This is a genomic window from Corynebacterium massiliense DSM 45435, assembly GCF_028609805.1.
In the GTDB taxonomy this organism is placed as follows: domain Bacteria; phylum Actinomycetota; class Actinomycetes; order Mycobacteriales; family Mycobacteriaceae; genus Corynebacterium; species Corynebacterium massiliense.
The window spans coordinates 1,375,926-1,490,798 of record NZ_CP063189.1 but is presented as its reverse complement, the minus strand read 5'-3'; the positions used below and the strand labels follow the sequence as shown (position 1 = coordinate 1,490,798).

Here is a 114,873-nt window from a genome sequence, read left to right as displayed (position 1 = left end):
AGGACAGTGCAATCTCCCCGTCGGGCACCCGCGAGGTAATAGCCACCGGCACGCCACGGTCGAGGGCAGCGCTTACTGCCTTGCCCATTCCGTCTCCCATGTTTCCGGCACCGAGGGCTTCCACCACGAGGCCGCAGGCGCCGTGGTCTAAGGCGGCATCGACAAGCTCCGGCCCCGCGCCGGGATAGGCGGCGATGACGGGGACAGCAACGCCGGCGAGCGCGCGGCGGGGAAGGCGCGGAAGGCGCGGGACTGGCTCGGCTGCGGTGAGGTAGGAATTGGCAAAGGCCGTAAGATCGGCGGTATCGCGTTTCATGGCCCCGACGGCCGGAACCACGTGCCCGCCGAAGCAAATGGTGCCGCCGCGCGTTTCCCGATCCGCGGCCGCTGCGATGGCGTGCGCGAGGTTTGCCGGCCCGTCTGGATCCGTGGAGTCCGCGGGGCGCTGGGCGCCAGTGAGCACGACCGGGCTGTCGCCGAAGAAAAGATCCAAGGCCAGAGCCGTGTCCTCCATCGAATCAGTGCCGTGGGTTACCACCACGCCCGTTGTTTCTGGCTTGGCCAGCTCGCGGGCGATGGTGGCCACGAGACCGTCGAGATCCGCAAAGGTCAGCGACGACGAATCCAGCCGGGACGTATCGACGGGGGAGCAGTCGATACCGGCGAGCGGAAAGCGTTTACCCGCTGCGTCGCGTGCGCGCTCCACCAGGTCGGCCGCGCTGAGTGTGGGAACGAGCGCACCGCCGGCTGTGGCGTCGGCCGTGCAGGCGATGGTGCCGCCGGTGGCAATAACCGCGATGCGCGGGTGGGGAAAGGAGGTGTCGGTCGCGATGTCGGCGGGGTGAACAGCCCGCTGTGATTCGGCGTGGGAGTGCATGGATCACAGGATAGGCCAGGGAAAATCGCGTCCTTGCTATCCCGTGACGGCGTTGCGTATGTGAAAGATGTGGCGAAAGAGTTGTACCATCGGCTGTATCTACGCGCGTTCCCAACCGCGAGTTCGGCGAACGCGTGCCTGCAAAAAGACCAAAGGAGACACGTCATGCACACCTCTTTCGCCCGCAAGTGTGGTGCGGGCATCATGGCCCTGTCCGCCGCTGCCGCGCTGGCAGCCTGCTCGTCTGACGGTGACGATTCCGCGCCGAAGTCGGAGGAGAAGAAGGAGTCGACCAAGACGTCGGAGGCGACCCCGGAGCAGCCGACCGCGGCTGAGCTCAACGAGGTCCTGACCAAGGCCAGCGACCCGAATGTGCCCACCGAAGAGAAGGTGAAGACTGTCCAGGGCGGCGAGTCTGCACCGGAGCTTTTTGACACGATGACGCAGTCGAAGGTGGAGTCCGGGGCGGAATTCGAGGTCGTTGACCCGGTGCTTCCGGGCGTCGAGCCGAACTCGGTCATGGCCGCGGTGCGCTTTTCCACCCCGGAACAGCCGGATCAGAACGCCGACAACGTGATCTTCGTCCACGAGGACGGCGTGTGGAAGCTGTCCCAGTCGTGGGCATGCACCCTGATCACCAATACCGTGGCCCCGGATCAGGTCCCGGCTATGTGTAAGGATCAGGCCGAAGGCGGCGACCAGAACAACGTGGAAAAGGCGCCGCAAGGCGAGGAAGCACCTGCCCCGGCTCCGGCCCCGGAGGGTGCCCCGGCTCCAGAGGGTGCTCCTGCACCGGAAGGTGAGCAGCCCCCGGCGCCCGCTCCGGAGGGAGCTCCGGAAGGCGCTCCTGCACCGGAAGGCCAGTAGCTAGCCGTAACCGGTGACAACCGCTACTTCGTCTCCTGCCGCGGGGCGAATTCAACCCCCGTGACGGATGACTGCACGACACGCAGCGGGGAGTCGTCGGTTCCGTAGACGACCTGCGTGTCCACGTCGACCGAGCCCTTGGTGGGGAGGGGCTGGTGTAGGTCGACCGTGAGCGTACCCTTCGAAGAGCTCGTGGTGTTTTTCACTGCGAGCTCTTTTCCTTCCAGGTCTGTCCCTTGCGCCTCCGCGCCGAAGGACAGCGCGCCCAGGCTCGGGCGCTGGCTGACATCCACGCCAAGGGTGACCGTGTCGTCGTCTCCTACGTCCTGCAGTGTGTAGGTGGTCGTCTGCAGCATGGTGGCCTCTCCGGCGACCCGGGTTTCCACGGTCCACGTTGCGCCCTTGCCGATCTCTTCTTCGGGGAAGACCACCGGCATGGACGTGAGCTTGGTCAGGGCGCGCTCCGCGGCGGCGCGGGCGCCGTCGTCGGCATCGGTGGGCGCGGCGAGGCGCAGCGAGCTGATTGAACCATCGTCGGCGCCGCGCCACCCCAGCTGAAAACCGTCGGCGCTGGACAGATCCGCCGCATCGTCCCCCTCCGCGGTGGGGTGCGAGGCGGTGAAAAACACATTGCGGGTCGCCGGCTTTTGGTCCGCGTCGTCGGTGGCCTCGTCCGTGCTGCCGGACAGCGGCAGGGTGGTGGTGCGCGTGTCGATGTCGTGCGGGGTGAAACCGCCTACCGCATCGTCGCGCATGACATCCTGGCTAAAACCTTCCTTCACCGTTGCGGTGACGTCCTGCTTTTGCCCGATATCGGTAAAGGCGAGCACCTTCTTTTCCCCGTGGCCGGCGTCTTTGAGCTCCACGCGGGGCGGATCGACCTTGACTCCCACCGGCTGGTCCACAGGTGTATCGGGAGCGGAGTCTTCGCACGCGGTGACGGCCGTAAGACCGAGGGTGCAAGCGGTAATGACAGCGAGAGTTTTGGCACGAAACACGCAGCCCAAATTACCGGACACGCCGCGGGGGATTGCAGGGTGTGCCTTATATAATGGTTCGGGTGGCACAGAAAAGGGGTAGATGGATAGGGCTCATGGCGGGCATTGCCCTCGCCGTGGCGGCCGCCGATCAGGCAGTCAAGCACGTGATGCTCAACTGGCTGACGGAGGGTGTTCCGCAACCGGTCATTGGTGACTGGTTCCGCTTCGTCCTCCTGTTCAACCCCGGCGCGGCCTTTTCCATGGGTGGAGAAGCCTTTACCTGGTTGTTTACTACTATCCAGCTGGTCTACATCGTCGCGGTGGCGATTGCCGCCCCGCGCATCTCATCGCGCTGGCAGGCTGTTGGGCTCGCTCTCATCGCCGGCGGTGCGTTAGGAAACTTCATCGACCGCATCACCCGTGAGCCGGGATTTTGGTTCGGGCACGTCGTGGACTTCATCTCGGTGGGCAACTTCGCCGTCTTTAACCTTGCCGATGCCGCCATTACCGTCGGTGTTGGTGTCTTTGTCGCAGCGCTTCTATTCGATGGAGGGAGGCAGAGTAATGACGCAGCGTGAGCAGAGGAATCTCCCCGTCCCGGAAGGGCTGGAGGGGATGCGGGCCGACGCGGCGCTGGCTAAGCTGCTGGGCCTTTCCCGGTCTGTGGCCGCCGAGCTCTGTGCGGCCGGCGATGTGGTCGTGGAAGGCACCGCCGTGGGCAAGTCGGACCGTCTCGTCGCCGGCAGCTGGCTGGATGTGACTCTGCCCGAGCCGCCGAAGCCGCTGGTGCCCAAGGAAGAACTCGTCGAAGGGATGGACGTTCTCTACTTCGACGATGACGTCATCGCGGTGCACAAGCCGGTCGGGGTGGCCGCGCACCCGACCATCGGCTGGGAGGGGCCCACCGTGGTGGGTGGGCTGGCCGCCGCGGGTTTCCGGATCTCTACCTCCGGACCGCCGGAGCGCAAGGGGATTGTCCAGCGCCTCGACGTGGGTACGTCCGGCGTCATGGTCGTCGCCGCCAGCGAGCGCGGGTATTCGGTGCTCAAACAGGCCTTTCGCGATCGCACGGTAGAAAAGACTTACCACGCCCTAGTGCAGGGCCTTCCCGATCCGACCTCGGGGACTATTGACTCGAACATTGGCCGCCACCCCACGTCGGGATGGAAGTTTGCCGTGACCGATACGGGCAAGCGCGCCGTCACCCACTACGAGCTCATGGAGGCCTTCCGCGAGGCCAGCTTGGTCAAGGTCCACTTGGAGACCGGGCGCACCCACCAGATTCGCGTGCACATGGCCGCAACTGGGCACCCGTGCTGCGGCGATCCAATGTACGGGTCCGACCCAGAGCTGGCGAAGCGGCTGGGGCTTAACCGCCAGTGGTTGCACGCGGTTTCCCTCGGCTTCCACCACCCGGCCGACGGACGCTGGACGGAGATCACCGCGCCATACCCGGAGGACTTAAAAAGCGCCCTGGGTAAGTTGCGATGACACGGCGCACCTTCGCCTTTCTTGGCGTAGTCGTGGTGGTGCTGTGCGCGGTGGTGTGGGCGGCCGGGGAGTTCGGGCCGCAGGCCGCACAGCCGGTGCAGGGCGACCAACTGGGCCCCGAGCGCGACGAAGACTTGGCGGCGTACCGGGAGCGGGCAGCCGCCACGCTGGAGGGTGGAGACGACGAGATGCCGCGCTTTGCCATGGTGAGTTTCCGCGAGCCCCTGTCTGCCGCGGACGCTGCGCAGGTGGTCGACTCGGTCCGACCGTCGCCGCGGCGCGTCAATGCGGTGATTCCGGTGTCCGCGCGCGCCATTGCCGTCTCCGAGCCCACCGCGGCAGACAGGGATCACGGCGGCCGCGCGGCTGTCTTCCAGCGTGGCCTGGACACCGCCAGCCGCGAGTTCGGCGAGCCCATTCCCGGCGTGCTGGAAAAACCGGAGCCCCGGATTGCAGCGGTGACCGTGTGGGATCGCCTGGAAGTACTACAGGCACTAGCGGCACGCGATCGCGTCATTGCCGTCGAAGCCGCACCAGAAGGGGCGGTGTGGGGTAACATTGCCCTGCGTCCACCGCCGGCAAGTAGCGCCTATGCGCCAAGCGGTGAGAACTCGCCGACCCTGGCAGATAAAAATGCTGCTCACCGCCGCTTTTAAGAAGCATTAGGCCGTCTTGACCCGCCCGCTATAATCACGCGCATGGCGAAAAACTCCTCCTTCGTGCATCTGCATAACCACACCGAATATTCCATGTTGGATGGAATGGCCAAGGTGGATCTGCTCGCGGAGGAGGTCGCCCGCCAAGAGATGCCAGCGGTGGGCATGACCGACCACGGCAACATGTTTGGCTCCGACGCCTTTTTCCGCAAGATGAAAGCCACCGGCATCAAGCCGATCATCGGCATCGAGGCGTACATGGCGCCTGGATCGCGCTTCAACAAGAAGCGCGTGCGGTGGGGAACTCCGGATCAAAAGCGTGACGATGTCTCCGCGTCCGGTGCCTACCTCCACCAGACGATGATCGCGGAGAACGTCACGGGCCTGCGCAACCTGTTCAAACTGTCCTCGCTGGCCTCCTATGAGGGGCAATTGGGTAAGTGGCCCCGCATGGACGCCGAGCTCATCGCGGAACACGCCGACGGGATTATCGCCACGACCGGCTGCCCGTCGGGCGACGTCCAGACCCGCCTGCGGCTGGGCCAGTTCGAGGAGGCACTCGAAGCCGCCGCGATGTGGCAGGACATCTATGGCAAGGATAATTACTTCCTCGAGCTGATGGACCATGGGCTGGACATCGAAAAGCGCACGCGCGACGGCCTGTTGGAGATCGGCCGCAAGCTGGACCTCCCGCCGCTGGTGACCAACGACTGCCACTACGTTCTCGAATCGCAGGCGTCGAGCCACGAGGCGATGCTGTGTGTGCAGACCGGCAAGACCTTCATGGATCCGGACCGGTTCAAGTTCGGCGGCACGGGCTACTACATCAAGTCCGCGAAGCAGATGCGCGAGCTGTGGGATGACATGGTCCCGGACGGGTGCGACAACACCCTGTGGATCGCGGAGCGCGTGGGCGACTACGACGAGGTGTGGGAGGAGCACCCGCACGACCGCATGCCTATCGCGGACGTCCCGGAGGGTGAAACCCCGACGTCGTGGCTGACCAAGGAGGTCATGCGCGGCCTGGAGGATCGTTTTCCGGGCAAGGAGGTCCCGCAGGAGTACATTGACCGCGCTGAATACGAAATCAGCGTCATCGACATGAAGGGCTACCCGTCCTACTTCCTCATCGTCGCGGAGCTGATTAAGTACGCGCGCTCGGTGGGTATCTGGGTCGGCCCCGGCCGTGGTTCCGCAGCCGGTGCGTTGGTGGCGTACGCGCTGACCATTACCAACATTGATCCGATTGAGCACGACCTCATTTTCGAGCGTTTCTTGAACCCGGAGCGCCCGTCCGCGCCTGATATCGATATCGACTTCGACGATCGCCGCCGTGGCGAGATGATCACCTACGCCGCCGAACGCTGGGGCGAGGACAAGATTGCGCAGGTCATCACCTTCGGCACGGTGAAGACCAAGCAGGCGATTAAGGACTCGGCGAAGGTGCACTTCGGGCAGCCGGGCTTCCAGATGGCCGACCGCATCAACGGCGCGCTGCCGGCGCCGATCATGGCGAAGGATATTCCGCTCAAGGGCATCACGGACCCGGATCACGAGCGCTACTCGGAGGCTGCCGAGGTCCGCACGATGGTGGAAACCGATCCGGACGTCAAGAAGATCTACGACACCGCCCGCGGCCTGGAGGGCGTTATCCGCCAGGCCGGCGTGCACGCCTGTGCGGTGATTATGGCGTCGGTGCGCCTGCTCGATCACATCCCGATGTGGAAGCGCAACGCCGACGGCGCGATCATCACCGGCTGGGACTACCCGGCCTGCGAGGCCATCGGTCTGCTGAAGATGGACTTTCTGGGCCTGCGCAACCTCACCGTTATCGGCGATGCGTTGGATAACGTGCGCAAAAACCGTGGGGAAGAGGTCAAGCTGGAAGAGCTCCACGCCGATGCCCCGGAGGTGTCTAAGGTCTACGAGCTGCTCTCGCGCGGCGACACCCTGGGCGTGTTCCAGCTGGACTCCGGTGGCATGCAGGAGCTGCTCAAGCGCATGAAGCCGACCGAGTTCAAAGATATTGTCGCGTCGCTGGCGCTCTACCGCCCGGGCCCGATGGGCGTGAACGCGCACTGGGAGTACGCGGACCGCAAGAACGGCCGCAAGCCCATCACGCCGATCCACCCCGAGTTGGACGAGCCGCTCAAGGACATCCTGGCGGAGACCTACGGTCTCATTGTGTACCAGGAGCAGATCATGCGTATCTCGCAGAAGGTGGCTAACTACACGGCCGGCGAGGCAGATAAGTTCCGTAAGGCCATGGGTAAAAAGAAGCCGGAAGTGCTGGCTCAGCAGTACGAGAAGTTCTCGGGCGGCATGTTCGACAACGGCTACTCCAAGGAAGCGGTGGACGCGCTGTGGGGCACTATCGAGCCGTTCGCCTCCTACGCGTTCAACAAGTCGCACGCGGCGGGCTACGGTCTCGTGTCGTTCTGGACCGCCTACCTCAAGGCCTACTACGCCCCGGAGTACATGGCGGCGCTTCTGACCTCGGTGGGCGATAAGAAGGACAAGTCCGCCATCTACCTGGCAGACTGCCGGCACCTGGGCATTAACGTGCTTCCCCCGGACGTCAACCAGTCGGCGGAGAACTTCGAGGCTGTCGAGGACGACATTCGCTTCGGCATGGGTGCTATCCGCAACGTCGGATCCGAGGTTGTGGAGTCCATCATTAAATCCCGCGAGGAAAAGGGCGAGTATCGGTCCTTCTCGGACTACTTGGACAAGATTGAGCTCGCCGCGTGTTCGAAGCGCGTGACCGAATCTCTCATCAAGGCCGGCGCCTTCGATTCTCTGGGCCACCCGCGCAAGGGGCTCATGCTCATCCACGAGGATGCGGTGGATGCTGTGCAGACGACGAAGAAGGCCGCGGACAAAGGGCAGTTCGATCTCTTCGCCGGCTTGGGCGGTGGGGATGGCGCCGATGCGGACGGCGGGGCGAAAAACGCGTTCGCCATCGACATCCCGGACGAGCACTGGGAGCGCAAGCACGAGCTGGCCCTGGAGCGCGAAATGCTGGGCTTGTACGTCTCTGGCCACCCTCTCGACGGTTTCGAGGACGCGCTCGATGCGCAGACAGACACCCCGCTGCCGAAGATCCTCTCCGACGAGGTGCGCAACAACCAGGACGTCATCATCGGCGGCATTATCTCGTCGGTGGACCGGCGCTTTTCCAAGAAGGATGGCTCGCCGTGGGCCATCGTTACCGTGGAAGACCACCATGGCGCCCAGGTGGAGATCTTGGTGTTCAACAAGGTCTACTCCCTGGTCGCGCCGCAGATCGTGGAGGACAACATCATCCTGGCCAAGGCCCAGGTGCGCTACCGCGACGACCGCCGCTCACTGTTTTGTAACGACATCCGCGTGCCGGATCTGGGCCCAGGCGGGGGAGCGGGCCTGCCGCTGCGCCTGACGATGCGCACCGATCAGTGCACGATGAACAACATCGCGCGCCTGAAAGACGTGCTGCTGAAAAACTCGGGCGACTCGAGCGTGTACCTGACCCTGGTAGACGGGGAGAACCAGACCCAGCTCATCCTCGGCGACCACCTACGCGTCGAGCGCAACAGCAATCTGATGGGCGATCTCAAGGCCTCGATGGGGCCGGGAATATTAGGGTAGCCAGCACTGGCGGCGCCATGGTTTCCTAGGGTAGACAGCACAGTCTATTGAGAGGATTGGGCCACCATGGCGCAGACCATTCGCACGACCCACGTCGGCTCCCTTCCGCGCAGCCCGGAGCTGCTGGAGGCCAACCAGCGCCGCGCGAGCGGCGACATCGCAGATGCGGAGTTTCACGAGATTCTGGAACACGCCGTCGATGAGGTGGTCAAGCGCCAGGTTGAGGTGGGGCTGGACATCGTCAATGACGGCGAATACGGCCACATCACCTCCGGGGCCATTGATTACGGCGCCTGGTGGAACTATTCCTTTTCGCGCCTCGGCGGGCTGACCTTCACAGACACGGACCGCTGGGAGGCCCAAAAGGTCGTCCGCTCGGAACCGGGCAACCCGCGCCTGACGTCCTTCCCGGACCGCCGCGACCGTGCGCTGTTTAGTGCCGCGTACGAGGATCCGGACTCCGGGATTCTTACCGGCCGGGCCAAAGTGGCAAACCCGGAATTCACCGGCCCGATTACCTACATTGGCCAGGATCAGGTGGACACCGACGCCCGCCTGTTGCGCCGCGCCGCGGACAAGGCCGGGGCGAGCGACGCGTTCATCGCCGCGCTCTCGCCCGGCGCCGCTGCACGCCTGGACAACCGCTACTACGACTCTGACCATGAGGTCATCGCCGCCTGTGGCGAGGCGTTAAGCCACGAATACCGGGCGATTGTCGATGCCGGCTTTACCGTCCAGTTCGATGCCCCGGACCTTGCCGAGGCGTGGGATCAGATCAACCCGGAGCCGTCCGTGGAGGACTTCCAGAAGTTCATTCGCGAGCGTATCGATGTCCTCAACGACGCCATTTCCGGTCTGCCGCGCGAGAAGACCCGGCTGCATATCTGCTGGGGGTCCTGGCACGGCCCGCACGTGACCGACGTGCCCTTCGCGGACATTATCGATGAGATCCTGCGCGCCAAGGTGGGAGGCTTTTCCTTCGAGGCGTCCTCGCCGCGCCACGCGCACGAGTGGCGCGTCTGGCAGGACCACCAGCTGCCGGACAATGCGGTCATCTATCCCGGCGTGGTCTCGCACTCCACGAACGCGATCGAGCACCCGCGCCTGGTGGCCGACCGGATCGTGAAATTCGCCGAACTCGTCGGCCCCGAGCGTGTTGTCGCCTCTTCCGACTGCGGGTTGGGCGGCCGTCTGCACGAACAGCTGGCGTGGGCCAAGCTCGAATCCTTGGTGGAGGGGGCGGAGATCGCCGCGCGCGAGCTCAACGGATAATAGGGGACATGGAGACGTCTTTTCAGCTCCCGCGCGCCGGGGTAGTGACCGAGCACGAAGATGAGATCAAGCGCTCCCGGTTCATCGCCCTGGTGGGCCGCGTGGAATCGGAGGCAGAGGCCCGCGAGTTCATCGCGGAGGCACGCCACCGGTTCCCCGATGCCCGGCATCACTGCTCGGCCTATGTTCTCCATGTCCCAGGCGCGCAGCCGGTCGAGCGTTCCTCGGACGATGGGGAGCCGTCGGGCACGGCGGGAAAGCCAATGCTGGACGTGGTCAAAGGCTCCGGCATGCGCAATATCTGCGCGGTGGTCGTGCGTTACTTCGGCGGGGTGAAACTCGGCGCCGGGGGACTGGTCCACGCATACGGTGGCGCGGTCAGCGCCGCGATGGCCGACGTCCCGCGCGTCACGCGGAGTTTGAAGGAACTGTATTCCGTTCACGTCGGACACGCCGCTGCCGGCTGGCTTGAGGCGGATCTGCGCGCCCGCAAAGCGGATGTGCGCGACGTCCGGTACGCGGCCGACGTGGAGATCGTGCTCGCTACTTGGCCGGGTGGCGGGGAGGAACTCGCTGAGTTACTGGCCGGGCTCACCCAGGGCGAGATCCACCCAAAGCGGGTGGGTGAGGACTGGGTCGAGACCTAATCGGGGAGCAAAAGCGCCGTAGTAGGCTGGGCGCCATGACTATGCAGCGGCGCCCCAATAATCCGATTGAAAAGAAGAAGCAGGACGTCCGGCGGTACACCCGCAACGGTGTGGTCACCGTGGGTGGGGGAATTGCCGGCGGCTTGCTCCTCGCATTCGTTATGTCCGGTAGCTCGTGGTTCTGGTTGAGCTTGGGCCTCGTGGTCGCGGTCGTGGGCGGCGTCTACAACTGGTCCAAGGTCAACCGCATCGTCAACGAGAAGTACACCGACAGGTAACTTTCTAGATTCGACCGTTTATGACCTCTCCTGATGGGCGCCCCGTCCGCATCGATGCATGGGTGTGGGCGGTGCGCATGTTTAAAACCCGCGCGCAGGCGGCAGAAGCCGTGAAAGCGGGCCACGTCAAAATTAACGGCAAATCCGTCAAACCTGCCGAGCAGGTAGTGCCTGGTGACCGCGTGCGCGTATGGAAGAACCACCACGAGCACGATCTCGAGGTGTTGGCGACGGTGCGCAAACGCGTGGGCGCCCCGGTGGCGCGCACCTGTTATACCGACCACGCGCCGCCACCCCCGCCGAAAGAATTTGTTCCCCTCCCGCCGCAGCGCGATAAGGGTGCTGGTCGCCCCACTAAGAAGGATCGTCGCCAATTAGAGGCGTTCCGGAAGCGCCTGCGGGGGTAGTGGTCGTTACCCCCGTTATCTGGCCGCGGACATCGCTAAGTAGTGCAAATCCTTTGGGATATAGTGTGACCGGCGGCATTGACGGGGGTGGCTGCACCCCCGATATATACCGAACGTGCGTTACGCATGAAATCGATGACCTGCCCTAATGAATTAAATCGTCCCGCGCGGACATTGTCGGATTTTTCCGATAGGGATCCCAGGTCAGGAGTACTAAACTGAGGAACCGGCGGGGCACGCCGCAGCGAGTTCGAAGCCATTTCCCCGATGCAGATTCGTGCGTGTAGGGATTTCGGTGGGTGCCTTGGGAAAGTGCGGCTATCGCCCCCAGATAACGCAACTCATCCGTTGAGAAGGGAGTCGCATTCGTGACCACCGCAACTCAGTCAGTGAAGTTCGACGCCTGGAAAGAATTCGAACCCGGTCCGTGGACCGAGGGAATCGACGTCCGTGACTTCATCCAGCGCAACTACACGCCGTACGACGGGGACTCGTCGTTCCTCGAGGGTCCGACCGATAAGGTCAAGCGCACCTGGGACCACCTGGAAGACAAGTACCTGTCCGTGGAGCGCAAGCAGCGCATCTACGACGTGGACACCGAGATCCCGACCGACATTGACGCCTTCCCGGCCGGCTACATCAGCGAAGATGACGATGTCATCGTCGGCCTGCAGACGGACGTTCCGCTCAAGCGCGCCATGATGCCGAACGGCGGCTGGCGCATGGTCGAGCAGGCCATCCGCGAGGCGGGCAAAGAGCCGAACGAAGACGTCAAGGAAATCTTCACCCGCTACCGCAAGACCCACAACCAGGCCGTGTTCGACATCTACACGCCGAACATCCGCAAGGCCCGCCACTCCCACATCATCACGGGCCTGCCGGATGCCTACGGCCGCGGCCGCATCATCGGTGACTACCGACGCATCGCCCTTTACGGTGTCGACTACCTCATCGAAGAGAAGATGAAGGACCGCGACTCCGTGGCCGACGCTGGCTTCAGCGAGCAGTGGGCCCGCTACCGCGAGGAGCACTCCGACCAGATCCTGGCGCTGAAGAAGCTGAAGAAGATGGCGGAGTCCTACGGTTTCGACATCTCCAAGCCGGCCACCAACGCGCACGAAGCAGTGCAGTGGACCTACTTCGGCTACCTGGGCTCCATCAAGTCCCAGGACGGCGCCGCCATGTCCATCGGCCGCCTGTCCGCGTTCTTCGACATCTACTTCGAGCACGACCTGAAGGCCGGCATCATCACGGAGAAGGACGCGCAGGAGATCATCGACTCCCTCGTGATGAAGCTGCGCATTGTGCGCTTCCTGCGTACCGAGGACTACGACCAGATCTTCTCCGGCGACCCGTACTGGGCCACTTGGTCGGACGCCGGCTTCGGCGAAGACGGCCGCCACCTGGTGACCAAGACCGCGTTCCGCCTGCTGCAGACCCTCATTAACCTGGGTCCGTCACCGGAGCCGAACATCACCATCTTCTGGGATCCGGAGCTGCCGGAAGGCTACAAGAAGTTCTGCGCCCACATCTCCATCGAGACCTCGTCCATCCAGTACGAGTCCGACAAGCAGATTCGCCAGCAGTGGGGCGACGACGCAGCCATCGCGTGCTGTGTCTCCCCGATGCGAGTGGGCAAGCAGATGCAGTTCTTCGGCGCGCGTGTCAACGCCGCGAAGGCTCTGCTGTACGCCATCAATGGCGGCCGCGACGAGATGACCGGTGAGCAGATCGTGGACGGCTACGAGCCCGTCACTGGCGATGGTCCGCTGGACTTCGACGATATCTGGCAGAAGTACGAGGAGATGCTTGACTGGGTCGTTGGCACCTACGTCGAGGCTCTGAACATCATCCACTACAGCCACGACCGCTACGCCTACGAGGCCATCGAGATGGCCCTGCACGATTCGGACATCGTCCGCACCATGGGCTGCGGCATCGCCGGCCTGTCCATCGTCGCGGACTCCCTGGCGGCCATCAAGTACGCCAAGGTCACCCCGATTCGGGATGAGAGCGGCCTCATCGTCGACTACAAGACCGAGGGCGAGTTCCCGGTCTATGGCAACGACGATGACCGCGCGGATGACATTGCGGCCACGGTGGTGCACACCATCATGGAGAAGATCAAGCAGATCAAGCTCTACCGCAACGCCATCCCGACCCAGTCCGTGCTGACCATCACCTCGAACGTGGTCTACGGCAAGGCCACCGGTTCGTTCCCGTCCGGGCACGAGGCCGGCACCCCGTTCGCACCGGGCGCCAATCCGGAAAACGGTGCGGACACCCACGGTATGGTCGCTTCCATGCTGTCGGTGGGCAAGTTGGACTACAACGACGCCCTCGACGGAATCTCTCTCACCAACACCATCACCCCGCAGGGCCTGGGCCGGACTCCGGAGGAGCGCATCGACAACCTCGTCGGCGTTCTGGACGCTGGCTTCATCATGGAAGACGCCTAAGCCGACCAACCGTTAACCCTCTCAACCCATCACCTTCACCCAATGTGAAACTTGAAAGGAGTTTCCCATCATGACTACCCCGACCTTCGAGCAGCGCCTCAACAGCATGAAGACCAACCGCGACGCACACAAGATGAACAGCGGTCTCTACCACGCCAACGTCAACGTGCTGGACAAGGCGACCCTGGAGGATGCAGTTGAGCACCCGGAGAAGTACCCGAACCTGACCGTTCGCGTCTCCGGCTACGCCGTCAACTTCGTCAAGCTGACCAAGGAGCAGCAGCTGGACGTTATCTCCCGTACCTTCCACCAGGAGTCCTAACCCATGGGAGATGGCACTACTGGTGTAGTCACCCTCCAGCCGGAAGAGGGTGAGAAAGTTCGCGGAGTAGCTTCCGGCCTCGGAAGCGACAACTCTCTCGACGAGCTCGGCCGCCCGGAACTCATGGAGGCCCGCCGCACCGGCGACATCGCCCTCGTTCACTCGTGGGAGATTGTTACCGCGGTCGACGGACCCGGCACCCGCATGACGATGTTCCTGTCGGGCTGCCCGCTCCGGTGCCAGTATTGCCACAATCCGGACACCATGGAGATGAAAACCGGCACGCTGGAACGCGTGGAAGACGTGGTCAAGCGCATCAAGCGCTACAAGCCCGTATTCCGCGCCTCCGGCGGCGGTCTCACCATCTCCGGCGGTGAGCCACTGTTCCAAATGGCGTTTACCCGGCGAGTGCTCAAAGCCGTGCACGACGAGGGCATCCACACCGCGATTGATACCTCCGGTTTCCTCGGCGCCCGGCTCACGGACGAGGACTTGGAGAACATCGACCTGGTTCTGCTGGATGTGAAGTCCGGTGACGAAGAGACCTACCGCACCGTGACCGGCCGCCAGCTGGCGCCCACCATTAAGTTTGGTGATCGCCTCTCGGCCATCGACAAGCCGGTCTGGGTCCGCTTCGTGGTGGTTCCGGGGCTGACCGATTCGCCGGAGAATGTCCGCAACGTCGCGGACATCGTGGGTCGCTGGACCAACAACGTGCAACGCGTCGAGGTCCTCCCGTTCCACAACATGGGTGCGGACAAGTGGCACGACCTCGGGATGAAATACAACCTCGAGGACACCAAGCCGCCCAAGGCAGAGGACGTGGAAAAGATCCGTAACGTCTTCCGCGCCAAGAGGCTGGAAGTCCACTAGCGCGGCACGCGGCCGGCTCGCTTCGCACCACGCGCGCTTGGGCGCTAGCGCTCCTTCTTCGACCGACTTTCGCGGTCGTCTCCGGAGCGCAGCGCTTTCAGGCGCGCATTGAGCCGTTTTATGCGTCCCTTGCGCGAGCCCGTGTGCCCGGTTTCTGTGATGTGTTGTTCGCCGAAGCGGTTGAGCAAGAGGTCATCGACAAGCCGCACCTGGCCGGGGCGGAAACGGTACCGCATCGCGTGATGCACCCGCTCGATGTCTTCTACCTGGATCAGATCCCGCAGCTGGCGCATCGAGGTAATGCCGTTGGCCTCCAGCAATTCGGCAAGCCAGCGGTAGTGCTCAGAACGTGACAGCGGGAACCGCGAGCCCAGCAAGACGGCGAGAAGTCCGGGCAACGTATCCGCGGTGATCTCGATGTTGCTGTCCGCGGCGGCCTCGGTCTCAGGGTTTTTCAGCGCTGCAATCTCATCGAATTGCTGGTCCGCGAGCTCGATCAGCCCAGCAGCAAGCGTGAATAGCCGATCGACCTGGGGCGACGGCGGCTTCGGGCCGTGCTTGTAGCGGATATCGTGCTCGAATTCGGCCCAGGCGTGCTGCAGGACGGTGCGGATCTGCACCTCGAACGTCATGCCGCGGAACTCGGCCAATTCCTCAATCGCGTCCGTGACACGCAAGATCAAGTGGTGGCTGCCGTAACCGAAGCCGCCAGAAATGCGCGTCTGCGCCGCCTTATCCACCGATCGGACAACCTCGAAGGACTCACCGAGCACGTCAATGGCTTGCGGGATAGCGGTGGAGTGGAACAAAGTGACCCGTACCCCGACTAGGTCATGGATATCGGTCCACGGGTTGGGGTAGGCAGGCTCACCGGTCTCCGGCGACTTCTTCTTCGCCTTCGCCTTGTAGGACGGCCACCGCTTCACCCGAGCGGCGACGCGGTCGAAGATGACGCCGGCGTCATTGAGCAGATCCTCGATTGCCTCCACGAAGTCAGCGGCGGCGGTGGGGTGGTGACGCACCCACTCGTGGTAGCGGTTGCCCAGCCGCGACATTGCGCTTTCCGGCATCGGTGAGGGGCACTTCCTTTCAGCAGAGATACTCGCGTGGAAAACCGTTAGCCCATACTAGTGGGAAATCCACCAACCGGTCAGCGGCGGCACCGGTCGTCGAACCCGCCGCAGCGGAATGCTGGCCCACCCACTGCGCCAGCGTGTAGGCCATGGACTGCCCGCACTCGGGAAGTGCCACCAGTGTGTGCCGGTCTGGGGCGAGGTAGACGACTTGTTCGGTATCCAGGTAGCCACGCAGGTGTTCGTCCAACACGGCGAAGGCGCGCGGGTGCGCCAGCCAGCTGGTGGCGAAACCGCCGATGCCAGCGACCTGGACCCCAGTGACCTCGGCGAAGCTGGTGGACTCGGAAACCAGCTCGGCGGGCAGGAGGGAGGCGAAGTACTCGCGTGCCGGGCGGAGCCAAAACCTGAGGTTGTCGTCGGTGCGGCACGCGGTGATGAAGTTGTAGGCCGCCAGATTCCATGCCTGCCGGATGGAGATGTCGAGGGCATCCAGATCGCTGTGATTGAGCAGGTGCGGGTCGTGCGGAACGAACTCGGGTACCTGCCGCGGTGCGGGCTCTTCGTCCGCGGAGATGAAAGAGGCCGCGCGGTCGACCGAGAAACCGGTGACCAGTGTGCGCGCCAGCGGCAAGGTGGCCAAGGTGTGGCTGCCGTAGTGGTCAGCAAACCCGCTGGTCTGATCCGCCGGCGTCACCGTCAGTACTGGGCGCAAAGCACCGCGGAGATCCGCGGCCGTGGCGTCAGCAGTCGGCGGGGCGGTTGCAGAAGCTACGGGCGCGGAGGAGCCAGACGGAAAGGGGTGAGACGTAATTGGTCGAGCGGCGGTGGTGTGGCAGGTGGTCGTGGCGGCCAGCATGAAAGGCGGTCTCCTCAGGGCAGCGATCAGTGGAGTTACACCCCTATTGGACTGGCGCTGCCGGCGTTCGGTTCCCGCGGGATCTAAAACGGCGGCTCGGCGTCCGGGCCCCACGCTGCGTCGCCGTCGTCGTTCGGCGCGCCTTCTTCGGCAAGCCCCAGTACGTCGTAGAGCTTGCTCGCCGGCCAGATGTCGATGCCCTGGCCCTTCTCGTTGAGCTCGTCGGCGCGCTTTTCCTTGGAGGTCTTCTTGCCCCACTGCCCGACGACGAGGAGGGTGGTCTTTTTTGTGACGTTTTTGCCCACCTGGCCGCCGTGATCGGCGATCTGCGACCACAACTCACCCTTGTCGTATGGCTCGAAGTCGCCGGTAAGGGTGACGTGCTGGGAAAACAGCGGGTGGTCGCTGTCGGCGTCCAAGTTGGGATCCGGGATCGTGTCCGGGGTGGCCACGGACTGCCAGGGCGCCGGGGCGGAACCGTTGCCTTTCTTACCTCTCCCGGCCTTCGAGCCGCCCTTTCGGGAACCCGCAGCGCCATTTTTCGCGCCGGCATTTCGGGTGTCTTCCCGGAAGTCGGTCCCGGCACCCAAGTCGGCCGGGGACGTCGGGGCGGTCTTCGCCCGCAACACCGGCATGACCGCGTCCGCGGTCAACGAACCGAGGGTGAACTCACGGGCGGTGAAAAGGGTGTCGACGGTTCCCGCGTGCCCGAACTGCCGGGCCAGGAAGGACACGATGACGCCGGCAGCGCGGGCGTCGGCACAGGCGTCGTGATGCTGGAAAGCATCCATACCGGCAACCTTGGCCACCGTGGGCAGCTTGTGGTTGGCCACCTCGATGACGCCGCTGGCCGATGCATTGCGGGCCAGGGCGAGGGAACAGGCGAACGATAGCCGCGGCACGTCGGCGCCGCAGGCCAACAGCGCCTGCCGCAGGGCAGTCGAGTCGAACTGCGCATTGTGGGCGATAAAGACATCATCACCCAAGAAATCGATGAGCTCGCCGGCGGCGTGCGCAAACCCGGGGGCATCGGCGACGTCGTCGGCCGTGATGCCGTGAATGGAGACGTTGATGTCGTCGAAACCGTCCAGACCCGGGGGAGGGGTGCACAGCCACGACCGCGACTCGACCTCCTTGCCGTCGCGGAACCGTACGGCACCGATCTGGCAGACCGAGCCCCAGTTCCAGTTCGCGGTCTCCACGTCGACTGCCGTGAAGTCCAACCCCGTCACTCCGACGGCGGTGTCATCGGGGGTCTCGCCGCGCCGGGCGGCATCGATAAGCGCGGCGAGTGCGGCCGCGTCCTGATGCGGTGCGAAGCGGATGCGTGTCGACTCGCTGTCACCGTGGTAAATGGTGACAGTGCCGAAACCGGTTGCAGAAGGGCGCTCGGCCTCCGTAGACCGGATGTCACCGATGGCGATGACAGTCTCAGCTGCCCCCAGGCTGGCCGCAAGGAGCGTCGGACGGATGATGACTTGGTCGGCGGTGACGTCGACGTGGGCGGAGTGCGCAGTGACCGTCACGGGAAAATTCACGCCTTTCTACATCGACAACGGGGGTGCCACACGCACAGTGTGTGTGGGGACTGGGTGCGCGGGCGGGGAGTTGAGTGTCAGCCCGCTGAGGCCGCGGAGTCCATCTCCTGCAAGATGAGCATCGACCTAGGTTGGACACAAATATTACCCTCTGCTTCCACCACGGTTTCCGCCGCGGGGTAGCCGCCGGATTCCGCGGTATCCACCACGGTGGTCCAGCGCTGACCCAAGTCTGCTCCGGGCAGAGTGAAGTCGATGGCCTCGTGGTGCGCGTTAAAGATCAGGATGAAGGAATCGCCTTCAATGGGCTTTCCCGCATCATCCAGCTCGTTGATTGCGGCGCCGTTGAGAAAGACCATCAGGGCCTTGCCAAAATCGTGGTCCCAGTCTTCCTGCGTCATCAGTTCGCCAGAGGGGACCATCCACGCAATATCGCGGTCGTGCGCGTCGGAGCCGAGCGGCCCGCCCGCGAAAAAGTGGCGGCGCCGGAACACCGGGTTGTCCCGCCGCAGCGCGATGAGCCGCTTGGTAAATACATGCAACTCGGAGTTCTTCTCCTTGTCCAGCAGGCCCCAGTCCATCCACGACGTCTCGTTGTCCTGGCAGTACGCATTGTTGTTCCCGCCCTGCGTGCGCCCTAACTCGTCGCCGTGCGAGAGCATCGGCGTGCCCTGGCTGACAAGCAGCGTTGCGAGGAAGTTGCGCTGTTGGCGGCGGCGCAGCCGGGCAATATCTGGGTCATCGGTCGGCCCCTCCACGCCGTGGTTCCACGAGCGATTGTTGTTGTCGCCGTCGCGGTTATCCTCCCCGTTGGCCGCGTTGTGCTTGTCGTCGTAGGAGACCAGATCCGCCAGCGTGAAACCGTCGTGCGCGGTCACGAAGTTGACGGAGTCTGTTGGGCGGCGGCCATTGCCGGCATAGAGGTCGGACGATCCGGTAATCCGGGAAGCGAATTCACCCAAGGTGGCCGGCTCGCCGCGCCAGAAATCGCGCACCGTGTCGCGGTATTCGCCGTTCCATTCCCGCCACACAGCCGGGAATCTGCCCACCTGGTAGCCATCGTTGCCAATGTCCCAGGGCTCGGCGATGAGCTTGACCGTGCTGAGCACCGGGTCTTGGAGGACTAGATCGAAGAAGCTGGCGCGGTGGTTGATGTCTCCGTTTTCGCGCGCGAGGGTCGCCGCCAGATCGAAGCGGAACCCGTCGACGTGCATCTCCTCCACCCAGTAGCGCAAGGAATCGAGAACCAACTGCAGCGCCCGCGGGTGCCCGGCGTTGAGGGAGTTTCCGGTGCCGGTGTAGTCGGTGTATTTCGCCGGGGCATCGTCCTCGAGGTGGTAGTACGCGCGATTATCGATGCCCCGAAAGGCCACCGTCGGCCCAAACCGATTGCCCTCGGCGGTGTGGTTGTACACCACGTCGAGAATGACCTCGATGCCCGCCGCGTGATAGGCGCGGACCAGGGATTTGAATTCTGCGATGACCCCGTCTGGATGCGCGGCGTGGGCGTAGTCGTGGTGCGGGGCGAAAAGCCGATGGTGTTGTATCCCCAGTAGTTGCGAAGCCCCAGATCCCGCAGGCGATCGTCTTGGTAGAACTGCTGGATGGGGAGTAGCTCCACCGCTGTCACGCCGAGATCCTGGAGATAGTCAATCACCGCCGGCTGCGCCATCCCGGCGTAGGTGCCGCGCAGCTCTTCCGGTACCTCCGGGTGGGTGGCAGTCATGCCTTTGACGTGCGCCTCGTAAATGACGGTAGCGCTATCCGGGGTGCGCGGGTGGCGGTCGTCGCGCCAGTCGAAATGTGGGTTGGTCACGACCGAGAGCATCGTGTGGCCAAGGGAGTCGTCCGTATTCCGCGTTTCCTCCGCGCCGGCCTCGGCGTGGATGTCGTAGGACCACAGGGACGGATCCCCGTCAAAGTCCCCGTCGAATGCCCGGGCGTACGGATCGATGAGTAGCTTGCTCGGATCGCAGCGATAGCCGTCGTCCGGCGCCCACGGACCGTGGACGCGGTAGCCGTAGCGCTGCCCGGGGGAGACGTCTGGCAGGTAGCCGTGCCATACGTGGGCGGTGACCTCCGGGAGGTCAACGCGGCGCTCGGCACCGTCTGCGTCGATGAGGCACAGTTCGACGCGTTCGGCAGCTTCCGAAAACAGCGCGAAGTTCGTACCGGAACCGTCAAAGTGGGCGCCTAAAGGAAAGCGCGTACCAGGGCGGATTCGTCCCAGGTCAATGTGCGGTGGGGTCATACCCCGAAAGCTTATCCGCAGCCTCAGACATTGACCGGCTTCGCGAAACTGGGCACGTAACTAAGAGAGGTTGTGGCGCAATCCCGCCATTACGATCTCGGTGCCCTGGGCGATAGCTCGCGCGGGATCGCGCGAGTCAGCCGAGCTGGAGCTTGACGATGCCGCGTCAGCCGTCAATGCCACCAGCTGTTCCCGGGACTGCTCGGCCGAGACCGCGCCGAGGACAAAGTGGGCAAGCGTCGCCGCGCCGACCTGCGCGAGTTCTGTCGGAATGGATGGGAGCTCGTGGGCGATAGCCGCGGTGTAGGCCGCGATGGCGTCGTTCCACGTCGGGGAATCCGGCTGTGAGACCGCGGCGGCGACGACTTCCGCGCCGTCGCGGTGCGCGCGTAGGGCGGCGCGGAGCTCGAGGCTTAAACGTACGGGGTCCTGTGCCTGCGCGGCATCGGCAAGCACCGGCGAAACGATGTGGTGCGCCAGCGCGGCCAGAAGGGACTGTTTGTTGGGGAAATGCCAGTACAGCGCGCCGGGCGCGACGGAAAGAGAGGTGGCAACGCGGCGCATTGTGACATCGCCTAGGCCATAGGAGTCGAGCAGCTCGACGGCGGCGGTGAGAATGCGATCGCGGTTTAGGTGCACGACCTGCCAGTGTAGGCGACCAGCGCGGGGAAAAGTCAGGGTGGGGAAGCCAGGGCGGGGAGACGACCGGCACGAGTGCGGCCGGCACGAGTGTGAGCGCTCATGCACCTGCTGACTAGTTGACAGGTCTCTTTGCGTTGACGCCCACTGTGTACGGAGGCTTGCGTTGTTAGTATGTGGCCCGAAGCGTGAAAACCGTAAGCGACCGGTAGCTAAAGCCCCGGTACGCGGCTCAGTGTGTAACACCGCACGGTGAGGAAACGCTAGATCTATTACCGAATAGATAACGGACGGCACGGCCGAGGCTGCATTTGCTTGGCCTTGGCGTGGTTGCCGCCGCAGTATCCCAGGAGTTGACTTGTTTCTGAAGACCCCGGCTAAGACGTCTGTTGCTTTGCTCGCCCTCGTTGCGCCCTGCGCTCTCGTCGCATGCGGCTCGCACGACGAAAACAACAATGCCGCTGCGGCCTCGTCGGAGGCATCGACCACGGTGACGAAGACCAGTGAAAAGACCACGTCGAGCGCGCCGGAAACGACCAAGACCAAGACGAAGACCGCTGCGCCGAAGAACGAGAAGAACGACTCGAACGCGGCGGCGGGTGACGGCGACGGCAACGCGGACGACCAGAATGCCGAACCGAACCAGGGTGCTCAGCAGCCGCAGGCCGATGGCAACGGATTCGAACCGTTGGCCATGGCGCCGGTAGACGGCGGCCAGGATGCCGATCCGGCCACCACCGATGAGATCAATCAGCTCGTGCGCGGAATGTATGACACCTCAACGATGCGCGAGTTCGTCGGCTACCTGCCGGCGCACGCGTGCCAGCGTGCGCTCAACGAGGGCCAATACGACCAGCTGGATCTCGAGCAGATCCCAGACGTACCTATGTCCTCCCTTGACTCGAAGGGCTGGAACGAGGCCTACGTCGAGTCCGTCGATGACATCAAGGTCAACGGCGATCAGGCGTCCGCCACGGTCAACCTGCACACCTCGCAGGGCGAAGACACCAATACCCTCCGCTTCTTGCACGAGGGAGATCGCTGGACCTTCTGCAACGCGTAGCCCGCGGTGACTTCTACGAGTACATCCGTAGTACCGCGCGCTCTCGGAGCGGCTGCCGGAATGTTGGCGGCCGCCCTCTGCGTTTTCGGTGTGGCCGGCGCGCTGTGGGGCTGGCTGCGGCCGGTTCAGCACGCGCACCCCGACCCAGGGTCGGACGGCGGGTTCGTCGTTGACCCCGCAGACCATTCGCAGTTCTTTGGCTACGGTACGTTCGCTGCGGCCACGGGGATCCTCGGTGCCCTCTTTGCTATTTCCGTCTTCGTCCTGCGGCCCCGGCTGCCGGGGCTGGGGACGCTGATATGGCTGCTTATTTCCGTCGCTGCCGGCGGCATCGCTTTCGTCGTCGTCGGCGATGTCGTCGCCGCACAGTCCGTGCACGTCGGTGCGGAGGAGGCCACCCTCGTCGCCCCAGTGGCTCCCGGTATCGCGTTTGCAGCTGGGCCGTTTATGGCGGCGCTGGCTTTCTGGTGCGCGGTGTTCGTCGCCGAGGATTACCCGGGAAGAGAGACGAATTCATAAGGTTTGGCCGCTCGGCGGGGTCGGCTACGGTAGAGACGAACGAAAGGGAGGCTTTACCAGCACCGTGTTTCTTTTCATTTGGCTTTTGTTTCTCCTCGCCGGGTTGTTTGTCGGCGGCGCGTGGTCGGGCTACCAGCACGACAATAAGGTACTGACCATCGCGTGCGGGCTGCTTGCCGTGGTCACGCTCGCTGCCTCCATCACCTGGATGGTTGCGGAGATGCGATGACGAGGAGAACTGACGACGATCGGGCAGCACAGAAGGCGCAGGCCCCGGAAGGCCCTCGGTCCACGGAGGGAGACGAGCAGCTCAGCCTGTGGAAGGTTCCCGGCTTTAGCGCTGTCATGGTGGCCGTCATGGCTGCTTTCGGCGCGTGGTCTTTGCTTCTTCCTACCGTCCCGACCGCGGTCATTGACTCCGGCGGCTCCGAGGCGCTGGCGGGGCTTTCCACCGGTATCTTCATGGCGGCGACTGTCTGCACCCAGCTGGTAACGCCGCGCCTTCTGCGCAATCCCGGCTACCGACCGGTCATGGTCGGGTCTGCGTTCATGCTTGGCGTCCCGGCGCTCGGACACCTCTTGGGAACTGACGCGTGGGTGGTGCTGCTCTTTTCGGCGCTGCGCGGTATTGGTTTCGGCGCGCTCACCGTGGCTGAAGCCGCGGTGGTCGCAGAGCTTGTTCCGCTGCGCTACCTCGGCAAAGCCACCGGCGTGATGGGCATTTTCGTGGGCCTTTCCCAGATGGTCTTCCTGCCGGTGGGCATCTCCGTGTCCAACGTCTTCGGCTACCACGTTACCTACCTCGTGGCCGCTGTGGTGGGCCTGTTCGGCGCGGTGATGTCACTGCGCCTGCCCGCCATCCGTGCGGAGCGCACCGCGGACGCCCCCGGCGAGCACATTCGCGTGCCCATGTGGAAGCTCGTCCTCGTGCCCGCGCTGGCTCTGACCACATTGTCGATGAGCTACGGCGTGGTCTCTTCGTTCCTGCCGGTCTCGGTGCGGGAACTTGATCCCCACACGGGTGCGCAGCTCGGCGCCTTCATCCTGTCGCTCGTTGGCGGGTCGACCATGGTCTTCCGTTACCTGGCGGGGATTTCCGCCGACCGGTTAGGCGCCGGGAAGCTGTTCATCCCGGGCCAGCTCATGGGTTTTGTGGGCATGGCCCTGGTGGCGGCCGCCCTGCACTTCGAGTGGTCGGTCTGGATCGTCCTGATCGGGGCGCTCTTGTTCGGCGGCGGCTTCGGCATCATCCAAAACGAGTCACTGCTCTCGTTGTTCGCGCGTTTGCCGCGCGGGAAGGTGTCCGAGGCTTCGGCGACGTGGAACATCTTCTACGACGGCGGCACCGGTCTCGGTTCGGTCATACTCGCGTCCTTGGTGGCTGGGTACGGCTACGCCGGAGCGTACGGCGCCGGTGCGGTTATCATCGTCGCCGGTATCGCGATGACCAGCCTCGACCTGCTGTTGGGGCGGCACCGCGTGGCCGAGGTCAACAACATCCGCACCCGTCTGTCCCATCTGCGAAAGGCCTGAACGATGTCCCGACAGAAAAAGACAGTCGCCCTCTTGGGCTGCGATAGTACGGACTACCTGCGCGGCCTTGCCAGTGCCATCGAGCACGCCGGCGCGGCCGTGACCGTCACGTCCGAGCCGGCGACAGCGATTGCCGCGGACGGTCTGATTCTCGCCGCCCAGTGCGGGTTCGCCGGATGCCTGGAAAATCTCCGCTCTTTCCAAGGCGATCGTATCCTGGGCCAGCGCTTGGCCGGCGGCCGCCCAGTGTGGGCCATCGGAACGGGGATGCAGGCGCTTTTCGATGCCGCCGTGGACCCCGACGGCTCCCTCGTAGCGCGCGGGTGCGGGGAGTGGCCCGGCACCGTGGAGGAGCTCCATTCGAGTTCTGCGGCCCCGGCCGGGGCTGGGGCTGGAGCGGGTGCCGGGACCGGATCCGGACCCGGTCAGCACACCGGGTGGAACACAATCGACGTGCCCGCGTTCTCGGGCGGCGGACGCAACAAGTCGAAGCTGTTCGCGGGCATCGACCCAGACCGCGAATTCTTCTTCGACCACACGAGTGCGGTGCGACGCTGGGAGCTGGAACCGGACGTGCTTATTCCGCCCATCGTCGGCTACACCAAGCACGGCGAAGACCGCTTCGTGGTGGCGGTAGAAAACGGCCCGCTGTGGGCGACCCAGTTCTTCCCGGAGAAGTCGGATGTGGCCGGGAAACGGGTCATCGGTAACTGGGTCCGCAGCCTGTAGCTTTCGTCTTTTTCGCTCGCGGAAAACGCCCCGGAAACCCGAGGTCGGCAACTACTATTACTACACATGAGCTTTGATATTTTGCCGGCCATTGACGTCGTTGCAGGGAAGGCTGTCCGCCTCGATCGGGGAAGGGCGGGGACCGAAAAATCTTACGGTGATCCCGTGGAGGCAGCCCGCGCGTTCACCGAGCAAGGCGCGCAGTGGCTCCACGTCGTCGACCTCGACGCGGCTTTCGACCGCGGCCACAACCACGACGTCCTCGGGCGCATTACCGAAGAATCGGGAGTGCGATTCCAACTTGCCGGCGGCATCCGCACGGACGCCGACCTCGAGCGCGCCCTATCCAGCGGTGCTGCGCGGGTGGTCATCGGCACTGCGGCACTGGAGGACCCTGACTGGATCCGCTCGGTGCTTCACAAGCACGCGGACAAGATCGTGGTCGATCTGGCCCTGCGGGAAGTCGACGGCCAGTGGCGTACGCGCGGGCACGGCTGGGTTTCTGACGGCGGTGACCTCTGGGAGGTCTTAGAGCGCCTTGACCAGGCCGGGTGCCAGCGGTTCTTGGTCACTGACGTGTTCAAGGACGGCACCCTGACCGGGCCGAACGTCGAGCTGCTGCGCGACATCGCGATGGCCACCGATGCCTCGATTACCGCGTCGGGTGGCGTGAGCACCGTCGAAGATGTCCAGGACATCGCGCGGTATCAAAACGACGGCATTGACTCCGTGGTCATCGGCAAGGCACTGTATGAAGGTAAATTGAGCGTTCACGACGCTCTGTCGGCCGCGCGCGAGACCCAGCCCGAGCCGGCGACCGACGAATAAAAGGGGCCGTGGCCACGAACACGTAACGCCGGGGCCGAAACCGCCGGGGAAGGATGGACCATGACACGCAATGAGCCCAGCGAGCTTCTGGCGGTAGCCAACGCCGCAATCGACGGCGTCGAAGAGTCGTTTCGCGCCGGCCTCGGAGCCGCGCCCGCGCACTTCAAAGGCCAAGGCGACTTCGCCACGGAGGTCGACCTGGCCATCGAAAAGCGCCTGTGTTCCCTCCTGACCGAATCCACGGGCATCCCGGTGGTGGGGGAGGAAGACACCAGCGGGAAAGTTCCGGCTGGCGAAACGCCGCAGACCGTGTGGGTCGTGGACCCAGTTGATGGCACGGCTAACTTCTCGGCCGGCAACCCGCTGTGTGGGATTCTCATCGCGCTCATTGATGGCGGCAAGCCGCTTGTGGCGGCCGCGTCCTTCCCTCTGTTGCAGCGCCGACTGAGTGCCACCGCCGCCGGGGATTTCGAATCGACCGGGGGACCTGCCGCCGGGTTTGGCGGCGGGGAAGACTCCTACGGTTTTGAAGAATCCCGCGGCCACGTGGGATGCTCCACGCACCTGCCTACGGACCTGTTCGCCGATCTGCGGCGCACCGGTTTGCGCCCCCGGATGACGGGTTCGGTCGGTCTCGACTCCGCGTTCGTGGCCCAGGGAGTATTCGACGGCGCCATCAACTTCTCACCGCACCCGTGGGACAACGCCGCAGGTGCGCTCTTTGCCCGGGCCGCCGGCGGGTGTGCCACGGACCCGGACGGTAACGAATGGACTCTCGGGGCGCGGGGCCTGGTCGTGGGCACCCGCCAGGTCCACGGCACTATCCTTGACGCGGTCGCCCGCCTCAAAGACTGATCACAGTGTGAGGAAGGCGGGCCCATACGCCTACAGTGAGAACAATGAAACGCTTCGGACCGCTCCTGTGCGCTCTTGGCGCGGTGCTGCTGTGGCTGTCCTCCCGCATGACCTGGGTGACCGCTCACAGTGAGGACGATAAGTCAGGGCCAGCAACCAACGATATCGTCGGCGCCACGTGGTCGCTGGAACTCACAGCCGTCGCCCTCGTCCTGCTCGCCGGCGCGGTGGCCGCCCTCGCCGTGCCGCCGCTCGCGCGCCGCATCATCGGCATTATCTGTGCTGTAGCCGCGGCAATCGCCGCGTGGCAGCCGATCAACCTCTTGTTGTACGGCGCGGATAACGAGCAGGCACAACACCTACTGTCAGCGGCAAAAGACAACGACAAGGCCGTCGACGCTGCCTCCATCTCGGACTGGGCGGTGGTGACAGAGACCGCGGTGTCTCACGCAGGGCCCTTCATCGCATTGGTCGGCGCGACCGCCGCGATTGTCGGCGGGGTCATGGTCGCGGTCAATCCCGGCACGCGTCGGGGGAGTACGGATGACGCCAAGTACAAAACCCCGGCCGCCCGGCAGGAACAGCTGCCGGAAGATCTCGCTGAAGACCCGGATTCCGAGCGAGTGATGTGGGACGCGCTCGACAGCGGGATCGATCCGACGGATCTCCCGCAGGAGCGCTAGTGGCGAGCTACCGCAATTGGGCGCTGCCGCGTGCTCGGCACCAAAGGTGTGCAGTGATAAGGGAGATCCACCAGCGATTACAGTTTTTGCAAACCTTCGGGTTAGCCTAAACGTGAATTCCCGAGTGAGCGGCTAACAAGCCGCCTGTGCAGAGGTGCTACCTGGAGGCGGGAGGTGAGCCGGCCGATGACGACACCGATTGCCGTGGATCATATTGTCGCGGGCGTTATTGAGGATGTCGCTGCCCGCGAAGCCCAGGTGAGCTTCAAGGAGGTCAAGGCGCGGTCGCGCTCCGGCGCCCTGCCGGCACCCCGCGATGGAGTAGCGGCACTTTTGCGCACTGGCTGCTCGCTCGTCCCCGAGCTCAAACGCGCCGTGCCCTACGGCGGAGAGATCGCGCGCCTGGACACCCCGGCATCCATGGCGGCGCTCGCCTGCGAGCTGGAAGAGGCCGGCGTGCACGTCATGGCCTGCCAAACGGACGCCCGCCGCCACCACGGCTCGTTGGAGGATATGTCGACCGTCCGTGCGGCGACCACCATCCCCATGATGTGCCGCGACATCATCGTGGACCCGTACCAGATTCATGAGGCGCGCTGCTTCGGGGCGGACATCGTTCCGCTGCAGGTCGAGCTACTCGAGCAACCGCGGCTGGAGGCGCTTTTGGATCGCATTGAATCGCTCGGCATGACCGCGATGCTGGAGGTGCGTACCTGCGACGAGGCTGACCGGGCGCTCGCCGCTGGCGCGCGCGTCATCGGCGTCAACGCGTGGTCCCTGGCCAGCGATGCCATCGACCGCGACGCGTTTGCCGCCATCGCGCCGGGGCTGCCGGAAAAAGTGGTCAAAGTGGCTGTCGGCGGCGTGCAGAATTCGCGGAACCTGTTGGCCTATGCCTCGCGGGGCGCGGACGCCGTCATCGTGGGTGAATCGGTCATGGCCTCGCCCGACCCGGTCGCCACGGCACGCACTCTCGTCGCCGTCGGGCAGCATCCGGCGTGTGCCTCCCGGCGCCTCTAGCAAGCCCGTTTGAGGACATCCCCGCGTTCGCGAGTGTCGGGTGGATAAGGCACACTAGCCTGTGTGGAAACCCAGATTTTAGCGAATATCCCGTCCCCGCCCCAGGGGGTGTGGCACCTTGGTCCGATCCCCATTCGCGCCTACGCGCTGTGCATCGTGGTGGGCATCTTGGTCGCGCTGTGGATGACGCTGCGACGCTACACGGCGATGGGCGGCAATCCGGACACGGTCTGGGACGCGGCGATCGTGGTGGTTCCCGCCGGCATTATCGGCGGGCGCTTGTACCACGTAGCCACGGATTACGACAAGTACTTCTGCGCGGACTGCAACCCGGTGGACGCGCTGAAAATTACCAACGGCGGACTGGGCATCTGGGGCGCGGTAGCGCTAGGCGCGCTGGCCGTCGCGGTGTTGTTCAAGTTCAAAAAGATCCCGCTCGGGCCGTTCGCGGACGCGGTCGCGCCCGGGCTCATCCTGGCGCAGGCCATCGGCCGGCTGGGTAACTGGTTTAACCAGGAGCTCTACGGCCGTGAGACCGACGTGCCGTGGGCTCTGGATATCTACCGCCGCGTGGATGAGGCGGGCCGCTACGCGCCGGTGAGCGGTCACTCTACGGGTGAGGTGCTCACGAGCGTCCACCCCACCTTCCTCTACGAGCTGGTGTGGAACGTCCTGGTCTGCCTTTTCCTTTTGTGGGCGCACCGGGCGTGGAAGCTCGGCCACGGCCGAGTGTTCGCCCTGTACGTCATGGCCTACACCTTGGGCCGGTTCTTCGTGGAAAACATGCGGGCCGATGACGCCACGCTGGTCTTCGGGGTGCGCATCAACGTCATCGTTTCCGTCGTGGTCTTCCTGGGTGCCGCGATTGCGTTCTACCTGCTGCCGCGTGGGCAGGAAACGCCGCATGACGTCGACTGGCGCCACCAGAAGGTCTACGGAGGTATCGCGCAGCCAGCCGAGGCGGCGAAAAAGCCCAACCGCTAGCAGCGTCGGTACAGTCCGAGTAACTTAGGGAACCGTCACGAACCGAGAGTAGAAGAGGGTTACATGCTGGATAGAAGAACCAAGATCGTGTGTACGTTGGGCCCCGCCGTCGCGAGCCAGGACAAGATCCTTCGCCTCGTCCAGGACGGTATGGACGTCGCCCGCCTCAACTTCTCTCACGGCGAGCACGCCGATCACGAGCAGAACTACAAGTGGGTCCGCGAGGCAACCGATGAAACCGGCCGCGCCGTCGGCATCCTCGCCGACCTGCAAGGCCCGAAGATCCGCCTCGGCCGTTTCACCGAGAACGAGACCTACTGGGCGGACGGCGAGGTTGTCCGTATTACCACCGAGGACGTCGAAGGTACCCACGACCGGGTGTCCACGACGTACAAGGGCCTGGCCGACGATGCGAAGCCGGGCGACCGCCTGCTTGTCGATGACGGCAAGGTGGCCTTGGTGTGCAAGGAAGTAGACGGCAACGATGTCGTCTGTGAGGTCACCGAGGGCGGCCCGGTGTCCAACAACAAGGGCGTTTCCCTGCCGGGGATGAGCATCTCCGTGCCGGCGCTGTCCGAAAAGGACATCGCGGACCTGCGTTTCGCGCTGAAGCTCGGCGTGGACTTCATCGCCCTGTCGTTCGTACGTTCCCCGTCCGACGTGGACCGCGTCCACGAGATCATGGACGAGGAAGGCCGCCGTGTGCCGGTCATCGCCAAGCTGGAAAAGCCCGAGGCCGTCGACGCCCTCGAATCCATCATCCTGGCCTTCGACGCGGTCATGGTCGCCCGCGGCGACTTGGGCGTGGAGGTGCCGCTGGAAGAGGTCCCGCTGGTGCAAAAGCGTGCCATCCAGATCGCGCGTGAGAACGCCAAGTCGGTCATCGTGGCTACCCAGATGCTCGACTCGATGATTGAGAACTCGCGCCCGACCCGCGCGGAGGCGTCTGACGTGGCTAACGCGGTGCTCGACGGTGCCGATGCGGTCATGCTGTCGGGTGAGACCTCGGTGGGCGTTGACCCGCACAATGTGGTGCGCACAATGGCCCGCATCGTCAAGCGCGCGGAAACCGATGGTCACGTCCCGCCGCTGTCCCACGTGCCGCGCACCAAGCGCGGAATGATTTCCTACGCCGCTCGCGATATCGCCGAGCGCCTCAACGCCAAGGCCATCGTCGCGTTCACCACCTCCGGCGACACCGCTCGCCGCGTGGCGCGTTTGAAGTCGCACCTGCCGCTTCTGGTGTTCACTCCGAACCAGGCGGTGCGGTCCCAGCTCGCCCTGACCTGGGGTGCCGAGACGTTCCTGAGCCCGCAGGTGAAGTCGACCGACGAGATGATGCAAGCGGTCGACGAGTCGCTTCTGGCCATGGAGGAGTACAACGAGACCGACCTGATGGTCGTCGTCGCCGGCACCCCTCCGGGAATCCCGGGCAATACCAACCTGATTCACTGCCACATGCTTGGCGATGACACCCGCGCGGAATAAATCCACCGCCGAGTAAGGCTCTAAAGGGGAAGCCCCACACGCACTGTGGGGCTTCCCCTTTAATCGATCGGGGTCGGCTCGATGCGCCACACCTCGCGGGCGTAATCGGAAAGCGTGCGGTCGGAAGAAAAGCGGCCGGAGGCGCAGATATTCGCCCACGCCTTGCGGGCCCACGCCAGCTGGTCGCGAGCGTAATCGGCAGCCATGCGGTCGCGGGTGGCGCGGTAGTCGGCGAAGTCCCCGAGGACGTAGTAGGTATCCCCAGCGTCCTTACCCTCCCCGGCGAGCAGCAGCTCTCGCAGGGCGGCGAAGTCACCGGTCTCGCCGTCGTCCAAGGTGCCGTCGTACAACGCGTCGAGCGTGCGCGCCAGCCCTGGCACCGTGCGGTACAGCTCCGCGGGGCGGTAGGCAGTACGCAGCTCGTCGATCTCGTCGTTGCGCGCGCCGAAGATGTAGGCGTTATCAGCGCCGACCGCTTCGGCGATCTCGACGTTGGCGCCGTCGAGGGTGCCCAGGGTCAAGGCGCCGTTCATCATGAACTTCATGTTCGACGTGCCCGAGGCCTCCTTGCCGGCCACGGAGATCTGCTCGGAGACATCTGTGGCCGGGATGATGTATTCGGCCGCGGTGACGTTGTAATTTTCCACGAAGACCACGCGCAGGATATCCCGGGTGCGCGGGTCGTTGTTGACCAGGGAGCCGATGGCGTTGATGAGTTTGATGATGACCTTCGCGCGGGCGTAGCCCGGGGCGGCCTTCGCGCCGAAGATGAACGTGCGGGGCGGGACATCGTCCGCGCCGTCCTCGGTAATGCGGAAGTACAGGTCGAGGATGTACAGGCCGTTGAGCAGCTGGCGCTTGTATTCGTGCAGGCGCTTAATCTGCGCATCGAAGATGGTGTCCGGGTTCACCGTGGTTCCCTGGTGCTGGTGAATCCAGGCGGCGAACTGCTCCTTTTTGGCACGCTTGATATCCAGCAACTCGCGGAGGGTGCCTTCGTTATCGCCGAGGTGGGCGAGGTTAGCTAGGCGCCGCATATCCGTCAGCCAGTCCTCGGAGCCGCTCGAGCGAGTGAGCAGCTCGGCCAGTTCCGGATTACACATCTTCAGCCAGCGGCGCGGGGTGACCCCGTTGGTTTTATTGGTGAACTTCTCCGGCCACAGCTCATGCCACTCCTTGAGAGTGTCGGCCTTGATGATCTCGGTGTGCAGCGCCGCGACGCCGTTGATGGAGTAGGAGGCGTAGCAGGCGATCCACGCCATGTGGACCTTCCCGTCGTGGACCGGCGCCATGAAGTTGATGCGCTCCTCGCTCAGCCCGCGGGCGGCCATCTCCTCGCGGAAGCGGCGATCGATTTCCTGGATCAACTCCCAGATGCGCCAAAACAGCTTCTGCACGATGGACACATCCCACTTTTCCAGCGCCTCGGTCAGCGTGGTGTGGTTGGTATATGCGATGGTTTCGGAGGTAATCCGCCACGCTTCGTCCCAGCTTAAGCCGCGGTCATCGAGAAGAATGCGCAAAAGCTCCGGAATGGCAAGCACCGGGTGGGTGTCGTTGAGCTGCACACAGTTGTAGTCGGCGAAACCGCTCAAGTCCTCGCCGTGGTGGGCGATGTAGTTGTCCACGATCGCCTGCAGGGAGGCGGAGACGAAGAAGTACTGCTGGCGCAAGCGCAGCATCTTGCCCTCGTAGGTGGTGTCGTTGGGATACAGCACGCGGCAGATATCCATGACGCGCTCGCGCTGGACGATGGCGTCCGTAAAGCGCTGGGAGTTAAACGCCTCGTAGTCGAAGTCTTCCATCGGCTCCGACTTCCACAACCGCAGCGTGCCCACGTTCGCCGTGGCATAGCCCGGGATGGGCATGTCGTAGGGGATAGCGCGCACGTCCATGTCGTCGAAGTGGACGATGCGCTGGTTGCCCGCGCGTCGAATGACAAACGGGTACCCGTTTTCCAGCCACGGATCCGGTTCTTCGACCTGGTTGCCGTCCGCGAAGTTCTGGCGGAACAAGCCGTAACGGTACAAAAGCCCGTAGCCGGTCACGGGGTAATTCAACGTGGCGGCCGAGTCGAGGAAGCAGGACGCCAGCCGGCCGAGCCCGCCGTTGCCCAGTGCTGCGTCGTTTTCCGCTTCGAGAACTGTTTGCATATCCCGGCCGGTTTCCGCGACGGCCTGTTCTGCTTCCTCGACGAGCCCGAGGTTGGTCAGGCCGTTGAGCAGGGCGCGGCCCTGGAGGAACTCCGCGGAGAAGTAGTGCTGCTGCCGGGTGGCGTCGTACGCCTGCTGGGTGTCTGCCCAGTTATCGGCGATGTATTCCATGACCGTGGCCGACAGGCCGAACCAGACCTTGCGGCGGCTGGCTGATAGCGGCGAGTTGCCGCTCGCGGCGCGGACGTGGGCAAAGACGTGCGGGGTGAAGTGGGACGCGTCAGGGCGCGCCGGGCGGGGATAGGACTGCTCGCGGTACTGCGGGCCAGAGTGCGGCTGGGACTGTGGTTCTGACTGCGGCTGGGGCTGAGCGGGAATTCGGTTCTGGGGCATGGTGGGAGAGCACTCACCTTTGTCGGTCTCGCTGCGAGTAAGACGCCCGCCAGCCTAGCCAGAGTTAGTGGCTACCGCGCGCCGGATTTTTCCGCCAGTGGGAGGGTGCCCAGGTAGGACAGCACGGCCGCGGCGCCGGCGCGGGTGGCTGAGTGGGCTGTGGGTGCGTAATCGGGAAGGAAGTCCGGCTGGTGGTTCGATGGCGGGTTGTCCATGCGGTCCGCGGGCGTGGAACCGATGAACCAGAAGTAATACGGCACGCCCCACGCCTGCGGGAGGTAGCAGAAATCCTCGGAGGCATTCGCAGTCGTGGTGGTCACCGATTGCTCCCCAAAGACCGCGTCGAATGCGGGGCGGACTACCGCGTGGGTGTCAGCGACGTTGTCGGTGACTTCCCCGTGCGCGAAGTACTCGAAGGTGGGCTCCACCTCGCTGCCGGAGGCCATGCACTCCGCGCGCACCATGCGCTCGAGGGAAGCGTAGACGCGCTCGGCCAAGACGGGGTCGTAGTAGCGGGTGTTGAGCACCAGCTCGGCGGAGGCCGGGATGATGTTGTTCTTATCGCCGGAATGCAGCTCACCAACGGAAATGACAAAGAAGTCGCGCGCAGATACCTCGCGGCCCACGATTGCCTGCAGGCGGGTGACAATCATCGCCGCGATGTAGGTCGGATCGATAGAAAATTCCGGGGTGGAAGCGTGCGCGGAGCGGCCGGTCACCGTGATGCGCAGCGAGTCGCAGCCGGCCATAACCGGCCCAGCGGCCGACATGACCGCACCCGCCGGCCCCGGCATGACGTGCTGGCCCAAACACACCTGTGGGGCGGGGACTTTGTCCAGTAGGCCATCGGCAAGCATGCTTTTCGCCCCGTCGGAGGTTTCCTCAGCGGGCTGGAAGAGGGCAATGAACGTGCCGGACCACGCCTCGCGGTGGGCATCGAGAATCGCGCAGACGCCCAACAGGGCGGTCGCGTGCATGTCGTGGCCGCAGGCGTGCATTGCTCCGTTGGTGGAGGCGTAGTCGGCCCCGCTGTCCTCGACCACGGGCAGCGCGTCGAAATCAGCGCGCATGAGCACCGTGTCGATGTCTGTCGGCGCCGCGGAAGAACCCGCGTTATTGCGGAAGACGGCGGTGATGCCGTGCCCGCCAATGCCGGTGGTCACCTCGCAGTCGAACGCCTCCAACCGGGTGGTGATTTGCTGCGCGGTGCGCTCTTCCTCGTGCGACAGCTCCGGGTGCAGGTGGAGATCGCGGTAAAAGTCTTCCTGCCAGGTGAGCAGTCCGTCGACGTCGTGCAAAAGTTCGCGAAGATGTGAGTGCTGGGTCATAGTGATGCGCTTTACTTTTTCGCTAGGGTCTCTGTTTATGCCACATATTCAGTTTGATGTATTGGTACCGACTGACTCGGCCGAGCGCGTGCGCGAGGTCTTTGCCACCGCCACTGACAAACTCGTCGCTGCGGACAAGCTTACGTCTGCCAGCGTGACCCGGGAGGACTCCCCGCGGCTCCCGGAGGGGGTAGAAGAGCAGCTGCGGGAAAACTACCGCGTCGAGCACGACGACCACGAGCTGGAGAACGCGGAGGTGTACCGCTACCTCATCGCGGTGGAGGGCGCGACGGGTTCTCTCAACCAGCTCGCCATGGTGTTGTCCCGTTTCCTCACCCCGCAGGCGGTGTTGCCCAAGGATCGGGTGCTGTTAGAAGACGAGCGCTCCTTCGAGCAGGCCGCGATTTTCCCCTGGACCGTCCAGATTTTCTAGGGCAGTTTTTTAGGGCAGATTTCTTAGGGAAGATGTCCAGCGCAGACTACTGCGCGATCTGCGTGCCCAGCGCGTGGCCGGCGGCCCGCAGCTGGGCGAAGACCTCCCCCTCGCCGGACAGGGCCTGCGCCCATATCGCGTGGGGCTCGGCGGGCACGTCGAAACGGCCGGCGACGATGCCCAGCGGGGTGTCGTGGCGGCGTGCGAGTTCGGCGACGGTTCCCACCGTCTTTCCGGTCAAAGACTGCTCGTCGAAGGCGCCCTCGCCGCTAACCACCACGTCGGCGGCGGCGATCTGCTCTTCCAGCCCTACCGCCTGCGCCACGTGCGTGCCGCCGGGAAGGACCTCGACGTGGTCGCGGTTGCCGTGGAGCAACTCGGACAGGTGAGTCAGTCCGACTGGGAGGGCGCCCGCCGCGCCGAAGTACTCGGTGGTCGGATCGATGCCGGTAACGTCGCACAGCTGGAGTAACGCCCCGGTCAGCAGCGCTACCTGCTCCTTGTCGGCGCCCTTCTGCGGGCCGTAGGTCTGTGCGGCTAATTGTGGCGAGCACGAGGTATCCGCCAGCAAGGTGTAGTCCAGGCCGGCGGCCTTCACGTTGAGCTGGGCGGTGTCGAAGGCGGCGAGCTGGACGAGGGGAGCGCCGCCCTTCGGGAGGGCGTAGCCGCGCTCGTCGTGGGCGGGTGCGCCAAGTGCCGCGAGGATTCCGGAGCCGCCATCGACAGTCGCGGTGCCGCCCAGCCCCAGCACGATGCGGCGAGCGCCCTTGGCCTCCGCATCGGCAATGAGCACGCCGGTGCCGTACGAGTCCGCATGCAGCGGATCGAGGCTATCTGCCACCGCGGGCAGCCCGCTCGCGGCCGCGACGTCGATGTAGGCGGTCTGCGTGGACGGGCTGAAATAGTAGGTCGCCTCCGTTAAACGCCCCCGGGCGTCGGTGGTCGGCAGCGTGATGCGTTCTACCGTTTCGCCGCGCCGGGTGGCCGCCGCAGCGAGGATGGCTGCGGTGCCCTCGCCGCCATCGGCAAGCGGCACCGCCTTGACGGAGACGTCGCTTCCCGCAGCAGATCGGATGCCCGAAGCGATGCTGGCGGTGGCCTGATCGGCAGTGGCGGTGGATTTGAAGGAGTCGGTGGCTACGAGAATCGTCGGCATGCCGTTTACCGTAGCCGACCTGCTAGCGGGCGTGAACGAGTCCCTCCCGGGGAGAATAGGAACCGCGGCGTCGCGGCGGGGAGGTGGGGTGGTACCGCACTTTCCCGAGTGTTCACCTCCGGGGAAACGGCTGTTTATATTCAGTTCAGCCTCTCGTAGGCTCGGTTTTATACGTTTTTCAGGCTTCACCATCGTCCCTTTGAAGAAGATTGGAAACGTATACATCGTGAACACGTTCAACTCAGCGCGCGGGGCTGAAAGCACGCCGCGCCGCCCTGTCCGCCACCGGCGTCGTCGCCGCGGCGGCGCTGCCGCTCGGACTGGTGGCTACGGTCGTGCCCACGGCAGTCGCCGCGGACGCGAACACTGGTGCCGGCACCGATGGCCTCGGCTCCCGGTTCAGCCTGGGCGTCTTACCGGACACCCAGTTCTACTCCCGGTACACCACCCCGGAGACGGGCAACCTGGCCAAGGGCCGCTACGGCAGCGAGCCGTACCGCGCGCAGACCGAGTGGTTGGCCGAGCACCAGGATGAGCTCAACATGCCGTTTGCCACGCACCTCGGTGACGTCGTGGACCAGTCGGAGGTCGACGGCGAGTGGAAGGTCGCCGATGATGCGATGAGCGTGCTGGATAACTCCCAGCTGAACTACTCCATCCTGCCGGGCAACCACGATCTGTGGGGCAGCCAGGATGAGGTGGAAAAGACCCCGGAGGGCACCACGACGCCGTATTCACACTACTTCTCCGCGGAGCGGGCGGCAGGAAACGAGACGTTCCAGGGCCGTTTTGACAAGCCAAACCGCGAGTCGGAGTACCATATCTTCGAAGCCGAGGGGCAAAAGTACCTCGTGCTGGCCATGGCGTGGCGTGCCGATGACGAGGCGCTGGACTGGGCGCAGAAGGCCATCGACGAGCACCCGGACCTGCCCGTCATCCTCACCACCCACGAAGCGCTCAACATCGACGGCGAGGGCAACGTCTTTTACTCCGAGGCCTACGGCGAGCACCTGTGGGATAAGTTCATCAAGAAAAACGACCAGGTCTTCCTCGTCATGGGCGGCCACCACCACGGTGCCGGGTACCGCGTGGACCACAACGACGCGGGCCACGACGTCGTGTCCATCCTGCAGGACTACCAGATGGCCTACCAGGGCGGTAACGGTCTAATGGGCGTGCTGGAGTTCGACCTGACCGGCAACGAGCTGGAAGTGCAGGCGCTGTCGCCGTGGGTGGCGGCGAAGCCGGCGGACTCGCTCACCCAGTTCGACGAGGTCACCTTGGAAGGCAAGGGCGACAGCTACCACGTGCCGCTCAACTTCGCGGAGCGCTTCCACTCTTTCGCACCGGACTGGCGCGCAGGCGACGAAAACGAATCGGATCTGGCCGGCGCGGCGCGCGACATCGTGACCGCCGGTTACAAGCCGTACGAGATTCCGGCCGAGCAGCTTCCGCACGGCACGGACGATTACGTGCGCAACGAGCGCACCGTCTTCCACTGGCGGCCGGGCCAGGCCACCAAGGACGGGGCCGCGCTTCACGATGGCGACCAGGCAGGCGCCGGCACCGTGATCCCGGACGAGCAGGGCGGTTCGGATATGCACCGCGAGGGCGGCGATGACGCCCGCGTGACCTACAGCGAGGATCACCACCCGCTGTCTTCCGACAGCGGTTCGCTGTTCTGGAACAACCCGACCGGTGAGCGCGACATCAACTGGTTCAAGACCGCTGACGGTGCCCCGGCCAACGCCGTGGAGACCCCGGAGGGCTACACCTTCGAGACCTTCGTGAAGCTGCCGAAGGACTTCGACGGCGACAAAAACGGCTGGGGTAACGCCGTGGGCCGGGAGAACTCCATTGAGAAGGTAAAACCCGGCACGGACGATTCCGACCCGACCGTGATGTTCGGCGTGTCCAACCTGCGCGAGCTGCGCTGGTGGGCCGAACCGGCCGAAGGCGAGGGCGCAACCGTCTGGTCCCACGAGGTACCCAAGGACGAGTGGATGCACATTGCAGTGGTCAACAACCCGGAGACCGAGACGGTGGAGATGTTCATCAACGGCGCGCCGATCCTGCGCAACCACGTCGGCGCGGAGGGCCTGTGGTCGTCCGACGTCGCCTGGATTCTGGGCGCCGGCATGGGCGATAACCACCCGCAGGACCCCTGGTACGGCTGGATCGGTGAGACCCGCCTGGCCCAGGGCGTGCTCGATGAGAGCGACTGGCTCACCGCCCGCCCGCACGGCAGCAAGCCGAATGGCGATAAGCCGAGCGGGAGCGTCCCGGGGCTTTCCTCCACGTCGTCTGACCTGCTTTCCTCCAGCGCACTGTCTTCCCGCTTCTAAACAGTTTCTTGCCCGCGGAGTCCTTTTCCGCGGGCTTTCGCGCGCGTGGGAGACGGCGCGGTGCTTTGAGCTTGGATACCCTTAGCTTTATGTACCGCGTATTCGAATCCCTCGATGAACTCAACCGCCACCTTGAACAGGCCTATGGCGTGCCGATGACCTCGAACGCCATGGTGCCGCGCAACGAAATGCTCGCCCTCCTCGACGAGCTGCGTAACGCCCTGCCAGTCGAAATGGACGACGCACAGGACGTGCTGGATAAGCAGGATGAAATTATCCACGGCGCCGAGGACCGGGCCTCGCAGACCATTGCGGACGCCAACGCGGAGGCCGACGACATCGTCGGTGGTGCCCGCGGCGATGCCGACGCCATGCTTGCCGATGCCCAGCAGCGTTCCGAATCCATGATCGCCCAGGCCGAGGACGAGGCCCGCTCACTGGTGGATAACGCCCGTTCGGAGGCGGACCGCACTATCGCGCAGGCGAACGACACCTACGAGCGCACGGTTGCCGACGGCCAGGCCGAGCAGGACCGCCTGGTGTCTGAGGCGGAGGTTGTGCGCCGCGCCAACGAAGAGGCACACCGCATCGTGGACGAGGCACACGCCGAATCCGACCGGCTCCGCGGCGAGTGCGACGAGTTCGTGGACTCCAAGCTCGGGGACTTCGAGGACACCCTTTCCCAGGTGTTGCGCACCATCTCCGCCGATCGTTCCGCCCTGCGCCGCGGCGCGGGCGCGCGGGGGAGCAGCTCGCGGGGCTCGTCCTACGGCACTGCGTCCCGCAGCTCCGCGGGGCAGTCGACCTACGACTCCTACGGCGAGTCCTACGAGGGCGGCGACTACGACGCGAACACCGGCTACAACGCTTCTCGGTACACCGACCGCTAAGAGCGCTTACCTACATCGTGGCCACACTGGCCCCGGCCCGTCTCCCTGCGTATACACACACTGACCTCGTGCGACGTGTGCGCTCCAGGGGAGGCGGGCCGTTACGCTGCGTAACGCGGGCGGGAACGGTTTCGGGATCCGGAGGGAGAGCCCATCTTTTCCGCGCTGGGCTGGGGGTCTGCGCCCAGTTGCAACTGGCCCGTGGAATGGGGGCGTTTCTGCTGCACGTGGTGCGCGGGCATCTGCGCAGCCGCCGCATCCGTCTGGTTCGTCGCTGCGTACGAGTCGGCGGAAGCGGTCATCTGCAGCGTGCTGAGCGTTCCCGAAATGCACGATGCGGCCAGCGCCGGCAGCGCGACGAACGGCCACCACAGGAGAACCTGCCACGCGACGGACATGTGCGCGCCGTGCGTGACCCCGGTGGTTAAGGCGAGGGCGATGATTGCGGCATCGAGAAGCATTCCCAGCGCGGATGCGGACACCGAGAACAGGGCGGCCGGCAGGGGCTCGCGCGCCCGCCAGGCGATAAGGGCAGCGGAGACGGACAGTGCGATGGCGGCGGTGAGGATGGCCAAGTCCGACGGCACCGGCATGAGCGCGAGCAAGCCGATGAGGGCGCCGATCCACATCGAGCGCGCAATGACGCGCCGCAAGGACGTGCCCTCGGCCAGGGTGGACAGAGAAAGGCGAGGAACCACGACGCGGTGGAGACCGTAGCCAATGAGGGCTAAGGCCAGGGCGGGGAGGAATGCGAGTCCAGCAGCAACGGCTATATCCCCAGTCGGAGCGCGTAGTAACTCGTCGTTCATGGTGGGCAGTGTAGAGCCGATTGCGGGCTGTGTGCAGGTATGAGTGGGCCAATTGCGCGGATCCCTAATACATAGGCAGACAACGTCCAGATTGGCGGGCAAATCGAAAGGGTTTCAGCCAGCTGACGTGGATGGTCGGCGGCCGAGAAGGATGGTCTGTTGTAGGCTGACATCTGCTATGACTTCACCGTTTGTTTTCAACGTGGCCAACCTCGTTGGCGCGCAACCAGGACACGAGCCGGAGCAGCGTATCCACACCGGCCCCGCGCCGGAGCGCATCGGCGCGGAAATGATCGCGGTACCCGAGGGGGCGGAAGTCACCGTCGAGGCGACGTTTACCCCGCTGGGCTCGGGGATCCTGGCGGATGCGGACGTCACCGGCACGTTAGAAGGCGAGTGCGCGCGGTGCCTGCGCCCGTTGCGCCGCAATCTCGATGTCCACGTGTCGCAGGCGTTTGCCACGGATTCCGACTTCATCAGCGGTGAGCCGGACGACGAAGGTGAGGATGACGGCTCCGGCGACGAGGTCCCGGAAGTTGTGGATGACAAACTCGACCTCCTGCAGACCGTCATCGACGAGGTGGGGCTGAACCAGCCGTTTGCGCCTACGTGCGAGGACGGCTGCGCGGAAGAGGATCTGCGCACCCCGCAGGGGGTTACCACCGGCGTGTCCGGCGAGGAAGACGAAGAACGCGTAGACCCGCGGTGGTCTGGACTGGAGAAGTTCCTGTGACCAAGAAGAACAAGCTCACCGGGGAAGAAGCCCTCGAAGCGGAGTACCGCCGGGTGGACCACCAGCCGCTGTTGGACGCGTTCGGCATCGACATCGCGGACAGCTACCTTCGCCTCGCGCTGACCCACCGCTCGTTCGCGCACGAAAACGGCAATCTGCCCACCAACGAGCGCCTGGAGTTTCTCGGCGACGCAGTCCTCGGCCTGTCCGTGGCGGCGCAGCTGTATGAGCAGTATCCCTCCCGCCCGGAGTCGGATATTTCCAAGATGCGCGCCTCGATCGTCTCGCGCTACGGCCTGGCGGATATCGCCCGCGAGATCAACCTGGGCGCCCACATTCTGCTGGGCAAGGGCGAGACCGCGACCGGCGGCCGTGACAAGGAGTCGATCCTCGCGGATACGACTGAGGCGATCCTCGGCGCCATCTACCGCCAGCACGGGTTCCAGCCCGCGCGCGACGTTATTTTGCGCCTGTTCCAGCGCAAGATTGATACCGCGAGCGCCGCCGGCCGCCACCTGGATTGGAAGACGACCCTGCAGGAGCTGTGCGCGGAGCTGAAGGCCGCGATGCCGACGTACGCGTCGACCTCCACCGGCCCCGAGCACGACCAGACTTTCACCGCTACGGCCTCGGTGGACGGCAAGGAGCTGGGAACAGGCGTCGGCCACAACAAGAAGCTGGCGGAACAAGAGGCCGCCCATCAGGCTTTTCTGCACCTGCGCGAGCACCCGGCAGACGCGGCGGGAAGCGCCGCCACAAAATCTGCGCACTAGCACTGGAGGGCAGGGGCCATGCCTGAACTTCCAGAAGTAGAAACCGTGCGCCGCGGCATCGCGCCGTACCTCACCGGCCGGAAGGTCACTGAGGTGGAGCTGCTGCACCCGCGCGTGAACCGCGAGCAGGGGAGCGAGGACCTCGCCAGTCTCTTGCCCGGCCACACGATCTACAGCGTGGAACGGCGCGGGAAGTACCTGTGGTTAGAGCTCGATGCGGGCGCGAGCCGCACAGACGGCCCCGGCCGCGACCGAGACAGGCCCGTTGTTTTCATTCACCTCGGGATGTCTGGCCAGCTGCGCGTCGGCGAGTACTCCTCGCCGCACGTCCGCTTGCGGGCCCGGCTGGACGATGGTTCCACCGTCTGCTTTGTCGATCAGCGCACTTTTGGCTACTGGCGCCTCGCCCCGCTCTCGGCGATCTCGCACATCGCGCCGGATCCGTTGAGCGCGGAGTTCGATAGCGCCGCGGTGGCCCGCGCAATCCGGAAGCGTAAATCCCCGGTCAAGTCGGTGCTTTTGAACCAAGAGGTCGTCTCCGGCATCGGCAATATCTACGCCGACGAAACGCTGTGGGCGGCGCGGGTGCATCCGAAAAAGCGCGCTTCGGCCCTACGGCAAAAGGATGCCGTCGAACTGGTCGCGGCTGCCCGGGCGGTGCTGGCGGCGGCGCTCGAGCGCGGCGGTACCAGCTTTGATTCGCTCTACGTCAACGTCAATGGCGAATCCGGCCGCTACGGGCAATCGCTGGCCGCCTACGGCCGGGCGGGGCAGCCCTGCCTGCGGTGTGCGACACCCCTTAAGGCTGTGACCGTCGGTGGGAGAACGACTACGTTGTGCCCGCGGTGTCAGGGGTACTGATCGCCCCACGCTTGGAAAACCAGTAAGTTACTGGGCATGGAATTTCTTGAGAATGTCGTCGGCACAGTGAACGACTTCCTGTGGACGTGGATTCTCCCCATCATCCTCGTGGGGGCTGGTCTACTGTTCGGCGCGCGCACGGCGCTGGTCCAAATCCGGATGATCCCGGAGATGTTCCGTTCGGTGGTGGAGCGCCCGCAGGCAAGCCGGGACCACGACGAAGAATTCGGCGGCATCTCCGCCTTTAAGGCGTTTACCATTTCCGCAGCATCCCGCGTGGGCACTGCCAATGTGGCCGGTGTGGCCGCTGCCATCTCCATCGGCGGGCCCGGTGCGGTGTTCTGGATGTGGATCATCGCGCTGTTGGGCGGAGCGACCTCCTTCGTGGAGTCCACCCTGGCGCAGCTGTGGAAGACCAAGGACGGCGACACCTACCGCGGCGGGCCCGCGTACTACATCCGCCGCGGTCTGGGATCGAACGCGCTCGCCGTGGTCTTCTCCGTGGCCATCGCGTTTACCTTCGGGCTTATCTACAACGCCTTCCAGACCAACGCCATCGCCGATTCGCTGGGTACCTCCTTCGGGCAGGATTCCTTCAGCTTCCGCGCCATCGTCGGCGTGATCATCGCTATCGTGTCCGGCTTCGTCATCTTCGGCGGTGTGAAGCGCATCGCCAACGTCACCCAGTACATGGTGCCGTTCATGGCCTTGGCGTACCTGGCCATCGGCCTGTTCGTCGTGATTACGAACCTGGACAAGGTGCCGGGCATGCTCACCCTGATTGTCGGCCATGCACTGGGGCTGAAAGAAGTGGCCGGCGCCGGCGTCGGCACCGCCATCGGGTACGGCATCCAGCGCGGCCTGTTTTCCAACGAGGCCGGCGAGGGTTCCGCGCCGAACGCGGCGGCGACCGCGTCGGTGTCCCACCCGGTCAAGCAGGGGCTGGTCCAGACTCTCGGCGTCTATTTCGACACCCTCGTCGTCTGCACCATCACGGCCTTCATCATCCTGCTGGGCTCGGATGTCACCTACGACTCCAACGGCGATCCGGAAGGCGTATCCCTCACCCAGCACGCGCTGTCGTCTGAGGTGGGCGACTGGGGCATCCACCTGGTGACCTTCATCCTGTTCTTCCTCGCCTTCTCGTCCATCTTGGGCAACTACTACCTGGCCGAGTCGAACGTGGAGTACCTCACCCGCTCCAAGACCACGCTCCTCATCTTCCGCCTGGGCGTGTTGTTCTTCGTGTGGTTCGGTGCGGTGGGCTCCCTGCCGTTCGTGTTCGCGTTGGCCGATACGGGCGCGGCAATGATGGTGCTCATCAATATCGTGGCCATCGTTCCGCTGTGCGGGGTGGCCATCAAGCTGCTGAAGAACTTCAACGAGCAGAAGCGCCAGGGCCTCGATCCCATTTTCCACCGCGATATGCTGCCCGGGGTGCGCAATATCGAGTGCTGGGACGGTTCTGACCCCGTCACTCGCCGCGACGACCGGCCCCAGACCCCAACCCCGACCGCAAACTAGAAAGCGAGGCACTCGACGATGAGCGAGACTGACGATGCCCGGCTGACCGCCTTCGTACACGGCACCGTGCAGGGAGTGGGCTTCCGGTGGTGGACTCGCTCCCGCGCGCTGGAGCTCGGACTTTCCGGCCACGCGACCAATCTGCGCGACGGGCGCGTGCAGGTCGTAGCGGAAGGAACCCGCGAAAAGTGCTCCCGCCTGCTCGACCTGCTGCGGGAGAAGCCGAGCCAGCACGATCGCCCCGGCGAGGTCACCGCGGTGGTAGAGCAGTGGACCACGCCCCGCGGCGAGAGCGGGTTTGTCGAGCGTTAAGAATGCTGGGTGCTAGATTGGCAGGCTATGCACCTTAAAGCGCTGACTCTCAAGGGCTTCAAGTCCTTTGCGTCCGCGACGACCCTCAAGTTCGAGCCCGGCATCTGTGCCGTGGTGGGGCCAAACGGTTCCGGCAAGTCGAACGTGGTCGACGCGCTCGCCTGGGTCATGGGTGAGGGCAGCGCGAAAACCCTCCGCGGCGGCAAGATGCAGGACGTCATCTTCGCCGGCGCGGGCGATAGGAAGCCGCTCGGGCGCGCGGAAGTGACGCTGACCATCGACAATTCCGATGGCGCGCTGCCCATCGAATACACGGAAGTGTCCGTGACCCGCCGCATGTTTCGCGACGGCGGCAGCGAGTACGAGATCAACGGCTCCAAAGCGCGGCTCATGGACATCCAGGAGCTGCTGTCGGATACCGGCATCGGCCGCGAGATGCACATCATCGTCGGGCAGGGCAAGCTGTCTGAGATCCTGGAATCCCGTCCCGAGGAGCGCCGCTCCTATATCGAGGAGGCGGCGGGCGTGCTCAAACACCGGCGGCGCCGCGAGAAGGCGCAGCGCAAGCTCCAGGGGATGCAGACCAACCTCGATCGGCTGAGCGATCTCACCGACGAGATTGGCAAGCAACTCAAGCCGCTGGGCAGGCAGGCTGAGGCGGCCCAGCGCGCCGCGACGGTGCAGGCCGATCTGCGCGATGCCCGCCTGCGCCTCGCCGGCGACCGCATCGTGCGGCTGCGTGCGAAGCTTGACGATGCCACCGTCCAGCAAGAAGCCCTGGCAGAAAAGGTCGCCGAGGCCCAAGCGCAGCTGGAGACGGCGAGCGAGCACGAGGCCGACATCACCGAGGCCTTGGAGACGGTCACCCCCGCGGCCGATAAGGCTCAGAAGCTGTGGTTCGATCTGTCCACCCTGCGCGAGCGGATCGGCGCGACCCAGCGCATCGCGGCGGAGCGCGCGCGGAATGTGGGCGCGACCGTCGCTTATAGTGGCCCGGATCCGGATGATCTGGACGCGCGGGCGGATCAGGCAGAAGAAGAACACGAAGAACGCCTTGCCGCGGCCGAAGAGGCGGCCGAGCGGCTGGAATCTTTGCGCGAGGAGGTCGCCGAGCGGCAGGAAGCCTACGACGCCGCGGCCCAGGAGCACTTGGCGCAAATGCGGGCCATCGCGGATCGCCGCGAGGGCGTCGTGCGACTCATCGCCGAAGAGGAGTCGACCGCCAAGCAGGTCACGGCCGCCGAGGAGGATCTGGCGCGCCAGGAGGAGCTGCTCGCCTCGACCCGCGCACGCGTCCAAGCCGCGCAGAAGGAAGCCGACGAGGTCGCCACCACCTTGGAAAAGCTGCAGGCGGACCGGCAGCCGCTGGAGGAGTCGCACGTGCGCGCCGCCAGCGAGTCGGACGCGGCGGACAAGCGCTTGGAGCAGCTGCGCGACCAGCAGCGCGAGTTCGAGCGGCGCGTATACACGCTCAAGTCGCGCATCGACACGCTGGCGCAGACGGCGCCGGAGGCCCCGGAACTCGGCACGGACTTTACTCCCTTGGCCGAGCACATTTCGACCGATTATTCCCGGGCCGTTTCCGCCGCTCTGGGTGCGTTCGTGGAGGCGGTCGTGGGCGTAGTTGACGACGAGCTCGTGGACACGCTCACTGCGGCGTCGCTGACCGCGGTCATCGATACGCGCGGCACGGTGCAGCCGCGCGACTGGCGGATGGAAGCCACCCTGCCGGCAGGGGCGCGGTGGCTGCTCGATTCGGTGGAGATGGACGCGGTGGTGCACACCGCGCTGACGCGGTTGCTTGCCGATGTCGTGCTGGTCGACGACGTCGATGCAGCCCGCGGCGTCGTGGCAGACGATCCGCGGCTGCGCGCCGTGACGACCGCGGGTGTGCTCGTCGGCGAGGGATGGCTGGTCGGCGGCACGGCCGGATCCTCTACGGTCGAGGTGGCTTCCCGCATTGCTGAGTCGGAAAAGGAGCTGGCGGCGGCGCAGGAAGAGCACACGGAAATTTCCGGCACCCTCGAGGGAGCAAAGATCGCCGCGGAGGACGCTCGCGTCACGGCCGCGTCCGCGAAGGCGGCGCTGCGCGAACACGACGCCCAGGTGGAGGCGTGGAGCCGAGACCACCGGCGGTTGGTCAAGCAGCACGCGGCGGACGAATCGGAGCACCACAAGGCGGCCGACCGTGCCACCGACATTGAGGCGCGGTTGGTGCAGCTGCGCCGCGACCGGGACGCCGCCCGGGAACGCCTGTCGCGCGCGAACAGCAACGACGAACCGGACGAGCCATCCACCCAGGAACGTGACGCCGCGTTCGCCGCGCTGGAGCAGGTCAAGTCCATGGAGGTCGAGGCGCAACTGGCGGCGCGCTCCGCGCAGGAGCAGGTCTCACAGATTGCGGGCAAGGCGGAAAATCTGCGCCGCCAGGCTGCTCACGAACGCCAGGCTAAGGCCCGCCACGAGCAGGCCATGGCGCGCCGCCGCCAGCAGGCCAAGCTCGCCGAGACCGTCTCGCGCCACGCCGAGGATATCGCCGCCCGCGCGGGCGCTGCCTTAGAGCGGGCGACCCGCGAGCGCGATGAGTTGGTCGCGCGCAAAAATGACCTCCATTCCCGCGCCCAGGCGGCTAAACAGTCGCTGAACCGGCAGCGCGACGAGCTCACGCGGCTGACGGACGCGGCGCACAACCAGGACATCGCCCGCTCCCAGGCCCAGGTGCGCGTCGACGAGGCCGAGGCCAAGACCGCCGAGCAGCTCGGCATCTCCATGGCCGATCTCCTCGCGGACTATACCCCGGGGGATGACTTCGACCGCGCCGCGGAGAAGAAGCGCGCCCAGGAGGCGGAAAAGGATCTCAACGCGCTGGGCAAGGTGAACCCCCTCGCGCTCGAGGAGTACAAGGCGCTGGAGGAGCGCTACTCGTACCTGTCCACGCAGCTCGACGACGTGATTCAAGCCCGTAAGGATCTCATCGGCGTCATCGAGGACGTGGACGCGAAAATCCTGCAGCTGTTTACGGATGCGTGGCACGACGTGGAGGCGGAGTTTCCGCACGTGTTCCAGACTCTGTTCCCGGGCGGCGAGGGCCGCTTGGTGCTCACGGAGCCGGATTCCATGCTCACCACGGGTATTGAGGTGGAGGCCCGCCCGCCGGGCAAGAAGGTCAAGCGCCTGTCGTTGCTTTCGGGTGGCGAGAAGTCTCTGACCGCGCTGGCCATGCTGGTCGCCATCTTCCGCGCCCGCCCCAGCCCGTTCTACGTCATGGATGAGGTCGAGGCAGCGCTTGACGATGTCAACCTGCGCCGCCTGCTTGCCCTCTTCGAGGAGTTGCGGAAGGATTCGCAGCTCATCGTCATCACGCACCAGAAGCCGACGATGGATGTAGCTAACGTGCTGTATGGCGTAACGATGCGCGGCGACGGCATTACCCGCGTGATTTCGCAGCGCATGAACCCTGAGGGGCTTGCACCGGGCACGCAGCAGGCGAGCGAGGACGCCGCCAAGATGGGCGTGGATGCCGGCCGCTCCGCCGAGTAGTCCATGCCCCAGCTGTGCGCTGCCACGCCAGCTGGCACTATAGGGAGACATGGATCAGAATTCAGCTTTGTGGATCGGCATTGGCATTGCCATTGTCCTTATCTTGTTGCTCATCGCCCTCGTGGTCTTTGGCAAGCGCCGCGGGGAGCAGAAGAAGGTCTCCTTTGACAAGCCTGCGGTAGAAGATCAGCCGAAAAAGGAGCTGACTCAGCAGGAGAAGTCGGGCAATTACCAGGCAAAGTCGGGCTTCAACTTCGCCCCGGCCGGCGGCGGGGCGCCGAAGCAGGCTGCTGCAGAAAAGGTTCCCGCGGGCAACCAGACGGAAAAGCAGACCACCGAGAATAAGGCGGCAGGGTCGGGGGAGCGCAACGCCACCGACATCGCCAATGCGCAGCTGCGCGGGGAGGACCCGAGCGCGGTGAAGCCACGCGCTACCGAGCCGCGCAACGAGGATTCGCGCTCGGCGGATTCACAGGACGATGACGTCCACCAGGCGGCGCAGGAAGCGGTGGATAAAGCCAAGCGCAACTCAGGCGTTGCGGGCGCTGCCGGGGTGGCAGGGGCCACCGGCGTTGCGGGCGCAGCCGCCGCTGCGGATAAGGGTTCTGACGACAAGGCTGCGGACCAGGAACCGACCACGGAGCAGCCTGCCGATGAGGAGCCGGCAGCCGAGGCCGTGGAAACTGATGCCACGGACACTGAAGCAGTGGACGCCGAGGATGCCGCGGCCGCTGACGGAGAGGCGGACGCTGACACCGAATCCGCAGAAGAGGCTGCGGCAGCGGCCGATACTCAGGCCCAGTCGGCGGCGGAGGCCCGAGAGGTCACTCCCGCGCCGGAGCCCGCCGAAAAGGTCGAGGCGGTAGAGCCGGCCGCCGAGGCACAGCCGGAAGAAGACATCGAACCTGCGGCGGGCCGGCTGGGCCGCCTGCGTGGGCGCTTGTCGCGGTCCCAGAACGCTATCGGCCAGGGCCTAATGGGCATCCTGTCCGCGGGTGACCTGGATGACGATGCCTGGGAGGAAATTGAGGACACGCTCATCATGGCTGACCTCGGTACCAAGGCGACGATGAAGGTCACCGACTCGCTGCAGCAGAAGATCGCCGAGCGCGGCGTGAGCAACGAGGCGGAAGCGCGCCAGATGTTGCGCGAGGCCCTCATCGAGGCCGGCCACCCCGAGATGGACCGGTCCATCCAGGCAGTGCCGAGCGAAGGCAAGCCGGCCATTGTCCTGGTCGTGGGTGTGAACGGAACCGGCAAGACCACCACGACCGGCAAGCTGGGCCGCGTTCTGGTTTCGATGGGGCACAAGGTGCTGTTCGGCGCAGCCGATACGTTCCGTGCCGCGGCCGCAGACCAGCTGGAAACCTGGGGCCGGCGCGTCGGTGCGACCACGGTCCGCGGTAAGGAAGGAGCGGATCCCGCGTCCGTGGCCTTCGATGCCGTGGCCAAGGGCGTCGAAGAACAGGTCGACGTCGTGCTCGTGGATACCGCGGGCCGTCTCCACACCAAGACTGACCTGATGGATCAGCTGGGCAAGGTCAAGCGCGTAGTGGAAAAGAAGACCGACGTTGACGAAGTACTACTCGTCATCGACGCCACCGTGGGGCAAAACGGCCTGCTGCAAGCCCGCGTGTTCCGTGAGGTCGTGGACATCTCCGGCGTGGTGCTGACTAAGTTGGATGGCACTGCCAAGGGCGGCATTGTCTTCCAAGTCCAAGAAGAGTTGGGCGTGCCGGTCAAGCTGGTCGGCCTCGGCGAGGGTGCAGACGACCTCGCTCCGTTCGAAGTGGAAAGCTTCGTCGACGCCCTGCTGGGCTAAAGCGAGCGCCTGAACGGCTCTGACGTTCCTTCCGGCCGCCTCCCCGTGCGCAGGGGAGGCGGCCGTTGTCAGTTTTGCCGGATAAAGACCGTGTTAATCTATCCCCTGTTGACGAACGCAGGATTCCGTGTGAATTCTGCGTAGTTCGTCCCTTTCACATTGCTGACATGTAAGCGCCCGCTGAGTGTGTGCGGCGCGCATATATATTGAGGAACCCTTCAACACGATGCTTCTTGTATTACTCGCACTGCTCGGGGTGACGGTGGCGGCAGCGCCACTGGTGTCTCGAGTGTTGCACCGCAATGCAGGTTGGGTCTTGGCTCTGCCGCTGCTCGCCGCAGCGGTCATGGGTGCCACGAGCTACACCCGGGGCGCCGTCCACACCGAATCGGTGGACTGGATGCCGTCGCTGGGTGTGAGCTTCGGTGTGCGGCTGGACGGGTTGTCGCTCGTCTTCTTGATGCTCGTGCTGGTCATTGGCGCGGGCGTGCTCGCGTATTCCACGCGGTATCTGCACCACAAAGACACAGCCTTCTACTTCTACATCTGCGGCTTCGCGCTGGCGATGGCCATGCTGGTGACCACCGATAGCCTCATGGTCTTCTACGTCGCCTGGGAGCTGACCACCCTGTGCTCGTACTTCCTTATCGCCAACTCCGGCGAAAAAGGGCACCAGCCGGCCATCCGTACCCTGCTTGTGACCGTGCTGGGCGGCCTTTTCTTGCTCATGGCCGTCATTATCATGGCGATCACCACGGGGACGATGCAGCTGAGCGAAGTCATCTCCTCGCCCGTCTGGGATGACCACGCCGGGGTCAAGACTGGGGTAGCAGTGCTGGTCGCCCTAGCGGCTTTCACCAAGTCGGCGCAGTTCCCGTTCCAGGCCTGGCTGCCGGACTCCATGGTGGCTATCGCCCCAGTCTCCGCGTACCTGCACGCGGCGGCCATGGTCAAGGCCGGCATCTACCTGATCCTGCGCTTCTCACCGCTGTTTAGTGACATCCAAGCCTGGCACGTCATGCTCGTGCTCAGTGGCGGGTTTACTGCGCTCTTCGGCGCGATGACTGCAGTCACCCGCGACGATCTGAAGGAGCTGCTCGCGTACTCGACCATGTCGCAGCTGGGACTTCTGGTCACCATCGTGGGCGTGGGCACCCCGGAGGCGCTGACGGCGGCAATCGTCCACACCGTCGCGCACGCGTGCTTCAAGGCCGCGCTGTTTATGTCCGTCGGCATCATCGAGCACGAGACCGGCACGCGTTCCTACCGCGAGCTGCGGCACACGCGCGTGGTGAAGATGCCGGTGACGAAGACCGCCATTGTCGTGGCGGGCGCGTCCATGGCGGGCCTGCCGCTGCTCTTCGGCTTCGTGTCCAAGGAAGGCCTTATCACCGCGGTGGTCGAATCCGGCATGAACCGCTCGCTGATCACCCTGGTGGCCGGCGTCATCGTGGGCACGTCCATCTTCACCTTCGCGTACTCCATGCGCTACATCATCGGTGCCTTCGGTGCGACGAAGCACTCGCGCGCCGAGGAGGTGGCGGAGTCCCGCCTGCGGCACGAGGAGCCGGCGCAGCTGCACCGCATCGGCGAAGCCTCCCCGGCGTTCTGGATGGTCCCGGCGCTGCTCGGCATCGTCACGCTCGTGCTCGGCCTCGTTCCGGGGCTGCTCAACGAGCCGGTGACGGACGCCTCCCTGGCTGCCACCGGTGGCTTTGAGCAGGACATCCACTTGGCGGTATGGCACGGGGTCAACATCCCGCTCGGCCTGTCCGCCATCATCATCGCGGCCGGCTGCGTCCTCGTGCACTTCAACCGCGAGCTGGCGCGCGCCCTCACCAACTTCGGCGCCCCGGTCAAGGGGCTCGATGTGGTGGAGATGCTGCGCAACGGCGTTATCGAATACGGCGGCAAGTACTTCACCCGCCCGACCGGCACGACCTCGATGCGGCGCCACTTGGCGATGCCGCTGGTGGGCCTTTTGGTCATCGCGATCATCGGCATCTTTACGCTGACCGATATCCCGAGCGTGCGCGGCGAGAACTCCCGTGCGGTGGACTGGATCTTCGTCCTCATCATCTCCATCGGCGTGCTGGCATCGGTCATGGCGCGCTCGCGCCTGACCGTCGTGGTGGTTGTCTCCATCGCCGGCTTCGGCGTCACCCTGTGGTTCTTCGCCCTGGGCGCTGCCGACGTCGCTACCACCCAGCTGCTGGTGGAGATCCTGTCCGTCTGCGTTCTGGTGCTGGTGCTCCACCGCCTGCCGGACAGGTTCACCCCCGATAAGCGCGGCCAGCACTTCTGGTCGATTGCCCTGGCGGTGGCCATGGGCGCAGCCACGACCCTGGCGGTCTGGGGACTGACCGGCCGCCGCGGCAAGTCCGAGGCCGCGCGCTACTTCTTGGACCTCGGCCCGGAGCAGACGGGCGGCGACAACATCGTCAACACCATCATCGTGGACTACCGCGCGTTCGATACCTTCGGCGAGCTCACGGTTTTGGGCATGGCCGGTATTTCCATCGCCGTCCTGCTGCGCCACAACCGGCTGCTGCCGCTGCGCGACACACTGCTGGACAAGCGGTCCCCGCTCTTCGGGCCGGGGCCGAACGCGGTGTTCGTCCGCACCACGACCAAGCTGGTCGGTCCCATCATCGTGCTGCTTTCGGTAGTGCTTTTCGTACGCGGCCACCACGAGCCGGGCGGCGGCTTCGTGGCCGCGCTGGTGGGCTCCGCCGGCATCGCGTTGCTCTACCTGGGCGCGAAGGACAACGCGTCCGCGCCGATCCGCTGGCCGTACTTCACGCTCATTGGCCTGGGCGTCACGGTCGCAGCCTTGACCGGATTTATCGGTTTCTTCGACGGCGCCTTCCTCAAGGCGCTGCACGCCGAGATCTTCGGCATGGAGCAGACCTCGTCGATGATCTTCGACCTCGGCGTCTACCTCGCCGTGATGGGTGTCCTCGTCGGTGCCTTCAACATGCTGGGCATGCCGCGCGAGGGCGATAAGGAGCGGCACGTTCTGCTCGACTTGGAGCAGGAGCGTCGCCTCGAGCGCTTCGACCACGCGGTGGGCCGCGAGCGCAACTTCGGCGAAGATGGACTGGAAGTCCACACCCCGACGATGGCCGCAACGCCGGTAAACGGCGAGAAAGAAAGAGGGGAGAAGTAGATGACTCTTGCGATCTCTGCCGGCATCCTCATTGGCGGCTCGGTCTACCTCATGATGCGGCGCGACATGCTGCGCATCGCCTTGGGCTTCACGCTGCTTTCGCACGGCGTGAACCTCATCCTCATTGCCACTGGCGGTACGTGGGGGCGAAACGAGCCCTTCGGGCACCACACCGCCTCACAAATGACGGAGGCAGCCGATCCGCTGCCGCAGGCGTTCATCCTGACCGCCATCGTCATTTCGTTCGCCATTTCGGTGCTGATGTTCGTCACCGCCGCCGTGGGTAAGAAGGACGATGCCACCCGCCCGGAGGTTGATCCGGATAACGACAAGGATGTGGTGTGGTAATGCCACTCGGAATTGACATCGATCTCGTTTCGCTGCTTCTCCCACTGTTCGTGGGCGTGCCGCTTCTGGGCGCGGGTCTAACCATCATCTTCCGCAAGGCGATGTGGTTCCAGCACGTGGTCCTGTTCGCCATCTTGGGCGCGGCGCTGGCCGCCTCCATTGGGCTCATCTTCCTCACGCAGGACGGGTCTGCCATTTCTTCGCGGCTGGGTGAGTGGGGCTCCCTGGTGGGTATCCCGTTCGCCGCGGACATGTTCTCCGCGCTCATGCTCACCACCACGGCTTTGCTCGCCGTGGTGTGTGCGTGGTTTGCCGCCGCCAGCGGGTACTCCCGCGAACCGTTCTTCGTGCCGCTCACGCTGGTGCTGATGACGGGCGTCTTCGGCACGCTGCTGACCGCCGATATCTTCAACTTCTTCGTCTTTATCGAGGTCATGCTCGTCCCCAGCTACGGGCTGTACGCGATGACTATTTACCGCCGCGGCGGCGACCTGCAGCTGGGCGGCATGCGGCTGTTTATCACCGCAAACCTTCTGGCATCCACGATGCTGCTGACCGGCGTCGGCTTGGTCTACGGCACGTACGGCGCCGTGAACCTGGGCCAGCTGTATGGCGCGGCGAAGGAGGACCCGGCCACGGCGGTGGCGATGAGCATCGCCATGCTCGCCATGCTCATCAAGGCCTCGGTCGTGCCCATCCACTCCTGGTTGGCGCGGTCCTACCCGTACACGTCGCCGGCCGTCACGGCGCTGTTTTCCGGCCTGCATACCAAGGTCGGCGTCTACGCCCTCTACCGCTGGTACTCCATCATCTACGACGGCGATGCCCGCTGGCTGTGGATTTTGGTCTTGCTGTTCACCTTGACGATGGTCATCGGCGTCTTCGGCGCGGTGGGCGAGAAGACCACCCGCGAGATTCTGACTTTCCACATGGTTTCCCAGCTCGGCTACATCCTCATGGGCGTGGCGCTGTTTACTCAGCTGGGCATGACCGCGGGTATCTTCTACCTCGTCCACCACATGATCGTGAAGGCCTCGCTATTCATGTCCACCGGCGCAGTCGAGGTGAAGTACGGCACCGGTGAGCTGGGCAAGATCACCAACATCTCCAAGCGCGAGCCGATGATGGCCGTGGCCTTCTTCGCTGCGGCCCTGTCGCTGGCCGGCATCCCGCCGTTCTCCGGCTTCGTGGCCAAGTTCAGCCTCCTGCTGGGCACCTGGCAGGCCGGGCAGGTCTACGCTTTCTTTGCGATGATCGTGGTTTCGCTCATCACGTTGCTGTCCATGCTCAAGATTTGGAAGGGCATGTTCTGGGGCGACCGCACTCTGCCGGCCACCGCGCCCCGCCAGGATCAGGATCCGGATGGCCCCAACGCCACCCTGGGTGGCGGCGTGGCGAGCTACCCGGAGACCCCGGCGGAGCAGGCGGCTAACGATGCCCCGGTGGGCAGCGCCACCCGCGTGGTCACCCAGGAGCGCTACGAAGACGAGGCCTACGTCATCGAGGACACCGCGGACGCTAAGCCCCGCGTTGGCTTCTGGCTCGGCGCCCCGGCGGTTATCACTGCGCTGCTGACCCTTGCCATCGGCCTAGGCGCCGAGGTTCTTCTGCGGTGGGCCGGCGTGGCAGCCGACGGTTTGATGGATCCCACTACCTACCTTGAGGCGGTGATGCAGTAATGCACGACGTCATAACGTTCCCGTTCCGCTTCATCGCGTTCTGGGCTTGGTACCTCAAAGAGTTCGCGGTGGCGAATATCTCGGTGCTCAAAGACATCATTTCCCGCGGCCACGACTCCACCCCGGGCATCGGGCGTTACCTGTGCCAGTCGGAAAAGGACGCGCACTACACGCTGATCGCGGCGCTGATTACCATCACGCCGGGAACCCTCGTGGTCGGCGCGGGCAAGAACACGCCGGAAGGCCAGCGAGTCATGTACGTCCACGGCATGTACAACTCGGACGCGGACGAGCTTCGCGATGACCTGCGGGACATGGAAGAGCGCATGCTGCGCGGCGTGATGGTCCACCCGCGCTTTTTCGAAGACCGCCTGCGCGACGGTGCCACGGCGGCGCCGGACGCGCCGCACGCCGCGGGGAAGGAAGGGCAGCAGTAGTGATTTTCGTAGACATTGCCATCGTCGTGCTGGCGCTGACCGCGCTGCCGGCCGGCTACCGCATGCTCATCGGGCCCACCCGAGCCGATCGCGTGTCCGCGGCGGATGCCATCTTGTTCATCCTCGTCGGACTCATCGCGCTTATCGGCTGGAAGAAGGGCTCCCACTTCACGTTCGATATCGTCCTCGTGGCCACCGTCGTGGGCTTCCTGTCGGCGGTCTCGCTGGCCCGGGCACTGATGCGAGGTGAGCGTTAGATGCAGATCCTTCACATCATCTCCGATTTCTTCCTCATCCTCGGCACGTTGAGCATCGCCACGTGTGGCGCGGGCCTTTTGAGCTTCCGCGACGTCTACGCGCGCATGTCCGTGCTGTCGACGGCGTCTGGTTTTGGCATCACGTTCATTCTCCTGGGCGTGTTCTTCCGCGACCTTAGCTGGGGGAACGCGGTGCTCATTCTGGGCAGCATCATCCTGCTGCTTGGTACCTCGGCCATCGGCTCGGTGCTTATTGCCCGTGCCGCGCTCCTGCGCCGCGTGGCCATTGTCGATGTCGTCTACAACGAAGCCGATCCCTACTTCGACGACCCGGAGGCGCTGGCTCGCGAGAACTTCATGCGTGAGCAAAAGCTCGACGAGCTGACGTAGGGGCGTACTCGCACCCCCGTTGCGTGTACGCGCTACAGCGACGTGCGTGCACGAATGTTGATAGCACCGGCCGTGGTCGAATGTGACCGCGGCCGGTTGTCGCTACTAAGCTGAACCCAATAAAAGTTCCCGCCTTAGTACAAATCCCAAGCAAACGAAAGAGACGAAAACGTGTTTGAGTCTTTGTCCGATCGCCTTCAATCAGCCCTGACCGGGCTGCGTGGGAAGGGCAAGCTGACCGAAGCGGACATTAACGCCACCGCTCGCGAGATCCGTTTGGCCCTGCTCGAAGCCGACGTGTCCCTGACCGTCGTGCGGGGATTTATTAAGCGCATCAAGGAACGTGCGAAGGGCGCCGAGGTCTCCGAGGCGCTCAACCCGGCCCAGCAAGTGGTCAAGATCGTCAACGAGGAGCTCGTTGACATTCTCGGCGGCGAAACCCGCCGGTTGAACCTGGCGAAGAACCCGCCGACGGTGATTATGCTCGCCGGCTTGCAGGGTGCCGGTAAGACGACGCTGGCCGGTAAGCTGTCCCGCCATCTGGAAAAGCAGGGCCACACTCCGATGCTGGTGGCGTGTGATTTGCAGCGCCCCGGCGCCGTTCAGCAGCTGCAGATTGTCGGCGAGCGGGCAGGGGTTCCTACCTTTGCCCCGGATCCGGGTACTTCGCTCGATTCCTCCGAGCACGAGCTGGGAACCTCGCATGGCGATCCGGTCGCCGTTGCCCGCGAGGGTATTGCGGAGGCGCAGCGCGCCCACCACGATGTGGTGATTATCGATACGGCTGGTCGTCTCGGCATCGACGAGATGCTCATGCAGCAGGCCCGCGACATCCGCGACGCGGTGAACCCGGACGAAGTCCTGTTCGTCATCGACGCGATGATCGGTCAGGATGCCGTGCAGACGGCGGAGGCTTTCCGCGACGGCGTGGACTTTACTGGTGTCGTGCTGACCAAGCTGGATGGCGATGCCCGCGGCGGTGCCGCACTGTCCATCCGTGAGGTCACCGGCAAGCCGATTATGTACGCCTCGACGGGTGAAAAACTTGAGGACTTCGACGTCTTCCACCCCGAGCGCATGGCGTCGCGCATTCTGGGCATGGGTGACGTGCTCTCGCTCATCGAGCAGGCCGAGGCCACGCTGGACAAGGAGAAGGCGGAGCAAGCGGCTACGAAGATGAGCTCCGGCGAGCTCACCCTCAACGACTTCCTCGACCAGCTGCTCATGGTCCGCAAGATGGGGCCCATCGGCAACCTGCTCAAGATGATGCCGGGCGGCAAGCAGATGTCGCAGATGGCAGACATGGTCGATGAGAAGCAGCTGGACCGCATCCAGGCGATCATCCGCGGCATGACCCCGGAGGAGCGGGAAACGCCGAAGATCCTCAACGCCTCGCGCCGCAAGCGCATTGCTAACGGTTCCGGCGTGTCCGTCACCGAAGTCAACCAGCTCATCGAGCGTTTCAACGACGCGAAGAAGATGATGAATAAGATGGCCGGCCAGTTCGGTATGGGCGGCGGGCGCTCGGCCACGAAGAAGAAGCCGAAGGGCCGCAAGAACAAGAAGGGCAAGCGCAAAAAGAAGGGCGGCGGCGGTGGCGGCCGCGGCCCGCAGGGCATGCCTGGAATGCCGGGGATGCCGGGCATGGGTGGCGGTATGCCGTCCATGGAGGATATGAAGAAGCTCCAGGAGCAGATGGGCGGCGCTGGCGCCGGCAAGGGCGGATTCGGTTCGGGCTTCCCGGGCATGCCGAAGCTGCCGGAGGGAATGGAAAACCTCGACCTGGACAACCTCGATTTCGGCGGCGGCAAGGGGAAGAAGTAAACACCTCCCCGCTGCCCCCCCCCATACGAATACATGCGGGAAGCTCACTGAAAAGTGAGCTTCCCGCATTTTGTTTACGCGGCGAGCCGGCGCGCCTTCAACGGCCCGACGGGCGTTGGCTGATTCTGCGCCGCAGCCAGACGTCGTGGGTGCTAGACGGCGCTGGGCTGTCCGCTCCCGAAGTAGGGGGTGGGCGCCGGCGGCTGCTGGCCCTGGCCACTGGTAGCGGCGCCCACACCGGATCCGTAGCCGTAACCGTAGCCATTGCCACCGCCGTAGCCGTAACCACCGTTGTAGCCGCCTCCGTAGCCATAGCCGTAGCCGCCATCGGTGCCGTATCCGTTTCCGTAACCGCCGCCGTAGTCGTAGCCGTACCCATAGCCGTAGCCACCGGACCCGGTGCCGTCGTTAGAGCCTGCACCCATCCCGGAATCGGAGCCGCTGCCCGGGGTAGAGGAGGAATCGTCGGTCGCGCCGCGCTGCGGCTTCTTCTTCGGGTCCTTGATCTCGGAGCCCGGAATGGGCAGGCCGTCCTTGCCAAACTGGGCGGGCTGCAAGCCATCGGCAAGCGGCTGCTCGAACTTCTTTCCCTCCAGGAACGGATCCAGGATCTCCTCGACCAACGGGCGCAGTGATTCGGCGTAGGCGCTCGAGATGTGGTGCATATCGCGGTAGACGAAGGTATTGCCGATGACGACGGGGCAGTCCTTCTCGTCACAGAACCAGTCGGAAGTATCGACAGCGAGCATGTTGTCGAAGTGCGCCAGGATGGGTGCAGACGGATCCGTCGGTGCGTAGACCTCGTCGCGCTGCATCCCGCACCCCACGGCGTCCTCGGTGGCCACGTAGCACTCGTCGAACTCCTGCATCTTGCCCTGATCGTCGAAGCCCCACGGGTTGTCGCGGAAGCCCAGGAACGGGATGTCGTGGTCGGCCAACTCATCCCAGAACTGGATGTAGCCGGCCGGTACCGTATCCGGCCCGTGGCCCGCCGGATCCTGGGGGCGCGTTGTATTGGAGATGACCAGGTCCGGGTCGGCATCGATAATCCGCTCGGTGACGAGCTCGCTCCACTCGGCACAGTCGTCCGACACCGTGAGATCGTCGCCCAACTCAATCGGGCACCCCTGTCGCAGCATGGGCACGACCTTGAATCCCTTGTCACGGCCGAGCGCGTCGATGACGGGGATGTACTGCTCCGCGTGGGAGCCGCCGACCACGTAGACCTCGAAATCGGAGTCGGTATCGCCGAAGATGCACGGATTGCCGTCCTTGTCCTCGTCGAAAAACTCATCTGGGTCGACCGAATCGGGGATGAAGCAATGCTTTTGCGAGGTAATCGGGTTCATGCCCCGCACCAGAATGGGATCGGGCTTGACCTCCTTGCCCTTCGGCGTTTCCGCCCCGTGCAGCGCCATGGCGCCTGGGTAATCGTGCGGGTCGAGGAACTCCCGGTTCGCGCCGGTGACCGTGCCCCGCCACACCGGGTGGACTGCCAGAAGAGCCAGGACCGCAACGGCGGTAACCACGCCGCCGACCGCGCGCAGGGCGCCGGGGCGCGAACGGACCTGCTGCACCGCGCGGTTAACCGGCATGTCATCCCTGGTAGGCCGTTTGCGGTGCTGCCGTAGGGGTTCTTCCACAAAGCGGTGCGTCAGATCCGCGAGCACCAGGGAGCCCACGACGACCACGACGCCCAGCCACCAGGGCGGGGTGTCGTAGTCGAGGTGGCGCGTCAGGATGATGAGCAGAGGCCAGTGCCACAGGTACAGCGGGTAGGCGATGCGCCCGAGCCACCGCGCCGGCCGGGACGCAAGGGCGCCGGACACACGGCCGCCCCCGCCGATGATGATGAGCACCGCGCCGCCCAGCGGCAGCAGGGACAGCGGACCCGGGTAAGCGGTGGAATCCGCGATGAACATGCCGGTGCACGCCAGCAGCACGAGGCCCGCGAGGGCGCAGAGATCGGCCACGCGGCGCGGCAGTGAGATGCGCGAGCCGTACAGGACTAATACGGCGCCCAGGGATAGCTCCCACACGCGTGACCACGTGGAGTAGTAATTGCCGGGCGTGCCAAAGAAGCCGAAGCGCGAGGCGTAGGCGAACGACGCGATGGTCACCACGATGAGCAGTGGGCCGGCAATTTTGCGGATGCGGCGCGACGCGGCGTCTTGCCCGGCGGTCCGGGCGATGCGACGAACGCCCAGGCCCAACAAGGTGCACAGGGCGATACCCAGGACGTAGAACTGGCCCTGGACGGACATCGACCACATGTGCTGGAGGGGCGAGGTGGATGCGCTGGCCGCGGCGTAGTCCGCGTCCTGCGAGGCGAGCTCCCAGTTCTGGAAGTACAGCGTCGTGGCCATGACCTGCCGGGTGAACTCGTCGCGCAACAGCTCCGGGGTGAGCGTGAGCACGAGGAGGAACGTCACGCCGATGACCAACGCGAGGGAGGGCACCAAGCGGCGAATGGTGCGCCACAGCGGCCACCACGGATTGAGCGACGCGTTTGGTTTTGCGGCGTAGCGCAGCTGCGAACCGAGGAAGAAGTATCCAGACAGCAGCAAAAACACGTCGACGCCGCCGGAGACACGGCCGACGAAGACGTGGTAGAGCACCACTAGACCGATGGCTAGCCCGCGCAGACCATCCAGGTCGTAGCGGTATCTAAAACTTCGTGAGGAGTCTTGGCTCATAGAACGTACACGCTTCCTCGTGGGATAATTACCGACAAGTCTTTTTCGCACGCCCGCGCCGGCACCGCAAACACCGTCTCGCGGGCTGATCGACGTACATAATCTACCTTGAAGCCCCGCGCCAGCCGAATGCGAGCAGCTCGGCCGCTGCCGGAGCAGGGCCGGAACGAGGCCGCGATTTCCGCTTGCGGCGGGGGAGTGTGTAAGGTATTACGAGTTCATCATCCTGCGTAACACCGTGCATCCGACCCCGGTCGGCCGGTGGTCACGCGCAGGCTAAAACCAAGGGTTGAACCGGCCCGCCACACGGCGGGTGTCTGAACTGCCCAGTGACCAAAGAAAAGGAGCCCAGCATGGCTGTCAAGATCAAGCTGCAGCGACTCGGCAAGATCCGTACCCCGCACTACCGCGTCATCATCGCTGATGCACGCACCCGCCGCGACGGCAAGGAAATCGAGGTTATCGGCACCTACTCGCCGAAGAACAACCCGTCCATCATCGACATCGATTCCGAGCGCGCACAGTACTGGATCGGCGTTGGCGCGCAGCCGACCGAGCCGGTTCTCGCCCTGCTGAAGGTGACCGGCGACTGGCAGAAGGCCAAGGGCCTGCCGGGCGCGGAGGGCAGCCTGGAGGCGCAGCCGGAGAAGAAGTCTAAGCTGGACATCTTCAACGAGGCTCTCTCCGAGGCCAACAACGGCCCGTCCATCGAGGCCATCACCGAAAAGAAGAAGGCCAAGGAAGAGGCCGAGGCTAAGGCTGCCGCAGAGAAGGAGGCCGAGGAAAAGGCCGCCGCTGAGGCAGCTGCTGCCGAGGAGTCCGCTGACGACTCCGCCGAGGGCGAGGCTTCTGAGGAGTCCTCCTCCGACAGCGAGTAAATCGCCGGTGGTTGACGTGTGATTTTCTCACCCGCCAACCATTTCTACTGGCCCCGCCGCACACCACGCAGTGCGGCGGGGCTTTTCGTATCTTTGCCGCGGCAGTCGCGGCGGGCGTGTCCGGGTGGCCTGCTATCGTGAATGCCCATGGAACTGCTCATTGGGCGCGTTATAAAATCGCACGGCATTCGGGGTGAAGTGGTGGTTGATCCCACCACCGACGAACCAGGCATCCGGTTCGCTAACGGGACCGTTTTACACGGGACCCAGGGGCAGAAGGAGCATGAGCTCACCATCGCGCACTCCCGTCCGCACAAAGGTCGCCTGTTGGTGACCTTCGATGAGATCAAGGACCGCACCGCCGCCGACAGCCTACGCGGCACTAAGTTCTTCGCGGCCCCACTGGAGGATCCGGACGACGACGGCTTCTATGACCACGAACTCGAGGGGCTCAAGGTCCGTCACTCGGGCGAGATCATCGGCGATATCACGGCAGTTACGCACGGCCCGCGCCAGACCCTGTTGCACATCGGTCTCAACGGCGGGAGCGAGGCGATGATCCCGTTCGTGACGGACATCGTCCCCGAGGTGGATCTAGAAGCGGGCGAAGTGACCATCACCCCGCCGGAAGGACTCCTTGAACTGTGAGAATCGACGTCATCACGATTTTCCCGGACTACCTCGAGCCGCTGCGCCACGCGCTTTTAGGCAAAGCCATCGAGGAAGGCCGCCTTGCCGTCGGCGTGCACAACCTGCGGGACTGGGCTAGCGATAATCACAAGTCCGTCGACGATTCCCCGTTCGGCGGTGGCCCAGGCATGGTCATGAAGCCGAGCGTGTGGGGCCCGGCGCTTGACGATGTCGCCTCCGGAACCGCCGCCGATCCCAGCCGGGATCTCGCCACCGCGTTGCCGCATCTGCGAAAGCCGCGGCACGACGACCTGGCAGCCGCGGGTGAGGGGAGTGACACCGCAGCCGAGGGCGCAGCCCCGGAATCGCCCGCCGAAAGGGACGAGAAGGACGACAGGCCGCTGCTCATTGTTCCAACGCCGGCGGGCCGGCCGTTCACCCAGGCGGATGCAGTGGAGTGGTCGCGGGAAGACCACCTCGTCTTCGCCTGTGGGCGCTACGAGGGCATCGACCAGCGCGTGGTGGACGACGCCCAGCGCACCTACCGGGTGCGCGAGGTTTCCATCGGGGACTACGTCCTTATCGGCGGTGAGGTAGCCACCCTGGTGATGGCTGAGGCCGTCGTGCGGCTTATCCCCGGTGTTTTGGGCAATCGGCGCTCCCACGAGGAAGACTCCTTCTCCGATGGCCTGCTGGAGGGCCCGTGCTACACCAAGCCGCGCACGTGGCGCGGCCTCGACGTGCCGGAGGTGCTTACGAGCGGTGACCACGCGCGCATCGATAAGTGGCGCCGCGCCGAGTCGCTGCGGCGCACTGCCGAGCGCCGGCCCGAACTTTTGGACCGCGTAGAGCTCGATGCCGTGGATAGGGACGTGCTCGCGGCGTGGGAGGAAGAAAGGCGCAGCGGTGGAGACGAGCACTGATCTCAGCGTCCTCATCACCGAGGACGAGTGGGCGGCCACGCGGTCCACTCTGCCCGCGGCGCTGGCCGGCGCCGGGCTCGAGGTCAGTGACATCGCGGTCCAGGACATCACCGAGATGTGCGCGGCGGACAACGTTTTGCGGCAGGAATACCTCTCCCGCTTCGGCCACACGCCCGAGGAGGAACGAATCTTTCGCGTCGTGGTCAATGCCGTAAGCACGCTGCCCCTTCACCGGGTGACCAGCGTGGTGAGCGCGGCTTTCCCGCCGCAGGCGTGTTGGTACGGCGCGACCGAAATCGGGCACACGGAAATCGCTACGGGGCTGGAGGACGTCCGCGGGGTCTAGCGCCCGCCACCCCAAGTAGGCCCGGGCGCGTCTCGGGACCGCCCGTCTCGCGCGAGCCGGGCCCGGGCGCATTCGGCGGCGATTGCTAGCATGATCCGAATGATCGCCGAGACTATCGCGCAAGAACTATCCGTTCCCGAGAAGGGCGTTGCGGCCGCGCTCACGCTTTTGGGCGAGGGCAATACCGTGCCGTTTATCGCCCGGTACCGCAAGGAAGCGACCGGCGGCCTCGATGACACGCAGCTGCGCGCCATCGAGGAACGCGCCACGTACCTTACCGAATTGCAGGAGCGGAAAGAGACGGTCCTCGCCGCCATCGAGGAACAAGGCAAGCTCGATGACGAGCTGCGGCAGCGGATTGATGCCGCCGACACCAAGGCCCGCCTCGAGGACATCTACCGCCCGTACAAGAAGCGCCGGAAGACAAAGGCCGATATGGCTCGTGAGGCCGGTCTTGCCCCGCTTGTCGATGCCCTAGTGGACAACCCAGCGGCCGCCCCAGAAGAACTCGCGGCCGGCTACCTTTCGGAGGGCTACCCCGACGCCAAGGCGGCCCTGGAGGGGGCCCGCGCGATCTTCGTCGACGACCTGGCGATGGACGCGGATTTGGTCGAAGACCTGCGCGAGAAGTTCTACAGCGAGGGCCACATGGTCGCCCGCGTGGCCGAAGGCAAGGAAGCCGAGGGAGGCAAATACCGCGACTACTTTGACTTCTCCGAGCCGTTTTCGTCGCTTCCGTCCCACCGCATCCTCGCGCTGTTGCGCGGTGAGTCCGAGGGCGTGCTGCAGCTCGACTTGGATCCGGGGGAGGACGCGGACTTTGAGCGCCACATCGCCACGCACCGCGGGCTCGCGGACCGCTCGGCGTGGGTGGACAAGGCCATCCACTGGGGCTGGCGCACGAAGCTGTCGCTGTCCTGCGGGCTCGACGTGCGCATGCGGTTGAAGGAAACCGCGGAGGACGGCGCGCTGAAGATCTTTGCTAAGAACCTGCGCGATGTGCTCCTGGCCGCGCCGGCCGGGCAGCGGGCGACCCTGGGGTTAGATCCCGGCTACCGCAACGGCGTGAAATGCGCCGTGGTGGATAACACGGGAAAGGTCCTCGACACCGTGGTGGTCTATCCCCACCAGCCGCAAAACAAGTGGGACGCAGCCCGTGACGCGCTGGCGCATCTGTCCGCCCAGCACGGGGTGGAGCTCATCGCGGTGGGAAACGGCACCGCCTCCCGGGAGACCGACAAGCTGGCCCACGAGGTCGCCGACCTCATCGCTACAGCCGGCGGCACCCGGCCCACCCCGGTCACCGTGTCGGAGGCGGGCGCCTCGGTGTACTCCGCGTCCCAGCTCGCAGCAGATGAATTCCCCGACATGGACGTCTCCTTGCGCGGCGCGGTATCCATCGCCCGCCGCCTGCAAGATCCGCTGGCGGAGCTGGTGAAGATCGACCCGAAATCCATCGGCGTGGGCCAGTACCAGCACGACGTCAACCAAACGCACCTGGCCCGCACTTTGGATGCGGTGGTGGAAGACGCGGTCAACGGCGTGGGAGTGGATCTCAACACCGCATCCGTTCCGCTGTTGGAGCGGGTCGCTGGTGTCAGCCCCACGCTCGCAGAAAACATCGTGCGCTACCGCAACGAGCACGGTTCGTTTGCTACCCGTAAGGAGCTGGCGAAGGTACCGCGCCTGGGGCCGAAGGCCTTCGAGCAGTCAGCCGGCTTCTTGCGCATCACGGGTGGCGATGACCCGCTCGACGCCTCTGCCGTCCACCCGGAGGCGTATTCGGTGGTCACGGCGATGAGCCAGACGACGGGGCTCGGAGTGGCGGAGCTCATCGGCAATTCGCGCGTGCTGCACACGCTCAACCCGGCCGACTACGCCACCGCTGAATTCGGCGTGCCCACCGTCACGGACATCCTCGCCGAGCTGGATAAGCCCGGGCGCGATCCGCGTCCGCAGTTCAAGACCGCGGCGTTTAAGGAGGGCGTGTCCAAGGTCAGTGACGTCAAGCCGGGCATGGTGCTCGAAGGAACCGTGACCAACGTGGCGGCCTTCGGCGCCTTCGTGGACGTGGGAGTCCACCAGGACGGGCTCGTCCACGTCTCTGCCATGAGCCACGACTTCGTGGCCGACCCCCACGACGTCATCCGCTCCGGCGAGGTGGTCAAGGTGAAGATGCTGGACGTCGACGTCGACCGGCAGCGCATCTCCCTGTCGCTGCGGCTTGACGATGAGCCAGGGGCCGCCTCCGAGAAGGGCTCCGGTAAGGGTACTGGCAAGGGGGCTGGCAAGGGCGCGAAGAACCGCGGCCGTGGCAAAGGCCAGGGTGGCAAGCGAGGCGGAAACCGAAGCGGCAACCGAGCAGGCGGCCGGGGCGGTAACCGATCGCAGAATGCCGGTGGCGCGATGGCCGATGCCCTCAAGAAGGCCGGCTTCGGTCAGTAGCTTGGTGGGTGGGTGGAGTGGGGGTGGCTCCACCCCCCCCACCAAGCCGGGGGTATTTTTGACTGTTTCTGGTCTGGGATGACCAATCGCACCGTTCGGGGGTGGTGTGAGGTGTGTCTATTTTTCGGGCGGTGGATGTGGCGGTGTGGCCGCGAATTTGTCGCGTGTTGCACCCAGTGTCACCCGCAATATCCCGTGCTGTAACCGCCCGTTAACGTAATACGTTTCGCACTCAAACGTGACCTATCAACTAAAATTCCGCGCTCCGAGTTTTATAACGAAGGGGTTTTTCTTTTTGAGACATTAGGTTACTCTTCCCTTCCTGTGCAGGCTGATTCCCGCCGTCAGAGCGGTTTCGGCCGAAAGGTAGAGATAACAAAAAGCAGGAGCGAGGAGAATTGGCCAAGAAATCAGGGCGCTTGCCGCCACGGGTAACCGGGGTTGTTGCCGCCACGTCTATGGCACTGTCTTTGGGGTCCTGCACTTTTTCGGAAAAGTCTGAAGAAAAGGCTTTGGAACCCTGTGAGGAGCACTTAAAGCAGGGGGCGAACGTGTCCGCCTCCGGGGGCGGCGACGAACCGGTGGTATCCACCAGTGATCCGTACGCCTCTTGGGCGGCGTGTGGCGCGCTGGCCAAAGGTGGCACCGCCGCCGACGCGGCCGTCGCCGCCCAACTCGTGTTGGGGCTGACCGAACCTCAGGTATCCGGCCCAGGCGGCGGCAGCGTTGCCATGACCCGCGACGGGAAAAGCGATGCGCTCCAGTCCTACGACTCAACGGCCTACGCCCCGGCTGCCTACGAGCCAGGGGAGAGTGCCGGATCGCGCATCGGCGTCCCCAGCACGTTGCAGCTTATGCGCACGCTCAATGAGGACGCCGGCAAACTGGACCTCGCCGAGCTCGCCGAGCCAGCCGTGCGCCTAGCCCACGATGGCTTCGAAGTCAGCGAACGCTTGGTACAGGCGGTGGAAGAGGCGAAGTACCCCGCCATCACGCAGGACTTGTACGGGAAAGACGCCATTGCGCCCGGCGACACGGTGCACAACCCCCGCTACGGCGATCTCATCGGCGCCTGGGCCGAGGCAGACGGGCGCATCTCGGACGCGGACATGGATTCGCTCCGCGATGACCTGCGGAATGCAGCCGCCGACGAGGCAGACGAGAAGGCACTCGACGTGCTGGCATCGACGTGGTCGGATGGCCGCGACGAGGCGCCGAAGGGGCAAGACCCGCAGTGCGTGGACTACGAGGGGGCCAACGTCTGCGGCGTCGACAGCCCCGCGACCGGCTCCAACATCGTGCTCCCGGCCCTCGGCATTTTGGACCACGAAGACTTGGGGCGCCTGGCCCCGTACGACAACAAGGGCTACAAGGTGCCGCGGTCCACGGCGGCTCACCTCATGGTGGAAGCCGAGCGGCTCGCCTTCACCGAAGGCAACACCTGGATGGGCGACCCCGGCGATGACGGGGCGCTGCAGGACATCGCCAAGCGCTACCGCGATGAAGTCGTGATGAACCAGGACTACTACCGCGACGCCGCCCAGCAGATCCACCAAAAGCGCAGCATCAAGTCGCCGGAACCAACAAAGCTGGGGGATACGCCGTACCGCGACTTCAACGAGGACGGCACCTCGCAGCTGTCCATCACGGACCGGGACGGCAACGTCGTCTCGATGACCTCTACGCTGCAAAGTTACTTCGGCTCGGGCGTGGTCGCCGGCGGGTTCCCGCTCAACAATTCGCTGGATAACTTCACCGGTGAATCACCGGAGGAACCGAACTCCCCGGCGCCGCTGCGCCACCCCAAGACCACGATGTCGCCGATGATCCTCACCCGTGACGCCCAGGGGGAAAAGGGCGGCAATGAGGTGCTGGCCATCGGCTCGCCGGGTGGGACGAAGATCCCGTCGTACGTCATCAAAAACATCGTGGCGACCCAGGCCTGGGGTCTTTCCGTGGAGGACGCGGTGCGCATGCCCAACTTCGGCAGCACCACCCGCTCGGCGTCCTACATCGAAACCGATGGGGACTACGGGAAGCTCAAGGACGTCAAACGGGCGAAGAAGCGGCTGCAGGAATGGGGCCACTCCGTCGACACCGGCACCGCGGACAGCGGGGCGAACCTCGTGTCCACCTCCGAGGAAAAGAACACGGCCGCAGCCGATCCCCGACGGGACGGTGCGGCATACGCGGCGGGCCCTTAGTAGTTCCCCCAACGCGCCGCGTATCGCGCAATCACACACGACCACCACAACAGAGCTCAAAACCACTTTCACAACGACAATTCGAACCACCTTCGTCAGAGGAGATACTCACACATGATTGGTTTCGCTGCTCTTTCCGGGGCATCCTGCGCAGGCATTTTTGGCTACCTCAAACAGTTCCAAACCAAGCACGTTCGCCGTCTCAACCACCTTGACTACCACGTCCACGTCAACGGGATTCGTGGCAAGTCCACCGTCACCCGCATGATCGGCGGCGTGATGCGCGAGGCCGGCGTGCGCAGCATCGCTAAGACCACGGGCACCTACGCCTGCGTGATCGATCCGGACGGTGGGGAGCACCCCATCCGCCGCACCGGCCCGGCCAACATCGCCGAGCAGTACAAGTTCATCCGCGAGTGGGTCCACGGTGAGGTCAACGGCATGGTCGCCGAGTGCATGGCCGTCAACCCGCGGTACCAGAAGATTTGCCAGGACACGATCCTGCGCTCGCCGATCTCGGTGATCACCAACGTGCGCCTCGACCACCAGGAGTTGCTGGGCGACACCCTGGAGGAAATCACCGAGTCGCTGTGCAACACCGTTCCGGAAAACGGTGTGCTCATCACCGGTGAGCGGGAACCGCGACTGGTAGAGATCATGCGCGAGCACGCCGCCGCCCGCGGCAGCCGCCTGGTGGTGGCCTACCCGTCCGAGCTGTCCGAGTCGCTGGTGGACAAGTTCCCGTACCAGCAGTTTGAGGAAAACGTCGCCGTCGCCCTCGCAGTGGCAGAAGAGCTGGGCATCGACCCGGATACCGCAGCGCGGGGCATGGTGAAGGCCGCCCCGGATCCGGGCACCACGTCCATCGAGACGGTGCCGACCGACCTGGTCGAGGAGATGAAGTGGGTCCCGATGTTCGCCGTCAATGACTGGCAGTCGACGGTCCAGGTCTTCGAGTCTGTGCGCGAAAAGCTGCCGGAGGACTACTCCCAGGTGGTCATTTTGAACAACCGCTCGGACCGCACCGACCGCGCGCAGATGTTCATCCAGCTCATCAACGAGGAGCTGCACGACCGCATCGACCGCTGCGTGCTCTTCGGGCAGCTGCAGGAGGTTGTCCAGCAGCAGCTCACCGAAGGCGGCTTCCCGTCGGACAAGATCGTGACCACCGCTGAGCTGAGCAACCCGACCGGCGAGAACCTCCTAGAGGAGGTCGTCGGTGGCATTGAGGGCCGCGTCGCGGCGTACGGCATGGTCAACATCCACACCGATCACGCCACCGATCTGCGCAACCACCTGGCGGAGCTGGAGGAGGAGAACCTCGCCGGCGTTGGTGCTGCGTCCGAGTCCGGGACGTCAGAGGCGGCTACGGCCCAGGCAGTTCCGGCCCAGGCAGCGCCGGCTAAGGCTCGCGCGGGGGTGGCATAGACAATGGCGATTATTCCCCACGAATACCCCGTCGTCGTCGACGCGATTCACGCGACGTTTCTGTGCGGCCTGCTGGTGAGCTACATCTACTACAAGCGCACGAACGTCTCGGTGGGCGGATCCCTCGCCGTGGGCTACCTGGCCGCGGCTCTGATTTCCCCGCTGACCGTTCTGTTTACCATCGTGGCGGCCTTCGCCGCGTATCTCATCATCAAATACGTGGTGCTGAAGATCTGGCTGCCGCGTCCGCGGCAAATCTTTGGCATCGGGTTGCTCGTCGGCATCGTGCTCGGCGCCATTTGGCTCGTCATCAACTCGCTGCTTTTCGATGATGACTCGGTCTACTCCAACCTGTCCATTGTCGGCGTCATCATCCCCGGCATGCTGTGCAATTCGCTCATTAAGCAGGGGATTAAGCGCACGGTCGTGCCGATGGTGTGGATGATTCCGGTAGCCACCGTTATGGGCATTGCGATCGCGTTTTTGATGAAGGTCATCCCAGGCGCGTCGCTATCGGAGTACCTGTTCGAGCCGGGCGGGGTAAGCACCGGTGTGCTGTTCACGTTCAGCGCGGTGTCGGTTCTGGCCGCCGTGGTTATCCAGGAGGGACCGTGGGCCCAGCACAACCTGCGCACCGGCGGTTACGTGACCGTGGGCATGCTGCTGGCGGCCCTGACGCATTGGCCGTACGTCCTGATGATCCTCGGCGTGGCCGTCGCGCTGTGGCTGTTGGGCACCGCGATGAGCAAGAGCGTCGCCCTGCACGGCAAGGACCGATTCCTCGTCCTCATCTTGTCGTCTGCAGTGCTCACCACGCTGGTCGAGTTCGCCATCGTCGCGGTCGCCGGCACCCGCCTGGACGGCGTGCAGAACCTAGTGATGATTGTCCTGCCGGCGATCATCGCCAACGACCTCATCCAGTACGGGCCGAAGCGCACCGGCATCGGCATGGGCATCTCCGCGGTTGCTACCGCGCTTATCGGCAGTGCGCTGACGGCGTTGATGTAGAACCGCGCGCCGCGGTAGCGGCGTGCGTGCACCGCGGTGCCAAAAGCGGGGTTGAGCGGTGAGAGCGGCGAGTGGCCGCGTTACTCCAGCCCGTGAATCCCGCCGGGCAGATCGATGAGCTCGCAGCCGTGCGCGGCGGCAAACTCTTCGAACTCAGAAATGAAGTTCGCGCTCCGCACACCCGCCGCGCAGGCAATGACGGCACGGTCGGCACCGGCGAGGGCTTCCTCCACGTCCCCGAGTGAGCCGATGGAGCTCAGCGGTAGCCGCCGCGGGTTGAGCTCCGCCGGGAAATCGGCGAGGAAGTGTTCGTGGGATTCGCGGATGTCCACCAGAACGGCCTCGCCATCGCGCACGAGCTGCAGGGGCCCGTGGTCTGCCGCGTCGTCGGAACTGGCCCCAGCCCCGGACCCGGCCCCAGCCCCGGGCGCGGCGCAGCTTTCCCCGTAATAGCCCTCCAACTGGGTGACCGGCGTGCGCTCCGGATCGGCAGATGCCTGCACCGTCCGCATGGTCGCGGGAAAAGCGTCGTAGCTGGTGATGCGTCCAGGCTGGCTGTCCCGGCCGGTGATATGCCCGATGGCCAGGGTGGACATGAGCCCGCCGATGACCGACGTGGTCACTCCTAAGACCCCGGCGGTGGCGCAGTCCGGGACGCTGTCGGCGCCCGGCTGCTGCGGGAATACGTCGCGCAAGCCAACGCCGCGTGACGCCGCCCCTGAGTGCCACAGCGCGACGTCGCCGTGGAAGCGCAGGACCGTGCCCCAGACCAGGGGAGTGCCGGTGATTTCCGCGGCATCGGCTACCAAGTACTTCGTGGCAAAGGTATCCGAGCCGTCGAGGACCAGATCGCACTTTCCCACGTAGTCCACCGCGTTATCCGTGGTGAGACGGTCACGCACGGGGTAGATGGTCAGATCCGGCTGCAGGGCCCGGGCACGCTCCGCGGCGACGTCTACCTTGGGGCGGCCGACGTCGTCGGCGCCGAAGAGGATCTGGCGGTGGATGTTGGTGAGATCCACCGTGTCGTCGTCGATGAGGGTAATTTCCCCGACACCCGCGGCAGCGAGCTGCTGCAAGATCGGGCACCCGAGACCACCGGCGCCCACGATGAGCACGTGCGCGTGAAACAGCGCCTCCTGGTCGGAAAGGGAAAAGCCCGGCAGGTTGAGGTGGCGGGCGGTGCGGGCACGCTCGCGCTCGGGAAGGGACGAAGACGACATTGGTTGAGGGTGCCTCCTGTGCACTCGTGGCTGGTTAAAGGACTTGGTCGGACCAAGTTGCGAGGCCGTCAAAGGACGACGAGGCCTGGGCGTGCTCACGCTTGGGGATGCGCCCGGCGTGTGCCGCGAGATGCCCCGCGTTGACCGCCTGTTTCATGGCGTGGGCCATGGCGACCGGATCCTGGCAGCGGTTGATCGCGCTGGCGAGCAGAACGCCGTCGCAGCCCAGCTCCATGGCCAGAGCGGCATCGGAGGCGGTGCCCACCCCGGCATCGACAAGAATGGGCACGTCCGCCCGCGAACAAATGAGCTCAATATTGTGCGGATTGAGCACACCCAAGCCGGTGCCGATGGGCGAGGCCAGCGGCATGACGGCACTCGCGCCGGCGTCCTCCAGGTGCTTCGCAGCCACCGGATCGTCGCTGGTGTAGGCGAGCACCACGAAGCCTTCCGCCACGAGCTGTTCGGTGGCGTCTAGGGTTTCCACGACATCGGGAAGCAGGGTGCGGTCATCGGCGATGACTTCCACCTTCACCCAATTCGTGTCCAGCGCCTCGCGGGCAAGTTTCGCGGTGATGACGGCATCCCGCGCGGTCCGGCACCCGGCCGTGTTCGGCAGCGGGGCAATATTCAGCCGGCGCAACAGGTCAAAGACGCTCTCACCGCGCTGCGTAGCAGTGGGCGAGTGGCGCCGCATGGCCACCGTGGTCAGCTCCGTGCCGGAGGCCACCAGAGCCTTTTCCAACATCTCCTGCGAGGTTGCCCCGCCCGTGCCCATGATGAGACGGGAGGAAAATTCCTTCTCTGCGATGCGCACTTTCTTTGTTCTCCTTACCCGCCTTGGACCGCGGTGAGGATGTCGATGGTGGCACCCGGTGATAGCTCGGTTGTCTCCCAGCGCGAGCGTGGGATGACCTCGCCGTCTACGGCCACCGCGCAGCCGTCGCCGGCATCTAACTCCTCGACGAGCTGGGCCACGCTGCCGGCCGACGTAGTGATTTCTTCTCCATTCACAGTCAAAGTCATGCGGGTTTCCTCCTATGCCGAAGTGGCGTGCATGCGGACAAGTCTATGTCGGGCTCCCGGCCTTCCGTCAGGTCAGCGCCCGCCTGCGCCGCGAGCCCGGCCAGCAGGATCCCGTGGCGGAAATACCCGGTGGAGACCACCACGTGGTCGCCCACGCGCCCGAGGTACGGAAGGTCGTCCGGAGAGCCGGGGCGCGCGCCCACCGAGGTCTCGACAAAGTCGCACTCCTCGACGGCGGGGCAGACCAGGCTGGCATCGCGAAGCAGCTGCAGCACGTCGCCTGCCTGCGGGGTGTGCCTGCCGTCTTCGCGCGTGGTCGCGCCAATGGTGAGCGTGCGGTCGCGCCGGGGGATGAGGTAGATCGGGCGGTCCTCAACGAACCCGCGCACCACCCGGTTGAGCAGCGGGTACTGGTGGTCGGGCACGCGCAGCTGGATGACCTCGCCGAGCACGGGACGCAGGTCCAGCGGGTTGTCGTCGCCGTCGAACCACCCGTCGATGTCACCGGCGCCCAAGCCCGCAGCGAGCACCACCTGGTCGGCTGCGTAGCTGCCGGATTCCGTGCGGATAGTGCCGGTAGCGCCGTCGATGTGGGCCACCTTCTCGCGGCGGATGCTGCCGCCTGCCGTGTCGATGGCCCGGAGAAGCGCCGCGAGGAAGAGCCGCGGCTGGATCTGGTGGTCGCCCGAGATGCTGACCGCGCCGCTAAGACCTGGGGCAAGGGCCGGTTCCAGCTTCCGCGCTGCTCGCGGGGTGAGTCGCTCGACGTCGAGGCCCGCCCGGGTCTGATAGTCCCGCAGCTCGGAAAGGTGCGTGGTATCGGCCCGATCGTGGGCGATCACCAGCGTGCCGTCGGTGCGGTACCCGGTGGGCAGATCGGTGTAGCGGCTGACCAGATCGACTAGCTGGGGATACAGCTCGCCAGCTTTATGCATGAGTGGAATGAGCAGGTCCTGTTGGTAGACCACCTCGGCCGCGGGGGCGAGCATGCCGCCGGCGTGGTAGCTCGCCGCGTCGGGGGAGGCGGGCTGCGGGTCGAAAACGGTGACCTCGTGCCCGCGGTCGAGCAGGACTAGCGCGGTGGACAGGCCAATGATCCCGCCACCGGCAACGGCGATGTGCATGAGCTACTCCTTATCGTGGCTGGCCGCTTTGTGGCCGCGGGCAAACTCGGAGACCACTCGGCGGCAGTAGGCGGCGGGGTCGGCGGCGTGCATGATGCCGCGCACGATGGCCAGCCCGGCCACGCCGGTCTCCGCGAGCGCGGCGGCGTCGGCGGCGGTGACATCCCCAATGGCCACGAGCGGGACCTCGGAGAGCGCCACGAGCTCGGGGTAGCCGGACAGCCCGAGAAGCGGTCGTCCCGATTTTTTCGTGGGCGTGGCGCGGAAAGGCCCGCACCCGATGTAGTCGATGACGTCGGCGAGCTCGTTTGCCCTTTCCACGAGCTGGCGGGTGCCGGTGGTCAGCCCAATGATGGCGTCTGGCCCCATAAGCTCGCGCACCACGCGGACGTCGAGGTCATCCTGCCCGACGTGCACGCCCGCCACCCCGTGGTCGCGGAGGGCAAGGGCGACGTCGACGCGGTCATCGATAAGCACCTGCGTCGCCGGGTTTTCGCGGTGGACCGCCTGAGCGACATCCTTGCCCAGGTCATAGAGATCCCGGGCCGAAATCGGTTTCGAGCGCACCTGCACCATGCCGGCACCCCCGGCGGCCGCGCGGGCGGCGGTGGCCACGATGGCGGCGTGAGAATCCTGCGGCGACGATGAATCGGCAGGTCGGCCTGTGACGAAGTAGCAGCGGAGATCCATCGGTCTTTTCTCCCTTATCCCTTCTTTAGCCATGCCAGGGCGGCGACAATGATGCCGATAGTGCCGCGGTCGAGCGTGGGTTGTAGCTGCGGGCCGAATTCGGAGGAGTGGTTGCTGGGGCCGTGCGCACCGGCGGCAAACCCGCTCCAGCCCCAGAAACAGTAGGGCGCGCCGAAGGCGTAGGGGAGGATGGCGAAGTCCTCGCTGATCCCCATCGGCTTCAGCTCACTGACTTCACTGTCGCCGAAGTAATCCTTAAGGGCGGAGTGGACGGTCGCGGTAGCGTCGTCATCGTTAATGATGGGCGGTACGGAATCGAGAAGCTCGAACTCGGGGTCCTTTACCGCCCCGCCAGCGGCGCATTCGGCGCGCACAATACGCTTCATCTTCTCCACGATCCGGGTGGTGGCCTCGTCAGAGACGGCGCGGGTGTTAATTCCCAGCTCCACGGAGTCCGGGATGCTGTTGGTGGATTGGCCGCCGTGCACCGTTCCCACCGTAACCACCGTCGGCTCGTGCGGATTCGACTCGCGGGCAACGATGGTCTGCAGGCGGGTAATGACGGACGCGGCAATGACCACCGGATCGATGGCCGTCTCGGGCGACGATCCGTGCCCGCCACGGCCGTGAATGGTGACCTTCCAATTCGACGCGGCGGTGGTCATCCGCCCCGCGATGGTCCCGAACCCCAGCGGCGGATCGATGGGCAGGACGTGCTGCCCCAGCACCACATCCGGGGTGGGCAGCGCGTCCGCCAGCCCGTCGGCCACCATCGCGGCCGCGCCGCCGCCAGCTTCCTCACCCGGTTGGAAAAGGGCGATGAACGTGCCGGACCACTCGTCCCGGTTATCTGCGAAGGAACGGGCCGCGCCGAGCAGGGCCGCCATGTGCATGTCGTGGCCGCACATGTGGCCCCGCCCCGCGGCCGGGTCGGCCGCGTAGTCCAGCCCGGTGTTTTCCGCGATGGGCAGCGCGTCCATATCGGCACGCACCATGACCGTAGGGCCGGGGCCGTTTTCTAAGACGCCCACCTTCCCGGTCTCGGCGAAGGTGGAACACTCGAACCCCATCTCTACCAAGAGCGCCTCCACGCGCGCCGAGGTCGCTTTCTCCTGCATCGACAACTCGGGGTGCTGGTGGAGCCAGACGTAGAGCTCCTCCCGCTCGGCTTGCGTGTTGTGCACAGCGTCTACGAGTGGTCTCACGTCGGTCATGGAAATTCGAGTCCTTTACGGAAAAAGCGGGCAATCTAGCTGCGATCGCGCAGGTACAGCTGGGAGCCGCCGGCACGGAAGTGCTCCGCCATGGACTGCTCGCCAGCGACGTTCGCGCGGCGATCGCGTTCTTGTTGCACCTTATCTTCCCGCGCCGGGAAGCTGGGCAACCCCAGGTCCGCGATGGCGTTGGCCGTGTCTTGTGCGAGCGCGGTATCGAGCTGGCCGCCGAACTCGTCACGGATGTCCTGGCTGATCCGCATGGAGCAGAACTTCGGCCCGCACATCGAGCAGAAGTGGGCCGTTTTTGCCGGCTCCGCGGGCAGGGTCTCGTCGTGGTACGACTGCGCGGTGTCCGGGTCGAGGGACAGCGCGAACTGATCGTGCCAGCGGAACTCGAAGCGCGCTTTACTCATCGCGTCGTCCCACGCCTGCGCGCCCGGATGTCCCTTGGCCACGTCCGCGGCGTGGGCGGCGAGCTTGTAGGTGATAACGCCCGTTTTCACGTCGTCGCGGTTGGGAAGCCCCAGGTGTTCCTTCGGGGTGACGTAGCAGAGCATGGCGGTGCCGCCCATGGCGATCTGCGCGGCGCCGATGGCGGAGGTGATGTGGTCATAGCCCGGCGCGATGTCAGTAACCAGGGGCCCGAGGGTGTAGAAGGGCGCGTCGGAGGCCCAGTCTTGCTCGAGGTCGTTGTTGACCTGGATTTTGTCCATGGCCACGTGGCCGGGGCCTTCGACCATGACCTGCACGTCGTATTCCCAGGCCCGGCGGGTGAGCTCACCGATGGTTTTCAGCTCGGCGAACTGAGCGGTGTCGTTGGCATCGGCCAGCGAGCCGGGGCGCAGGCCATCGCCGAGTGAAAAGGCGACATCGTAACGCGCAAAAATCTCGCAGAGCTCGTCGAAATTTTCGTAGAGGAAGGATTCCTTGTGGTGGGCCAGGCACCAGCCCGCCATGATGGAGCCGCCGCGACTGACGATGCCGGTGACACGCTGCGTGGTCATCGGGATATACGGCAGCAGAACCCCGGCGTGGATGGTCATGTAGTCCACGCCCTGCTCGCACTGCTCGATGACGGTATCGCGGAAAATTTCCCAGGTGAGCTTCTCCGCCTCGCCGTTGACCTTCTCCAGTGCCTGGTAGATGGGCACCGTGCCGATGGGCACCGGCGAGTTACGCAAGATCCACTCCCGGGTGGTGTGGATGTCATCACCGGTCGATAGGTCCATCACGGTGTCCGCGCCCCACCGGGTGGCCCAGCGCAGCTTGGACACCTCCTCTTCAATGGAGGAGGTCACCGCGGAGTTGCCGATGTTGGCATTGATCTTGGTCAGAAACTTCCGGCCGATGATCATCGGCTCAGACTCCGGGTGGTTGACGTTGTTCGGGATAATCGCGCGGCCGCGGGCGACCTCGCTGCGGACGAACTCTGGGTCGCAGTGCTCGCGCAGGGCGACGAATTCCATCTCGCGGGTGATGATGCCGCGCTTGGCGTAGTGCATCTGGGTAACGCGGCGACCTTCCCGGGAGCGCAGAGGGGCGCGCTTTTCGCCCTGCCATTCCTGGGAGGCCGCGCCGCGGCGCTGGGCGGAGCGGCCATCATCGGCCAGGTCGCGCTCGCGGCCGGTGTACTCTTCGACATCGTCACGCTCGGTGATCCACTGCGCACGCAGCGGTTTCAGGCCCACCTTCGGGTCGCACTCCGGCCCGCGCGTGCGGTAGACGCAGAACGGCTCGTTGGGGCCGCTGGGCGAATCGTCCAGCTGGATTTCGGTCTCCGGGACCTCCAAGCCGTCGTGCCGGATAGGGGAGTAGGAGTGCTTGGGGTGGATTTCGGAGTGGTCACTGTGGGCAGCCGTCATGGCTTCCAACCTCTCTTCCTTCGCTGGTTCTAACCAGACAGGTTCGGCGGTCCCGGCGTGCAAGCGCCGATCTCAGCTCGCGGTTAACGAGCACCCGCGGGGTGTTGTGGGTACGGTCACCCACTATAGGGCGGGGCCGGGGTGGCCGAAGCGGAACGGAAAAATCGGTGGAAAGATTTGGTTGGCCACGCAATGTGTGGCACGATTTTGAAGTTGATTGTGTAGACGGATACGAACCGGCCTGTGGGCTAGGGTCCTCTATCCCAAACTGAAAAGGACATCTTTCATGACCAACATCATTGACAAGATCGACGCAGAGCAGCGTCGCGACGACATCCCGGCATTCCGTCCGGGCGACACCCTCGACGTTGACGTCAAGGTCATCGAGGGCAACACCGAGCGTGCCCAGACCTTCCGCGGCGTGTGCATCCGCCGCCAGGGCTCCGGCATCCGCGAGACCTTCACCGTGCGCAAGGTCTCCTTCGGCATCGGCGTTGAGCGTACCTTCCCGGTTCACTCCCCGAACCTGGCGTCCATCAAGGTGCTCCGCCGCGGCAAGGTTCGCCGCGCCAAGCTGTACTACCTGCGCAACCTGCGCGGCAAGAAGGCCCGCATCAAGGAGCGCATGTAACACGCGCGCCGTAGCGCTGGTGGCGTGAGCCGCCAGCAGCAGAGCGCTACTTACGGCCCCCGGGAGATAACCTCCCGCGGGGCCGTTTTGCGTAGTCGAAGCTGCCTCGCCGGATTTCCTGGACAGCGCCACTGTTTTGCCAGGAATACCCAAGCGCGCCGTGTGCTGGGGTGTGAGCGGCCGGTTGCTACGATCGCTTCCCGTGACTACCCAAGATGACAAGACCCCGGCCGGGCCGGTAGCGGAGCCCGCCACAGAGGCCAAGAAGTCCACGGGGCTTCCCTGGATAGTGGAAACGCTCCTGATCGTCCTCGCCGTGCTGTTTGTCGTGGGGCTATTCCAGCAATTCGTGGGGCGCCAGTACGTCATCCCTTCCGGCTCGATGGAGCCGACTCTGCATGGGTGCGAAGGCTGCTCCAACGATCGGATCTTCACCGAGAAAGTGAGCTACTACGGCTCCGACCCGCAGCCCGGTGACGTCGTCGTCTTCGAGGGCACGGACTCGTGGAACGAAATGTGGGACTCGCCGCGCTCTGACAACCCGGCTATCTCCACAATCCAGGACGGCCTCAGCTTCCTGTCGCTCGCTCGCCCGAATGAGAACGACCTGGTCAAGCGTGTCATTGCTACCGGTGGCCAGACCGTGTCCTGCCAGGCTGGGGATCCGAGCATCATGGTCGACGGAAAGCCCACCGACCAGTCCTTCGTCATGGACCCGCCCACCTACCCGGTGGATGAACATACGGGGTCGGAGGCGTGCGGCGGCCCGTACTTCGGCCCGATCACGGTGCCGGAGGGCCGCTACTTCATGATGGGCGATAACCGCACCAACTCCGCCGATTCGCGCTTCCACATGGACGACGGCTCGTACGGCACCATCCCGCGCGAAAACATCCGCGGCAAGGTCCAGTTTGTGTTCTTCCCGTTCAACCACATCGGCGGTGTCGATGACCCGGATATCCAGGGCTGACCGCAGTCGCTGGCTGCTCGAACTGGTCGCCGTCGCCGCGGCGGCCTTCGTGCTTCTCGCCCTGGTGCAGCACTTCGTGGGCAGGATGTACGTGGTCCCGTCCGCGTCCATGGAGCCGACGCTGCACGGCTGCCCGGGGTGTACCAACGACCGCATCGCGGTGGAGAAGTTGAGCTACTACGGTTCCGACCCGCAGCCAGGCGATGTGGTCGTCTTTGCTGGGGAAGCGTCGTGGAACGCTGACTTTTCGGTACAGCGTTCGCGCAACACTCTCGTGAGGGGTGCGCAAAACATCGCGGCCTGGGCGGGACTGCGCGCCAATGACGAAAACACCTTTGTTAAACGCGTCATCGCCACCGGCGGCCAGACCGTGGAGTGCCAGCCTGGCGATGCCGGCATCGTCGTCGACGGCACGGTGCTTACCGAGCCCTATGTCGAGACCGGCGGCGGCGCTGCGGGCGGGGCACCTCCTGTGAACCCGCAGACCGGATCGCAGGCCTGCGGCGGCGAGTACTTCGGGCCGGTCACCGTCCCGGAGGGTCGCCTGTGGCTGATGGGGGACAACCGGACCAATTCCATGGATTCCCGCGCCCACATCGGCGATGAGATGCAAGGCACCATCGGTGTCGACCACGTGCGCGGCAAGGTGATCGGGGTGCTCGCCCCGCTCAGCCGCTTCGGTGGAGTAGACAGCGTCGATCCGACCGAGCTGGCCGCTCCCGCCGCTTTGCATTCCGCAGGCTCGCCAAAGGCGGGGGTATAGGTGGCGCGCGTGCGCAGGCTCAAACAGTCCCGCACCTACGAGGTCGCCCTTTCCCGGGCGGGGCTAGGGCCGGTAGCGGGGATCGATGAGGCCGGCCGCGGGGCGTGTTGCGGGCCCATTACGATCGCGGCGTGCATCCTGCCCGATCGCACCATCGCGGGGCTGGCCACCCTCACTGACTCGAAGAAACTCACCCCGGCGGCCCGGGCACGCCTCGAGCCGGTGATCAAGAAGCATGCGGTCGCCTGGTCGGTGGTCCACATTGGGGCCGCGGACATCGACAAGCGCGGTATCCAGTGGGCCAACGTGACCGGGATGCGGCGGGCGGCGGCTCTGCTGGAGCCCGGCCCGCGCTACATCCTGACTGATGCTTTGCCGGTGCCGGGGATGGCGGTGCCGTGCTTGCCGATGATTGGCGGTGACGCCGCCGCGCGTTGCATCGCCGGCGCGAGTGTCTTGGCCAAGGTCGCCCGCGATCGCTTGATGGATGACCTTGACGCGCGCTACCCGGGCTACGGCTTGGCCGCGCACAAAGGTTACGGCACCGCCGTGCACACCCGAGCAATTAAAGAACTCGGCGCCTGCGCGCAGCACCGGATGAGCTACGCCAACGTGGCGGCCGCGCATGCGCAGTGGCAGCGTGGTGCCTGAGATCTTCGGCGGGCACGCCCCGCGTGCCTCACCTGATGTTGAACCGACGATTATTACACTGACGACCAGCCCACACGCACTGCGTATACCGAGGGATACCGTCCGGCGAGACAAGCGAGGAGTAACTGTTGAGCGCTGAAGAACTCGATAACTACGAGGCCGAAGTTGAGCTGTCGCTATACCGCGAGTACCGCGACGTGGTCAGCCAGTTTTCCTACGTGGTGGAAACCGAACGGCGCTTCTACCTCGCCAACGCCGTAGAGCTCATCCCGCACACCAGCGGCCCGGACGTGTACTACGAGGTACGCATGTCGGATGCGTGGGTGTGGGACATGTACCGCTCCGCCCGCTTCGTGCGCTACGTGCGGGTGATTACGTTCAAGGACGTCAACATCGAGGAGCTGGACAAGCCGGACCTCATCATGCCGGAGCCGAATTCCGACCGTTAAGTTCACCCGGCCCTATACACCGTGTGGTGTAGCGGGTGCAAGACCTAGGGCCGGCCGGCTGTGGATAACCCCGCGGAAAGACGAGTTATCCACAGATTCGGCACTCGATAAAACTCACAATCTGTGTCTCCCTTGTGGCACGCACCCCACCTGCGTTGAAGTTGCCAGTACAGCGCGCATCGCCTCCGTACACGCAGTTCGGAGCGGTAGCGCAGAAGAAGTAGGCAACGCACAATTCGGGGACTCGGGGAGACAGACATCGTGCTGACACGGAATGCACAGAGAAAAGAGCTAGGTAATAGGGGAGAGCGCCTTGCCGCGGCGTATTTCCGGCAACGCGGCGCACAGGTGATAGCGAGCAACGTTCGCTACGCCGTCGGGGAAATCGACCTCATCGTCCGGGAGCCGGATGGGCTCATCGTCATCGTGGAGGTCAAGACGCGCCGCGGCGCCGGTTTCGGGGTCGCGGAGGCGGTCACCCCGCGCAAGTTGGCCCGCATGCGCAAAGCGGCCCGCCAGTGGATGGATGGGAAACCCCTGGCCACGGTGCGTTTCGATGTCGTCGCTATTACCGTGGACCCCGCAAGCGGTGCGGCCCAGTCCGTGGAGCATTTCCAGGGGGTCGAAGATGGGGCTCGGTAGCTGCCGCACGATAGCTCTCGACGGCGTCATTGCCCGCGAGGTGACCATCGAAGCGAACGTGGGCCCAGGCCTTCCAGGCATCCACGTCGTGGGCCTGGCCGATACGGCGATTACGGAATCGCGGGCACGCATCCGTACCGCCGTCAACAACACGCGGCTGCCGTGGCCGCGCACCAAGGTCGTGGTGTCTTTGACCCCGGCCTCCATGCCGAAGTCGGGCGCGCACTTCGATCTCCCAATGGCCCTGGCCATCCTCACCGCCAATATGGCCGGGTGGCAGGGAGACGTGGCCGCCCAGGGGTGGCCCGCGGAGCGGGACTCGGAACCGCAGCCGGACCTGGCGGATTCGGCGGCGCCGCGCGAACGGTTGGATACGGCGCTCGTGCTGGGGGAGCTGGGCCTTGATGGCAGCGTGCGACCGGTGTCCGGCATCGTCCCGGCGATGCTGGCGGCGAAGGAGAAGGGCTACGACACCCTCGTTATCCCGCCCGCGAACGCGGCAGAGGCGCTATTGGTTCCGGGGTTGGACGTGCTGGTGGCCGCAACGCTTGTCGATGCCTTTGCTTGGGTCACCGGCTACCGCAGGCTGCCCACGGCTGCCGAGGCGGCGCGTTATACACCCGCCACCGCAGAGAGGGGAAGCCAGAGCACGGGAATGCAGGAGGATGTCGACTTCGCTGACATCGCAGGACAGCGGGAGGCGAAGACGGCCGCCGAGGTCGCCGCGGCGGGCGGGCATCACCTGTTTCTTACCGGCCCGCCGGGCTCCGGCAAGTCCATGATCGCCGCCCGCATGCCGGGCATTCTGCCGCCACTGACAGCCAAAGAGACGATGGAGGCGACCGCCATCCATTCGATCGTCGGCGCTCCTGGCCACGTCGTGGACGCGCCGCCTTTCATCGCCCCGCATGCCTCCCTCACCCGCGCCGCCCTCCTCGGCGGCGGGCCAGGCATCCCGCGGCCGGGCGCGGTGAGCCTCGCGCACACGGGGGTGCTCTTCCTAGACGAGGTCTCGGAGATCCCCGCAGCCGTCCTGGATGGACTGCGCACCCCGCTGGAGGAGAGGCGCGTGCGCATCGTGCGGGCGCGCCGGGAGGTGGAATTTCCAGCCCGTTTCCAGCTGGTGCTTGCAGCCAACCCGTGCCGGTGCGCGGCCGAAGACCCGACTAAGTGCACGTGCACCGCGCATCACCGCCGGGAATACCTGCGCAACCTCTCCGGCCCGCTGCGCGATCGCCTCGACATGGTGGTGCGGCTCAGCCAGCAGTCGGCAGTCATTTCCGCAGACGGCGAGGAATCAACCGCGGACATTCGCCAGCGAGTGTGCGCAGCCCGCGAGCGCGCGGCGCACCGCTGGCAGGCGGATGGTCTAACCGCGCGGCACAATGCCGCGGTGTCCTCGTCGTATCTACGCCGGCACCGACCGGCCGATGACGCCGCCATGGCCATGCTCAGCGCGTACCTAGCGGCGGGCGATATGAGCCAGCGCGGCATCGACCGGTGTCTCAAGCTCGCGTGGACTCTGTACGACCTCGACGGCGAAGCGGCCGCGAGCACGCCCGGCGCGAGCGCACCGCGGCCCAACATCGATCACGTAGCGCGCGCAATGCATTTGCGCGGCGACCAGGTGATGGCGGGGGAGTAAAGATAATGAGTGACTTCAGTACCGCGAGCCCTGTGCACGCCTGGGTGTACCTCAACCGTGTCCTCGACGGCCCGTCTCATGCGCTAGCGGGCCTCCTCACTGCCTTCGAGCCGGAGCGCATTGCCCACGGCGTGTTTCACCGCGAGGAGTGGATCGGTGCGCTTTTAGGGGAAACGGCAAGCCGTTACGACTGGTGCCGGCAGAGCGAGGACTTGGAGTGCGCGCGCCAGGTGGGCGCGCGGCTTATCACTCCCGCCGACGACGAATGGCCGCAAGAACGCTTTGCCGCGGCCTTCGGCTTCTTCCACAACGGCGCGGTTGATGCCCCCGCGACCTTCGCCGCTGACGCCCTGCCACCCCATGCGCTGTGGGTGCGTGGCGAGTCTCTCGCCGGTGCAGTGGACCAGTCCGTTTCCGTCGTAGGCACGCGCGCGATAACGCGATACGGGTACCAGGCCACGGACATGCTGGTGGGCGGGCTCGCGGCACACCAGTGGTCCATCATTTCTGGCGGGGCGCTGGGCGTGGATAGTGCGGCGCACTCCAGCGCGCTGTCTGGCGGGGTGCCTACCGTCGCGGTCATGGCGTGTGGCATCGACGTCGACTATCCGGCACGCAACCGCGAACTGTTTCACCGCATCGCCGAGCGCGGGTGTGTGGTCAGCGAATTCGCGCCGGGCACGACCCCGCAGCGCCACCGCTTCCTCACCCGCAACCGGATCGTGGCGGCGATGTCGTTGGGCACCGTTGTCGTGGAGGCCGCGTTTCGGTCAGGCGCGCTCAACACCGCGAATTGGGCGGAAGCGTTGGGCAAGGTCGTCATGGCTGTGCCTGGGCCCATCACGTCGGCCGGCTCGCTGGGCTGCCACCAGCGTATCCAGGACAACCGCGCGCAATTGGTGGTGAGCGCCGACGATGTGCGGGCGCTGGTGGGCCCAGCGGGGAACGCCGACCCAAGCGGTCAGTACGAGCTGGAGTTCGCCCCCAGCGTGACGCAGGCGCTGCCGCGCAATGAGTTGAAGGTGTACGGATCGTTGCCCGCGGCGGAAACGGAGGACTCACTGACCGCGGAGGACATAGCCCGAGAAGCCGGGCTGCGGGTGGCGCTGACGGTGCATATTCTCGTCGCCCTGGAAAAGAAGGGTTTGGTCATGCGCACCGGTATCCGGTGGAAGCGAGTTCCACAGGAGTAAACTCCTGTCACATGACGAAAGGACTGGAACCGGCCCCAGACTCAGACCGGACTCCGGCCTCGGCAGGAGCGCCGGACGCTGGCGGGCAGCTGATGGAGGCGATCGCTGACTTTGGTGACTATCAGCGCTACAACCTCGGGCGCTCCGCCGCGACGGTAAAGTCCTACTGCACGGACCTGAAGAACTTGGCCCAGAGCGTTCCTGACTTTCCGTCCTTTACCCTCAACGCACTGCGCGCTTGGTTGGGCCAGGCGGTCACCGAAGGGAAATCGCGCGCCACCATCGCGCGCCGGACCGCAGCGGCCCGCGCCTTTTCGTCCTGGGCGCAACGGGAGGGCTACCTTTCCACCGACGTCGCCGCGCGCCTAGCCAGCCCGAAGGTCAACCGCTCTCTGCCTACCGTGGTCGATGCTGCCGGGGCGGGAGAAATGCTCGACAAGGGCGCCAACGTCGATGTTCCCGTCGCCATCCGCGACAACGCCATTCTGGAAGTGCTCTATGGAACGGGGATGCGCGTCGCGGAGCTCGTGGGCCTCAACCTGGCCGACGTCGATTTGGGGCGTTCTACCGTCACCGTCTTGGGCAAAGGAAATAAGCAGCGCGTGATCCCGCTGGGCGCGGCTGCGCGTGCCGCGGTCACGCGCTGGCTCGATGAGGCCCGTCCGGGGATGTCCAAGGACGATACGGAAGCTGTCTTCGTGGGAACTCGGGGCAAGCGGATCGATCCGCGGCAAGTGCGCCGGATTGTCGACCACGCCGGCCAGGAAGCCGGAACCGATCACATCTCCCCGCACAGCCTCCGGCACAGCGCGGCTACGCATCTGTTGGAGGGCGGGGCCGACCTGCGTGTGGTGCAGGAAGTGCTGGGGCATTCCTCGCTCCAAACCACGCAGATCTACACCCACGTGTCGGCCGACCGGCTAAAAAGGATCTACCAGCAGGCCCACCCGCGGGCTTAACGCCCGCCTGTCTACAGCGGCTTGAGGCGAATGACAGGTTCGCCGAGCAGGCTCAACGGATCGATGTACGAATCCTTCGCGGTACGCGCACCCCAGTTCAGCCCGGGGTAGCCGTCGACACTGTGGCCGAGCGTGCCGATGAACTGCCCCTCGCGGACCCGGTCGCCCTGCTGCACGGCGGCGTGAACCGGTTCGTACGTCGTGCGAATCCCGTCGGCGTGGTCAATGGACACAACGGGTTTTCCGGCCACCATTCCGGCAAAGGCTACGGTTCCGTCATCAGCGGCGAGCACGTCGTCGCCCACCTCCAGGGCAAGGTCTACGCCGCGGTGCCCGGGGCCGTATTTGTGCGCCGGAGGCTCGTACGGCCGCAAGACCCGACCGGGCGCGACGTGTCCCGTCGTGGGGTCGACGTATGCGGCGGCGACAGCCGGTGACGCGGCCACGAGAAGCGCAACGACTACCCCGAGGCAGCGTGACAGCGTCTGGTCGGGAAGTGGGTGGCGCGGATAGTGATAGGGCGGGAAACGAAAGTCGGACGGGGTGTCGGAAGTAGTTGGACGCGGATAAATGGCATCGAGAATTGCAGTCATGCTGGAATCATCACCTGCCGTGCGCACATACCGCACGCGGTGGCGCGCCGGGCTGTGGATAAGTGGCGATACAGGCGGCATCGCCAAGCACATGCCATGAATCTGTGGATGGTTTCCGGGCTGTGGCGTGCGTTGGTAGTGCAGACGTGCTATAGCCCGCGTGATTGTGCACGGCGCGGAGTTTTGTCAATTACGCAGGGCGGCGATAGGGTAGAGCGCAGCAGTGTGTCTTTTTCGATCACGCTGACTACGCGCGACGAAGTCGTCGTTTCCTGCCCGGCCGGGTATTTCTCGCTGGGTTCAAAGGTTAGCGACAGTTGTGAACGACGTGGTCCCCGCGGAAAGCCGGGGTGTTGTTCAGAACCTTCGTAGCTAGGGCGTGGGATAAAAACCCGCGCATGCATCTGAAAACCGAAAGACTTTGACAGAAAGCGAGCGAATCATGGCAGTTGTTACCATGCGCGAGCTCCTCGACGCTGGTGTGCACTTCGGTCACCAGACCCGTCGCTGGAACCCGAAGATGCGTCGTTTCATCTTCACCGACCGCAACGGCATCTACATTGTCGACCTGCAGCAGACCCTGACCTACATTGACGAGGCTTACGAGTTCGTCAAGGAGACCGTCGCCCACGGCGGCACCGTCCTGTTCGTCGGCACCAAGAAGCAGGCCCAGGAGGCCGTGCAGGAAGAGGCCGAGCGCGTCGGTATGCCGTACGTCAACCACCGTTGGCTCGGTGGCATGCTCACCAACTTCCAGACCGTGTCCAAGCGCCTGAAGCGCATGAAGGAACTCCAGGACATGGACGCCCGTGAGGACGGCTACAAGGGCCGTACCAAGAAGGAAGTCCTGATGCTCAACCGTGAGCGCGCCAAGCTCGAGCGCGTCCTGGGCGGCATCTCCGACATGACCAAGACCCCGTCGGCGCTGTGGATCGTGGACACCAACAAGGAGCACATCGCTATCAGCGAGGCTGCCAAGCTCCGCATCCCGGTTGTTGCCATCCTGGACACCAACTGCGATCCGGACGAGGTCGACTTCCCGATCCCGGGCAACGACGACGCCATCCGCTCCACCAAGTTGCTGACCAAGATCGTCGCCACCGCTGTGGAAGACGGCAAGAAGGCGCGCGAGGAGCGCGAGCTGGCCGCCGCTAAGGAAGCAGCGGGCGATTCCGCTGACAAGGAAGCTCGCGACGCCGCCGAGGCAGCCGCCGCTTCCGACCCGGCTTCCGCCGAGGGCGCAGCTCCGACCCAGGCTGAGCAGTCCCCGGAGGCTGCCCTGAACGTCGAGAGCGACCAGCAGAAGCCGGCCGAGCAGCAGCCGGCCGACAACCAGGAGTAAACCTCCGGTTGCCCCAGGAGAACTAGTTCTCCCCTGAAGAACGTGCCCCACCGCCCCAGTAGGGTTGGTGGGGCACGTCATGTTTTAAGCTGTAGACTAAAGCGCGGCCGGACATGCCCCATACAGCGAGGTATGTCATGGTCGGTTACGCTGAACCTGCGAAAAGTTGTTCCTAATAGAGGAGGACCGCCCACACCATGGCGAATTACACTGCTGCAGATGTCAAGTCCCTGCGTGAGCAGACCGGCTCCGGCATGCTTGACTGCAAGAAGGCCCTGGAGGAAAACGACGGCGATTACGACAAGGCCGTCGAGTACCTGCGCATCAAGGGCGCCAAGTCCGTCTCCAAGCGTGCCGACCGCGAAGCTAGCGAGGGCCTCATCTCGATCACCGGTAACACCATGATCGAGCTCAACTGCGAGACCGACTTCGTGGCTAAGAACGACGACTTCAAGAAGTTCGCCGCTCGCATCTCCGAGGCCGCAGCTGAGGCTAAGGCCAACTCCGCTGAGGAGCTCAACGCCGTAGAGATCGACGGCAAGCCGGTTTCCACCCTGGTTGACGAGGAGTCCGCCAAGATCGGTGAGAAGCTGCAGGCTCGCCGCGCCGTCACCGTTGACGCCGACAACACCGCGCACTACCTGCACCAGCGTTCCGCTGACCTGCCGCCGGCAGTCGGCGTCATCGTCTCTTACGAGGGCGACGCCGAGGGCGCACACGCTGTGGCGCTGCAGATCGCCGCGATGAAGGCTCAGTACCTCACCCGCGAGGACGTTCCGTCCGAGGTTGTGGACAAGGAGCGCGAGATCGCTGAGGCCACCACCCGCGAGGAGGGCAAGCCGGAAAAGGCTATCCCGAAGATCGTCGAGGGCCGCCTCAACGGCTTCTTCAAGCAGGTCGTCCTGCTCGAGCAGGCTGCCCTGTCGGACAGCAAGAAGACCGTCAAGCAGGTCGTTGAAGAAGCTGGCACCACCATCACCGGCTTCGAGCGCTTCGAGGTTGGCGCGTAGCTCGCCTTCCGTGCCGTGCTCGCTCGCTTTAGCGGGCGGGTAACGCGGCGCTACTCTCACATACCCCACCCAGTTTGGGCTTGCCTCCAATTTCGAGGAAGGCCTGCTGCGGTGGGGTTTTCTCTATATTCTGTGTGAATTGCCGCATTGCCCGCGGCGGTGTGAGTGCGCGGCAGCGTGGTGGGTACTATGAACCACGTTGATACCGCCGTACTCACGAAGGAGAGAGTTGAGCCATGTCTAGCTCGGACGGACTTGAACCAACCGAACGCACCGACCGCAAGGGCTACAAGCGGGTCATGCTCAAGCTGGGCGGGGAGATGTTCGGCGGCGGCAAAGTGGGTATTGACCCGGACGTGGTAGAAAACGTGGCCAAGCAGATCGCTGCCGTGGCACGCGCCGGCACCGAAATCGCCGTCGTCATTGGCGGCGGCAACTTCTTCCGCGGCGCGCAGTTGTCCCAGCGGGGCATGGACCGTGCCCGCTCGGATTACATGGGCATGCTCGGCACGGTGATGAATTCGCTCGCGCTGCAGGACTTTCTGCTGCAAGAGGGGGTCGAGTGCCGCGTGCAGACGGCCATCAATATGGCCCAGATCGCGGAGCCGTACCTGCCCTTGCGCGCGGACCGTCACCTGGAGAAGGGTCGTGTGGTCATCTTCGGCGCCGGCATGGGCATGCCGTATTTCTCCACGGATACGACCGCCGCCCAGCGCGCCCTCGAAATCGGCGCGGAGGTGCTGTTCTTGGCCAAGGGAGTCGACGGCGTCTACACGGCCGACCCGCGCGAGGACGACAGCGCCGAGCTGTACCACGAGATCACGCCGCGCGAGGTTATTGAGAAAAACCTCAAGGTCGCCGACGCCACCGCATTCAGCCTGTGCATGGACAACAACATGCCCATTTTGGTCTTCAACTTGCTGCAGGAAGGCAACATCGCCCGAGCCGTCAGCGGCGAGCGCATCGGCACACTCGTGCAGTCCTAATCCATACCGCGAAACTGCTACATTAGCCAGACAGAAAAGACTTTCTCAGAGGGGATTTACTCGATGATTGATGAGATTCAGCTAGACGCCGAAGAGCGCATGTCCAACTCCGTGGATCACACCCGCGACGAGCTGCAGACCATCCGCACCGGCCGCGCCAACCCGTCCATGTTCAACGGCCTGGTGGCAGAGTACTACGGTGCGCCGACCCCGATCACCCAGATGGCGTCCATCTCGGTTCCGGAGCCGCGCATGCTGATGGTCAAGCCCTACGAGCAGTCCATGATCGGCGAGATTGAGACCGCCATCCGCAACTCGGACCTGGGCGTTAACCCCACCAACGATGGCACCGTCATCCGCGTGACCGTCCCGCAGCTCACCGAGGAGCGCCGCAAGGAGATGGTGAAGTTCGCCCGCGCCAAGGGCGAGGACGGCAAGATTGCTATCCGCAACGTCCGCCGCAAGGCCATGGAGCAGCTGAAGAAGCTGCAAAAGGCCGGCGATGCCGGCGAGGACGAGGTTGTCTCCGCCGAAAAGGACATGGAGAAGATCACCGCTAACTACATCGAGCAGATCGACGAGCTGATGGAGAACAAGGAAAACGAGCTCATGGAGGTCTAACCTCCCTCGGCTGTTCTCCCCAATTTCCCTTCCGCCCTTTCCCTACGCCCCAGCTAGGGGTACATGCCTAGACAATTCTTCTTCCCCCACGCAGCGCAAGGAGGAAAAGCCGCGGTGACTGAATCCTCGCCACAGCATGGTGCTCCGGACGGTACCCCGGCGACTGGGGATGCCCGAGCGAACGTGGGCGCTCCGGAGAAGGGGCGGGCGGATAAGGCCCGCACCCGAAGCACGCGGCTGCCGCGCCCGAAAAACAACGCCGGGCGAGACCTCCCCACCGCCATCGCGGTTGGGGTGGGGCTCGGCGTTCTCGTCGTCGGCGCCGTCTGGGCTGGCCCACTCGCGTGGTACTTGGTGGTGGCTGGTGCCATCGGCGTGGCCATGTGGGAGGTGCTCACCCGGCTCAAGGAGCGGGGCTACTTCCTCCAGCGAAAGCACCTGTTGTGCTTGGGCCAGGCGATGATCTGGAGCTCCTGGTTCGCCGGGGCAGGAGGCCTCGTCGCCGTCTATGTCGTGGCGGTCTTGTCACTCATGTTCGGCCGGCTCTTTCAAAACGGCCGGCACCGCCCGCCGGAGAATTACCTGCGCGACATGGCGGTGGGCATTTTTGTGCTGACGTGGGTGCCGCTGTTCGCCACCTTCGCCGCAATGCTGGCCAACACCCCGTCGCCGTTCGCGTCGGGGGAGCGGTCCATCATCACCTTCATGCTGTGTGTGGTCGCCTCAGATACCGGCGGGTACATCGCGGGCGTTATGTTCGGATCCCACCCGATGGCGCCGGCGGTCAGCCCGAAAAAGTCGTGGGAAGGTTTCATCGGTTCTCTGGTGCTGAGCACCCTCGTGGGCGCGCTGACGTTCTGGTTAGTGCTGCACCACCTGCCGTGGATCGGCGCCATCATGGGACTGTTCTTGGCGGTCTGTGCAACGCTGGGTGACTTGGTCGAATCGCAGTTCAAGCGCGAATTGGGTATCAAGGACATGTCAGCGCTTCTGCCCGGCCACGGCGGCTTGATGGACCGACTGGACGGCATGTTGCCGGCCGCGATGGTGACGTGGGTTGCCGTCTCCGTGCTCACGGCCACCTCCGTGTAGAGTTTCGCTGCTGCCCGCTTTCCCCACACGTTCACCAGACTTGCTCAGTTTGGTTTCAACCCTCGTCGTCGTGCGAGAATGAGGTGTGTTATGCCCCAACCAGTAAAGCTTGACTTTTCCGCCCCGCGCCGCGGGCTGCCCCCGAAGCACTTTGCCGACTTGAGCAACGACGAGCGCATCGCCAAGCTCGAAGAGCTCGGCCTGCCCAAGTTCCGTGCCAAGCAGCTCGCGCAGCACTACTACGTCCACTACACCGCAGACGTGGAGGAGATGACCGATCTCCCCGCCTCCAAACGCGAAGCCGTGGGGGAGGCGCTCTTTCCAAAGCTGATGAACCCCATCCGGTTTACCTCCACCGACGATGGGGAGACCTCCAAGTCCCTGTGGCGGCTGCACGACGGCACGCTGCTGGAATCGGTGCTTATGCGCTACCCCGGCCGCGCCACCCTCTGTATTTCCTCGCAGGCCGGCTGCGGCATGAACTGCCCGTTCTGCGCCACCGGACAGGGCGGTTTGGACCGCAACCTGTCCACCGCCGAGATCGTCGAGCAGGTGCGTAACGCCGCAAAGCAGATGGCTGAAGAAGGCGGCCGGCTGTCCAACGTGGTGTTCATGGGCATGGGGGAGCCGCTGGCCAACTACAAGCGCGTGGTGCAGGCGGTGCGGCAGATCACCGCGCCCGCCCCGGAAGGCTTCGGCCTATCCATGCGCAACGTGACCGTCTCCACCGTGGGCGTGGCTCCGGCCATCCGGCGGCTGGCCGACGAGGACCTGTCCTGCACCCTTGCGGTGTCGCTGCACACGCCTGACGATGAGCTGCGAGACACCCTCGTGCCCATCAACAACCGGTGGTCTGTCGACGAGGTCCTTGACGCCGCGAAGTACTACGTTGAAAAGACTTCCCGCCGTGTCTCTATCGAGTACGCGCTTATCGGCGACAAGAACGATCAGGACTTTCGCGCCGATCTGCTGGGGCGGAAGCTGCACCAAGCCCTTGGCTCCAAGGTCCACGTCAACGTCATCCCGCTGAACCCTACCCCGGGTTCGGAATGGGACGCCGCCCCGAAGGCTCGGCAGAACGAGTTCGTCCGCCGCGTGCAGGCGCAGGGCGTTCCCTGCACGGTGCGTGACACGAAGGGGCAGGAAATCGCCGCCGCGTGTGGCCAGCTCGCCGCCGACGAGCGGGAGAGCGAGGCAAGCTAGCGAAAAGGCCCTCTCCCCGGTTCAACCAGAAGTTGCCGGGGAGAGGGCCTTTTATTTTTTCAAGCTTTACGCGAAAGTGTCCAACGCGTGAGCCCGAGGGAAGCTTAGTCGCGGGATACCGGGGAGGCGGTGTGCGCGGCCGCAGCACCCGAGGAAACCGGGGTGGCGTAGTTGGCGTGGGAGCCGACGTTGATGGAAGCGGTGCGCTCGGAGGAGGCGAGTTCGCGGCGGCGGGCCTCCGGGTCGACGTTCAAGGCGCGCAGCTCGTCGTCGGAGAGCTCGGCGTACGGGCCGGTCAGCGTCTTCTGCATGTGGTTCCAGTCCTGCTCCTTGTAGCCGACCGGCTTGTTGCGCGCGGTGAGGGTGCGCACCTGGTTCAGCTTCGGCTGGAACAGGTGGATGAGCAGGCCGACGATGAGCAGCGCCGCCAAGACAAAGAGCCACACGGTCTCCACGTGGCCCTTGTGGTTGCCAAAGTTGTACATCAGCAGCAGGAACACGGAGATCCAACCGGCGATCTGCACACCGGTACGCGGGGTGCGGGACCAACCGAAGCCCGCGGACGGGACCTCTTCGGTAGAAATGCCGTCATAGACCTGAGGGGTCGGCTTGTGGGAAGACACTTGCTCTCCTTCGCGTGTACCTGCCTTTACTACTCGCAACATTCTAGGTCATACCCATACGCGGAGCGAGTAAGTACCCCCGCCTGGCCGCGTCCACTAGTTGGTGCGCGTACCCCCTAAGCTAGGACGGGTGACTCTCAAGCGAATCGTGATTCTCGGCTCGACTGGCTCCATCGGCACGCAGGCCCTCGAGGTCATCGCGGACAATCCCGACAAATTCCAGGTCGTGGGGCTAGCCGCGGGCGGCGGCAACCCGGAGCTCTTGGCGCGCCAGGCGCGTGCGCACAATCTCACCGCGGACCAGGTGGCGTGCGCGAACGTGGACGCCGCAAGAAAGGTGTCCGCAGCCCTCGGCGGGCAGGTCATCGACGGCGCCGACGCGGCCGCCCACCTCGTGGAAAATACTGCGGGCACCGGCCCGGACGCGGCCGACACCGTGCTCAACGCCATGGTCGGCTCGCAGGGGCTTAAGGCCACCATGGCCACCATCGACTCGGGTGCGGTGCTGGCGCTGGCCAACAAGGAGTCCCTTGTTGCCGGCGGGACTTTGGTCACCGACCGCGTCGATCGCGCGCGCCTCATTCCGGTGGATTCCGAGCACTCGGCCATGGCGCAGTGCCTGTCCGCGGGAGAGCGCGGCGAGCTCGACCACCTCGTGCTCACGGCCTCCGGCGGCCCCTTCCGCGGGTGGACGCGCGATGAGATGTGGGACGTTACCCCGCAGCAGGCCGCCCAGCACCCGACGTGGTCAATGGGGCAGATGAACACGCTCAACTCGGCGACCCTGGTCAACAAGGGCCTCGAGCTCATCGAGGCGTCCCTGCTTTTCGATCTCCCGGCCGAGCGCATCGCCGTGACGGTGCACCCGCAGTCCATCGTGCATTCCATGGCCACCTTCACCGACGGATGCACCATCGCTCAAGCCTCCCCGCCGTCGATGAAGCTGCCCATCTCACTCGCCCTCGATTGGCCGCACCGCGTGCCCGGGGCCCAGCCGGCGCTCGACTTCGCACAGGCCTATACGTGGGAGTTCGCCCCGCTTGACGATGCCGCCTTTCCCGCCGTCTCCCTCGCCCGCGCGGCGGTCAGCGCCCCGGGGAGCGTGCCCGCCGTGTACAACGCGGCCAATGAGGAAGCTGCGGCCGCGTTTTTGGCCGGGCGCATCCGCTTTCCGCAGATCGTCGACGTGGTCGAGCGCGCTGTCAGCGAATGCGACGTTTATGCTGAGGTACCCGCAAGCGTCGATGATGTCCTCGCCGTGGAGGGCGAAGCGCGCCGCCGCGCGAACGCGCACATCGACACCCTCGCCGACTAGGAAGAAACAGCGAGTCAATGGCAAACATTCTGGGCATCCTCGCCTTCGCCCTCGGCATCGGGATAACCATCGCCCTGCACGAGGCGGGGCATATGGTGACTGCCCGCGCCTTCGGAATGCGCGTGCGGCGCTACTTCATCGGCTTTGGGCCGACGCTTTTGTCGTTTCGGCGCGGACACACCGAGTACGGGCTCGCTGCCTTGCCGGTCGGCGGCTACTGCGACATCGCGGGCATGACCGCCCAGGACGAGAACCTCACCGAGGAAGAGGCGCCGCATGCCATGTGCAACAAGCCGTGGTGGCAGCGCGTCGCGGTGATGCTCGGAGGCATCGCAGTCAACCTTGTACTCGGCTTTACCGTGCTGTACCTCGTGGCGGTTACCGCGGGAATTCCCGATCCAAATGTGGACGTGCGCCCGCGCGTAGGCGAGGTCAAGTGCGTCGCCGACGCGGACGCCAACGGCAAGCAGGCGCCGTGCGAGGGGAGCGGCCCGGCAGGTGCGGCCGGGGTGAAAGAAGGCGACATCGTGGTCGCGGTCGACGGTCACGCGATCGAGCAGTTCACACAGCTGCGTGACTACGTCCTCGAGCGCCCGGGCGAGCACGTCACCCTGACGGTGGAGCGCGACGGCAGCCAACAGGACCTCGGCATCGACGTGGCCGCGGTCAAACGGCCGACGGCCGAGGGCGATACGGTCACCGCGGGATCGGTGGGGCTGGTCAACCAGCCGCAGGACATCGTCAAGCATTTCGGCCCCGCGGAGGCAGTGCCGGCGACGGCGAAGTACTCCTGGTCCATGCTGACGGCGACTGTCCAGGGCATCGCTCAACTGCCGGCTAAGGTGCCGGGAGTGGTCGGCAGCATTTTCGGCGGGGAGCGCGCGCAGGATTCGCCGATGTCGGTCGTGGGTGCTTCCCGCGTCGGCGGCGAGCTCGTGGAACGTTCGCTGTGGTCGATGTTTTTCATGATGCTGGCCACGCTCAATTTCTTCCTCGCCCTGTTTAATCTCATTCCGGTCCCGCCCTTTGACGGCGGGCACGTGGCCGTCATCGTCTACGAAAAGATTCGGGATGCGATCCGTCGCCTGCAGGGCAAGGCGCCGGCGGGGCCGGCGGACTACACGAAGCTGATGCCGCTGACGTATGCCATCGCGGCGATCCTGATGGGGCTAGGCGCCATCTTTATCGTCGCGGACGTGGTGAATCCGGTCCGCTTGTTCGGCTAGAACGCCGCCCGTGGGTGTGTCGCTTCCCAGTGCTAAAGTAAGAGCGGCAAACTTCGGTGAAACCACCATGTGATCACAAGGAGCGTTCATGTCGACACCTATCGGTCTCGGTATCCCGGAAGGACCACCGCCCGTCCTGCACCCGCGGCGCAAGACCCGACAGCTACACGTCGGTCCGGTCGGGGTGGGATCCGATTACCCGATCTCCGTGCAGTCGATGACCAATACGAAGACGCACGACATCAACGCCACGCTGCAGCAAATCGCGCAGCTGACCGCCTCCGGTTGTGACATCGTGCGTGTCGCCTGCCCCAAGCCGATCGACGCGGAGGCGCTGCCGGCCATCGCGCAGAAGTCCCCGATCCCGGTGATCGCGGACATCCACTTCCAGCCGAAGTACATCTTCCAGGCCATTGATGCCGGTTGCGCGGCTATCCGCGTCAACCCCGGCAATATTCGCGAGTTCGACGGCCGCGTCAAGGAGGTGGCTAAGGCAGCCGGGGATGCCGGGATTCCGATTCGCATTGGCGTCAACGGCGGCTCGCTGGATAAGCGCCTGCTAGAAAAGTACGGCAAGGCAACCCCGGAGGCGCTCGTGGAGTCCGCCATCTGGGAGGCCAGCCTCTTCGAGGAGCACGGGTACGGCGACATCGCTATCTCCGTGAAGCACTCCGACCCGGTGCTGATGGTGGAGGCCTACCGCCAGCTCGCGGAGAAGACCGACTACCCGCTGCACCTGGGCGTGACCGAGGCGGGCCCGAAGTTCATGGGCACCATCAAGTCCTCCGTAGCCTTCGGCGCACTGCTGGCCGAAGGTATCGGCGACACCATCCGTGTGTCCCTGTCGGCGGATCCGAAGGAAGAGATCAAGGTCGGCGACCAGATCCTGCAGTCGCTCAACCTGCGCCCGCGCAAGCTCGAGATCGTCTCCTGCCCGTCCTGCGGCCGTGCCCAGGTGGACGTGTACAAGCTGGCGGAGGAAGTTACCGCCGGCCTCGACGGTATGGAGTTCCCGTTGCGCGTGGCCGTCATGGGCTGCGTGGTCAACGGCCCGGGAGAGGCACGCGATGCCGACTTGGGCGTGGCCTCCGGTAACGGTAAGGGGCAGATCTTCGTCAAGGGCGAGGTCATCAAGACTGTGCCGGAATCCCAGATCGTGGAGACCCTCATCGAGGAGGCCAGCCGCATTGCCGAAGAGGAAGGCATGGAGGCCGTCGAGGGCGCGAAGGCCGAGGTCCGCGTCACCAAGTAAGGGAGCACTTAGACCCCGGCCCCGCGTTCATCCCGCCTGACCTACTACCATCAGGGGCATGAATCTTCGCGGGAAACTGACGCCAGGAAAGCAAACCCCGGTCCGCTCGGTGCCGAACAGCATCGAGCGGCCCGAATACGTGTGGAAGGACTCCGTCCAGGAAAACGTGGGCGAGCCGTTCGTCCAAACGCCCGAGATCATCGAGGCGATGCGCGAGTCCTCCAAGATCGCCGCCAACGCCCTGAAGGAAGCGGGCAAAGCGGTCCAGCCGGGTAACACCACCGACGAGGTCGACCGAGTCGCCCACGAGTACATGGTGGATCACGGCGCGTACCCGTCCACCCTGGGCTACATGGGATTCCCTAAGTCCTGCTGCGTCTCCCTCAACGAGATCGTGTGCCACGGCATCCCTGACTCGACCGTGATTCAGGAAGGCGACATCGTCAACATCGATGTCACCGCCTACAAAAACGGCGTGCACGGTGACACCAACGCCACCTTCTTTGCCGGTGAGGTAGCCGAGGAACACCGCCTTCTCGTTGAGCGGACCAAGAAGGCCATGATGCGCGGCATCAAGGCAGCTAAGCCGGGTCGCGAAATCAACGTCATCGGCCGCGTCATCGAGTCCTATGCCAACCGCTTCGGCTACAACGTGGTCGAGGACTTCACCGGCCACGGCGTCGGCCCGACCTTCCACAACGGCCTCGTGGTCCTGCACTACGACTCGGAGTCGTACCGTGACATCCTCGAGCCGGGCATGACCCTGACCATCGAGCCGATGCTCAACCTCGGCGAGCTGGATTACGACATCTGGTCAGATGGCTGGACCGTGCAAAACCGCGACGGCGAGTACTCCGCTCAGTTCGAGCACACCTTGGTCATCACCGAGGACGGCAACGAGATTCTCACCCTGCCGGACGAGGACGAGGGCGAATCTTAGAGATTCGCCCTCGTCGATTTGGGTTCGCCCTAGCCGAGACGGATTCGGCCTAGTCGAATTCGAGGCCGAGTAGCGCGTTCTCGGTCAGCTCCGGCAGCGCCGGGTGAATCCAGTACTGGCGCTGCGCGAAGTCGCGCACGTCAATGTCGTACGCCATGACGGTGATGAGCTGCTGGATGAGGGTGGACGCCTGCGGGCCCATGTAGTGGGCGCCGAGCAGGCGTCCACTCTTTTTGTCGGCGATGAGTTTGGCAAAGCCGTCTTCTTCCTCCATGGCCCATCCGTACGCAACCGCGCCGTAGGCCTGCACCTTGACGGTGATGTCGTAACCGGCCTCGCGCGCCTGCTTCTCCGTTAGCCCCACGGTTGCGACCTGCGGCTCGGTGAACACCGCCGACGGCACGTTGTCGTGCGGGAAGGCGCGCAGATCCTCTGGGTGCAACAAGTTGTGCTGGATGGCGCGCGCTTCCGCGTTCGCCACGTGCTTGAGCATGTACGGCGAGGACACATCGCCCAGCGCCCAGACCCCCTCGGCCGTGGTGCGGCCGTAATCGTCGACAACCACTCGGCCGGCGCGATCGAGCTGCACCCCGCCAGCGTCCGCGTCGAGGCGGTCGCCGTTGGGCACCCGGCCAGTAGCCACGAGTAGGGCATCGCCGTCGACTTTCGAGCCATCGCTCAAGGTAAGGCGGACGGTCTCGCCGTCCTGCGCGGCGGCGGTGACGTCGACGCCCAAGCGGACATCGAAACGCTTCTTGGCCAGCTCAGTGAAACGATCGGAGACCAGCTCGTCCTGCTGGCGGAGAAGCTTGTCCGACCGGTTGAGCACCGTGACCTTGCTCCCCAGACCGTCAAAGATGTGCGCGAACTCCATCGCGATGAATCCGCCGCCGAGGATGACGATGTGCTCGGGTTGGTGTTTCAGCCGCATGATGTCGTCGTTGGTGTGGAACCGCACACCGGATTCCGCGATGACCGGCGGGATGAACGGGCGCGACCCAGCGGCAAGCACCACCTGGTCGCCGGAAATGATCTCCTCCGTCTCACCCTGGCCGGTGCGGATGGTGCGGGGGCCGACGAACGAGCCGTGGCGGTCGAACACGGTGATGTTCGGGGTCTCGTCACCGCGCCGGTATTCCTCACCGCCGCGGGCAATCTTGTCGATGCGCCCGTCGAACACGCGCGTAACGATGCCCGGCCAATCCACCTTGTTGACCGTCGCGTCAATGCCGAGCTTGGCCGACTCCCGCGCGTGCTGGGCGGCCTCGGCGGCGTAGACGAACATCTTGGTGGGGATGCAGCCGACGTTCAGGCACGTGCCGCCGAACGTTCCTTCCTCCACGATCGCGATGGATTTATCGTCGAATTCCGGGCTGGGCAGGGAATTGCCCGATCCAGTGCCGATAATAATGAGGTCAAAGTGCTGATCGATCTGCATAAAAAGTGGGCTACTTTCTTCCTTAACTAATTGTCGTCGTACGCGCAGTGCTATTCGCCGTCGATGACCGCGGCATCCGCGGTGGCGGGACTCTGGCTGCCGCCGCCGTCGACGTGCGAGTGCAGCCACTGCGCGGTCACCGCGAGCGCCTCCGCCCGCACTGCCGGGCGCGAGAGGAACACGTCGTGGCGGGCACCGAGCAGAATGTAGACGTCCGCCGCGTCGGACAGGTGCGGTGCGTGCTGCTGAGTTTGGTGGGTATCAATCACCGCATCCGCCGTATCCACCGTCGGCCGGTAGCCCGTTCCCAGCTCCGAGCGCAGCGAGCACAGCGTCAGACACGGCATACCCAGATCAACGTCCCTGTTCCAGATCTGTTCCTGCGCGGTGAGGATGGCGCGCACCCAGCCGACGTACTTTTCCGCGCCGGCGATGGGTTTCAGAGTGGTATCGAAGTCCCACTCGCCGTAGTAGTCGCGGTGGATGGATTGCCCGAAGGCGCTGAGTCCACCGCCCGGGATCGGGAGGGTAGGGAAGTAGCGCCCGACGACATCGAAAAGCGGGGTGGCCGCCCGGAGCACGGGGCGGGGGACTTTCATCATGTCCAGCCAGGGGCTATTGAAAATCGCGGTGGGGATAAGGCGGTGGCGCGCACGGTCGGTGCGACGCAGCCAGTCGATCCACAACGCGACGATGAGCCCACCGGTGGAGTGGGCAAGGGGGGCGATGCGGTCATGGCCGAGCGCCGCAATCTCGTCGAGAGCGGCGTTTAAATCCGGGTAGTACAAGCTCATGTCGGTGGCGTAGTGCCAGCGCTGGCCCGGGCGGTGAGAGCGGCCGCACTTGCGCAGGTCAACCGCGTAGAAATCGAAGCCCGCCTCCGTGAGGTAGCGGGCGACATGGTCGGCAAAGAAGTAGTCGGTCATGCCGTGGACCCACAAAACAGCCGGTTTGTCTGAGCGTGCGGAGGGATCCTGCTTTCGGCCTGGGGCGTAGCGCACCAGCGTTGCGCACACCTCGCCTTCCCCGTCGGGATCCTCACCCAGCGGGAGGGTGCGGCAATAAAAACCCTCTCCGAGACGATCGGGGACCCAGCCGGAATCGGCCGGAGGGCCACTGGGCTCGTTCGTGGTGCCGTGGGGCGTACCGCCAGCCATCTCGTCGGATACAGGGCGCGCCATGCCGGGATCAGAATTCATGGTGCACACCTTAATGCCACGGCCCAGGCCACGGTGGGCGCGTCAACAAACCGTGGGGCGGCACACGCCCCATCTCGACGATTCCGGGGGAGGCTAGCGTAAGCTTTGGTGCAGCACGATTTTTCATCTCTACTCACGAATGGGGTTAAAACAGGTGTCGTCGAAGAAGAAATCCGCACAGGTTGTTGATGAGGTGGATATCGCCCTCGTTGGCGCCGGCATCATGAGCGCCACCCTCGGCGCGATGCTGCGTGAGCTCGAGCCGAGCTGGAGCCAGATGATTTTCGAGCGGCTCGATGCCCCGGCGGAGGAGTCTTCCTCCCCGTGGAATAACGCCGGTACCGGCCACTCCGCGCTGTGCGAGCTGAACTACACGCCGGAGAAGAACGGCAAGATTGATGTCTCCAAGGCGATGAACATCAACTCCAAGTTCCAGATCTCCCGCCAGTTCTGGTCCCACCAGCTCAACAACGGGATCCTGACGGACCCGAAGGAGTTTATTAACCCGGTTCCGCACGTCTCCTTCGCCCAGGGCGAGGACCAGGTCGATTACCTGCAGCGCCGTTACGATGCCCTCTCTGAGAACCACATGTTCCCGGAGATGAACTTCAGTGAGGACACCTCCACCTTCGCCGAGAAGCTGCCGCTGATGGCGAAGGATCGCGACTTCGGTGATCCGAAGGTGGCCATCTCCTGGACCAATGAGGGCACCGACGTCAACTTCGGCGCGCTGACCCGCCAGTACCTGACCGCCGCCAAGGCCGCGGGCACGGAGGTGCGCTACGGCCACCAGGTCATCGATCTCAAGCGCGACGGTGGTAAGTGGAAGGTCTACACCAAAAACGTTCACACCGGCGACATTCAGGTGGTTAAGGCGAACTTCGTCTTCGTCGGCGCGGGAGGCTACGCGCTGGACCTGCTGCGCAAGGCGGGGCTCAGCGAGGTCTCCGGCTACGCCGGTTTCCCGGTCTCTGGCATGTGGCTGCGTTCCACCAACCCGGAGCTCATCCAGCAGCACGAGGCCAAGGTGTACGGCAAGGCGTCCGTCGGTGCCCCGCCGATGTCCGTGCCGCACCTGGATACCCGCGTTATCGACGGCAAGAAGGGCCTCATGTTCGGCCCGTACGGCGGGTGGAGCCCGAAGTTCCTGAAGAAGGGTTCCTACCTCGACCTGTTCAAGTCCATCCGCCCGGACAACATCCCGTCCTACCTGGGCGTTGCCGTCCAGGAGTTCGGCCTGACCAAGTACCTGGTCGAAGAGGTGCTCAAGGACTTCTCCGCGCGTGTCGATGCCCTGCGGGAGTACGTCCCGTCCGCCCGCGAGGAGGACTGGGAGACCATCATCGCTGGCCAGCGCGTGCAGGTGATTAAGCCGACCGCCGCCCCGCGCTTCGGCTCCCTGGAGTTCGGCACCTCGCTGGTCAACAACCAGGAGGGCAACATCGCCGGCGTCTTGGGCGCTTCCCCGGGCGCGTCGATTACCCCGTCCATCATGCTGGAGCTTCTGGAGCGCTGCTTCGGCGAGCACATGATTAACTGGGCGGACAAGATCTACGAGATGATCCCGTCCTACGGCACCAACCTGGCCAAGGACAAGAAGCTCTATGACGAGCTGTGGGACTTCACCCAGAAGACGCTGAAGTTGGATAAGTAGAGCTCGGCTCTCCGCCCGCCGCGCACAGTGCATGCGCAGCGGGCGTTTTCCGTTTTGACGCCAGAAAACTCTATTTACGTCCCGCAGAATGTTCGGAAGCCCTGGAGTCCGTCTGGGTCCGGTTCGGAGAGTTCGGGGTGGAAGTCGTAGACCGACGCGGCGTCGATTTCCCTAATGGGGCCCAAGTCGCCCGCGTGGGCCGCCTCGAGTGCCGCGTCCAACGGGCGGTTGCGGGGAATGGAAAGAGGCGCGCGCTTGCCGGGCTCAGTAGGCGTGTGCTCGCGCCAGCGCGCCACCCACTCGGATGCGGGGAGCAGAGCGTCCAAACGGGTGCCATCGCCGCGAGCCGCCTCCCAGACCGCGCGGTTGGCCAGCGTGATGTCCGTGCCGGCGGAGCGGAGTTCCGCGAAGTAGCCGTCGACCCATTCCTGTGCGGTGTGCCCGGTCGCGTCGATGCCGAGAATGTCGCGTGCGGTGCTGGACCAGTAGTGCTCGTTGAAGCGGTCGATAAAGCCATTGATGGCCTTTTGCGCCCACTCCAGCGCAGCATCCGGGGTGGAGCCCAGCAGCGGCAGTAGGGACTCGGCGAGGCGTGCGAGGTTCCAGCCCAAGATGAGTGGCTGGTTGCCGTAGCGGTAGCGCCCGCGGGTGTCGATGGACGAAAAGACGGTGTCTGGATCGAAGCCCTCCATGAAGGCGCACGGGCCGTAGTCAATGGTCTCGCCAGAAATTGAGGTGTTATCCGTGTTCATGACGCCGTGGATGAACCCGAGTTGCTGCCAGCGGCTGACGGTGGGGATCTGCGCGTCCATCACGGAGTCGAACAGCCCGCGGTAACGCGCGGCCGGATCGTCTTCATCCGCAAGCTGGGGGAAGTGGCGCCCGATGGCGTAGTCCGCCAGTTGGGCAGTGAGCTCTTCGCCGCCGTGCAGCTGTGCGTAGTGGAAGCTGCCCACCCGCAGGTGGCTCGCGGCAACGCGAACGACCACGCCGCCGGGAAGCCCGCGGTCGCGCACCACCGCGCGGCCGGTGGAGACCACGGCGAGCGGCTCGGTGGTGGGCACGCCGAGCTCCGCCAGTTTCCGGCTGACAACGTATTCGCGCAGCATCGAGCCCAGCGTGCCGCGCCCGTCGCTGCCCGGGCGGGAAAAGGCGGTCGGCCCAGAACCTTTGACGTGCAGGTCGCGCAGGCCCGCGGAGGTAGCGATTTCGCCGAGGAGGAATGCGCGGCCATCGCCAAGCACAGGCGAAAGCTGGCCGAACTGGAAACCGGAATAGGCCATGGCCACCGGAGGTTGATCCTCCGGGTTGGCATTGCCCAGCAGGAACTGCACGCCCTGAGCGGACCGCAACCAATTGGGGTCCAGCCCGAGGAACTCGCACAGCGGCTCGTTAAGGAGGGCCACCTGCGGGTCAGGCTGCCGCTCGCCGTGGCCCGGGGCGGCCAGCTCGGGGAGAGCGGTAGCGAAATCGGAATGCAGTGCAAAGGGGAGGCTGCCAGTAGAAGTCACCTGCTTCAGTGTAGGAACCGAAGGCGGCGGGGTCGCGCCTCGGTTTCTCAACCCACAGGATGACGACCACGCTGCGCGTAGTTTGTAGTCTTTGAAGATATGACTGTGCTCAACAGGGCGATTCACGCGCTCAGACGACTCCGGCACATGTGGCCGGACGACTGGATTGGGCACCCGCTGCGCATCTTCTTCATCCCGTGGGTTGCGCTAGCCGTATCGGGGCAGGTGGACAGCCTGTCGGAGACAGACCCCAGTACCTATTCTCACGTCCTGGAATTTCTTCTCCTCGTGGTCGTGCCCGTGGCGTTCCTTCTACACCCGCGGTTCCGCGAGTATTCGATTCTCACGGTCGCGGTGGTCATGACGCTGTTCATCGGGTCGGAGACGATGCGGCTGAACATGGTCAATGGGTTTGCCGTGGCTTACGTCTGCTTCTTAGTTGGCGCCCACTCACCGCGCCGTGTGCGCCCGGTGTGGATCGCGTGGATTCTGGGCGGATCCGGGGTGGCCAATGCATTGAGCGCCGCGGATTTAAACGACGGCGAAGTGCCCCTGTTTACCCAAACCGCCGCGTTCGTGGTCAGTGCGTGGCTCATGCTTGGCTTTTTCTACATGCTCGGCACCGGCAACCGGAAGCGGCGGGAGGAACGAATGATCCTCACCCAAAAGGCCGAGATGGCCGGTGCCATCGAGCGCAACCGCATCGCCCGGGAAATGCACGACATCGTGGCCCACAACCTGGCGGGAACGATGGCGCTTGCCGATGGCGCACGTTTCGCCGCCAAGAAAAATCCCGAGGCCGCCGCCGAGGCGCTGGAGACCATTTCGACGTCGACCCGCGATTCCCTGCGGCAGATGCGCGGGCTGCTGTCGGTGCTGCGCGATGAGGAGGGCAGGCAGACTCGCTCGGCGCCGGGCACCGCGGATATCGAGGGCCTTTTCCACGAGGCCCGCCGGTCCGGGCTGGACCTCACCGTTGTCGGGCTGGAGCACCTTCCCGCCCAGGCGGATGAGCTCTACCAGTTCACCGTGTACCGGGTTATCCAGGAAATGCTGACCAACATGCTCAAATACGCTGACCCGCGCCGGGGAACCATCTCGCTTAGTCGCCACAACGGGGCGCTGAAGATCTCCGCGGTAAACCCCGCCCAGCAGCTGGAGAAAAACACCGACATCGGCAGCGGATTCGGCATCATCGGCATGCGGGAGCGGGTCGCCACCAGCGGCGGCAGGATTGAGCACGACTTCAACGGGGATTTCTTCCACCTCTACGTGGAAATCCCGGAACAGTAGGCACAGGAGCGGAAGCGATACAGGATGGATCAGGTAGACAGCGACGCGGCAGCAGAGACTATTCGGGTGGGGCTGGTCGATGATCAGGCCATGGTGCGCGCCGGGTTCGGCATGCTCATCGGCTCCCAGGACGATATGACGGTGGCCTGGCAGGCAAGCGACGGCGACGAGGTGCCCGGCAAACCGCCGGCGGACATCGTCCTCATGGACGTGCAGATGGCGCGGGTGGACGGGATTTCTGCCACCCGCGACCTGCTGGCACGCGACTCGGACGTCAAAGTGGTGATGCTGACGACCTTCGATGACTTCGACTTCGTGCAGGGCGCCATCGCTGCCGGCGCCAGCGGGTTCCTGCTCAAAGACGCCGAGCCGGACGACTTGTTGTCCGCCGTGCGCACCGTGTTTTCGGGTGAGGCGGTGCTGGCGCCCCGCGTGACGTCGCAACTTCTCCAGCGCATGGGCACCGGTGAGGCGCTGGGGCGTGCCGGTGGGCCTACCACCGCGGGCCAGAGCCAGCCCACAGCAGAGGGCGCGAATACCGGCCCGCGCGCAAGGGACCAAGAGGCCAGCGTCCCGGTCACGGAGCCATTGTCCGCGGACCTGACCCCGCGGGAGTGCGAGATCCTGCGCCTTATCGCGCTGGGGTATTCCAATACCGACATCGCGGAAGAAGAATTCGTCTCCATGGCGACGGTGAAGACCCACGTGCGCCACATCCTGACCAAAACCGCCTCCCGTGACCGAGTCCACGCGGTGCTCTACGCGTACCGGACCGGCGTGGTATCCGTCGACGAGCTGCTGACTCATCCTCAAGGCTGACTGGGCTAAATCAGCTCTGGGGGCGATGTGCCACTCCCAGGTCACAGAGCACGCTAAAAGGCATGCTCACAGTTTCAAATCTCACCAAGAAATACGGCACGGACACCGCCGTTGATGATCTCAGTTTCACGGTGCCCGACGGCCAGGTCACCGGCTTTTTGGGCCCGAACGGTTCCGGTAAATCCACCACCATGCGCATGTGCACGGGCCTGGAAATGCCGACCTCCGGCCGCGCGCAGTTCGATGGCGTGGATTTCCGGGAGTTAAAGAACCCTTCCAGCTGCGTGGGCACGCTTCTCGATGCCACCTGGTACCACCCGGGGCGCACCGGCCGCGCGCACCTGTCGTATATGGCCGCGCTGCAGGGAAAGACCCGCAGCGACATCGACGCCGCGCTGGACCGCGTTGGTCTGCTCCACGTCGCCGGCAAGCGCGTCGGCGGATACTCGCTGGGCATGAAGCAGCGGTTGGGCCTGGCGTGCGCGATGCTCAACGGTCCGCAGCACCTGCTTCTCGATGAGCCCGTTAACGGCCTCGACCCGGAAGGCGTGCACTGGATGCGCGACCGCATCCGCGAGTTCGCCGCCGAGGGCCGCGCGGTGCTTGTCTCCTCCCACCTGCTTTCGGAAATGCAGCTGACCGCCGACCGCCTCGTCGTCATTGGGCGCGGCCGTCTCATCCGGGAAGGCTCCATGGAGGAGTTCCTCTCCGCCTCGGGCGCCGCACGCATCAAGGTCACCGTTGATGACCCGGCGGCGCTTATGCGCGAACTGGAAAGTCGCGGCCTTCCTGCGGAGAACGCGGGGCCCGACGTCGTCGTGGCGGGGGAGGCGGATCCCGCCGACATCGCCGAACTGTCCCATCGGCTCGGGTTGCGCCTTTCGGGGCTGACCAAGACTGCGCCGTCGCTTGAGGAAGCCTTCCTCGGCGCCACCGCCAACGACGTCACCTACCGCTCCTACTAAATAAGACAAGGACCTGGCGCAATGCACATTTTTCTCAGTGAGGCACGCAAACTCTTCTCGCTTCGATCCACGTGGATCTACCTGCTCATCACCCTCGGCGGAATGGCTGCCGCGCCCATTTTGGACGCGTTGCTGGCCGCCGATGGGCTCAACCGCAACATGCCGCTGGTCGGGCTCACCAACGCCGGCGCCTTGGCCAGCCTCGTCATCATCTTCTCGTCGGCGATGATGGTGGGAAACGACCACAAGGCTGGCACCATCGCGTGGTCGTTTCTGTCCACCAATAACCGCGGCCGCATCGTCGCCAGTCAGGCCATCCTCATCACGCTGGCGCAGCTCGCTGCCGCGGTGCTGGGCATGCTCTTAGGCTTCCTCGGGTCCACAGCGGTGGGAGCGACGTGGGACATGTCGACCTTCGGCGAGGCGCAATTCCCGCAATGGCTGGTGATGTGGTCCCTGTACTCCCTTCTCGCAGTCGGGCTGGCATGGATCCTGCGCAGCGGCACCTACGCGGCCATCATCATGCTGATCGAGGACATGATTATCGAAACGACAGCCCCAGCGCTGCCCGGCGAGGCCGGACGGCTTGTCACTCAGATTCTCCCTGGGGCGAACGCCGTCGCCGTCACGGGCAATGAAAGCGCCGCCGGCATCGAGCACGGGCCCACAGTCGCCGCGCTCATCCTTCTTATCTATCTCGCGGTGGCGCTCGTAGGCGGGTGGCTCATCGCTTGCCGCCGCGCAGTGCGTTAACCCAGCGGTGCGCTAGCGCGCCGGGAACATCGCATTTCACCCATTCACAAACCCACTCACGGAAAGGAATCGACCAATGGAAACCCTGCAGATTCTCGCGGATACCAGCGACCCAGGTGTCTCCCTGAACTTCTTGGGCCTGGGCATGGGCGGGCTGTTGATTGCCCTCGTCATCGCCTACTTCTTGTTCATCCTCGCCGCCTTCGTGAGCATCCTGCGCTCACCGAACTACTCCACGGGCCTGAAGGCCCTGTGGTTCCTCGTCGTCTTCTGCGTTCCCTTCCTGGGCTCCATCGTCTGGTTCATCTGGGGCAAAAACAACGGGGATATGGGGCCGGGGACAGGCGCGCGTTAGGCGGGGCCTACACCACGAGGGTGAGCTCGGAATCGTCCCCGCTAGTCGTGTCCGAGTTGACCTGCTCCTCGATTTCGAACCCGGCGGCCCGCGCGAGCTCGGCGACGTCGTGGGCGTTGCGTGCGGCGTCCGCTCCGGGCGCCAGGGCGAGCTCGCGGGCGAGCAGACCCTTGTAGTGCTTGTTGAAGTGGCTGACCACCTTCCGGGTGCCGTCCGGGCGCACGGATTCCACGCGGACGGTCACGGCGCCGGGGACTGTGCCCAAGTTCCGGTAGGCACCCGAGCGGAGATCGACGATGAGCTCGCCCGCTTCTTGCAGCGACTGCAGCGCCTGGGTGATGGAGCGTCCCCAGCGCTTTTTCATCGTCGGTGCCGCAGGCGCAGCCGCCGATTGCGCGCTGGCGTGTACAGGCAACTTCGTGTTCCCGGACAGCCGGTAATGCGGGATGGGGTCCTGGGCGCCAACGATGCCGAACAGGGCAGAGCCGATGGCGAGGCGGCAGCGCGCGGAGTCGGGAAGATGGGCGGGCGAGAGCGCATCGTAAAGCACGCCTGAGTAACGCTCGATGGCCGGGGTAGTGGGGGAGGAGAACAGCTGTGTGTTGGCGTGCGCCTCCGCCCGGTTCTTCTCGGACAGACCGAGGGCGTCCACGGCGGCATCGACAGGAAAAGCCTGCAGGTCAGCGGCAATACTCTTGCGGATTGGGGTCAGCTCCGGGAAGCTCAACTCCGCGAAATTGAGGGGACTTCCATCGCCGCCGTGGGTTTTCGTCTCAGAAGGTGGGAGCACGATGAACATAAAACGATGGTAGCCGGGTATATTTTCACCCATGATTACTCGCCTGTCTCAGCTCTTTTTGCGTACCCTCCGTGAGGACCCCGCCGACGCGGAAGTGCCTAGCCACAAGCTCCTGGTGCGCGCCGGCTACATCCGCCGCGCCGCCCCCGGTGTCTACAGCTGGATGCCGCTGGGGCTGCGCACTCTGCGCAAGATCGAAGACGTCGTGCGCGAGGAGATGAACGGCATCGGTGCGCAGGAACTGCTCTTCCCGGCACTTCTCCCGCGCGAGCCTTACGAGACGACGAACCGCTGGACCGAGTACGGCGACAATCTGTTCCGGTTGAAGGACCGCAAGGGGACCGACATGCTCCTCGGGCCGACGCACGAGGAGATGTTCGCCTCCGCGGTCAAGGACATGTACTCGTCGTACAAGGATTTCCCGGTCACCCTGTACCAGATTCAGACCAAGTATCGCGACGAGGAACGCCCGCGCGCGGGCATCCTGCGCGGGCGCGAGTTCGTGATGAAGGATTCCTACTCCTTCGACATGGACGACGCCGGCTTGGACGAGTCCTACGACCGTCACCGCGCCGCCTACCAGCGAATCTTCGACCGCCTGGGCATCGAGTACGCCATCTGCAAGGCCACCTCGGGCGCGATGGGCGGATCCGCGTCGGAGGAATTCCTCGCGGTCTCCGAGATCGGTGAGGACACCTTCGTCCGCTCGACGGACGGCGACTACGCCGCCAACGTTGAGGCGGTTGTGACCCCGCGGCCGGAAGAGCGCGATCCGGAATCGTTGCCGGCCGCCGAAGAGCGCGAGACCCCGGGTGTCACCACGATTGATTCCCTCGCCGCGTGGGCGAGCAAGGAGGGCGTGACTGTCGATGAGCACGCGGCGGGTGCGGCAGACATCCTGCGCACCGTGGTTATCCGCGTTGCTCAGCCGGGCGAAGAACCGGAGCTGGCCGTCGTGGTGCTCCCCGGCGACCGGGAGCTGGACGACAAGCGGCTTGAGGCCTCCCTGGAGCCTGCCACCTTCGAGCTGGCCGGCGACAAGGACTTTGCCACCAACGACTTCTTGCACAAGGGGTTTGTTGGCCCGCGTGCGTTCAACGAGCGCGAGCTCAAGGTCTTTGCCGATCCCCGCGTGGTGCAGGGAAGCTCCTGGATCATCGGCGCCGATACCCCGGACAGGCACGTGGTGGGCGCGGTTGCGGGCCGCGACTTCACAGTGGACGAGTACGTGGAAGCCGCAGAGGTCCGAGAAGGCGACCCGGCGCCCGACGGGCACGGCACGCTCACCTTGGAGCGTGGCATCGAGTTGGGGCACATTTTCCAGCTGGGCCGAAAGTACACCGAGGCCTTCGACGTGCAGATCCTCGATGAAAACGGCAAGCGCGCCGTGCCGACCATGGGCTCTTACGGCATCGGCATTTCCCGCATGATGGCCGTTCTCGCCGAGCAGAACCACGACGACAAGGGCCTGAACTGGCCCATCGATGTCGCGCCGTACCAGGTACACGTCGCCGTGGCGAACAAGGACGCGGCCGCGCTGGAGGCAGGCGACGCGCTTGTCGATGAGCTCAGCGCCGCCGGCATCGAGGTGCTTTTCGATGACCGCAAGAAGGTCTCCCCGGGCGTCAAGTTCAAGGACGCGGAGCTTTTGGGCATGCCGTTCTGCGCCATTTTGGGCCGTGCGTTCGCCGACGGGATGGTGGAGCTGCGCATCCGCGGCGGCGAGACCCTCAATGTGCCCAAGGACGAGATCGTGGACAAGCTCGTTGAGCTGGTCCGGGGCCAGTAGGCAGAAGGAGACGTAAAGACGTGAAGAAGTTCCTCAAGAAGTACGGCCTCGCTGCAGCACTGACCGGCATGGGCGTCATTCACTTCGCGGCCGACGAGACCGTGGAAAAGATTGTGCCGCCGCAGCTGCCGGGCAGCGCGCGGTTCTACAACTACGCCTCCGGCGTGTGGGAGATCGCCACCGGTGCGCTGTTAGCAAAAGAAAAAACCCGCCGGACTGGCGGGTTGAGCGCAATGCTTCTGTTCCTAGCTGTGTGGCCAGCGAACTTTTACCACGCATACTTGGAGCGCAACGAGAAGGGTGGGAAACGCGTCTACCACGTGCTGCGCCAGCCGGCGCAGGTGCTCCTTATTGAGTATGCGCGGCGCATCTGGAAAGGCCGCGCGTAAGCGCCTATTAGCGCTTAAGCTACCGGGCCGCCGCAGTTCGGCCATGCACCGGCGCCCTGGTTAGCCAGAACGTTCTCGGCGACGTCGATCTGCTGCTCGCGGGATGCCTGGTCGGCGGTCGGAGCGTACTGGGTGCCGCCGTTAGCGGCCCAGGTCTGCTCATCGAACTGCAGGCCGCCGTAGTAGCCGTTGCCGGTGTTGATGGACCAGTCGCCGCCGGACTCGCATGCGGCGACCGCGTCCCAGCCGGAGGCGTCGGCTGCACCAGCCGTCGGGGCGGCAATCAGCGGGGCGGCGACGAGACCAGCGGCTGCGGCGGCACCGGACACGAACTTGGCTGCGGAAAGCTTCATAGGGCTAAAAGTCACTCCTCAGATACGTTGGATTCATTCGTGTTTGAAGTTGTGACGAGCCAACTTACGTGGCTGTACCCTCACGCCGTCAAGCTCACGCGGTTAACAATTTCCTGTTCACGTGCACAGAAACCGTTCAGGCTACCGGCGCTTCCGCTGGATAACGGTTAAATAACGGGTCCTGCTGCCGGGGGTTTATTGCAGGGGGAGCTACGAGGTAAATCCGGCGACAATCGAGATGATGAGCTGGAGGGCCGCGACCGTAAGGCCGGCGAACGGCACCCACCGTTCCTTCCGCGGTGCCCGGTGGGTGACGATGACGTAAATCGCGAGCACGATGCCGGCTAGAAAGCAGATGAAGCTCAGCCAGTTGATGCCCATAGACGCAAGGGGGAAGGCGAGAACGGGCAGGGCGAAAGAGGCGCGGGTGAGGAGGGTGTTTTTATCGATGGAGCTCATGGTGATGGGAGCTTAACCGATAGTGCCGTCGGCCACACGCCCGCGCGCGGCCTGGTGGGCGAGCCAGGCGACCCAGTTTTCATCCCCGGCCTGTGCCGCCGCAGTCGCCGCGGCCGTCCACTGCGTGTCGTCTTGCTCTTGGACGTCCGCGACGAAGCTCTTCGCCGATGCCGCATCGCTGGGAAGAGTCCCGTCGCCGTCGGGGGAGTAGCTCGGCGCGGGGAGAGTAGCGCCGGGCGCATCTGCGCCAGCCCCGGAATCGGGTTTAGTGCCCAGTGCCTGACGGAGCGCTTCGGCCCGCTGGCTGTAGAGCCCGTTGAGGGTATCCAGCGCATCGGTATCGTTTCCGGTGACGAAAGCGCGTGCCTCATCGAGTCCGTAGACCGCCGAGTCCTGCCAGTGCAGTAATTCGGTCAAGGAGTCAGCGAAGTGCTTGTCCATGTGATCTTTGTCCGCGCCTGGTGCCGGCAGTTGTGGCGCGCTATTGCCCGCGTTGGTCGATGCGAGGCCAGCGAAGGCTTTGTCGTCCTCGGCGTAAGCGCGCCCGAGTAGATCGATGGCCTGCTCGACCAGTAATGCGCGTGATTCTTCCGGTGCCTTCACCGCCTGTGTGAGCTGATTGTCGGCCGCGGCGAGCAGAACTTCCTTCGAATCCGCGGATCCAGTGTGCTGCGAAGCCTCATCGTCCTCGCGGGTGACCGCGCAGCTATCGGGAACAGCCCCGTCGCTGTCGGTCCCGCACAGCCGGCCAATCTCCCGGGTGATCTGCTCCGATTGCTTCGCGCGCAACGCGCTGAGATCCGGGTCGTCGCCGGCGAGGTACGCGGCTTCCTCGTCGGCTCTGGCGACCAATTCCTGCAGTGTGTCGTTGGGCCGCGGGCCGAAGTGGGCGACGGCATCGTCAAGCGCCTGGCACCCAGAAATCAGGGGGAGCGCGGCGAGGGCTGCGGTCACGGTGATGGGGATTCGGCGGTTCACTCCGAAGACTGTACCGCGTCGGGTTACGCTAGCGGGTATGCCTTTCCCAGAACCGGACACCTTAAAAGAGATTGTGGAGCCCGCAGCCCGGCAACGAGGGCTGGACGTGGAGGACATCAAAACCACGCAAGCTGGCAAAAAATCCCAGGTTGTGATCCGTGTGGACGGGGATACCCACCCCTCCTCGGATGTTCTGGAGGAGCTGTCCCGGGAGATCTCCGGAATCTTCGATGCCGCGGAGGCAGACGGAAAGCTGAACTTCGGCGCCGGCTACACCCTGGAAGTCTCCACTCCGGGCGTGGACTTGCCGCTGACCGCGCCGCGGCACTGGCGCCGCAACCGGGGCCGTCTGGTCAGCATCGAGCATGGCGATGTGCCCGGCAAGAGCGAAAAGTGGCGCATCGGCGCCCTGGATGACGCGGACCACCCGCAGACAGTAGCACTGTTCCGCTCGCAGAAGAAGCAGCTGGAAACCCGCATTGAGCGATTGGAAAACATCTCCCGTGCGGTGGTAGAAATTGAATTTGCTCAAACGGCGGCAGCCGAAAAAGAGGCTGCCGATCTACCTTTTGCCCAGGCGGAAGAAAAAGCCGCAGCCAATCGAGAGGACTAAAAGTGAATATTGACGTCAAGGCGCTAGAGACCATCCAGGCCGAGCGCGGCGTGGCCGTTAGCGACCTGCTCGGATCCATCGCCAAGGCTCTGCTGCACGCCTACCGCGAGTACCGCGACACCAACGCGGGCGAGAACACGCGAGCGCGCGTCGATATTGACAGCGAAACTGGCGATGTGGCCGTGGTCGTCTCCGAGCTTGATCCGGAGACCGGCGAGGTGGTTAGCGAATTCGACGACACTCCGAACAACTTCTCGCGCGTGGGCGCGCCCGCCGTCCGCGAGGCGATCATTCACCGCCTGCGGGATGCGGAAGCTGACCGTGTCTTTTCCTCCTACTCGCACCTGCAGGGCCGGGTCGTGTCCGGCGTCGTGCAGCGTGACGTGTCGGCGAACCGCCGCGGCATCGTCGTGGTGCAGTTGGGCACGGAGCTCGACGCGCAGGACGGCATCATCTTGCCGGCCGAGCAGATCCCCGGAGAGAAGCTGGAGCACGGCGACCGCGTAAAGGCTTACGTCGTCGGTGTCTCCCGAAACGGCGCGCGCGTGCAGGTGAACCTGTCGCGGACGCACCCGGAGCTCGTCCGCGGGCTGTTCGAGCTGGAAATCCCCGAGGTCGCCGACGACACCGTCGAGATCATCGCTATCGCCCGCGAGGCCGGCCACCGCTCCAAAGTGTCCGTGACCGCTCGCGCTAAGGGGCTCAATGCGAAGGGTGCGTGCATCGGTCCGCGCGGCCAGCGCGTGAACAACATCATGCGGGAGCTCGGCGGAGAGAAGATCGACATCATCGACTTCCACGACGACCCCGAGGTGTATGTGGGCAACGCCCTCGCGCCGTCAAAGGTTGTGCGCGTGGAAACCGTCGATAGTGACGCGCAGATCGCCCGGGTGACCGTGCCGGATTACCAGCTGTCCCTGGCCATCGGTAAGGAAGGTCAAAACGCTCGCCTGGCAGCGCGCCTAACGGGCTGGAAGATTGACATCCACTCCGACGTCGAGGCCCCGACCTCCTAAGCCGCGCGCTACGCGCTTACTGCCCCGCGAACGGTGGCAGTAAGTTCAAATTTAGGTGTCTTTCGCGTAAACTATTTTCCGGCCCGCGTGCTCCCACGTGCGAGGGCGAGAACAGGATGTGCACGTAAGACGAGGAAGGAGGGCGTGAATGACAAAAATGTCAGAGCCCTCCGCAGCCCCTCGAGTGCGCACCTGCATCGCTTCTCGGGCGCGGCACCCCGACACGGAGCTGCTCCGCATCGTCGCTCGCCGCGACGAAGACGGTCGCGTTGTCGTGGTCGCCGATCCGCACCGCCGGCTTCCCGGGAGGGGAGCGTGGCTGTCGCCGGATCTGGGGGCGCTAGAGCTGGCGGAGTCCAAGCGCGCGTTCAACCGCGCACTCCGCGTGCCTGGCAGCGTGGACACCGAACCCGTCCGCCGGTACCTCACCTTGCAGAACGCTCAGCAGCCTGCTGATCCTGGGGGAGAGCCGGTGAACGACCAATCGACTGTAAGGAAGACCGAACACTGATGGGCGATCAACGATGAAGCAGCATCAGCGATGAAAGTCATATCCGCAACCTAGAGGTCGAGGCCTGGGAACGCTTCCCGGGGCTTGGTCTCTAGCCAACTTATGAGGAGTCAAGTGCCCGGAAAGCTACGTGTGCACGAGCTAGCGAAACAGCTCGGAGTTACCAGCAAGGAACTACT

106 protein-coding genes, 1 pseudogene and 1 riboswitch (2 of these 108 running past the window's edge) are annotated in these 114,873 nt (G+C 64.8%); of the genes and pseudogenes, 79 read left to right on the top strand and 28 right to left on the bottom strand.

What is annotated here, in order from left to right; all coding sequences use genetic code 11:
• Nucleotides 1–877 carry the 5' portion of an asparaginase gene (locus tag CMASS_RS07015; protein WP_022862305.1) on the bottom strand. 149 nt of this gene lie to the left of the window's left edge, so 877 of the gene's 1,026 nt are visible here — the first part of the coding sequence; it begins with the start codon at nt 875–877; its stop codon lies beyond the left edge, outside the window.
• A gap of 165 nt (nt 878–1,042) precedes the next feature.
• Between CMASS_RS07015 and CMASS_RS07010 the strand changes: the two genes are divergently transcribed.
• Nucleotides 1,043–1,744, top strand: coding sequence for a WKL family lipoprotein (locus CMASS_RS07010; protein ID WP_022862304.1), 702 nt, complete (start codon nt 1,043–1,045; stop codon nt 1,742–1,744).
• A gap of 23 nt (nt 1,745–1,767) precedes the next feature.
• On the opposite strand, the gene CMASS_RS07005 is transcribed toward CMASS_RS07010, so the two are convergent.
• Nucleotides 1,768–2,742, bottom strand: coding sequence for a DUF6263 family protein (locus CMASS_RS07005; RefSeq protein ID WP_027018504.1), 975 nt, complete (start codon nt 2,740–2,742; stop codon nt 1,768–1,770).
• A 53-nt stretch (nt 2,743–2,795) separates the two neighbouring features.
• On the opposite strand from CMASS_RS07005, the gene lspA reads away from it, so the two are divergent.
• The 11 genes from lspA to pflA all read left to right on the top strand — a co-directional run bounded on the left by lspA (nt 2,796) and on the right by pflA (nt 14,756).
• On the top strand, nt 2,796–3,302 hold the full coding sequence (gene lspA, locus CMASS_RS07000; protein ID WP_022862302.1) for a signal peptidase II: 507 nt from the start codon (nt 2,796–2,798) through the stop codon (nt 3,300–3,302).
• A complete protein-coding gene (locus tag CMASS_RS06995; RefSeq protein WP_022862301.1) occupies nt 3,289–4,215 on the top strand; it encodes an RluA family pseudouridine synthase in 927 nt (308 codons plus the stop codon). The genes lspA and CMASS_RS06995 overlap by 14 nt, the downstream gene beginning before the upstream one ends.
• Nucleotides 4,212–4,871 carry a hypothetical protein gene (locus CMASS_RS06990; RefSeq protein ID WP_022862300.1) on the top strand — a complete coding sequence of 220 codons (660 nt, stop codon included), beginning with the start codon at nt 4,212–4,214 and terminating at the stop codon, nt 4,869–4,871. Before CMASS_RS06995 ends, CMASS_RS06990 begins: the two co-directional genes overlap by 4 nt.
• A gap of 42 nt (nt 4,872–4,913) precedes the next feature.
• Nucleotides 4,914–8,498, top strand: coding sequence for a DNA polymerase III subunit alpha (gene dnaE, locus CMASS_RS06985; protein WP_022862299.1), 3,585 nt, complete (start codon nt 4,914–4,916; stop codon nt 8,496–8,498).
• A gap of 66 nt (nt 8,499–8,564) precedes the next feature.
• Nucleotides 8,565–9,770 (top strand): cobalamin-independent methionine synthase II family protein, encoded by a 1,206-nt coding sequence (locus tag CMASS_RS06980; RefSeq protein ID WP_022862298.1) that lies wholly within the window; start codon nt 8,565–8,567, stop codon nt 9,768–9,770.
• Nucleotides 9,771–9,778: 8 nt separating this feature from the next.
• The gene (locus CMASS_RS06975; RefSeq protein ID WP_022862297.1) at nt 9,779–10,417 is read left to right on the top strand and encodes an IMPACT family protein; all 639 of its coding nucleotides are present in this window, start codon (nt 9,779–9,781) and stop codon (nt 10,415–10,417) included.
• A 35-nt stretch (nt 10,418–10,452) separates the two neighbouring features.
• Nucleotides 10,453–10,695: a hypothetical protein gene (locus CMASS_RS06970; RefSeq protein WP_022862296.1), complete on the top strand. Its 243-nt coding sequence runs from the start codon at nt 10,453–10,455 to the stop codon at nt 10,693–10,695.
• A gap of 20 nt (nt 10,696–10,715) precedes the next feature.
• Complete coding sequence (locus CMASS_RS06965; protein WP_022862295.1) at nt 10,716–11,102, top strand: RNA-binding S4 domain-containing protein; 387 nt, start codon at nt 10,716–10,718, stop codon at nt 11,100–11,102.
• 368 nt (nt 11,103–11,470) lie between these two features.
• Nucleotides 11,471–13,561: a formate C-acetyltransferase gene (pflB, locus tag CMASS_RS06960; protein ID WP_027018502.1), complete on the top strand. Its 2,091-nt coding sequence runs from the start codon at nt 11,471–11,473 to the stop codon at nt 13,559–13,561.
• Nucleotides 13,562–13,631: 70 nt separating this feature from the next.
• Nucleotides 13,632–13,883: an autonomous glycyl radical cofactor GrcA2 gene (gene grcA2 / locus CMASS_RS06955; RefSeq protein ID WP_022862293.1), complete on the top strand. Its 252-nt coding sequence runs from the start codon at nt 13,632–13,634 to the stop codon at nt 13,881–13,883.
• 3 nt (nt 13,884–13,886) lie between these two features.
• The gene (gene pflA / locus CMASS_RS06950) at nt 13,887–14,756 is read left to right on the top strand and encodes a pyruvate formate-lyase-activating protein (RefSeq protein WP_022862292.1); all 870 of its coding nucleotides are present in this window, start codon (nt 13,887–13,889) and stop codon (nt 14,754–14,756) included.
• 44 nt (nt 14,757–14,800) lie between these two features.
• On the opposite strand, the gene CMASS_RS06945 is transcribed toward pflA, so the two are convergent.
• The 5 genes and pseudogenes from CMASS_RS06945 to CMASS_RS06925 form a co-directional block, all read right to left on the bottom strand.
• Nucleotides 14,801–15,826 (bottom strand): GTP pyrophosphokinase, encoded by a 1,026-nt coding sequence (locus CMASS_RS06945; RefSeq protein ID WP_022862291.1) that lies wholly within the window; start codon nt 15,824–15,826, stop codon nt 14,801–14,803.
• Between the two features lie 19 nt (nt 15,827–15,845).
• Complete coding sequence (locus CMASS_RS06940) at nt 15,846–16,688, bottom strand: hypothetical protein (RefSeq protein WP_156831750.1); 843 nt, start codon at nt 16,686–16,688, stop codon at nt 15,846–15,848.
• A gap of 83 nt (nt 16,689–16,771) precedes the next feature.
• Nucleotides 16,772–18,214 carry an exonuclease domain-containing protein gene (locus tag CMASS_RS06935; RefSeq protein WP_022862289.1) on the bottom strand — a complete coding sequence of 481 codons (1,443 nt, stop codon included), beginning with the start codon at nt 18,212–18,214 and terminating at the stop codon, nt 16,772–16,774.
• Nucleotides 18,120–20,477, bottom strand: a pseudogene (glgX, locus tag CMASS_RS06930) (glycogen debranching protein GlgX). Before glgX ends, CMASS_RS06935 begins: the two are co-directional and overlap by 95 nt.
• A 60-nt stretch (nt 20,478–20,537) precedes the next feature.
• A complete protein-coding gene (locus tag CMASS_RS06925) occupies nt 20,538–21,116 on the bottom strand; it encodes a TetR/AcrR family transcriptional regulator (RefSeq protein WP_022862288.1) in 579 nt (192 codons plus the stop codon).
• 358 nt (nt 21,117–21,474) lie between these two features.
• Here CMASS_RS06925 and CMASS_RS06920 point away from each other — a divergent pair, with 358 nt between their 5' ends.
• The 11 genes from CMASS_RS06920 to pyk all read left to right on the top strand — a co-directional run bounded on the left by CMASS_RS06920 (nt 21,475) and on the right by pyk (nt 30,818).
• Complete coding sequence (locus CMASS_RS06920; protein ID WP_022862287.1) at nt 21,475–22,179, top strand: Rv0361 family membrane protein; 705 nt, start codon at nt 21,475–21,477, stop codon at nt 22,177–22,179.
• A 60-nt stretch (nt 22,180–22,239) separates the two neighbouring features.
• The gene (locus CMASS_RS06915; RefSeq protein ID WP_022862286.1) at nt 22,240–22,698 is read left to right on the top strand and encodes a hypothetical protein; all 459 of its coding nucleotides are present in this window, start codon (nt 22,240–22,242) and stop codon (nt 22,696–22,698) included.
• A 64-nt stretch (nt 22,699–22,762) separates the two neighbouring features.
• On the top strand, nt 22,763–22,927 hold the full coding sequence (locus tag CMASS_RS06910) for a membrane protein (protein WP_022862285.1): 165 nt from the start codon (nt 22,763–22,765) through the stop codon (nt 22,925–22,927).
• On the top strand, nt 22,924–24,231 hold the full coding sequence (locus CMASS_RS06905; protein ID WP_084684318.1) for an MFS transporter: 1,308 nt from the start codon (nt 22,924–22,926) through the stop codon (nt 24,229–24,231). Before CMASS_RS06910 ends, CMASS_RS06905 begins: the two co-directional genes overlap by 4 nt.
• A gap of 3 nt (nt 24,232–24,234) precedes the next feature.
• Nucleotides 24,235–24,960 carry a type 1 glutamine amidotransferase family protein gene (locus CMASS_RS06900; protein ID WP_022862283.1) on the top strand — a complete coding sequence of 242 codons (726 nt, stop codon included), beginning with the start codon at nt 24,235–24,237 and terminating at the stop codon, nt 24,958–24,960.
• 66 nt (nt 24,961–25,026) lie between these two features.
• Nucleotides 25,027–25,788: a bifunctional 1-(5-phosphoribosyl)-5-((5-phosphoribosylamino)methylideneamino)imidazole-4-carboxamide isomerase/phosphoribosylanthranilate isomerase PriA gene (gene priA / locus CMASS_RS06895; RefSeq protein WP_022862282.1), complete on the top strand. Its 762-nt coding sequence runs from the start codon at nt 25,027–25,029 to the stop codon at nt 25,786–25,788.
• Nucleotides 25,789–25,848: 60 nt separating this feature from the next.
• The gene (locus tag CMASS_RS06890; protein WP_022862281.1) at nt 25,849–26,643 is read left to right on the top strand and encodes an inositol monophosphatase family protein; all 795 of its coding nucleotides are present in this window, start codon (nt 25,849–25,851) and stop codon (nt 26,641–26,643) included.
• A gap of 44 nt (nt 26,644–26,687) precedes the next feature.
• On the top strand, nt 26,688–27,326 hold the full coding sequence (locus tag CMASS_RS06885) for a TIGR02234 family membrane protein (RefSeq protein ID WP_022862280.1): 639 nt from the start codon (nt 26,688–26,690) through the stop codon (nt 27,324–27,326).
• A gap of 186 nt (nt 27,327–27,512) precedes the next feature.
• Nucleotides 27,513–28,346 carry an indole-3-glycerol phosphate synthase TrpC gene (locus tag CMASS_RS06880; RefSeq protein ID WP_022862279.1) on the top strand — a complete coding sequence of 278 codons (834 nt, stop codon included), beginning with the start codon at nt 27,513–27,515 and terminating at the stop codon, nt 28,344–28,346.
• Nucleotides 28,347–28,409: 63 nt separating this feature from the next.
• Nucleotides 28,410–29,330, top strand: coding sequence for a prolipoprotein diacylglyceryl transferase (lgt, locus tag CMASS_RS06875; RefSeq protein ID WP_022862278.1), 921 nt, complete (start codon nt 28,410–28,412; stop codon nt 29,328–29,330).
• A 63-nt stretch (nt 29,331–29,393) separates the two neighbouring features.
• On the top strand, nt 29,394–30,818 hold the full coding sequence (pyk, locus tag CMASS_RS06870) for a pyruvate kinase (RefSeq protein WP_022862277.1): 1,425 nt from the start codon (nt 29,394–29,396) through the stop codon (nt 30,816–30,818).
• Between the two features lie 59 nt (nt 30,819–30,877).
• On the opposite strand, the gene CMASS_RS06865 is transcribed toward pyk, so the two are convergent.
• Together CMASS_RS06865 and CMASS_RS06860 are read right to left on the bottom strand one after the other, a co-directional pair.
• Nucleotides 30,878–33,364 (bottom strand): glycogen/starch/alpha-glucan phosphorylase, encoded by a 2,487-nt coding sequence (locus CMASS_RS06865; RefSeq protein ID WP_022862276.1) that lies wholly within the window; start codon nt 33,362–33,364, stop codon nt 30,878–30,880.
• A 71-nt stretch (nt 33,365–33,435) separates the two neighbouring features.
• Complete coding sequence (locus tag CMASS_RS06860) at nt 33,436–34,692, bottom strand: amidohydrolase (protein ID WP_022862275.1); 1,257 nt, start codon at nt 34,690–34,692, stop codon at nt 33,436–33,438.
• 37 nt (nt 34,693–34,729) lie between these two features.
• Here CMASS_RS06860 and CMASS_RS06855 point away from each other — a divergent pair, with 37 nt between their 5' ends.
• The gene (locus CMASS_RS06855; RefSeq protein WP_027018499.1) at nt 34,730–35,125 is read left to right on the top strand and encodes a hypothetical protein; all 396 of its coding nucleotides are present in this window, start codon (nt 34,730–34,732) and stop codon (nt 35,123–35,125) included.
• A 46-nt stretch (nt 35,126–35,171) separates the two neighbouring features.
• Here CMASS_RS06855 and CMASS_RS06850 read toward each other — a convergent pair whose 3' ends face one another.
• Nucleotides 35,172–36,281 carry a glycerate kinase gene (locus CMASS_RS06850; protein ID WP_022862273.1) on the bottom strand — a complete coding sequence of 370 codons (1,110 nt, stop codon included), beginning with the start codon at nt 36,279–36,281 and terminating at the stop codon, nt 35,172–35,174.
• Between the two features lie 335 nt (nt 36,282–36,616).
• Between CMASS_RS06850 and CMASS_RS06845 the strand changes: the two genes are divergently transcribed.
• Entirely contained in the window at nt 36,617–38,626 is a 2,010-nt protein-coding gene (locus CMASS_RS06845) for a LamG-like jellyroll fold domain-containing protein (RefSeq protein ID WP_240482736.1), read from the top strand.
• Between the two features lie 89 nt (nt 38,627–38,715).
• Entirely contained in the window at nt 38,716–39,516 is an 801-nt protein-coding gene (locus CMASS_RS06840) for a DivIVA domain-containing protein (RefSeq protein ID WP_022862271.1), read from the top strand.
• Between the two features lie 101 nt (nt 39,517–39,617).
• On the opposite strand, the gene CMASS_RS06835 is transcribed toward CMASS_RS06840, so the two are convergent.
• Nucleotides 39,618–40,325: a hypothetical protein gene (locus CMASS_RS06835; protein WP_156831748.1), complete on the bottom strand. Its 708-nt coding sequence runs from the start codon at nt 40,323–40,325 to the stop codon at nt 39,618–39,620.
• A gap of 178 nt (nt 40,326–40,503) precedes the next feature.
• Here CMASS_RS06835 and CMASS_RS06830 point away from each other — a divergent pair, with 178 nt between their 5' ends.
• From CMASS_RS06830 to ffh, 14 genes are all read left to right on the top strand, one after another.
• Nucleotides 40,504–41,058, top strand: coding sequence for a YceD family protein (locus tag CMASS_RS06830; protein WP_022862269.1), 555 nt, complete (start codon nt 40,504–40,506; stop codon nt 41,056–41,058).
• Complete coding sequence (rnc, locus tag CMASS_RS06825) at nt 41,055–41,831, top strand: ribonuclease III (protein WP_022862268.1); 777 nt, start codon at nt 41,055–41,057, stop codon at nt 41,829–41,831. The genes CMASS_RS06830 and rnc overlap by 4 nt, the downstream gene beginning before the upstream one ends.
• Before the next feature lie 18 nt (nt 41,832–41,849).
• Nucleotides 41,850–42,692 (top strand): bifunctional DNA-formamidopyrimidine glycosylase/DNA-(apurinic or apyrimidinic site) lyase, encoded by an 843-nt coding sequence (gene mutM / locus CMASS_RS06820; RefSeq protein ID WP_022862267.1) that lies wholly within the window; start codon nt 41,850–41,852, stop codon nt 42,690–42,692.
• Nucleotides 42,693–42,728: 36 nt separating this feature from the next.
• Nucleotides 42,729–44,216, top strand: coding sequence for an alanine/glycine:cation symporter family protein (locus tag CMASS_RS06815; protein ID WP_022862266.1), 1,488 nt, complete (start codon nt 42,729–42,731; stop codon nt 44,214–44,216).
• Between the two features lie 18 nt (nt 44,217–44,234).
• Complete coding sequence (locus tag CMASS_RS06810) at nt 44,235–44,528, top strand: acylphosphatase (protein WP_022862265.1); 294 nt, start codon at nt 44,235–44,237, stop codon at nt 44,526–44,528.
• A 27-nt stretch (nt 44,529–44,555) separates the two neighbouring features.
• Nucleotides 44,556–48,068, top strand: coding sequence for a chromosome segregation protein SMC (gene smc / locus CMASS_RS06805; RefSeq protein ID WP_022862264.1), 3,513 nt, complete (start codon nt 44,556–44,558; stop codon nt 48,066–48,068).
• Nucleotides 48,069–48,117: 49 nt separating this feature from the next.
• Nucleotides 48,118–49,890 carry a signal recognition particle-docking protein FtsY gene (ftsY, locus tag CMASS_RS06800; protein WP_022862263.1) on the top strand — a complete coding sequence of 591 codons (1,773 nt, stop codon included), beginning with the start codon at nt 48,118–48,120 and terminating at the stop codon, nt 49,888–49,890.
• A 226-nt stretch (nt 49,891–50,116) separates the two neighbouring features.
• A complete protein-coding gene (locus CMASS_RS06795; protein ID WP_022862262.1) occupies nt 50,117–53,059 on the top strand; it encodes a DUF4040 family protein in 2,943 nt (980 codons plus the stop codon).
• Nucleotides 53,060–53,407 (top strand): sodium:proton antiporter, encoded by a 348-nt coding sequence (locus tag CMASS_RS06790; RefSeq protein WP_022862261.1) that lies wholly within the window; start codon nt 53,060–53,062, stop codon nt 53,405–53,407.
• Nucleotides 53,407–55,086, top strand: a complete 1,680-nt coding sequence (locus tag CMASS_RS06785; RefSeq protein ID WP_022862260.1) for a monovalent cation/H+ antiporter subunit D family protein — start codon at nt 53,407–53,409, stop codon at nt 55,084–55,086. The genes CMASS_RS06790 and CMASS_RS06785 overlap by 1 nt, the downstream gene beginning before the upstream one ends.
• On the top strand, nt 55,086–55,523 hold the full coding sequence (locus CMASS_RS06780) for a Na+/H+ antiporter subunit E (RefSeq protein WP_022862259.1): 438 nt from the start codon (nt 55,086–55,088) through the stop codon (nt 55,521–55,523). The genes CMASS_RS06785 and CMASS_RS06780 overlap by 1 nt, the downstream gene beginning before the upstream one ends.
• Nucleotides 55,523–55,780 carry an MrpF/PhaF family protein gene (locus tag CMASS_RS06775; RefSeq protein WP_022862258.1) on the top strand — a complete coding sequence of 86 codons (258 nt, stop codon included), beginning with the start codon at nt 55,523–55,525 and terminating at the stop codon, nt 55,778–55,780. The genes CMASS_RS06780 and CMASS_RS06775 overlap by 1 nt, the downstream gene beginning before the upstream one ends.
• Entirely contained in the window at nt 55,781–56,170 is a 390-nt protein-coding gene (locus CMASS_RS06770) for a cation:proton antiporter (RefSeq protein WP_022862257.1), read from the top strand. It begins immediately after the preceding gene.
• Between the two features lie 171 nt (nt 56,171–56,341).
• Nucleotides 56,342–57,994 carry a signal recognition particle protein gene (ffh, locus tag CMASS_RS06765; protein WP_022862256.1) on the top strand — a complete coding sequence of 551 codons (1,653 nt, stop codon included), beginning with the start codon at nt 56,342–56,344 and terminating at the stop codon, nt 57,992–57,994.
• 152 nt (nt 57,995–58,146) lie between these two features.
• Here the strand turns inward: ffh and CMASS_RS06760 are convergent, their stop codons facing one another.
• Nucleotides 58,147–60,690 carry an acyltransferase family protein gene (locus tag CMASS_RS06760; RefSeq protein ID WP_022862255.1) on the bottom strand — a complete coding sequence of 848 codons (2,544 nt, stop codon included), beginning with the start codon at nt 60,688–60,690 and terminating at the stop codon, nt 58,147–58,149.
• A gap of 353 nt (nt 60,691–61,043) precedes the next feature.
• Between CMASS_RS06760 and rpsP the strand changes: the two genes are divergently transcribed.
• The 8 genes from rpsP (at nt 61,044) to CMASS_RS06720 (ending at nt 70,552) form a co-directional block, all read left to right on the top strand.
• On the top strand, nt 61,044–61,568 hold the full coding sequence (rpsP, locus tag CMASS_RS06755; RefSeq protein ID WP_022862254.1) for a 30S ribosomal protein S16: 525 nt from the start codon (nt 61,044–61,046) through the stop codon (nt 61,566–61,568).
• A 147-nt stretch (nt 61,569–61,715) separates the two neighbouring features.
• Complete coding sequence (gene rimM / locus CMASS_RS06750) at nt 61,716–62,216, top strand: ribosome maturation factor RimM (protein ID WP_022862253.1); 501 nt, start codon at nt 61,716–61,718, stop codon at nt 62,214–62,216.
• The gene (trmD, locus tag CMASS_RS06745; RefSeq protein WP_022862252.1) at nt 62,213–63,121 is read left to right on the top strand and encodes a tRNA (guanosine(37)-N1)-methyltransferase TrmD; all 909 of its coding nucleotides are present in this window, start codon (nt 62,213–62,215) and stop codon (nt 63,119–63,121) included. Before rimM ends, trmD begins: the two co-directional genes overlap by 4 nt.
• The gene (locus tag CMASS_RS06740) at nt 63,105–63,467 is read left to right on the top strand and encodes a hypothetical protein (protein ID WP_022862251.1); all 363 of its coding nucleotides are present in this window, start codon (nt 63,105–63,107) and stop codon (nt 63,465–63,467) included. Before trmD ends, CMASS_RS06740 begins: the two co-directional genes overlap by 17 nt.
• A gap of 99 nt (nt 63,468–63,566) precedes the next feature.
• Nucleotides 63,567–65,912: a Tex family protein gene (locus CMASS_RS06735; protein WP_022862250.1), complete on the top strand. Its 2,346-nt coding sequence runs from the start codon at nt 63,567–63,569 to the stop codon at nt 65,910–65,912.
• Nucleotides 65,913–66,463: 551 nt separating this feature from the next.
• Nucleotides 66,464–68,116, top strand: coding sequence for a gamma-glutamyltransferase (locus tag CMASS_RS06730; RefSeq protein WP_022862249.1), 1,653 nt, complete (start codon nt 66,464–66,466; stop codon nt 68,114–68,116).
• Nucleotides 68,117–68,230: 114 nt separating this feature from the next.
• Complete coding sequence (gene pgsB, locus CMASS_RS06725; protein WP_022862248.1) at nt 68,231–69,544, top strand: poly-gamma-glutamate synthase PgsB; 1,314 nt, start codon at nt 68,231–68,233, stop codon at nt 69,542–69,544.
• A gap of 3 nt (nt 69,545–69,547) precedes the next feature.
• Nucleotides 69,548–70,552 carry a poly-gamma-glutamate biosynthesis protein PgsC/CapC gene (locus CMASS_RS06720; protein WP_022862247.1) on the top strand — a complete coding sequence of 335 codons (1,005 nt, stop codon included), beginning with the start codon at nt 69,548–69,550 and terminating at the stop codon, nt 70,550–70,552.
• 80 nt (nt 70,553–70,632) lie between these two features.
• Here the strand turns inward: CMASS_RS06720 and CMASS_RS06715 are convergent, their stop codons facing one another.
• The 7 genes from CMASS_RS06715 to thiC all read right to left on the bottom strand — a co-directional run bounded on the left by CMASS_RS06715 (nt 70,633) and on the right by thiC (nt 77,694).
• Nucleotides 70,633–71,775 (bottom strand): ThiF family adenylyltransferase, encoded by a 1,143-nt coding sequence (locus CMASS_RS06715; protein ID WP_022862246.1) that lies wholly within the window; start codon nt 71,773–71,775, stop codon nt 70,633–70,635.
• Nucleotides 71,776–71,809: 34 nt separating this feature from the next.
• Entirely contained in the window at nt 71,810–72,592 is a 783-nt protein-coding gene (locus CMASS_RS06710) for a thiazole synthase (RefSeq protein ID WP_022862245.1), read from the bottom strand.
• Nucleotides 72,593–72,606: 14 nt separating this feature from the next.
• On the bottom strand, nt 72,607–72,801 hold the full coding sequence (thiS, locus tag CMASS_RS06705; RefSeq protein ID WP_022862244.1) for a sulfur carrier protein ThiS: 195 nt from the start codon (nt 72,799–72,801) through the stop codon (nt 72,607–72,609).
• A complete protein-coding gene (gene thiO / locus CMASS_RS06700; RefSeq protein WP_022862243.1) occupies nt 72,798–73,925 on the bottom strand; it encodes a glycine oxidase ThiO in 1,128 nt (375 codons plus the stop codon). Before thiO ends, thiS begins: the two co-directional genes overlap by 4 nt.
• 3 nt (nt 73,926–73,928) lie before the next feature.
• Nucleotides 73,929–74,615, bottom strand: coding sequence for a thiamine phosphate synthase (locus CMASS_RS06695; protein ID WP_022862242.1), 687 nt, complete (start codon nt 74,613–74,615; stop codon nt 73,929–73,931).
• A gap of 14 nt (nt 74,616–74,629) precedes the next feature.
• Nucleotides 74,630–75,829, bottom strand: coding sequence for an amidohydrolase (locus CMASS_RS06690; protein WP_022862241.1), 1,200 nt, complete (start codon nt 75,827–75,829; stop codon nt 74,630–74,632).
• 35 nt (nt 75,830–75,864) lie between these two features.
• Nucleotides 75,865–77,694 (bottom strand): phosphomethylpyrimidine synthase ThiC, encoded by a 1,830-nt coding sequence (gene thiC / locus CMASS_RS06685; protein WP_022862240.1) that lies wholly within the window; start codon nt 77,692–77,694, stop codon nt 75,865–75,867.
• Nucleotides 77,691–77,802, bottom strand: a riboswitch (TPP riboswitch). Its footprint overlaps the gene before it by 4 nt.
• A 178-nt stretch (nt 77,803–77,980) precedes the next feature.
• Between thiC and rplS the strand changes: the two genes are divergently transcribed.
• From rplS to CMASS_RS06640, 9 genes are all read left to right on the top strand, one after another.
• Nucleotides 77,981–78,325, top strand: a complete 345-nt coding sequence (rplS, locus tag CMASS_RS06680; protein ID WP_022862239.1) for a 50S ribosomal protein L19 — start codon at nt 77,981–77,983, stop codon at nt 78,323–78,325.
• Nucleotides 78,326–78,527: 202 nt separating this feature from the next.
• Nucleotides 78,528–79,295 (top strand): signal peptidase I, encoded by a 768-nt coding sequence (gene lepB / locus CMASS_RS06675; RefSeq protein ID WP_022862238.1) that lies wholly within the window; start codon nt 78,528–78,530, stop codon nt 79,293–79,295.
• A complete protein-coding gene (gene lepB / locus CMASS_RS06670) occupies nt 79,273–80,058 on the top strand; it encodes a signal peptidase I (RefSeq protein ID WP_022862237.1) in 786 nt (261 codons plus the stop codon). Before lepB (CMASS_RS06675) ends, lepB (CMASS_RS06670) begins: the two co-directional genes overlap by 23 nt.
• Nucleotides 80,059–80,709, top strand: a complete 651-nt coding sequence (locus CMASS_RS06665) for a ribonuclease HII (RefSeq protein WP_022862236.1) — start codon at nt 80,059–80,061, stop codon at nt 80,707–80,709. It abuts the gene before it with no gap.
• 128 nt (nt 80,710–80,837) lie between these two features.
• A complete protein-coding gene (locus tag CMASS_RS06660; RefSeq protein WP_022862235.1) occupies nt 80,838–81,158 on the top strand; it encodes a DUF2469 domain-containing protein in 321 nt (106 codons plus the stop codon).
• A 261-nt stretch (nt 81,159–81,419) separates the two neighbouring features.
• On the top strand, nt 81,420–81,800 hold the full coding sequence (locus tag CMASS_RS06655) for a YraN family protein (RefSeq protein WP_022862234.1): 381 nt from the start codon (nt 81,420–81,422) through the stop codon (nt 81,798–81,800).
• Nucleotides 81,787–83,445, top strand: a complete 1,659-nt coding sequence (locus CMASS_RS06650) for a YifB family Mg chelatase-like AAA ATPase (protein WP_022862233.1) — start codon at nt 81,787–81,789, stop codon at nt 83,443–83,445. Before CMASS_RS06655 ends, CMASS_RS06650 begins: the two co-directional genes overlap by 14 nt.
• A gap of 5 nt (nt 83,446–83,450) precedes the next feature.
• Entirely contained in the window at nt 83,451–84,638 is a 1,188-nt protein-coding gene (gene dprA, locus CMASS_RS06645; protein WP_027018494.1) for a DNA-processing protein DprA, read from the top strand.
• A gap of 92 nt (nt 84,639–84,730) precedes the next feature.
• Nucleotides 84,731–85,597 carry a tyrosine recombinase XerC gene (locus tag CMASS_RS06640; RefSeq protein WP_240482743.1) on the top strand — a complete coding sequence of 289 codons (867 nt, stop codon included), beginning with the start codon at nt 84,731–84,733 and terminating at the stop codon, nt 85,595–85,597.
• 11 nt (nt 85,598–85,608) lie between these two features.
• Here CMASS_RS06640 and CMASS_RS06635 read toward each other — a convergent pair whose 3' ends face one another.
• Nucleotides 85,609–86,190, bottom strand: a complete 582-nt coding sequence (locus tag CMASS_RS06635) for a M23 family metallopeptidase (protein ID WP_022862230.1) — start codon at nt 86,188–86,190, stop codon at nt 85,609–85,611.
• 442 nt (nt 86,191–86,632) lie between these two features.
• Here CMASS_RS06635 and rpsB point away from each other — a divergent pair, with 442 nt between their 5' ends.
• The 6 genes from rpsB to rlmN all read left to right on the top strand — a co-directional run bounded on the left by rpsB (nt 86,633) and on the right by rlmN (nt 92,444).
• On the top strand, nt 86,633–87,532 hold the full coding sequence (rpsB, locus tag CMASS_RS06630; RefSeq protein ID WP_022862229.1) for a 30S ribosomal protein S2: 900 nt from the start codon (nt 86,633–86,635) through the stop codon (nt 87,530–87,532).
• 197 nt (nt 87,533–87,729) lie between these two features.
• Nucleotides 87,730–88,542 carry a translation elongation factor Ts gene (gene tsf / locus CMASS_RS06625; protein ID WP_022862228.1) on the top strand — a complete coding sequence of 271 codons (813 nt, stop codon included), beginning with the start codon at nt 87,730–87,732 and terminating at the stop codon, nt 88,540–88,542.
• Nucleotides 88,543–88,778: 236 nt separating this feature from the next.
• Nucleotides 88,779–89,528: a UMP kinase gene (gene pyrH / locus CMASS_RS06620; protein ID WP_022862227.1), complete on the top strand. Its 750-nt coding sequence runs from the start codon at nt 88,779–88,781 to the stop codon at nt 89,526–89,528.
• A 63-nt stretch (nt 89,529–89,591) separates the two neighbouring features.
• Entirely contained in the window at nt 89,592–90,149 is a 558-nt protein-coding gene (frr, locus tag CMASS_RS06615; protein WP_022862226.1) for a ribosome recycling factor, read from the top strand.
• Nucleotides 90,150–90,332: 183 nt separating this feature from the next.
• Nucleotides 90,333–91,241, top strand: a complete 909-nt coding sequence (locus CMASS_RS06610) for a phosphatidate cytidylyltransferase (RefSeq protein WP_022862225.1) — start codon at nt 90,333–90,335, stop codon at nt 91,239–91,241.
• A gap of 90 nt (nt 91,242–91,331) precedes the next feature.
• On the top strand, nt 91,332–92,444 hold the full coding sequence (gene rlmN / locus CMASS_RS06605) for a dual-specificity RNA methyltransferase RlmN (protein ID WP_027018490.1): 1,113 nt from the start codon (nt 91,332–91,334) through the stop codon (nt 92,442–92,444).
• 104 nt (nt 92,445–92,548) lie between these two features.
• Here the strand turns inward: rlmN and CMASS_RS06600 are convergent, their stop codons facing one another.
• Nucleotides 92,549–93,109 carry a DUF2631 domain-containing protein gene (locus CMASS_RS06600; RefSeq protein ID WP_051126775.1) on the bottom strand — a complete coding sequence of 187 codons (561 nt, stop codon included), beginning with the start codon at nt 93,107–93,109 and terminating at the stop codon, nt 92,549–92,551.
• Nucleotides 93,110–93,197: 88 nt separating this feature from the next.
• Here CMASS_RS06600 and dxr point away from each other — a divergent pair, with 88 nt between their 5' ends.
• From dxr to map, 4 genes are all read left to right on the top strand, one after another.
• On the top strand, nt 93,198–94,382 hold the full coding sequence (gene dxr, locus CMASS_RS06595; protein ID WP_022862222.1) for a 1-deoxy-D-xylulose-5-phosphate reductoisomerase: 1,185 nt from the start codon (nt 93,198–93,200) through the stop codon (nt 94,380–94,382).
• Between the two features lie 17 nt (nt 94,383–94,399).
• Nucleotides 94,400–95,608: a M50 family metallopeptidase gene (locus tag CMASS_RS06590; protein ID WP_022862221.1), complete on the top strand. Its 1,209-nt coding sequence runs from the start codon at nt 94,400–94,402 to the stop codon at nt 95,606–95,608.
• 88 nt (nt 95,609–95,696) lie between these two features.
• A complete protein-coding gene (gene ispG, locus CMASS_RS06585) occupies nt 95,697–96,860 on the top strand; it encodes a flavodoxin-dependent (E)-4-hydroxy-3-methylbut-2-enyl-diphosphate synthase (RefSeq protein WP_022862220.1) in 1,164 nt (387 codons plus the stop codon).
• A 58-nt stretch (nt 96,861–96,918) separates the two neighbouring features.
• Nucleotides 96,919–97,800, top strand: coding sequence for a type I methionyl aminopeptidase (gene map / locus CMASS_RS06580; RefSeq protein WP_022862219.1), 882 nt, complete (start codon nt 96,919–96,921; stop codon nt 97,798–97,800).
• A gap of 49 nt (nt 97,801–97,849) precedes the next feature.
• On the opposite strand, the gene mtr is transcribed toward map, so the two are convergent.
• Entirely contained in the window at nt 97,850–99,238 is a 1,389-nt protein-coding gene (mtr, locus tag CMASS_RS06575; RefSeq protein WP_022862218.1) for a mycothione reductase, read from the bottom strand.
• Nucleotides 99,239–99,288: 50 nt separating this feature from the next.
• The gene (locus CMASS_RS06570; RefSeq protein ID WP_022862217.1) at nt 99,289–100,437 is read right to left on the bottom strand and encodes an alpha/beta hydrolase; all 1,149 of its coding nucleotides are present in this window, start codon (nt 100,435–100,437) and stop codon (nt 99,289–99,291) included.
• Between the two features lie 154 nt (nt 100,438–100,591).
• Here CMASS_RS06570 and mqo point away from each other — a divergent pair, with 154 nt between their 5' ends.
• Nucleotides 100,592–102,091, top strand: coding sequence for a malate dehydrogenase (quinone) (mqo, locus tag CMASS_RS06565; RefSeq protein WP_022862216.1), 1,500 nt, complete (start codon nt 100,592–100,594; stop codon nt 102,089–102,091).
• 74 nt (nt 102,092–102,165) lie between these two features.
• On the opposite strand, the gene CMASS_RS06560 is transcribed toward mqo, so the two are convergent.
• Nucleotides 102,166–103,602 carry a protein adenylyltransferase SelO family protein gene (locus CMASS_RS06560; RefSeq protein WP_022862215.1) on the bottom strand — a complete coding sequence of 479 codons (1,437 nt, stop codon included), beginning with the start codon at nt 103,600–103,602 and terminating at the stop codon, nt 102,166–102,168.
• 99 nt (nt 103,603–103,701) lie between these two features.
• Here CMASS_RS06560 and CMASS_RS06555 point away from each other — a divergent pair, with 99 nt between their 5' ends.
• From CMASS_RS06555 to CMASS_RS06535, 5 genes are all read left to right on the top strand, one after another.
• The gene (locus CMASS_RS06555; protein WP_084684311.1) at nt 103,702–104,895 is read left to right on the top strand and encodes a sensor histidine kinase; all 1,194 of its coding nucleotides are present in this window, start codon (nt 103,702–103,704) and stop codon (nt 104,893–104,895) included.
• Nucleotides 104,896–104,919: 24 nt separating this feature from the next.
• Entirely contained in the window at nt 104,920–105,714 is a 795-nt protein-coding gene (locus tag CMASS_RS06550; RefSeq protein WP_022862213.1) for a response regulator transcription factor, read from the top strand.
• Between the two features lie 62 nt (nt 105,715–105,776).
• On the top strand, nt 105,777–106,679 hold the full coding sequence (locus tag CMASS_RS06545; RefSeq protein ID WP_022862212.1) for an ABC transporter ATP-binding protein: 903 nt from the start codon (nt 105,777–105,779) through the stop codon (nt 106,677–106,679).
• Nucleotides 106,680–106,700: 21 nt separating this feature from the next.
• Entirely contained in the window at nt 106,701–107,432 is a 732-nt protein-coding gene (locus CMASS_RS06540) for an ABC transporter permease (RefSeq protein WP_022862211.1), read from the top strand.
• A gap of 76 nt (nt 107,433–107,508) precedes the next feature.
• Complete coding sequence (locus tag CMASS_RS06535) at nt 107,509–107,787, top strand: PLD nuclease N-terminal domain-containing protein (protein ID WP_022862210.1); 279 nt, start codon at nt 107,509–107,511, stop codon at nt 107,785–107,787.
• A 7-nt stretch (nt 107,788–107,794) separates the two neighbouring features.
• On the opposite strand, the gene yaaA is transcribed toward CMASS_RS06535, so the two are convergent.
• Nucleotides 107,795–108,586 (bottom strand): peroxide stress protein YaaA, encoded by a 792-nt coding sequence (gene yaaA, locus CMASS_RS06530; protein WP_027018487.1) that lies wholly within the window; start codon nt 108,584–108,586, stop codon nt 107,795–107,797.
• Between the two features lie 31 nt (nt 108,587–108,617).
• On the opposite strand from yaaA, the gene CMASS_RS06525 reads away from it, so the two are divergent.
• Together CMASS_RS06525 and CMASS_RS06520 are read left to right on the top strand one after the other, a co-directional pair.
• Nucleotides 108,618–110,375 carry a proline--tRNA ligase gene (locus CMASS_RS06525; protein ID WP_022862208.1) on the top strand — a complete coding sequence of 586 codons (1,758 nt, stop codon included), beginning with the start codon at nt 108,618–108,620 and terminating at the stop codon, nt 110,373–110,375.
• Nucleotides 110,376–110,395: 20 nt separating this feature from the next.
• Complete coding sequence (locus CMASS_RS06520) at nt 110,396–110,764, top strand: DoxX family protein (protein ID WP_022862207.1); 369 nt, start codon at nt 110,396–110,398, stop codon at nt 110,762–110,764.
• Between the two features lie 14 nt (nt 110,765–110,778).
• On the opposite strand, the gene CMASS_RS06515 is transcribed toward CMASS_RS06520, so the two are convergent.
• The 3 genes from CMASS_RS06515 to CMASS_RS06505 form a co-directional block, all read right to left on the bottom strand.
• Nucleotides 110,779–111,117 (bottom strand): transglycosylase family protein, encoded by a 339-nt coding sequence (locus CMASS_RS06515; protein ID WP_022862206.1) that lies wholly within the window; start codon nt 111,115–111,117, stop codon nt 110,779–110,781.
• Nucleotides 111,118–111,327: 210 nt separating this feature from the next.
• The gene (locus CMASS_RS06510) at nt 111,328–111,576 is read right to left on the bottom strand and encodes a hypothetical protein (RefSeq protein ID WP_022862205.1); all 249 of its coding nucleotides are present in this window, start codon (nt 111,574–111,576) and stop codon (nt 111,328–111,330) included.
• A 12-nt stretch (nt 111,577–111,588) separates the two neighbouring features.
• A complete protein-coding gene (locus CMASS_RS06505) occupies nt 111,589–112,554 on the bottom strand; it encodes a hypothetical protein (RefSeq protein ID WP_022862204.1) in 966 nt (321 codons plus the stop codon).
• 37 nt (nt 112,555–112,591) lie between these two features.
• On the opposite strand from CMASS_RS06505, the gene rimP reads away from it, so the two are divergent.
• The 4 genes from rimP to infB all read left to right on the top strand — a co-directional run.
• A complete protein-coding gene (gene rimP / locus CMASS_RS06500; protein ID WP_022862203.1) occupies nt 112,592–113,167 on the top strand; it encodes a ribosome maturation factor RimP in 576 nt (191 codons plus the stop codon).
• A gap of 2 nt (nt 113,168–113,169) precedes the next feature.
• Complete coding sequence (nusA, locus tag CMASS_RS06495; RefSeq protein WP_022862202.1) at nt 113,170–114,183, top strand: transcription termination factor NusA; 1,014 nt, start codon at nt 113,170–113,172, stop codon at nt 114,181–114,183.
• Nucleotides 114,184–114,331: 148 nt separating this feature from the next.
• The gene (locus tag CMASS_RS06490) at nt 114,332–114,694 is read left to right on the top strand and encodes a YlxR family protein (protein WP_022862201.1); all 363 of its coding nucleotides are present in this window, start codon (nt 114,332–114,334) and stop codon (nt 114,692–114,694) included.
• Nucleotides 114,695–114,808: 114 nt separating this feature from the next.
• On the top strand, nt 114,809–114,873 hold the beginning of the coding sequence (gene infB, locus CMASS_RS06485) for a translation initiation factor IF-2 (protein WP_022862200.1). The gene runs 2,809 nt beyond the window's last position; 65 of the gene's 2,874 nt are visible here — the first part of the coding sequence; its start codon is at nt 114,809–114,811; its stop codon lies beyond the right edge, outside the window.

Excerpts from the sequence above, each read along its gene's own strand:
- ftsY (WP_022862263.1), top strand. The coding sequence starts at position 48,118 with ATGGATCAGAATTCAGCTTTGTGGATCGGCATTGGCATTGCCATTGTC.
- dprA (WP_027018494.1), top strand. The coding sequence starts at position 83,451 with ATGAGTGACTTCAGTACCGCGAGCCCTGTGCACGCCTGGGTGTACCTC.
- CMASS_RS06785 (WP_022862260.1), top strand. The coding sequence starts at position 53,407 with ATGCCACTCGGAATTGACATCGATCTCGTTTCGCTGCTTCTCCCACTG.
- CMASS_RS06880 (WP_022862279.1), top strand. The coding sequence starts at position 27,513 with ATGACGACACCGATTGCCGTGGATCATATTGTCGCGGGCGTTATTGAG.
- CMASS_RS06850 (WP_022862273.1), bottom strand. The coding sequence starts at position 36,281 with ATGCCGACGATTCTCGTAGCCACCGACTCCTTCAAATCCACCGCCACT.
- CMASS_RS06695 (WP_022862242.1), bottom strand. The coding sequence starts at position 74,615 with ATGGATCTCCGCTGCTACTTCGTCACAGGCCGACCTGCCGATTCATCG.
- lspA (WP_022862302.1), top strand. The coding sequence starts at position 2,796 with ATGGTTCGGGTGGCACAGAAAAGGGGTAGATGGATAGGGCTCATGGCG.
- CMASS_RS07010 (WP_022862304.1), top strand. The coding sequence starts at position 1,043 with ATGCACACCTCTTTCGCCCGCAAGTGTGGTGCGGGCATCATGGCCCTG.
- CMASS_RS06735 (WP_022862250.1), top strand. The coding sequence starts at position 63,567 with ATGATCGCCGAGACTATCGCGCAAGAACTATCCGTTCCCGAGAAGGGC.
- dnaE (WP_022862299.1), top strand. The coding sequence starts at position 4,914 with ATGGCGAAAAACTCCTCCTTCGTGCATCTGCATAACCACACCGAATAT.
- smc (WP_022862264.1), top strand. The coding sequence starts at position 44,556 with ATGCACCTTAAAGCGCTGACTCTCAAGGGCTTCAAGTCCTTTGCGTCC.
- yaaA (WP_027018487.1), bottom strand. The coding sequence starts at position 108,586 with ATGTTCATCGTGCTCCCACCTTCTGAGACGAAAACCCACGGCGGCGAT.
- rpsB (WP_022862229.1), top strand. The coding sequence starts at position 86,633 with ATGGCAGTTGTTACCATGCGCGAGCTCCTCGACGCTGGTGTGCACTTC.
- rplS (WP_022862239.1), top strand. The coding sequence starts at position 77,981 with ATGACCAACATCATTGACAAGATCGACGCAGAGCAGCGTCGCGACGAC.
- priA (WP_022862282.1), top strand. The coding sequence starts at position 25,027 with ATGAGCTTTGATATTTTGCCGGCCATTGACGTCGTTGCAGGGAAGGCT.
- CMASS_RS06555 (WP_084684311.1), top strand. The coding sequence starts at position 103,702 with ATGACTGTGCTCAACAGGGCGATTCACGCGCTCAGACGACTCCGGCAC.
- CMASS_RS06795 (WP_022862262.1), top strand. The coding sequence starts at position 50,117 with ATGCTTCTTGTATTACTCGCACTGCTCGGGGTGACGGTGGCGGCAGCG.
- CMASS_RS06640 (WP_240482743.1), top strand. The coding sequence starts at position 84,731 with ATGGAGGCGATCGCTGACTTTGGTGACTATCAGCGCTACAACCTCGGG.
- CMASS_RS06590 (WP_022862221.1), top strand. The coding sequence starts at position 94,400 with ATGGCAAACATTCTGGGCATCCTCGCCTTCGCCCTCGGCATCGGGATA.
- CMASS_RS06715 (WP_022862246.1), bottom strand. The coding sequence starts at position 71,775 with ATGTCGTCTTCGTCCCTTCCCGAGCGCGAGCGTGCCCGCACCGCCCGC.
- map (WP_022862219.1), top strand. The coding sequence starts at position 96,919 with ATGAATCTTCGCGGGAAACTGACGCCAGGAAAGCAAACCCCGGTCCGC.
- CMASS_RS06760 (WP_022862255.1), bottom strand. The coding sequence starts at position 60,690 with ATGAGCCAAGACTCCTCACGAAGTTTTAGATACCGCTACGACCTGGAT.
- CMASS_RS06980 (WP_022862298.1), top strand. The coding sequence starts at position 8,565 with ATGGCGCAGACCATTCGCACGACCCACGTCGGCTCCCTTCCGCGCAGC.
- CMASS_RS06810 (WP_022862265.1), top strand. The coding sequence starts at position 44,235 with ATGAGCGAGACTGACGATGCCCGGCTGACCGCCTTCGTACACGGCACC.
- CMASS_RS06975 (WP_022862297.1), top strand. The coding sequence starts at position 9,779 with ATGGAGACGTCTTTTCAGCTCCCGCGCGCCGGGGTAGTGACCGAGCAC.
- CMASS_RS06940 (WP_156831750.1), bottom strand. The coding sequence starts at position 16,688 with ATGCTGGCCGCCACGACCACCTGCCACACCACCGCCGCTCGACCAATT.
- CMASS_RS06945 (WP_022862291.1), bottom strand. The coding sequence starts at position 15,826 with ATGCCGGAAAGCGCAATGTCGCGGCTGGGCAACCGCTACCACGAGTGG.
- CMASS_RS06650 (WP_022862233.1), top strand. The coding sequence starts at position 81,787 with ATGGGGCTCGGTAGCTGCCGCACGATAGCTCTCGACGGCGTCATTGCC.
- mutM (WP_022862267.1), top strand. The coding sequence starts at position 41,850 with ATGCCTGAACTTCCAGAAGTAGAAACCGTGCGCCGCGGCATCGCGCCG.
- CMASS_RS06490 (WP_022862201.1), top strand. The coding sequence starts at position 114,332 with ATGACAAAAATGTCAGAGCCCTCCGCAGCCCCTCGAGTGCGCACCTGC.
- ispG (WP_022862220.1), top strand. The coding sequence starts at position 95,697 with ATGTCGACACCTATCGGTCTCGGTATCCCGGAAGGACCACCGCCCGTC.
- tsf (WP_022862228.1), top strand. The coding sequence starts at position 87,730 with ATGGCGAATTACACTGCTGCAGATGTCAAGTCCCTGCGTGAGCAGACC.
- CMASS_RS06990 (WP_022862300.1), top strand. The coding sequence starts at position 4,212 with ATGACACGGCGCACCTTCGCCTTTCTTGGCGTAGTCGTGGTGGTGCTG.
- mtr (WP_022862218.1), bottom strand. The coding sequence starts at position 99,238 with ATGCAGATCGATCAGCACTTTGACCTCATTATTATCGGCACTGGATCG.
- pyk (WP_022862277.1), top strand. The coding sequence starts at position 29,394 with ATGCTGGATAGAAGAACCAAGATCGTGTGTACGTTGGGCCCCGCCGTC.
- CMASS_RS06770 (WP_022862257.1), top strand. The coding sequence starts at position 55,781 with ATGCAGATCCTTCACATCATCTCCGATTTCTTCCTCATCCTCGGCACG.
- CMASS_RS06600 (WP_051126775.1), bottom strand. The coding sequence starts at position 93,109 with ATGTTGCGAGTAGTAAAGGCAGGTACACGCGAAGGAGAGCAAGTGTCT.
- CMASS_RS06535 (WP_022862210.1), top strand. The coding sequence starts at position 107,509 with ATGGAAACCCTGCAGATTCTCGCGGATACCAGCGACCCAGGTGTCTCC.
- CMASS_RS06840 (WP_022862271.1), top strand. The coding sequence starts at position 38,716 with ATGTACCGCGTATTCGAATCCCTCGATGAACTCAACCGCCACCTTGAA.
- CMASS_RS06890 (WP_022862281.1), top strand. The coding sequence starts at position 25,849 with ATGACACGCAATGAGCCCAGCGAGCTTCTGGCGGTAGCCAACGCCGCA.
- CMASS_RS06570 (WP_022862217.1), bottom strand. The coding sequence starts at position 100,437 with ATGAATTCTGATCCCGGCATGGCGCGCCCTGTATCCGACGAGATGGCT.
- rlmN (WP_027018490.1), top strand. The coding sequence starts at position 91,332 with ATGCCCCAACCAGTAAAGCTTGACTTTTCCGCCCCGCGCCGCGGGCTG.
- pgsB (WP_022862248.1), top strand. The coding sequence starts at position 68,231 with ATGATTGGTTTCGCTGCTCTTTCCGGGGCATCCTGCGCAGGCATTTTT.
- rimM (WP_022862253.1), top strand. The coding sequence starts at position 61,716 with ATGGAACTGCTCATTGGGCGCGTTATAAAATCGCACGGCATTCGGGGT.
- CMASS_RS06865 (WP_022862276.1), bottom strand. The coding sequence starts at position 33,364 with ATGCCCCAGAACCGAATTCCCGCTCAGCCCCAGCCGCAGTCAGAACCA.
- CMASS_RS06540 (WP_022862211.1), top strand. The coding sequence starts at position 106,701 with ATGCACATTTTTCTCAGTGAGGCACGCAAACTCTTCTCGCTTCGATCC.
- CMASS_RS06900 (WP_022862283.1), top strand. The coding sequence starts at position 24,235 with ATGTCCCGACAGAAAAAGACAGTCGCCCTCTTGGGCTGCGATAGTACG.
- thiC (WP_022862240.1), bottom strand. The coding sequence starts at position 77,694 with ATGACGGCTGCCCACAGTGACCACTCCGAAATCCACCCCAAGCACTCC.
- CMASS_RS06965 (WP_022862295.1), top strand. The coding sequence starts at position 10,716 with ATGACCTCTCCTGATGGGCGCCCCGTCCGCATCGATGCATGGGTGTGG.
- CMASS_RS06635 (WP_022862230.1), bottom strand. The coding sequence starts at position 86,190 with ATGACTGCAATTCTCGATGCCATTTATCCGCGTCCAACTACTTCCGAC.
- thiS (WP_022862244.1), bottom strand. The coding sequence starts at position 72,801 with ATGACTTTGACTGTGAATGGAGAAGAAATCACTACGTCGGCCGGCAGC.
- pflA (WP_022862292.1), top strand. The coding sequence starts at position 13,887 with ATGGGAGATGGCACTACTGGTGTAGTCACCCTCCAGCCGGAAGAGGGT.
- CMASS_RS06550 (WP_022862213.1), top strand. The coding sequence starts at position 104,920 with ATGGATCAGGTAGACAGCGACGCGGCAGCAGAGACTATTCGGGTGGGG.
- CMASS_RS06905 (WP_084684318.1), top strand. The coding sequence starts at position 22,924 with ATGACGAGGAGAACTGACGACGATCGGGCAGCACAGAAGGCGCAGGCC.
- CMASS_RS06830 (WP_022862269.1), top strand. The coding sequence starts at position 40,504 with ATGACTTCACCGTTTGTTTTCAACGTGGCCAACCTCGTTGGCGCGCAA.
- grcA2 (WP_022862293.1), top strand. The coding sequence starts at position 13,632 with ATGACTACCCCGACCTTCGAGCAGCGCCTCAACAGCATGAAGACCAAC.
- CMASS_RS06780 (WP_022862259.1), top strand. The coding sequence starts at position 55,086 with ATGCACGACGTCATAACGTTCCCGTTCCGCTTCATCGCGTTCTGGGCT.
- CMASS_RS06545 (WP_022862212.1), top strand. The coding sequence starts at position 105,777 with ATGCTCACAGTTTCAAATCTCACCAAGAAATACGGCACGGACACCGCC.
- thiO (WP_022862243.1), bottom strand. The coding sequence starts at position 73,925 with ATGCACATCGCCGTTGCCGGTGGCGGGATCATTGGCCTGTCCACCGCG.
- CMASS_RS06515 (WP_022862206.1), bottom strand. The coding sequence starts at position 111,117 with ATGAAGCTTTCCGCAGCCAAGTTCGTGTCCGGTGCCGCCGCAGCCGCT.
- rpsP (WP_022862254.1), top strand. The coding sequence starts at position 61,044 with ATGGCTGTCAAGATCAAGCTGCAGCGACTCGGCAAGATCCGTACCCCG.
- CMASS_RS06790 (WP_022862261.1), top strand. The coding sequence starts at position 53,060 with ATGACTCTTGCGATCTCTGCCGGCATCCTCATTGGCGGCTCGGTCTAC.
- CMASS_RS06885 (WP_022862280.1), top strand. The coding sequence starts at position 26,688 with ATGAAACGCTTCGGACCGCTCCTGTGCGCTCTTGGCGCGGTGCTGCTG.
- CMASS_RS06525 (WP_022862208.1), top strand. The coding sequence starts at position 108,618 with ATGATTACTCGCCTGTCTCAGCTCTTTTTGCGTACCCTCCGTGAGGAC.
- CMASS_RS06835 (WP_156831748.1), bottom strand. The coding sequence starts at position 40,325 with ATGAACGACGAGTTACTACGCGCTCCGACTGGGGATATAGCCGTTGCT.
- CMASS_RS06855 (WP_027018499.1), top strand. The coding sequence starts at position 34,730 with ATGCCACATATTCAGTTTGATGTATTGGTACCGACTGACTCGGCCGAG.
- pyrH (WP_022862227.1), top strand. The coding sequence starts at position 88,779 with ATGTCTAGCTCGGACGGACTTGAACCAACCGAACGCACCGACCGCAAG.
- CMASS_RS06995 (WP_022862301.1), top strand. The coding sequence starts at position 3,289 with ATGACGCAGCGTGAGCAGAGGAATCTCCCCGTCCCGGAAGGGCTGGAG.
- CMASS_RS06720 (WP_022862247.1), top strand. The coding sequence starts at position 69,548 with ATGGCGATTATTCCCCACGAATACCCCGTCGTCGTCGACGCGATTCAC.
- CMASS_RS06860 (WP_022862275.1), bottom strand. The coding sequence starts at position 34,692 with ATGACCCAGCACTCACATCTTCGCGAACTTTTGCACGACGTCGACGGA.
- CMASS_RS06510 (WP_022862205.1), bottom strand. The coding sequence starts at position 111,576 with ATGAGCTCCATCGATAAAAACACCCTCCTCACCCGCGCCTCTTTCGCC.
- CMASS_RS06690 (WP_022862241.1), bottom strand. The coding sequence starts at position 75,829 with ATGACCGACGTGAGACCACTCGTAGACGCTGTGCACAACACGCAAGCC.
- rimP (WP_022862203.1), top strand. The coding sequence starts at position 112,592 with ATGCCTTTCCCAGAACCGGACACCTTAAAAGAGATTGTGGAGCCCGCA.
- frr (WP_022862226.1), top strand. The coding sequence starts at position 89,592 with ATGATTGATGAGATTCAGCTAGACGCCGAAGAGCGCATGTCCAACTCC.
- CMASS_RS06915 (WP_022862286.1), top strand. The coding sequence starts at position 22,240 with ATGTTGGCGGCCGCCCTCTGCGTTTTCGGTGTGGCCGGCGCGCTGTGG.
- CMASS_RS06970 (WP_022862296.1), top strand. The coding sequence starts at position 10,453 with ATGACTATGCAGCGGCGCCCCAATAATCCGATTGAAAAGAAGAAGCAG.
- lepB (WP_022862237.1), top strand. The coding sequence starts at position 79,273 with ATGACCCGGATATCCAGGGCTGACCGCAGTCGCTGGCTGCTCGAACTG.
- CMASS_RS06815 (WP_022862266.1), top strand. The coding sequence starts at position 42,729 with ATGGAATTTCTTGAGAATGTCGTCGGCACAGTGAACGACTTCCTGTGG.